The 115343-nt window shown below is 55.9% G+C and carries 64 protein-coding genes, 1 tRNA gene, 4 rRNA genes and 3 pseudogenes (2 of these 72 running past the window's edge); 47 read left to right on the top strand and 25 right to left on the bottom strand.

Annotated features, from left to right (window positions below):
* Positions 1–1335, top strand: partial view of a PFL family protein gene (locus BBKW_RS07855; RefSeq protein ID WP_033501632.1) — the 3' portion only. It extends 30 nt beyond the left edge of the window; only the last 1335 of its 1365 coding nucleotides appear in the window; the start codon falls outside the window, past its left edge; the stop codon is at positions 1333–1335.
* A gap of 412 nt (positions 1336–1747) precedes the next feature.
* Here BBKW_RS07855 and BBKW_RS07850 read toward each other — a convergent pair whose 3' ends face one another.
* Positions 1748–2413: a tRNA (cytidine(34)-2'-O)-methyltransferase gene (locus tag BBKW_RS07850; protein ID WP_003835400.1), complete on the bottom strand. Its 666-nt coding sequence runs from the start codon at positions 2411–2413 to the stop codon at positions 1748–1750.
* Between the two features lie 19 nt (positions 2414–2432).
* Between BBKW_RS07850 and BBKW_RS07845 the strand changes: the two genes are divergently transcribed.
* The 5 genes from BBKW_RS07845 to BBKW_RS07825 all read left to right on the top strand — a co-directional run bounded on the left by BBKW_RS07845 (position 2433) and on the right by BBKW_RS07825 (position 12681).
* Positions 2433–3377, top strand: a complete 945-nt coding sequence (locus tag BBKW_RS07845) for an HhH-GPD family protein (RefSeq protein WP_193564490.1) — start codon at positions 2433–2435, stop codon at positions 3375–3377.
* Between the two features lie 51 nt (positions 3378–3428).
* On the top strand, positions 3429–4073 hold the full coding sequence (locus BBKW_RS07840; protein WP_033501630.1) for a hypothetical protein: 645 nt from the start codon (positions 3429–3431) through the stop codon (positions 4071–4073).
* A 163-nt stretch (positions 4074–4236) separates the two neighbouring features.
* A complete protein-coding gene (gene rpoB, locus BBKW_RS07835) occupies positions 4237–7797 on the top strand; it encodes a DNA-directed RNA polymerase subunit beta (protein ID WP_033501673.1) in 3561 nt (1186 codons plus the stop codon).
* 91 nt (positions 7798–7888) lie between these two features.
* Entirely contained in the window at positions 7889–11902 is a 4014-nt protein-coding gene (locus BBKW_RS07830) for a DNA-directed RNA polymerase subunit beta' (RefSeq protein WP_033501629.1), read from the top strand.
* A 209-nt stretch (positions 11903–12111) separates the two neighbouring features.
* Entirely contained in the window at positions 12112–12681 is a 570-nt protein-coding gene (locus BBKW_RS07825) for an FHA domain-containing protein (RefSeq protein ID WP_033501628.1), read from the top strand.
* A 190-nt stretch (positions 12682–12871) separates the two neighbouring features.
* On the opposite strand, the gene BBKW_RS07820 is transcribed toward BBKW_RS07825, so the two are convergent.
* From BBKW_RS07820 to BBKW_RS07790, 7 genes are all read right to left on the bottom strand, one after another.
* Positions 12872–13480: a variant leucine-rich repeat-containing protein gene (locus tag BBKW_RS07820; RefSeq protein ID WP_033501627.1), complete on the bottom strand. Its 609-nt coding sequence runs from the start codon at positions 13478–13480 to the stop codon at positions 12872–12874.
* A gap of 102 nt (positions 13481–13582) precedes the next feature.
* A complete protein-coding gene (locus tag BBKW_RS07815) occupies positions 13583–13792 on the bottom strand; it encodes a hypothetical protein (protein ID WP_033501626.1) in 210 nt (69 codons plus the stop codon).
* On the bottom strand, positions 13755–16307 hold the full coding sequence (locus BBKW_RS07810; RefSeq protein WP_033501625.1) for a transglutaminase TgpA family protein: 2553 nt from the start codon (positions 16305–16307) through the stop codon (positions 13755–13757). Before BBKW_RS07810 ends, BBKW_RS07815 begins: the two co-directional genes overlap by 38 nt.
* Entirely contained in the window at positions 16304–17524 is a 1221-nt protein-coding gene (locus BBKW_RS07805; protein ID WP_033501624.1) for a DUF58 domain-containing protein, read from the bottom strand. The genes BBKW_RS07810 and BBKW_RS07805 overlap by 4 nt, the downstream gene beginning before the upstream one ends.
* Positions 17525–17614: 90 nt before the next feature.
* Positions 17615–18991, bottom strand: a complete 1377-nt coding sequence (locus BBKW_RS07800) for an AAA family ATPase (RefSeq protein WP_033501623.1) — start codon at positions 18989–18991, stop codon at positions 17615–17617.
* Between the two features lie 81 nt (positions 18992–19072).
* A complete protein-coding gene (locus tag BBKW_RS07795) occupies positions 19073–25102 on the bottom strand; it encodes an Ig-like domain-containing protein (RefSeq protein WP_033501622.1) in 6030 nt (2009 codons plus the stop codon).
* A gap of 107 nt (positions 25103–25209) precedes the next feature.
* Positions 25210–26637 carry a serine/threonine-protein kinase gene (locus BBKW_RS07790; protein WP_033501621.1) on the bottom strand — a complete coding sequence of 476 codons (1428 nt, stop codon included), beginning with the start codon at positions 26635–26637 and terminating at the stop codon, positions 25210–25212.
* A 238-nt stretch (positions 26638–26875) separates the two neighbouring features.
* On the opposite strand from BBKW_RS07790, the gene BBKW_RS07785 reads away from it, so the two are divergent.
* From BBKW_RS07785 to BBKW_RS07715, 15 genes and pseudogenes are all read left to right on the top strand, one after another.
* Entirely contained in the window at positions 26876–30940 is a 4065-nt protein-coding gene (locus BBKW_RS07785; protein ID WP_033501620.1) for a PD-(D/E)XK nuclease family protein, read from the top strand.
* Positions 30937–35133, top strand: coding sequence for an ATP-dependent DNA helicase (locus BBKW_RS07780; RefSeq protein WP_033501619.1), 4197 nt, complete (start codon positions 30937–30939; stop codon positions 35131–35133). The genes BBKW_RS07785 and BBKW_RS07780 overlap by 4 nt, the downstream gene beginning before the upstream one ends.
* Before the next feature lie 188 nt (positions 35134–35321).
* Positions 35322–36686, top strand: coding sequence for an MFS transporter (locus tag BBKW_RS07775; RefSeq protein WP_033501618.1), 1365 nt, complete (start codon positions 35322–35324; stop codon positions 36684–36686).
* Positions 36687–36849: 163 nt separating this feature from the next.
* The gene (gene dapB, locus BBKW_RS07770; protein WP_003835383.1) at positions 36850–37602 is read left to right on the top strand and encodes a 4-hydroxy-tetrahydrodipicolinate reductase; all 753 of its coding nucleotides are present in this window, start codon (positions 36850–36852) and stop codon (positions 37600–37602) included.
* Positions 37603–37820: 218 nt separating this feature from the next.
* Complete coding sequence (locus BBKW_RS07765) at positions 37821–40703, top strand: heavy metal translocating P-type ATPase (RefSeq protein WP_033501617.1); 2883 nt, start codon at positions 37821–37823, stop codon at positions 40701–40703.
* Between the two features lie 488 nt (positions 40704–41191).
* Positions 41192–42097 carry a 4-hydroxy-tetrahydrodipicolinate synthase gene (dapA, locus tag BBKW_RS07760; protein WP_033501672.1) on the top strand — a complete coding sequence of 302 codons (906 nt, stop codon included), beginning with the start codon at positions 41192–41194 and terminating at the stop codon, positions 42095–42097.
* A gap of 541 nt (positions 42098–42638) precedes the next feature.
* Positions 42639–44378 (top strand): annotated as a pseudogene (locus BBKW_RS07755) (ribonuclease J); the annotation flags it as partial.
* A gap of 122 nt (positions 44379–44500) precedes the next feature.
* The gene (gene pepN / locus BBKW_RS07750; RefSeq protein WP_033501615.1) at positions 44501–47110 is read left to right on the top strand and encodes an aminopeptidase N; all 2610 of its coding nucleotides are present in this window, start codon (positions 44501–44503) and stop codon (positions 47108–47110) included.
* Positions 47111–47535: 425 nt separating this feature from the next.
* Entirely contained in the window at positions 47536–48918 is a 1383-nt protein-coding gene (gene glmM / locus BBKW_RS07745) for a phosphoglucosamine mutase (protein ID WP_033501614.1), read from the top strand.
* Positions 48919–48981: 63 nt separating this feature from the next.
* Positions 48982–49638: a peptide deformylase gene (locus BBKW_RS07740; protein ID WP_003835375.1), complete on the top strand. Its 657-nt coding sequence runs from the start codon at positions 48982–48984 to the stop codon at positions 49636–49638.
* A gap of 576 nt (positions 49639–50214) precedes the next feature.
* The gene (locus BBKW_RS07735; RefSeq protein ID WP_048349536.1) at positions 50215–51777 is read left to right on the top strand and encodes a 3'-5' exonuclease family protein; all 1563 of its coding nucleotides are present in this window, start codon (positions 50215–50217) and stop codon (positions 51775–51777) included.
* 634 nt (positions 51778–52411) lie between these two features.
* Positions 52412–53938 (top strand): 16S ribosomal RNA (locus BBKW_RS07730).
* Positions 53939–54398: 460 nt separating this feature from the next.
* Positions 54399–57476: ribosomal RNA gene (locus BBKW_RS07725) — 23S ribosomal RNA — on the top strand.
* A gap of 214 nt (positions 57477–57690) precedes the next feature.
* Positions 57691–57808 (top strand): 5S ribosomal RNA (gene rrf / locus BBKW_RS07720).
* The 16S, 23S and 5S rRNA genes sit together here, the layout of an rRNA operon.
* A gap of 262 nt (positions 57809–58070) precedes the next feature.
* Positions 58071–61199, top strand: a complete 3129-nt coding sequence (locus BBKW_RS07715; RefSeq protein ID WP_033500403.1) for an alpha-mannosidase — start codon at positions 58071–58073, stop codon at positions 61197–61199.
* A 323-nt stretch (positions 61200–61522) separates the two neighbouring features.
* Here BBKW_RS07715 and BBKW_RS07710 read toward each other — a convergent pair whose 3' ends face one another.
* Positions 61523–62824 carry a DUF6880 family protein gene (locus BBKW_RS07710; RefSeq protein ID WP_033500404.1) on the bottom strand — a complete coding sequence of 434 codons (1302 nt, stop codon included), beginning with the start codon at positions 62822–62824 and terminating at the stop codon, positions 61523–61525.
* Positions 62825–63170: 346 nt separating this feature from the next.
* Between BBKW_RS07710 and BBKW_RS07705 the strand changes: the two genes are divergently transcribed.
* A complete protein-coding gene (locus BBKW_RS07705; RefSeq protein ID WP_033500405.1) occupies positions 63171–63620 on the top strand; it encodes a PH domain-containing protein in 450 nt (149 codons plus the stop codon).
* Positions 63621–63751: 131 nt separating this feature from the next.
* Here the strand turns inward: BBKW_RS07705 and BBKW_RS07700 are convergent, their stop codons facing one another.
* From BBKW_RS07700 to BBKW_RS07690, 4 genes are all read right to left on the bottom strand, one after another.
* A complete protein-coding gene (locus tag BBKW_RS07700; protein WP_033500406.1) occupies positions 63752–64174 on the bottom strand; it encodes a hypothetical protein in 423 nt (140 codons plus the stop codon).
* An 848-nt stretch (positions 64175–65022) separates the two neighbouring features.
* Positions 65023–65877: a 3'-5' exonuclease gene (locus tag BBKW_RS11150; protein WP_269446977.1), complete on the bottom strand. Its 855-nt coding sequence runs from the start codon at positions 65875–65877 to the stop codon at positions 65023–65025.
* Positions 65816–67084: a UvrD-helicase domain-containing protein gene (locus BBKW_RS11145; RefSeq protein WP_269446976.1), complete on the bottom strand. Its 1269-nt coding sequence runs from the start codon at positions 67082–67084 to the stop codon at positions 65816–65818. Before BBKW_RS11145 ends, BBKW_RS11150 begins: the two co-directional genes overlap by 62 nt.
* A 114-nt stretch (positions 67085–67198) precedes the next feature.
* On the bottom strand, positions 67199–68203 hold the full coding sequence (locus BBKW_RS07690) for a Gfo/Idh/MocA family protein (protein WP_048349535.1): 1005 nt from the start codon (positions 68201–68203) through the stop codon (positions 67199–67201).
* Between the two features lie 274 nt (positions 68204–68477).
* Here BBKW_RS07690 and BBKW_RS07685 point away from each other — a divergent pair, with 274 nt between their 5' ends.
* The 4 genes and pseudogenes from BBKW_RS07685 (at position 68478) to rrf (BBKW_RS07675) (ending at position 70758) form a co-directional block, all read left to right on the top strand.
* The gene (locus BBKW_RS07685) at positions 68478–68861 is read left to right on the top strand and encodes a very short patch repair endonuclease (protein WP_033500409.1); all 384 of its coding nucleotides are present in this window, start codon (positions 68478–68480) and stop codon (positions 68859–68861) included.
* Positions 68862–68992: 131 nt separating this feature from the next.
* A complete protein-coding gene (locus BBKW_RS07680) occupies positions 68993–70198 on the top strand; it encodes a pyridoxal phosphate-dependent aminotransferase (RefSeq protein ID WP_033500410.1) in 1206 nt (401 codons plus the stop codon).
* Between the two features lie 236 nt (positions 70199–70434).
* Positions 70435–70576 (top strand): annotated as a pseudogene (locus BBKW_RS11205) (Ppx/GppA family phosphatase); the annotation flags it as partial.
* A 65-nt stretch (positions 70577–70641) separates the two neighbouring features.
* Positions 70642–70758 (top strand): 5S ribosomal RNA (gene rrf / locus BBKW_RS07675).
* 97 nt (positions 70759–70855) lie between these two features.
* On the opposite strand, the gene BBKW_RS07670 is transcribed toward rrf (BBKW_RS07675), so the two are convergent.
* The 3 genes from BBKW_RS07670 to BBKW_RS10585 all read right to left on the bottom strand — a co-directional run bounded on the left by BBKW_RS07670 (position 70856) and on the right by BBKW_RS10585 (position 74032).
* Entirely contained in the window at positions 70856–73156 is a 2301-nt protein-coding gene (locus BBKW_RS07670) for a hypothetical protein (RefSeq protein ID WP_128832349.1), read from the bottom strand.
* Positions 73157–73224: 68 nt separating this feature from the next.
* Positions 73225–73899 carry an ABC transporter ATP-binding protein gene (locus BBKW_RS07665; RefSeq protein WP_033500412.1) on the bottom strand — a complete coding sequence of 225 codons (675 nt, stop codon included), beginning with the start codon at positions 73897–73899 and terminating at the stop codon, positions 73225–73227.
* Positions 73886–74032: a hypothetical protein gene (locus BBKW_RS10585; protein WP_154304115.1), complete on the bottom strand. Its 147-nt coding sequence runs from the start codon at positions 74030–74032 to the stop codon at positions 73886–73888. The genes BBKW_RS07665 and BBKW_RS10585 overlap by 14 nt, the downstream gene beginning before the upstream one ends.
* A 157-nt stretch (positions 74033–74189) precedes the next feature.
* Here BBKW_RS10585 and BBKW_RS07660 point away from each other — a divergent pair, with 157 nt between their 5' ends.
* On the top strand, positions 74190–75287 hold the full coding sequence (locus BBKW_RS07660) for an endonuclease/exonuclease/phosphatase family protein (RefSeq protein WP_033500413.1): 1098 nt from the start codon (positions 74190–74192) through the stop codon (positions 75285–75287).
* Between the two features lie 51 nt (positions 75288–75338).
* Here the strand turns inward: BBKW_RS07660 and BBKW_RS07655 are convergent.
* The 3 genes from BBKW_RS07655 to xseA all read right to left on the bottom strand — a co-directional run bounded on the left by BBKW_RS07655 (position 75339) and on the right by xseA (position 77131).
* Positions 75339–75411, bottom strand: a tRNA-Arg gene (locus BBKW_RS07655).
* A 152-nt stretch (positions 75412–75563) separates the two neighbouring features.
* On the bottom strand, positions 75564–75848 hold the full coding sequence (locus tag BBKW_RS07650; RefSeq protein ID WP_003834114.1) for an exodeoxyribonuclease VII small subunit: 285 nt from the start codon (positions 75846–75848) through the stop codon (positions 75564–75566).
* A gap of 2 nt (positions 75849–75850) precedes the next feature.
* A complete protein-coding gene (xseA, locus tag BBKW_RS07645; protein ID WP_033500414.1) occupies positions 75851–77131 on the bottom strand; it encodes an exodeoxyribonuclease VII large subunit in 1281 nt (426 codons plus the stop codon).
* Positions 77132–77455: 324 nt separating this feature from the next.
* Here xseA and nrdD point away from each other — a divergent pair, with 324 nt between their 5' ends.
* From nrdD to BBKW_RS07610, 6 genes and pseudogenes are all read left to right on the top strand, one after another.
* Positions 77456–79855, top strand: a complete 2400-nt coding sequence (nrdD, locus tag BBKW_RS07640; RefSeq protein ID WP_033500415.1) for an anaerobic ribonucleoside-triphosphate reductase — start codon at positions 77456–77458, stop codon at positions 79853–79855.
* Between the two features lie 134 nt (positions 79856–79989).
* A complete protein-coding gene (nrdG, locus tag BBKW_RS07635; protein ID WP_080788875.1) occupies positions 79990–80703 on the top strand; it encodes an anaerobic ribonucleoside-triphosphate reductase activating protein in 714 nt (237 codons plus the stop codon).
* Between the two features lie 247 nt (positions 80704–80950).
* Positions 80951–85709: pseudogene (locus BBKW_RS07625) on the top strand (acyl-CoA dehydratase activase-related protein).
* Positions 85710–85997: 288 nt separating this feature from the next.
* Positions 85998–87269, top strand: coding sequence for a glutamate-cysteine ligase family protein (locus tag BBKW_RS07620; protein ID WP_004220875.1), 1272 nt, complete (start codon positions 85998–86000; stop codon positions 87267–87269).
* A gap of 179 nt (positions 87270–87448) precedes the next feature.
* Complete coding sequence (locus tag BBKW_RS07615) at positions 87449–88078, top strand: TetR/AcrR family transcriptional regulator (protein WP_033500418.1); 630 nt, start codon at positions 87449–87451, stop codon at positions 88076–88078.
* A 595-nt stretch (positions 88079–88673) separates the two neighbouring features.
* Complete coding sequence (locus BBKW_RS07610) at positions 88674–90800, top strand: beta-galactosidase (protein ID WP_033500419.1); 2127 nt, start codon at positions 88674–88676, stop codon at positions 90798–90800.
* Positions 90801–90846: 46 nt separating this feature from the next.
* Here the strand turns inward: BBKW_RS07610 and BBKW_RS07605 are convergent, their stop codons facing one another.
* Complete coding sequence (locus BBKW_RS07605) at positions 90847–91473, bottom strand: TetR/AcrR family transcriptional regulator (RefSeq protein ID WP_033500420.1); 627 nt, start codon at positions 91471–91473, stop codon at positions 90847–90849.
* Between the two features lie 356 nt (positions 91474–91829).
* Here BBKW_RS07605 and BBKW_RS07600 point away from each other — a divergent pair, with 356 nt between their 5' ends.
* From BBKW_RS07600 to BBKW_RS07580, 5 genes are all read left to right on the top strand, one after another.
* The gene (locus BBKW_RS07600) at positions 91830–93155 is read left to right on the top strand and encodes an MFS transporter (RefSeq protein WP_033500421.1); all 1326 of its coding nucleotides are present in this window, start codon (positions 91830–91832) and stop codon (positions 93153–93155) included.
* Between the two features lie 365 nt (positions 93156–93520).
* A complete protein-coding gene (locus tag BBKW_RS07595; protein ID WP_033500422.1) occupies positions 93521–94864 on the top strand; it encodes a glycoside hydrolase family 30 protein in 1344 nt (447 codons plus the stop codon).
* A gap of 68 nt (positions 94865–94932) precedes the next feature.
* The gene (locus BBKW_RS11020) at positions 94933–95187 is read left to right on the top strand and encodes a beta-xylosidase family glycoside hydrolase (protein ID WP_033500423.1); all 255 of its coding nucleotides are present in this window, start codon (positions 94933–94935) and stop codon (positions 95185–95187) included.
* A gap of 222 nt (positions 95188–95409) precedes the next feature.
* On the top strand, positions 95410–96609 hold the full coding sequence (locus BBKW_RS07585) for a glycoside hydrolase family 5 protein (RefSeq protein WP_033500424.1): 1200 nt from the start codon (positions 95410–95412) through the stop codon (positions 96607–96609).
* A gap of 47 nt (positions 96610–96656) precedes the next feature.
* On the top strand, positions 96657–97292 hold the full coding sequence (locus BBKW_RS07580; protein WP_033500425.1) for a TetR/AcrR family transcriptional regulator: 636 nt from the start codon (positions 96657–96659) through the stop codon (positions 97290–97292).
* Positions 97293–97616: 324 nt separating this feature from the next.
* Here the strand turns inward: BBKW_RS07580 and BBKW_RS07575 are convergent, their stop codons facing one another.
* A complete protein-coding gene (locus BBKW_RS07575; protein WP_011743524.1) occupies positions 97617–98804 on the bottom strand; it encodes an ATP-grasp domain-containing protein in 1188 nt (395 codons plus the stop codon).
* A 39-nt stretch (positions 98805–98843) separates the two neighbouring features.
* Entirely contained in the window at positions 98844–100082 is a 1239-nt protein-coding gene (locus BBKW_RS07570; protein ID WP_033500426.1) for an MFS transporter, read from the bottom strand.
* 137 nt (positions 100083–100219) lie between these two features.
* Here BBKW_RS07570 and BBKW_RS07565 point away from each other — a divergent pair, with 137 nt between their 5' ends.
* From BBKW_RS07565 to BBKW_RS11140, 3 genes are all read left to right on the top strand, one after another.
* Positions 100220–100501: a hypothetical protein gene (locus BBKW_RS07565; RefSeq protein WP_048349534.1), complete on the top strand. Its 282-nt coding sequence runs from the start codon at positions 100220–100222 to the stop codon at positions 100499–100501.
* 174 nt (positions 100502–100675) lie between these two features.
* Entirely contained in the window at positions 100676–103018 is a 2343-nt protein-coding gene (locus tag BBKW_RS07560; RefSeq protein ID WP_128832348.1) for a glycoside hydrolase family 3 N-terminal domain-containing protein, read from the top strand.
* Positions 103019–103233: 215 nt separating this feature from the next.
* The gene (locus BBKW_RS11140) at positions 103234–103368 is read left to right on the top strand and encodes a hypothetical protein (protein WP_269446973.1); all 135 of its coding nucleotides are present in this window, start codon (positions 103234–103236) and stop codon (positions 103366–103368) included.
* Here the strand turns inward: BBKW_RS11140 and BBKW_RS07550 are convergent.
* Positions 103343–104545, bottom strand: a complete 1203-nt coding sequence (locus BBKW_RS07550; protein WP_033500429.1) for a glycerate kinase family protein — start codon at positions 104543–104545, stop codon at positions 103343–103345. The two genes, BBKW_RS11140 and BBKW_RS07550, sit on opposite strands and share 26 nt — an antisense overlap.
* Positions 104546–104886: 341 nt before the next feature.
* Positions 104887–105465, bottom strand: coding sequence for a TetR/AcrR family transcriptional regulator (locus tag BBKW_RS07545; protein ID WP_033500430.1), 579 nt, complete (start codon positions 105463–105465; stop codon positions 104887–104889).
* A 254-nt stretch (positions 105466–105719) separates the two neighbouring features.
* Here BBKW_RS07545 and BBKW_RS07540 point away from each other — a divergent pair, with 254 nt between their 5' ends.
* From BBKW_RS07540 to BBKW_RS07525, 4 genes are all read left to right on the top strand, one after another.
* Positions 105720–107966: an exo-alpha-(1->6)-L-arabinopyranosidase gene (locus BBKW_RS07540; protein WP_033500431.1), complete on the top strand. Its 2247-nt coding sequence runs from the start codon at positions 105720–105722 to the stop codon at positions 107964–107966.
* Between the two features lie 193 nt (positions 107967–108159).
* Positions 108160–108873, top strand: a complete 714-nt coding sequence (locus BBKW_RS07535) for a MarR family winged helix-turn-helix transcriptional regulator (protein WP_231858469.1) — start codon at positions 108160–108162, stop codon at positions 108871–108873.
* A 38-nt stretch (positions 108874–108911) separates the two neighbouring features.
* Positions 108912–110723: an ABC transporter ATP-binding protein gene (locus tag BBKW_RS07530; protein WP_033500432.1), complete on the top strand. Its 1812-nt coding sequence runs from the start codon at positions 108912–108914 to the stop codon at positions 110721–110723.
* 13 nt (positions 110724–110736) lie between these two features.
* The gene (locus tag BBKW_RS07525) at positions 110737–112785 is read left to right on the top strand and encodes an ABC transporter ATP-binding protein (RefSeq protein WP_048349533.1); all 2049 of its coding nucleotides are present in this window, start codon (positions 110737–110739) and stop codon (positions 112783–112785) included.
* 47 nt (positions 112786–112832) lie between these two features.
* On the opposite strand, the gene BBKW_RS07520 is transcribed toward BBKW_RS07525, so the two are convergent.
* Positions 112833–113039, bottom strand: coding sequence for a hypothetical protein (locus tag BBKW_RS07520; RefSeq protein ID WP_231858468.1), 207 nt, complete (start codon positions 113037–113039; stop codon positions 112833–112835).
* Positions 113040–113158: 119 nt separating this feature from the next.
* Between BBKW_RS07520 and BBKW_RS07515 the strand changes: the two genes are divergently transcribed.
* Both BBKW_RS07515 and ileS read left to right on the top strand, forming a co-directional pair.
* Complete coding sequence (locus tag BBKW_RS07515) at positions 113159–114169, top strand: LacI family DNA-binding transcriptional regulator (RefSeq protein WP_033500433.1); 1011 nt, start codon at positions 113159–113161, stop codon at positions 114167–114169.
* A 353-nt stretch (positions 114170–114522) separates the two neighbouring features.
* On the top strand, positions 114523–115343 hold the beginning of the coding sequence (gene ileS, locus BBKW_RS07510; protein WP_033500434.1) for a mupirocin-resistant isoleucine--tRNA ligase. 2491 nt of this gene lie beyond the right edge of the window; only the first 821 of its 3312 coding nucleotides appear in the window; the start codon lies at positions 114523–114525; the stop codon falls past the right edge of the window.

The following is a 115343-nucleotide window of genomic DNA, read 5'->3' as shown; positions in this document are numbered from 1 at the left end:
AACCAGATGATCGAGCAGGAGAAGCTCGACGTGCGCACTATTACCATGGGCATCAGCCTGCTGGACTGCGCGGCCGACAGCGTCGACGAGGTCTGTGAGAACATCTATAGCAAGATCACCACGTATGCCAAGGATCTCGTATCTACTGGCCAGGCCATCGAACGCGACTACGGCATTCCGATCGTCAACAAGCGCATCACCGTCACCCCGATTTCCCTGGTCGGCGCAAGCTCCTGCAAGAGCTCTGAGGACTTCGTGAAAATTGCGCATGCGCTTGACCGTGCGGCGAAGAAGGTCGGCGTCGACCTGATCGGCGGCTACTCCGCGCTCGTATCCAAGTCCATGACCCCTGCTGAAGAGCTGCTCATCCGCTCCCTGCCGAAGGCGCTGAGCGAAACCGACATTGTCTGCTCGTCTGTCAATGTGGGATCCACCAAAACCGGCATCGACATGAACTCCGTCGAGCTGCTCGGCCACATCATCAAAGACATCGCACACGCTACCGCAGATAACGATTCCTACGGATGTGTGAAATTCGTGGCATTCTGCAATGCCCCCGACGACAACCCGTTCATGGCAGGCGGCTTCCATGGCGTGACCGAAGGCGACGCGGTGATTAATGTCGGCGTTTCCGGACCGGGTGTGGTCTCCCGTGCATTGGACGAGGCCAAGGGCAAGGATTTCGAATTCCTGTGCGAAACCATCAAGCGCACCGCGTTTAAGATCACGCGCGTCGGCCAGCTGGTGGCACAGGAGGCATCCCGTCGTCTCGGCATTCCATTCGGTATCATCGACCTTTCCCTCGCGCCAACCCCGGCCGTAGGCGACTCCGTCGGCGAAGTGCTTGAGAAGATCGGCCTCGAACAGGTTGGCGCACCGGGCACCACCGCGGCGCTCGCTATGCTCAACGACCAGGTGAAGAAGGGCGGCATCATGGCGTCCTCCTACGTCGGCGGACTTTCCGGCGCGTTCATCCCTGTCTCCGAAGACAAGAACATGATCGACGCGGCAACCAATGGCTGCCTGAAGATCGAAAAGCTTGAGGCTATGACCTGCGTGTGCTCCGTCGGCCTCGACATGATTGCCATTCCGGGAGACACCACCGCAGCCACCATTTCCGGCATCATCGCCGACGAGGCCGCGATCGGCATGGTCAACCAGAAGACCACCGCCGTGCGCGTGATTCCGGTGGAAGGCAAAGGCGTAGGGGAGATGGCCAACTTCGGCGGACTGATGGGCTATGCGCCGATCATTCCGGTGAACCAGACCAGCTGCGAAGCTTTCGTGACCCGTGGCGGCCGCATTCCCGCCCCAATCCACAGCTTCAAAAACTAGCCCCTCCCTTCCCTCTTCCCAATGCATGCTTGTCGCGTGCGATTCATTCTTGCGATCTGTGCTTGCGTTGGATGCATAAGCTGCTGTAATAGGGAGGTCTCAGAAGAGCGGGATATTCTATTCGCGACACACTCAAGGCCGTTCGGCCAAGCTTACGGTCACGAACAGAATATCCCGCTCTTCTGCTCGTTTTCGTACATTTCGTTGTGTCTTGCATAAAAGAAAGGAAAACTTACTGAAGTTGAACTCAGCGTAGCGGGAGAGGCGGCGGGGTCTGTTTCAGACCGTAAAGACTTGGCCTGAGCGGCCTGGAGCGTGTCGGGAATAGACCCCGCCGCCTCTCCCGCGGAACTTGCTATACAAAAGCAAGTAAATTATTGAAAAACCTAGAAGTTGGCAGGCGGGGGAGGGATTACTGGCCGCCGGCGAAGCCTAGTTGACGCCAGGCTTCGTAGATGGCGATGGATGCGCAGTTGGTGAGGTTCAGGGAACGCAGGCTCGGGCGCATTGGCAATCGCACCTGTTCGGCCACGTGCGGACCGGCCATAATATCCATCGGATCGGGAATATTGCCCGGTTCCGGGCCGAATAGCAGAATGTCGGTCGGTTTGTATTCGATGTCGGTATACAGTTTGGTGGCGTGTGCAGTGAACGCGATGATGCGTGAATTCGGCATGGATTCCACTAGGTTTTCAAAATTCGGGTGTAATACCACGTGCGCCATATCGTGATAATCCAATCCGGCGCGGCGCAGCTTCGTATCGCGCAGATTGAATCCAAGCGGTTCCACCAAATGCAGGATCGTGCCGGTCACCGCGCACAGACGGATTGCCGAACCGGTGTTGCCTGGAATTCGGGGGGAGTAGTAGCACAGGTGGGGCGTGGAAGTTTCGGCTTTTGCCGCGTCTTCGGCCGACAGCATTGCGTCGATTACAGAAATCGGATTGCCGTGCGCGTCGGTCACGAGTTCGTCCGGACCGTAATTCGACTTGCGATAGCCGTATTCGAACATTTTCTCGACTTTGGCTTCCGCTGCATTTGCGCCTTGCGCGTCATTGGTATGCTCTTCGTTCGTCATGAATGCAAGAATAGGTATGATGAACGACACGAACGGGAATAATGCAGAAATCGAAAATGCCGAAGCTGTGGCGGTCGCGCTCGCCGAATGGTGGCATGCTTCGGCGCGTGACCTTCCGTGGCGATTCGGCCGTGCCACGCCATGGGGTGTGCTTGTTTCCGAGGTGATGAGCCAGCAGACGCAGATGAGCCGTGTGGTGCCGTATTGGAACGATTGGATGGAGCGTTGGCCTGATGCGGCTGCGCTTGCAGGTGCTGCGAAATCTGATGTGATCACTGCTTGGGGCAGGCTTGGGTACCCTCGGCGTGCGTTGCGATTGCAGGAATGCGCTCGTGTAGTCGCTTCCGACTATGGCAATGAGCTACCGCAAACATACGATGAGCTGTTGGCTCTGCCGGGTATCGGCGATTACACGGCCAGCGCGGTGATGAGTTTCGCATTCGGAGAGCGCATCGCGGTGGTAGATACGAATATTCGCAGGGTGCTTTCGAGGGTTTTTCTTGGTGTGGAGTCGCTTGGTGGTGCTGCGAGCCCTGCTGAGCGTGCGTTGGCGAAGCAAGTGTTGCCGCAGGATGGTGCGTCGAAATGCAGGCGGTTCGACCGTTCTTCGGTGGTGTGGAATCAGTCGGTTATGGAATTGGGTGCGATTGTGTGTACGGCGAAATCGCCGTTGTGTGAGGCGTGTCCGGTTTCTTCGCGGTGTGTGTTTTTGCGTGATGGACGCCCGGGATTGGGGGAACGTCGTACAAGGCCGCGCCAGCGTTTCCAAGGTACGGATCGTCAGGTGCGTGGGCTGGTGATGAATGCGTTGCGTAATCTGCCGGAAGGTGAGATTGCCGTCGACCGTAAGTCGCTTGAACGATTGTGGAATGATCATATCCAACTTGACCGTTGCATCGCGTCGTTGGATGAGGATGGTCTTATTGAGATTCTGCCGAATGCGGATGTGCGTCTTCCGGTATGAAAAGGCGGGTGCTGACGTTCTTTGGATGCGTGCACGCTAGACTGTGGAATCATGGCACAGAAGACGTCCTCGAAATCCGGCAAGAAACGTTCGAAAGAGCAGCAGGCGATATTTCGTCGTCGTCGCATTGTCGTCGGTATTGCGGTGGTGGTGCTGGTCTCTTTTCTGGTGTTTTGCCTGTATTCCCTGTCTAGGGGGATTGTCGCGGTGAATCGGGAGATTCATCATGCGGATGCGTATGCGATTTCCCGTAAGGAAGTGCCGTCCCCGACGAAGAAGAAGAAAAGCGGGGTGCCGGATTGCAATGCGACGAATGTTGCGCTTTCGTTGACTCCTGCGGCATCGAGTCTCGGCGTGGGCGGTTCGATGGATTTTACGACGGATATCAAATATGACGGTTCCAGCAAGGTAGGCTGTTTGGTTGATATATCTGCTTCCAACGTTGTGTTGACGATCAAATCGGGCGATGATGTGATTTGGAAGTCTAATGTGTGCCCTGTGGATGCGGATTATCGTCTGTTGGCGAAGGGCGACAAGGTCAAGCAGACGATCACTTGGCCGGGAACGCGTACCGGCAGTGAGTGTGTGGATGAATCCACCCTACCGAAGGTGGATCGGGGCGTGTATTCGGCGCAGCTTTCGATTGGGGGGCATCCCAAGGCCAAGTCCGATCCGGTCGGCATAACCGTCGAATAAAAATCTACAGGATATGTTATTCTTATGACTTTGCGTACATGCGTGTCATATAGCGGGCACGCTGACAAGGAAGAAGCGCCCGCGTACTAGGCATATGGTGGCCAATGGGAGCGCTTCCGGGGAAACATATCGAAACGATTTAGCGAGCGATAAGGAACGTCCATTGGCTGAGGCTACGACGAACACCACCACCATCATCGCACGCGCCGACCAGCACGATATTGATCTGCACAAGGCGTCGGACCGTGTGAACTTCGGCTCCATCCGCGAGCCCATTGATGTACCCTACCTGTTGGGTGTACAGACTGACAGCTTTGACTGGCTCATCGGCAACGAGCGCTGGCAGAAGCGTGTCGAGAAGGATTTGGAGAACGGCACCAACACCGTGTCCCACACCTCTGGTCTTGACGAGGTCTTCCAGGAGATCTCTCCGATCGAGAACTTCGCTCAGACCATGAGCCTGACCTTCTCCGATCCGTATTTCGAGGAACCGCGTCACACCGTGCAGGAGTGCAAGGAGAAGGATTACACCTACTCTGCTCCGCTGTACGTGAACGCTGAGTTCGAGAACGGCGACACCGGTGAAATCAAATCCCAGACCGTGTTCATGGGCGATTTCCCGCTGCAGACCCCGCACGGCACTTTCATCATCGGCGGTACCGAGCGAGTGATCGTGTCGCAGCTGGTGCGTTCTCCGGGCGTGTACTTCGACCGTAGCCAGGATCGTACTTCCGACAAGGAAGTTTTTGGCGCTAAGATTATTCCGAGCCGTGGCGCATGGCTCGAGTTTGAGATCGACAAGCGTGATGTGCTCGGCGTGCGCGTGGATCGTAAGCGCAAGCAGTCCGCCATCGTGTTCCTCATGGCCATCGGTATGACCAAAGATGAGATCGCCGACGCCTTCAAGGATTACCCGCTGGTCATGGACGCGCTCGCCAAGGAGACCGTGCAGACCCAGGACGAGGCTCTGACCGATCTGTACCGCAAGATCCGCCCGGCCGACACTCCGACGCCGGAAGCTGGCCGCAATCTGCTGGATTCCTTCTACTTCAACACCAAGCGTTACGATTTGGCCCGCGTCGGCCGTTACAAGATCAACCGCAAGCTCGGCTTGGAGAAGGATATCAACGATCGCAGTCTGTCTCGCGAAGACATCATCTCCACCATCAAGTATCTGGTCACGCTGCATGCCGGTGACACAAAGTTCCCGGGCAAGCGTGATGGCCAGGATGTGGATCTGCGCGTGGACGTCGACGATATCGACCACTTCGGCAACCGTCGTATCCGTCAGGTCGGTGAGCTGATCCAGAACCAGCTGCGCACTGGTCTGAGCCGTATGGAGCGCGTGGTCCGCGAGCGTATGACCACTCAGGATCCGGAGGCCATCACCCCGCAGTCCCTGATCAACATCCGCCCGGTGAACGCCACCATCAAGGAGTTCTTCGGAACCTCCCAGCTGTCGCAGTTCATGGACCAGAATAACCCGCTGGCAGGTGTGACCAACAAGCGTCGTCTGTCCGCTCTGGGCCCTGGCGGTCTGTCCCGTGACCGTGCATCCATGGAAGTGCGAGACGTGCACCCGTCCCACTTCGGCCGTATGTGCCCGATCGAGTCTCCTGAAGGCCCGAACATCGGTCTTATCGGCTCTCTGGCAACCTTCGGCCGCATCAACCCGTTTGGCTTCATCGAGACCCCGTACCGTAAGGTCGTCAACGGCCATGTGACCGACGAGGTCGAATACATGACCGCAGACCGCGATGCCGAACACGTCATCGCACAGGCCAACCAGGAGCTCGACGATAACGGCAACTTCGTCAAGAAGCAGGCTCTTGCCCGAGTCGGCGAGGAAGAAGCGGTCGATGTGCCGGTCAGCTCTGTTGACTACATGGACGTTTCCCCGCGCCAGATGGTTTCCGTCGGCGCATCCCTGATCCCGTTCCTGGAGCACGATGAGGGCCACCGAGCGCTGATGGGTACCAACATGCAGCGTCAGGCCGTGCCGCTGATCGAATCCGAGCGCCCGCTGGTGGGCACCGGTGCCGAATGGCGTGCAGCCGTTGATTCCGGCGATGTCATCCTGGCTGAGAAGCCGGGCGTGGTGACCTACGTTTCCGCCGACATTATCCGTGTGATGAACGACGATGGCACCACCAGCTCCTACAAGCTGGCCAAGTTCCGCCGTTCCAACCAGACCACCTGCTACAACCAGGTGCCGCTGATCCGCGACGGCGAACGTGTGGAAGCCGGTACCGTGCTGGCCGACGGCCCGGCAACCCAGAAGGGTGAAATGGCTTTGGGCAAGAACCTGCTCATCGCCTTCATGCCGTGGAACGGCTACAACTACGAGGATGCTGTGATCATCTCCCAGCGTCTCGTGCAGGACGACACCCTAAGCTCCATTCACATCGAGGAATATGAGATCGACGCCCGCGAAACCAAGCTGGGTGCCGAGGAGATCACCCGTGATCTGCCGAACGTCGGCGAAGACGCGGTGGCCAACCTCGACGAGCGTGGCATTATCCGTATCGGCGCCGAAGTCGAAGCCGGCGACATTCTGGTGGGTAAGGTCACCCCGAAGGGCGAAACCGAGCTGACTCCGGAAGAGCGCCTGCTGCGCGCCATCTTCGGTGAGAAGAGCCGCGAAGTGCGTGACACCTCGCTGCGTGTGCCTCACGGCGAGACCGGTACGGTGATTGATGTCAAGGAGATCACCCGCGAAGACGCCGAAGAAGACGGCGACGAGCTGCCGAACGGCGTGAACCAGATGATTCGCGTCTACATTGCGCAGCATCGTAAGATCACCCAGGGCGACAAGCTCTCCGGCCGACATGGCAACAAGGGTGTTATCTCCCGCATTCTGCCGGAAGAAGATATGCCATTCCTCGCGGATGGTACTCCGGTCGACATCATGCTGAACCCGCTGGGTGTGCCTTCTCGAATGAACCTCGGCCAGGTGCTGGAACTGCATTTGGGCTGGATTGCGCATGCCGGCTGGGACATCTCCCTCGACCCGGATATCGAAGCCGCTTGGAAGAAGAACGTTCCGCAGGGCGCCGAAAAGGGCGAGCCAGGCACTCCGGTGGCAACCCCGGTGTTCGACGGCGTTCGTCCGGAAACCATCAAGGGCCTGCTTTCCTGCACCTTGCCGGATCGCGACGGCAACAAGCTGGTCGGAGACGACGGCAAGGCCGTGCTGTTCGACGGTCGTACCGGTGAACCGTACCCGAAGCCGATCTCCGTTGGCTACATGTACATGCTGAAGCTGCACCATCTGGTCGACGACAAGATCCACGCACGTTCCACTGGTCCGTACTCTATGATCACCCAGCAGCCGTTGGGTGGCAAGGCCCAGTTCGGTGGCCAGCGCTTCGGCGAGATGGAAGTGTGGGCCCTCGAGGCCTACGGTGCCGCCTACACGCTGCACGAGATGATGACCACCAAGTCCGATGACGTCGACGGCCGCGTGCGCGTCTACGGCGCCATTGTGAAGGGCGACAACCTGCCTCCGGCAGGCATTCCGGAATCCTTCAAGGTGCTGCTCAAGGAAATGCAGTCCCTGTCCCTGAACGTCGAAGTGCTCAACGCGGAAGGCGTGGCCATCGACATGAAGGACGAGGACGACGATCCGTCTGCTTCCTCCGACGATCTTGGTTTCAACATCGGCGCGCGTCCCGACGCGGTCGCCAAGGCTGACCAGGTTGTGGAAGAACCTGAATTCCAGTGATCCCATGGCTGGCCGCGTCGTATGAAAACGTGGCGCGACCAGCCTGACGAAACGTGATTAAGCATTAAGAATCGATAGACAGGACAATAGAGTGCTGGACGTCAACGCATTTGACAAACTGAGGATTGGCCTGGCCACCGCCGATGACATCCGTAATTGGAGCCACGGCGAGGTCAAGAAGCCTGAAACCATTAACTACCGTACCCTGAAGCCGGAGAAAGACGGTCTGTTCGGCGAACAGATCTTCGGACCTACCCGTGACTGGGAGTGCGCCTGCGGCAAGTACAAGCGCGTACGCTTCAAGGGCATCGTCTGCGAACGCTGTGGTGTGGAAGTTACCAAGAGCCGTGTGCGCCGTGAGCGCATGGGCCATATCGAGCTTGCCGCTCCGGTGACCCACATCTGGTTCTTCAAGGGTGTTCCGTCCCGTTTGGGCTACCTGCTGGACATCGCTCCGAAGGATCTGGAAAAGGTCATCTACTTTGCCGCCTACATGGTCACCAGCGTCGATGAGGAACAGCGTCACGAGGATCTTCCGGGTCTGCAGGATGAGTTCGACAACGACATCGCCAACTTGGAGAAGCGTCGTAACGCGGAAATCGAAGAGCGTGCTAAAAAGGTCGAATCCGATCTGGCCGAACTTGAGGCCGAAGGTGAAGCCAGGGGTTCCGCACGCGCCAAGCTGCGCAATAGTGCCGAGCGTGAAATGGCCGCGATCCGCGTCCGTTTCGACGAGCAGATTCAGCGTCTGAGCGTCGTGTTCGACCGCTTCAAGAACCTGAAGCCGGGCGACATGGAAGGCGACGTTGACCTGTGGCGCGAAATGGAAGACCGCTACGGCGACTACTTCGAAGGCTGCATGGGCGCCGAAGCCATCAAGAAGCGCTTGCAGGACTTCGATCTTGAGGCCGCTTCCAAGCAGCTGCGTGAGGAAATCGACACCGGCACCGGCCAGCGCAAGGCCCGCGCCCTGAAGCGTCTGAAGGTCGTCAACGCCTTCCTGACCACTGGCAACAAGCCGGAAGCCATGGTGCTCGACGTGATCCCGGTCATTCCGCCGGATCTGCGCCCGATGGTGCAGCTCGACGGTGGTCGTTTCGCCACCTCCGATCTCAACGACCTCTACCGTCGTGTGATCAACCGTAACAATCGTCTGAAGCGACTGATCGAGCTCGGCGCTCCTGAAATCATGCTCAACAACGAAAAGCGCATGCTTCAGGAAGCCGTCGACTCCCTGTTCGACAACGGTCGTCGTGGCCGTCCGGTCACTGGCGCTTCGAACCGCCCGCTGAAGTCCTTGAGCGACATGCTCAAGGGCAAGCAGGGTCGTTTCCGCCAGAACCTGCTTGGTAAGCGTGTTGACTACTCCGGCCGTTCCGTGATCGTGGTCGGTCCGTCCCTGCGCATGCACCAGTGCGGTCTGCCGAAGCCGATGGCCCTCGAACTGTTCAAGCCGTTCGTCATCAAGCGTCTTGTGGATCTCAACTACGCGCAGAACATGAAGAGCGCCAAGCGTCTTGTGGACCGTGGCGATTCCGAAGTGTGGGGCGTGCTCGAAGAGGTCATCGCCGAGCATCCGGTGCTTCTGAACCGTGCACCTACGCTGCACCGTCTGGGCATTCAGGCATTCGAGCCGATCCTGGTGGAAGGCAAGGCCATCCACCTGCCGCCGCTTGCCTGCGCCGCATTCAACGCCGACTTCGATGGCGACCAGATGGCAGTCCACCTGCCGCTGTCCGCCGAAGCCCAGGCCGAGGCTCGCTCCCTGATGATGGCTTCCGACAACATTCTGAAGCCGGCAGACGGTCACACCGTGACCATGCCGAGCCAGGACATGATCCTCGGTCTGTACTACCTGACCACCGTCATCGACGGTGCCAAGGGCCAGGGCCGTGTGTTCTCCTCGCTTGAAGAGGCCGAAATGGCGCTCGACAAGCACGAGATCGACATGCAGGCCAAGGTGCTTATCCGCCTTCCGGAAGACTTCGTGCTTCCGAAGGGTTGGGAACCGCGCGAAATCGAAGTCGTCGATCCAGAGCCGGGTAGCCCGGCGGTGGTGAAGGAAGAGCGCTTCCACGATGGTTCCGTGCTTTTCGCAACCTCCTACGGTCGCATCCTGTTCAACAGCACGCTGCCGGTCGACTACCCGTTCGTGAACGATCAGGCTCCGAAGAAGCGTCTGAGCAAGATCGTCGACGACATCGCAACCCGTTACTCCACCGCACAGGTGGCTGCAACGCTGGACGCTCTGAAGGATATGGGCTTCACCCGCGCACCGTGGTCCGGTGTGTCCTTCGCGTTCTCCGACGTTATCCAGCCGTCCGAGCGCGACGAGTTCATCGAGAAGTACGAAGCCGAAGCTGAAAAGGTCAACGAGAACTACGAAATCGGTATGCTCACCGAAGAGGAGCGCCGCCAGGAACTCATCGACCTGTGGACCAAGTGCACCAGCGAGGTTTCCGAGGCTGTCGAGGAACACTTCGACTCCAAGAACAACCTGGCTATCATCGTGCAGTCCGGTGCACGAGGAAATATGATGCAGATCAACCAGATCGCAGGCATGCGAGGCCTCGTGGCCAACCCGAAGGGCGAGATCATTCCTCGACCGGTGAAGTCCAACTACCGTGACGGCCTGTCCGTGCTGGAATACTTCATCTCCCAGCACGGCGCGCGTAAGGGTCTGGCCGATACCGCACTGCGTACTGCAGAGTCTGGCTACCTGACCCGTCGTCTGGTGGACGTCTCCCAGGACGTGATCGTGCGCGAAGAGGATTGCGGCACCAAGCGCGGCTTGACGATGAAGGTCGGCGAGCGTGACGCTGAGGGCAACCTGCATCTTGTCAAGGCTGCCGACGGTGGTCCGTACTCCCGTCTGCTCGCAGCTGACGTGATCGATCCGGCCGACGGCGAAACCGTGCTGTACAAGGCTGGCGACGCACTGTCCATGGACGTACTCAACGATCTCGTCGCCCACGATGTGGAAGAAGTCAAGGCCCGTTCCGTGCTCACCTGCGATTCCAAGCGCGGTGTGTGCGCCAAGTGCTATGGCTGGTCTCTGGCCACCAACAAGCTGGTGGACGTCGGCGAGGCCGTTGGCATCGTGGCGGCACAGTCCATCGGCGAGCCTGGTACCCAGCTGACGCTGCGTTCCTTCCACTCCGGCGGCGTCGCTTCCGCATCCGATATCACCCAGGGTCTCCCTCGTGTTACCGAGCTTTTCGAAGCTCGTACCCCGAAGGGCGAGGCTCCGATCGCGGAATTCGCAGGCGTGGTCAAGGTGGAAGACACCGAGCGCGGCCGTCAGGTCATGCTGAAGCCGGACGACGAATCCGTCGAGCCGATCGTCTACCCGGTGACCCGTCGCGCTCCGATGCTGGTCAAGGACGGCGAGCATGTCGAAGCTGGCACCCAGCTGATCGAAGGCTCCGTCGATCCTAAGAAGATCCTGCGCATCCTCGGACCGCGTGCTGCTCAGGTGAACATTGTTGAGGAAGTGCACACTGTGTACCGCTCCCAGGGTGTGGATATTCACGACAAGCACATCGAGGTCATCGTGCACCAGATGCTGCGTCGTATCACCGTGATCGACTCCGGCGACACCGACCTGCTTCCGGGTGAACTGGTGGATCAGGCCCGCTTCAAGGCTTCCAACATGAAGGCCGTGAAGGAAGGCGGCAAGCCAGCCGCCGGCCGTCCGGAGCTGATGGGCATCACCAAGGCTTCGCTGGCAACCGATTCCTGGCTGTCCGCAGCTTCCTTCCAGGAGACCACCCGCGTGCTTACCGAAGCCGCCCTGAGCCAGAAGGTCGACGACCTGAAGGGTCTTAAGGAGAACGTCATCATCGGTAAGCTCATTCCGGCCGGCACCGGTCTTGCCCGTTACCGTAACGCCGTGGTCGAGCCCGACAAGGCCATTCGCGACACCATCTACCCGAACTTCGGTTTGGGCGGCGACGAGTCCGATGCTGCCTTCGGTGACGCGGATCTGTCCGAAGTCGACTTCTCCAACATTGATTTCGGCGATCTGAAGCTAGGCGACGACTTCAATCCGGATGACTTCTTGGACGACAATGGCGGCCAGATGGATTTGGGCGACACCCTGTGATCCGAAAGGCGATGATGGAACGACGTAACGTCTGAAATCATTCGATAAACATAAAAATGGGGATTGGCTTCAAACAGCTGATCCCCATTTTTAATACGGAAAAACACGATTGTTGCGATCATTATGCCAACAGTCGGCATATTACGAAACTGCCTGTATTGCAGAGCGAATTTAATGACGCAAATCAAACGTCAAATTACAATGAGGGTATGAGCTTTCTTCCATATCCGCCGCCGCCTGAACCAGGCTGGTACGACGATGACGCCACCGTAATGCCTTCCTTCGCCGATTCTGCAATGCCGGGAACGGTGCAATCTCAGCCGATGGAGCAGGTTTCCATGTTGCTGGAACCAATCAATGACGAGTCGGTCAACGACGAACCGGCCAATGATGATGAGATCGATTGGGATGGCACGGTGCTGTCTTCGGCCTTCACCATGAAGCAGCCGAAGCTGGAATACACGCTTTACAATGAGCAGACCGGTCAGGAAGTGATTATCGACATGGGCGTGCTGCTGGGACGCAAGTCGTCCGTTGAAGTGCCGGAAGGTGCTAAATCCGTGAAATTGGAGGATCCGACGCGCACGATTTCACGTAATCATGCGGCGATCAGCTTCGATCAGGATGGCACGTTGTGGATTGAGGATTACGGATCGCTTAATGGCACGTACATTATTCAAGGCAATGAGGAGACCAAGGTCGAGCACAAGCCGATAAAGTTTGAGGCACCTTGCACGATTCGTATCGGAGATCAGTTCTTTACGCTCGAACAGCGCTGATTGAGATGTTGTGTTGCGTATCGCCAAGTATGCCGTCAAACCGCAAGGTTTGGGAATGATTGAAATGACGGTGCGACAATGAACGATGTCGAGAGTCGAAGAGAGCTGTACGCGTGAGGATGCGCGTACACCCCTCTTCTACTATTGCGATTCGCTGCCTACCGACTGGCGCTTGCTGACTGGCTATTTGCTACTTGCGCAGGCGGATGGCCGCGTTGACGGCGGAATCATTGAGACTGGCAAGCCAGTCAAGCAGATCCGGGTAGATATTCGGATTGCGTGCGAGGAAGGGGTGCAGCTCCGGAGCCTCGCTCGCGATCTGGGCCATCAGCATCTTGTCTTGCGTGGTCATGGCCAATTCCGCTGGATTAGTGTACGGGTCGGCATATTCCGTTGAAACGTCGTTCGCCATATTCGATGCCGACGCTTCCAAGGACGATTCAGGCTGGTATTGGTCGGTTGCCGGCGGCTGGTATTGCATCTGATACTGCGCTTCCGACGCTTGCTGCGACTGCTGACACTGCGCTTGCGTTTGGAATTGCTGTGCCTGTTCCGGAGCGGTTTCGGTATTCCTCTGCATAACGCCTTCTTGTGGAACCGGCCACCCCATTGCGACCAGCTGCTGGCGTGCGCGCTCATCGCCGAATTGGGCGACCCAACGTTTCAGACCCGGATACGCACGCGGATTGGCAACCACATTCGCGCCGAATTCCGGATTTTCGTAAGCGATTTTCGCTAGAAACACGGGATCTGCGTTCGGATCCTGCACGGCTGCAGCCGCGGTATCGAAATCGACCATCATGATCTCCTTATCTCGTGTTCTGTAAATATTGTATTGAATGCGCTGATAACAGAGTGGTCAATCTGATGATCGACGATTGCCATTGCGGGAACATGCGCGTTATTGAACGGTTCGCAACGTTTGCAATGTGCCTTCCTGCAAATCGCCGATATCCTCGTGATCTCCGATTTTGCTGACGTTCCAATCGATGTCAATCGTAGTGTTTGTTGCTGTATCGGCTGCGTTATTCGCTGAATCGTCGCGCAGGTCAAGCGCGATCGCCGTGACATTGTCATTGCCGCCGGCATCGAGCGTGGACTGCACCAGCATTTCCGCGGCGACTTGCGGATTGTCGTACGCTGCCGCCGTGTTTGCCTCGAAAATGAAAAACGTCGGCAAGTGAGAGTTTGGCGCTCCATCTGCGTAATGTCGGCAATGACTTGAGTATGTACTTGCGTTCCTGCGCAATATCGTGCCAATACTGCTGCACATGCTCCTCGTTGAGGATATTACCGGAGAAGGCCGCGTAATCGGCTTGTGCGCCCAAGGCAAGCAACGTTTCACTGGAAATATCCATCTGGCTTGCGATGGAGACCGCCTGTTCGCTGCGCGTGCCTTGAATGTCAAGTCCGCTTTGCCGAGCGAGCGCCGCCACGGATTGCCATCCTGCCGCCACTCGCTGTTGTGCGCTGCCGTGTTTTCTTGACCGTGCCAGTGCGATCGCTTTGATGGCGAGCAGGAGGCCGCATACGATGAGCAGCGTCCACAGGGGGCTTCCGTAGATGGCTACTTTTCTTGCGATTCTGCCGAAATGCTGCCAGAAGAGGTTGATTGACGTTTCATCAGCCATGCTTCCGCCGATTGAGGACTTGCCTTTGGCTTGGGCGTCGTCGCGTAGCGGGTCGGTGAGAGGTACTGGGGGTTGACGCACCAGGGTTTGCGGGTTCGGTGGGGTGAGGTTCTGGTTTTCATCGGGGACTTTGGTTTCCTTCGGCGTCGGGTAGAACGCCACCCAGCCGTAGCCGTCCAGTTTGATTTCCACCCATGCGGTCACGTCGTTGCCGGTGAATTCGATGACGGTGTTTTTCCCTTGTTTTTCGGTGCGGTTTTCGCTGATTTCGCCTTCATCGTCTTTTGGTAGGAATCCAAGCACCACTCGGCTTGGAAGTCCCAGGCTGCGTGCCATGAGTGCCATTGCGGAGGCGTATTGTTCGCTGTCTCCGACCACGGCCGTTCCGGCGAGCAGCTGGTCGATACGGTAGTTGCCGTGGCCGGCGGTAGACGGGTAATCGCCGCTCAAGCCGTGCGAGAACCAGCCTGATTCCTTGAGTTTTTCGGCGATGGCCTGGGCTGCTTCGCCGCCTTTGGATTGGCCGCCGGCTATGGCTGTGGCGAGTTTGTCCACACAGTCGGGCACGTCTTCGGCTTTAGGCTGGCTGATGGAGGCTGCGTTGGCTTTGGCGATTTGCTTGTCGGTGGGAACTGCTGGCATGATGCCGGTTTCCGTGTAGGTGAGGCCTTCGGAGGTGCGTGAGGGGTAGATGGCCGACATGGTGTCGCTGTTGTAATAGAACGAGTCGACGTTTTCACTGTTGTCGAAGGTCACGCTGGATGCGGCTCCGGCAATGGGTAGCCAGTAGTCGCTCAGGCCTTTGTTCACGGTGAACGTTGCGGTGAATTTCTTGCCTTCAGCGTTGTTGGTGATGGAGGTGCCGACGCGATGGTAATTGGAGGAGTCCGACGACATGGTGGAATCGGACAGGTTCCATACGTTGCCGTCGAAACGGTCCATGACCGCTAGTCGCACGCTCGAACCTGCGGGCAGGTTTTCGACGGTGAGAAGCACGTCGTCCTTGCTGTTTTTGATGTACGAACGCATGCCGCTCAACGGGCTTGTGTAATCGTACGGGCTGAGCGGCGGATCGTAATGGTCGCGCAGAATGGTGCGGTTCTGACCGACGGCAAGGCATCCTCCAATCGCCAATGCGATGCAAACAACCACGATTGTCACGGAACTGATCCAACGTCCCAATTCCAGTAATTTCCAACGTGCGCTGATCCAAATCACGAGCACAAGCGCCATCGCAGTGCCGACGAATATGCGGTAATAGCCGGAAGATGAGCCGAGCAATGCACAGATCGCAAGATTGGCGATGACGGGAATGATGGCGATCATGGTGAATCGGCCATCTTCCGTCACTGCGAAAATGCCGGTGAGCAGCGCGGACCACAGGCAGATGGTCCATACGGCAAGCAGGCAGCCGTCCGCGGTACCGGTTGGAGGCTCGACCGACAGAATGAATTTGAAGGAGCCAAGCATCTGCACCCAACCTTGCGTAAGCGTGCGCAGGGTTGGAATGAAGTGTGCGATGGTGGTGTCGTTGAGGAACAGAACCGGGCCGACAACCAGTTGGGCGACGGCCATGAACAGCATTTGCCACCAGAGGCGGAGCGTGGGAACCGTGCCTGCGAGCGCCACGAGGGATCCGATGATGGTGGCTGGAATGGCGGCGAGGGTCCAGGATGCGACTGATCCGTAGACGTCGATGAGGTTGCTGGCTGCGGCGAGGGTGAGTAGGGCTGCTACGAGAAGGCTTGCGTATTGTGAGGTGCGTGGTCGGCATAGGTAGGGGAGGGCTTGCGATTTGCTGTCTCGTGACATCCAGATGATGGAGTGTGTGGAGTCGGCCCATGAGCCTGTTCCGGTGCCTGTTTCCGTGAAGGTGCCCGTGAAGGTGCCGGTGGATGATCCGGTGAAGGTGTTGCCGAATCCGGTGGTGTGTCCAGTGCCGGTCTCGTCGGTATTGGCGTTGGCGTTTTGTTTGCTGAATTCTGTGGTGTTCATGCCAGTACCCCCATGATTATTGGGAGGTCGTCTAGGTTTCCTACGGTCGCCAGGGTGAAGTCGGAGTATCGTTTGATGGCGCGTGGTTGCCCGATGGTGGTTTGCAGTACCACGCAGGTTGCGGATCGGGGGAGTGCGAGCGCCATGTGTTTGATCTCGTCGATGCTTTTGAGTCTGCCGACGGTGATGTAGTAGAACGATGAGTCGGGGGTGTGGGTGAGGGTGGTTTGCGCGAGGTTCGGATCGTCGTTGATGTCGGGGGTGATGGCGCTGCAGCCGTCGAGGAATTCCGTGGAGTTGCGTGGCATGGCGTGTTCGTTTCCTGCATGTGCGGTTACCGGGCGGTTTTGGAGCAGGCATTGCACTCCGATGGATGCGTGGACGGATACCGCCAGTTCGAATTCGTCGGAGCTGAGGTAGTCGTCTGGGCTCACGCTGATGGTCAATGAGGTGTCGGTGCGTCGGGTCGCTTCGTATTGGCGAATCATCAGCGTTCCTGTTTTTGCGGAGCTGAGCCAGTGCACGTTGCGCACGTCGTCGCCCGGCTCGTATTCGCGCAGTCCGTAGAAGTCGAGGTCGTCGTCGACGATTTCGCCGCTGGGCTGACCTTCGAGGTCTCGCGGAATTCCGGCGTTGAGTGTGTTCAGCATGACGGTTTGCGGGTGGATGAACACGTTGATTTGGTCGACGAGTTTCTTTTCGTGCCGTACAAGTCCGAATGGATCGCCTTTGCGTATGGAAAGCGGTCCGATCGGCAGCACCGCGCGGGAGACGGCGGTGAATTCCACTGTTGTTTGGCGTGATTGGCCGGCGGCGAGCATGGGGATGGAGAATCGTTCGTGGTTGTCGCCGATAGGCAGGTCGCCTCGTGCGGATGTGGTTGGCGTACGTCCCGGATTGTCGATGCGCATGCCGACTTTCACGGTGTCTGACACGGTGACTCGTCTGCTGGACACGTCTATGGTGGCGGTGAACGACGTGTTGCCGAGTGACAGCAAGATGGCGGCGACCATCATGCAGACGAATACGATCGCCATGGCCAACAGTTCATGCCATCCGAGAATCGTGAACGCTATGAGTGAGGCGATGGCGAGTCCGGTCACGGTCCATCCGAGCGGTGACACATATGAGGTGACCAGTCGTTTGATGCGATGCTTGATGCGTCGCAGGGATCGTTGCATGGTTCTCCTGCGTTGCATGGTTTTGGATTGTCGCATACTTGACCTTTCGGGTGTTTACGAACGTTTCGTGCGATTGCGTGCTTCTGTCTTGCTGCGCGTGCAGTGCAGCTGCGTTGGGTATGCGCTTCAGACGGTGACGCCTACGGTCGGTGCGGGTACATTTTCGAGGATCTGTTCGATCATCAGTTCGGGGGTGGATCCGGCGAACGTGGCCTCCGCGGTGAGCGTGATGCGGTGCGCGAGCACAGCGACAGCCAGCTGCTTCACATCGTCAGGCACCACATATCCGCGATTGTTGGACGCCGCCCACACGCGGGCGCATCGGGTCAGCGCGAGTGCACCGCGCATGGACGATCCGACCTGGATGCGTTCGTTGTGGCGCGTCGCTTCCACCAAGCGCACGATGTATTCGAGGATCGCGTCGTCAAGATGCACGGTTTCGCTGATGGCACGCATGCGCAGCACGTCGTTGCCGGTGAGCACCGCATGTACGGTGGATGCACGGTCGGTGACGTTGACCTGTTTGAGAATGCTCACGCTCACGTCGTGGCTCGGATAGCCGATGGTTGTTTTGATGAGGAAACGATCCATCTGCGCTTCCGGCAGTTTGTAGGTGCCGAGCTGTTCTATGGGGTTCTGGGTGGCGATGACCATGAAAGGCTGCGGTACCGCGTGGGTTTCGCCGTCGACGGTGACTTTCTGTTCTTCCATGACTTCGAGCAGTGCGGACTGTGTTTTCGGCGAGGCTCGGTTGATTTCGTCGGCAAGCACGACGGAAGCGAAAATCGGGCCTTCGCGGTATTCGAATTCGCTGTTCTTCTGGTCGTAGTAGGTTACGCCGACCACGTCGGAAGGCAGCAGATCCGGAGTGAACTGGATGCGCTTGAACGACATGTCGATGGAGTTGGCGAGGCCTCGGGCCAGCTGTGTCTTGCCTGTTCCGGGGTTGTCTTCAAGCAGAATGTGGCCGCCAACGATCATGGCGGTGGCACATTGGCGGATCGGTTGCTCCTTGCCGACCACAACCTGGGAGACGCTGTCGACCAATTTGGTGAACTGGTTGTGGAATTCGGTGATGTCGGCGTGTGGGACGGACATCATGGACGAGGTTGCGGCTGGCTGCGCGGGCTTGGCTTGCGATGCCGCTGCCGGAATTGGCTGCGATTGCGGCAACGGTTGTTGCAATCGCACAGGCTGTGCCGGTTGCGCCTTCAAGGGTTGCGTTGTTGGAAGCGTAGGCATTGCAGGCCTGTAGGGCATTGCATTGTATGCGCTGAGCATGGTGCCTTCATCGTCGGCATCGAACGTGTTGGTGGCGTAGTGGTTCTCATTATGTGTGCTGAGTACCGTGCCTTCATCGTCGCCGCTTTGCTCCTGCGGATGCGTTGGCAGGCTTGGAGCTTGGAATGCAGGGCGTGCCTGCGGATTGCCGGGCTGTTGCGGCTTGTTCATATGGTGCCTGATGGAACCCAGCTGGGTGGCGTCGTCGTTTTCGTTGCTCATGGGTGCTCCTTGTTTGCTTCTGTTGGTCGTATTGATGATTGGCTGTCGATATTGGATTGTTCGTCGAGATTGCCGTACCGGCTAGCGATTGGCGTAATAGGCCAAGCCTCTCACCCACGGCTTGCTTTTTCCATCAATGGTGGAAAGAGCTACGGATGAAGCCGTAGGGGTGCCACTTTGCTTTGATTCCGACTGGTCCGGATTGGGGTCAGTCTCAGGATCGGTGGTCGGCTCGCTATAGCGGTCGGAGTCTTTGATCGTTGATCCGTCTGCCTCGTTGTTGAGTGCCGGGTCTGGACCGGTGACTTTGAACTTCCATGTGTAGTCGACCCCAGTTGGCAGCTTTTCGGCGTTCAACTGACTGGTACCTTGGGTCCAAGGGATTTCGTATGTTTTGCCACCTCCGGTGAATACGAAGGAGTAGCTGCCAATTTGATTCCACGTTTTCACCGATCCGCCGGCGACCTTGATGAGATTCGTGGCATTGGCATCCCAGGCAAGGGTCGGCATGGTGGTGATTTCCGCCTTGGTTTTGTTGCCGACGGTATTGCTGTTGGCAGTTTCAGGGGTGCTGATATGTGACGTATCAATGAAGTATTGTTGGACATTTACCGTATCGCAGGTGCTCCAATTACCGGAAAGCGGCCACTCTGCTCTGTTCTCGTGAACATCATCATTGTAATAATCCTTGGCCTTTACAACAAAGCCCGTGACGCGTCCTTTTTTGGACCAGGACGCCACACATATATTGTTGTTGAGTTCCAGCTTCACATTGGTGGGGGGATCGACTGCCGTGAAGGGCGAAACGGACGTTTCGCTGCTCAATGAGCCACTGCGTTCCGTGACCACGGTAATCGTCGGCTTAATCTCTTTGTAATACCACTCGTTCTTGATGTCGAATTCGACGGAATAGTCCGTGGCATTGGCCTCCACGGATTTGTCTTCGTTCCTGATACTTACCGTAATCGACTGGTATTTCGAGTTGCGGGCGTCATTGATTCGCCCGCTCACCACAATCTTGTCGCTATTCTGCACTGCTGAGATGGTCGGTCTGTCGGGCGTGCCCCAAGGCGAAACGGCATTGGATGCGACGGAGGGCTGACTCCAGTTCATCTTGTTATGCGCCTTGACCGTGGCTGTATAGGATGCGCCATTGGTAATCGCATTGTCGTTGAATTTGAACGTGAAGCTTGTACCTTCAACCTTTTGCGTCGGATTCGTTATATTGGACCCATTTAATGTCACCTCATAGCCGTCGACGGCGGAGAAATTGCCTTCCGGAGCCTTCCATGTGACAACAACGGTGTTCTTTCCGGCTTCGGCCTTCACGTCGGTCGGCGCGTCCGGAAGCTTGTCAGGCGTGCCCTCCACGCCGTTCGACTCCTTCGACCAGCCGACCTCATTCTTGGCTTGCACCTTGAACGAGTACGTCTTGCCGTTCTTCAAACCGATAATCTGGCAGGAGGTCACGGAACCGCACGATTTCTCGCCGGAACCGTTGCCGCTCCACGTCACCTTGTATTCGCTGATTGGGCTGCCGTTCGAAGAGCCGGCCGTCCAACTCAGATTTACCGCGCCATCCTGCGGGTCTCCCGCGATGGGGGAGAGCAGAGGCGCATCCGGCTTGTCCATTAACGAAACGCTGATGGTGCCTGTCACCTCACGTTCCTTCGTATTGGTGGCATCACGCACGTTGATGATCACCTTGTTGGTGCTCGCGCCGATGTCGGAAGCTGCGCTGATCGACACCACACCGTTGGCCGGACAGTCCACGGTCAGCTTCGACGCGCCATCGGACGTGCATCCGATCACGGTCAACGTGGAATCGGGGAACGGATTGTACGCGTCGGCAAGCAGGTTCACTTCCTCGCTGCTTCCCGCCTTGACTTTCATGGCTTTCGCGTTGATGCGCGCCAAAGGCCTGTTGGATGCCGTCACACGAACTGTGACGCCTGCGCTCACCGTGCCCTTCGAATATTGGATCGAAATGGGCACGCTCACCGTAGTTCCCGGCGACGTGGTCTTGTCGGCGGACACGGTCAGTTTGCCGTTCGAACTCACCTTGGCGCTCACCTGGTCGGAATCAGCGCCACCCGAATACGTGTACCGCTTTTCATCGTCGTACAGGTCGGACGCCGAATGGGTCAATGCGGTCAGATCAATGGTGGTGGCGCTTTCGCCGGCGACCACGTCGATGGTGGACGAAGAGAATGTCGGCGCGGGCACGTCGCGCCCGATTACGGTGATCGGCAACGTCAGCACCGCCGAATTGATGATTTTCACCTTGTCGTTCTTGTCGCGCTTGCCATCCACCGCGGTGAAGGTAATGGACGCGGGGCCGGAGTAATCCTTCGGCGCGGTGAACTTCAACATCTGGTCGTTCACATACAGGTCGCCGTCCGCAGCCTTCGTGGCGCTCACCGAATCAGCGCCATCCACATACGCGGTCTTGCCTGCGCCCACACGCACGTAATCGGCGATATTGATGGTGATCGTCTCGCGTGCGTTCGCCTTCAAAGCCGGCGCTTTCGGTCGAAGGATCGGCGGAAACACGCCGTATGCGGGCACTTGGATGAACGCCGTGGATGTGATGTCATACGTCGTGTTGGTCACGGTGTATGGCACGGCTCGCGCCTCGTCCGTCAATTCCACGGTAATGGTCGTGGACTTGTCTCCGCCCCTGACATGCGCATGGTCGGTGGCCGAATCATCAACGGCCACGTGCAGTTCGTCGGCGCTGCCGGAAGGGTTCGCGATCCATTGCGAAACGTCCACGTCGACCGATTTCTTGTCGATCGTCGCCGAAGAAGGCACACGATAGTCGTATGCGGTCGGCGGTTCGATGGTGGCGTTGCCATCGACGTTCACCGTCAATGTTGCGGTGTCAGACAATCCGGCTTTGTCTTTGACCGTATACGCCACGTAATAGGTACCCGCCTGCTGCGGTGTGGTGAAGGCGAGCGCATTATCCACTACGGTCACATTGCTGATGTCTTGCGATTCGACGTCTTCGCTGACGGTCAGGTCGGTGCTGTCTCCGGAAATGTCGTTTTGCGCCACGGGTACGGTTGCCGCGGTGCTGGGACGCAATGTGATTTCGTCGTCGCGCGCGTACACGCCCGAGTCGGTGCCGGATTTGAACACGCCCACGCGGATCTGCGCTTGGGATCGTTGGCCGGTCCAGTCTTCGACGGCGTATGAGAAGGTGTCGGTTCCTGTGGAGTCGGCATATGCCTCGTATACCAGGTAGGTGGCTCCGACTTCGCTGATGCGTCCGAGCGTCGGAGCCTTGTTGCCGAGACCGAGCAGCTGCACGTCGTCACCATCGGCGTCGATGCCGGTCAAGGTGATCGGGATTTGGACTTTCTGCCCTGCAGCAACCTGTGCCTCAACGTCGGATGGTGTTGGCGCCGCCTTGTTTTCGGCGTCTTTTTGATGCACGTTGATGGTGATTGTGGCGGATGCCGCGTTGCCGAGATTGTCTTTGACCGTGTACGTTACGGGGAAGGATCCGGTTTGGTCGGATGCTTGGTATCGTACGGTGTTGCCTGATACGAATACGAGTCCTTTGAACGTGTTCTTGTCGTATTGCAGGTCGTTTTGCAGACTTACCGTGGTGCCGTCGGCGTAGGTAACGTGGTCGAGCACGTTGATGGAAACAATGCCGTCGGTGCGTACCTGCGTGGTGATGTTGTCGGCTTTCGGCACGGAGTTGGAGGTGGTCAATGCCGGCGGCTGCAGTACGATCACGCCGGTCGACGTGCCTGCCGCGTTGGCTACGCCGTATTTGATTTGCACGGGTTCGGTCGGTATCTGCCGTGCGGTGATGTAGACGCGTTTGTTGCTTACGACGCCGGCTTTGATGCCGTTTGCCGCGTCGGTGGTCACGTTGGTCACGGACAATACGCCGCCCATCGGGTCGACGTCGTTGGCCAGGGGCTCCACGATCGCGGTGTTGTCGGCGCCGAGCAGCGCCACGTCGTTGGCGGCGATGGGCTTGGCGGAGTCTCCGGCCACGGCCTGCACTTCGATGCGGGCCAGGCCTGTCGCGGGAATGGATCCTTGCGTGATGGTGTAGGGCACATAATAGGTACCGGGGTTGGATGCGCTGAAGGTGAACGACATGTCGGCGGCGTTCATGGTGGTGGAAGCGCCGGATGGGGTTTCCACGGCGGTCAGCTGCGCGGGCTCGGCCGAGGTACCGTGCACGTATTGTTTGAGCGAAACGGTGGTGCGCGTGTCTGGCGTGATCTGCTTGACTACCGGATCGATTACCGCGGCCAACGTGTTGGCCGGTTTCACTGAGAAATACACCATGCCGGTGCCGGTCTGCTGGCCGTCGGAAACGGTTACTTCGATGCCGGCGCGTCCGGAAGACATGGATCCCGCGTTGAATACGAGCTGCCCATCGGCTCGCGTGGAGACGGTCACCTGGTCGGTGTTCTGCGGGGTTGCGGATACGAGCGTGAGCGGATCGCCGTCGGGGTCGGAGAAGCTGCCCAATGCGTTAGTGGTGTAGGTGGCTCCTTGCTCCACGTCGATTTCCGGTGGCGTATCGGTTTGCTGGGGCGCGTTGTCGTCGCCTCCGACCAAGGTGAGGTTCACTTTGGCGTTGGATGTCTGCCCGCGCCCGTCGGAAATCTCATAGCTGAACGATGCCGATCCTTCGGCTGCCGCGGATGCGTCGAGCTGCAGATATCGTCCGTCGTATACGGGCGAGACGCTGATGTTGGCCCCGTCCGGGGCACTTACCAAGGTGATGCGCAGCACGGAACAGTCGGTCTGCTCGTCGTTGCGAAGCACGTCGAGGATCTGCTGCGATCCTGTTCTCGCGCCGAACGAATCGTCTTCCGCTTTGATCTGCCCGGATTGCGACGAGCAGGTTTTGCTGAAATTATGCTGGTTGTTGGCACTGTCGTTGTTCTGTTCCTGTTGCTTCGACTGTTTGGTTTCCACCTTATTCCATTGGATTTTGATGACTTTGGTGGATTCCTGCGGATTCCAGACGTTGCCGTTGACCACGTCATTGAGTATGACCAGACGATGGTTGGTGCGAAATATCAGTTCCGAAGTGGCGTTGATGTTGGTCAGGGTGTCGAATGCCATGTCCGAACCGTCGGCGGAGCATACTTTGGCGTAATTGTTGGCTTTCTGCGCCCACGCGGCGAATACGCATCCGCCTGTGGATACCGGCTGGGCGGGCTCGCCTTTGCCGGGATTTGGTGTTTCAGAGGTTTTCTTGGTGCTGAGGTTCACCGTTGCGAGCCCGCGTGGTGTCGCCACGGCCACCCATCCGTTTTGTTTGCCGTCCGTGGAAGGGGCCTGCAAGGTCATGCTGCCCTGCAGATTGATGGCTGCGCTTCCCTGCGGCCAATACACGGTGCCTTTCGCCGCCACGACCGGGGTTTCGCCGATGACGGTGAACGATTCGGCATGCGGCGCGCCTTCTATCGTGCCGGCTTGCTCGCACGCGCCTTGCGACTTGTCGATGCTCATCACCGCGCCATCGGAAGCACGATATCCGTACACGGTTCCGTTATGCGTCACCGTGATTCTTCCACCGGATCCCAGTTTCATTTTCGGCTTGTCGGTGGTTGGATTGACGGATTGCACATCGGAAGCGGATCCCACCCACACATTGCCGGTTTTGACGTTGATGAACGCTGCGGTATCGCCTCCGACAATGGTTTCGATATCCGTTTTGATGGCGGTGTTGCCGGTTTCGCTGATTGTGGAAGCTGCGATGTTGCTGGCTTTCGTACCTTCGGAAATCACGGTGCTGCCATTATGTTGGGCCACGTCGAAACGGGAGGCTGCGGACGAGACTCCAGCGTCCACATCCTTGTTTTTCGCATTGAATCGTGCGGCCTTGCGGTCCTTCAGCGAAGTGATCCACACGGTGCCGTCGTCAAGTTGTACATGCTGTTGTGTCACCGAACTGACGATGAACGCGCCTGCGATGATGCCCAGCAGCAGAAACAGCATGACGATCGGCGTGATCCACCGTCTGCTTCTCGACGGCAACAGCAGTTTGCGCATCATCGGTCCGAAGCGCAATTGTCGTTCGTGCGATTGTGCCGACTGATTGGCTGCGTTCTTGCGTTTGCCCATTTTTTCGGTTCTTCCTTGAGCGTTTCGATGGTCGTTGTGTTCGTTCCGGACATCGCCTGCGATTGAATAATGCCATTGGCCAACCCTGTTATGAAGTGCTGTGATGCTTATGGTTTGGCTGCGCACGCGATCGCAGGATTCTGTGACATCTGACGGTCGGCTCGGATGAGGCTCACCTGAATGCAGGTCTGCGAGCCGTCGGCGGGTTCGATGCTGATATGCGTGTCGGTGGTGGTGGTTCCCTGGGTATTCGGATTAACACCAGCATTGCCGACCATCGACCATGCGTATGAATCCCCGTTCTGCGGGTCGGGATTCGCCCAAGTGAACTGCACACTGCCGCCATCGGCGGAATATGACCCGGTCAGATTCTCGACACTGGGCACACTGCCGGTGGTGATGGCCGAATCAGGCGAATCGTTCTCCGGATCATACGTTTCCGGATTCTTGATTTGCACGCTGCTGTTGTCTGAGACGGAATCCATATTCGGCATGATCACATACGCGAACGCCAGCTCGACGGCTGCAATCGCGGCGACCACCGAAACAACGATCGTAAGAGGCTTGGCCCAAATGCTGCGCTGCTTTGGGGCAGTTGGCGAAACCTGAATGTTCGCCTGCGACTGTGCATACAGGTTCTGTGGGAACGGCGGTTCCCCCTCAACCGTGGTCGGCGTGGCATGTCCATACAATTCCTGCTGCACACGCTGCATGTCGCGCGCGAAATCATATGCGGAATAATATCGGTCCTCCGGCGTTTCATTCAACGCCTTGCGCAGGATCCGCTCCACTTGTGGAGGAACATCCGGACTGTTGAGCTTGGGTGGCGGATTGGTGAGAATGATGTTCCTCAGTAGAGTGCCGCGTTCTTTGCCTCGGGTTGCGCCAAGAGCTTCGGAATAGCCGTATTCGTACGGCGACTGGCCCGTCAGCATGGCAAACAGCGTCGCCCCCAGAGAATAAATGTCGGAGGATTCGTTGCCTCCGCCGTTCTTCGCAAGCACTTCCGGCGGAGCCCACGCGATGGTGTAGCCGATTCCGGGGCGTCCGTAAATCGTTCTCGCGATGCCGAAATCGGAAAGCATGGGCATGCCGTGCGTGTTGATGAGAATATTGCTGGGCTTGATGTCGCGGTGGATGATGCCTTCGCGATGCGCAGTGGAAAGGGCGCTTGCTAGATTGATGCCGACGGTGAGCATCTGGTCTGCGTTGAGACGGTTGGATTCCAGGAAGGTCTTGTAATTGCCTCCCGGAGCGTATTCGAACACGGTGTAGCCGTTGCCTGTGGCGGTGACGCCGCTTTCGTACACCGAAAGAATGTAAGGGTGTGATGAGATTTTGCCCATGAAGTTCGCTTCGGAACGGAATCTTGCCGCCGCGCGCGGGTCGAGCATTTCCTTGCTGACTTTGATGGCCACCTGACGGCTGGGGGAAAGCTGCTGATACAAGTACACGTTCGCTTCGGAACCGGACCCCAACTTCTGGGCGAATGTGTACCCAGGGATTTGAGGGGGAATGCTATCCATGGCTTCCATATGTTCTCTTTCCTCGTAATGCGTATGCTTTTCACTGCCTTCTCTGAAGGCCATGCTATCCGAAGACCAACCCGGAAACCTACCAGTAAGGAGTCGAATGTCTGCATACGAAGACGGGCATTCGAGGCTGTTCCCATGCCTCCTGCCGCTTTCGCGGCCACCGAGCCTTCCAGCATGAGTTTCCTCCATTGCCGGATTTGTCAGGTAAGGGAGGATGAGACTAGTAGTGTTGGGAGGCATGATGGATTTGGAAGATCTTGCTCACGTCACGTTGGTTGCGGGAGCGCCGCGCAGCGGAAAAACCGAGTTTGCGTTGGACATGCTGATCGCCGCGATGAAGCGGTATGGTGATGCGAATGCCGTGATGACGGTGTCCGGCAGACAGATCGCCGACATGTTGGGCGATCGCGCGATCCGTGAATTGTCGGCGGTTTCGCAGGCTCGACCGGTCACCACATTGTCGGCCGTCGCATTCCGCCTGCTGACGGCCGCAAGATCCGCACAGGGCAAACCGTTGCCGAAACTGTTGAACGGCGCCGAACAGGATGTAATCATCCGCAAGGTGCTTACATCGCATGTGGAACATAGGCAGCATGGCGACGAGTGCGCCACCTGCGATCTGCTGCGCGTCTATTTCGCTGTTTCCGAATGGTCCGGACTGGTGGCCGACGATTCTACCGACGCATTCGCCAACCAATTGCGAGACATGCTTGCGCGCATGAACGAGATCGGTGCGAAACCGGAGCTTGAAAACATGCTCATCGCCCGCGCGGCCAGCAGGAATGGCGAGCTTGACGCGCGTCGCGAACGCCTGCGCACCCAATGGCGTCTCGCCTTCGCGCTGCGTGAGGAATACAATGCGGCGATTCGTGCAGCCTATTCCGGCGAATACCGTCTTGATGCGTCGCAACTGATGATCGACGCCACCGAGGCCGTGTCTGACATATGGGATGCCGATATTCCAAACATGCTGATCGTCGACGATTTCCAGGATGCGACATTGGCTGGCTTCGCCCTGCTTGAGGCCTTGCATAATCGCGGGACGCGCCTGCTGTTGGTGGGCAATCCCGACGAAGCAGTGCAGACGTTCCGCGGATCGTATCCGGAATATCTGTTCAACGAGGCGCAGTCGCGCATGGGAGCGCGATTGGAACGCATCGAAAACCTGTATGCCGCATGCGAAAATGATGGCGCGCAAACCATTCGAAACGCGTCGAACAGACAAAGCGTGCATGACGACTATCGCACTCTTGTCGCGACTCGCGTAAGCCTGTCGATCGCAAGCACGGAACCGACTGACGTGCCCCTGCCGGAGCGACCAGGCAAAATGCGGAACATACCGGGGGCGATGCCTATCGAAGCATTGCCGTCCGGCAATACGGATGCTTGCGTCACGCCTGCCGACGGCAGTGTGGAAACGGCCCTGTACCGTTCCTCGTCCGAAGAGCTCGATGACGTGGTGTGGAAGATCAAAACCGAGCATTTGCAACGTTCCCGCGAATGGAACGACATGGCTGTGATCACGCATGACAATGCCACCGTACGCGCGTTCGGCGAACGGCTGCGTGCCGACGGCGTTCCCGTGCGCTATTCGAGCGTGACACGCCCGTTGAAGGACGAACCGTTCGTGCAAGGCCTGTTCGCGCTGATTGAATTGGCGGAATTGAAAAGGTGGACAATCGCGGCTTCGGGCATGGACCCGCAGGCGGCCGGATCCTATATTCGTTCACGTGTGGCGTCGATCATGGCATCCCCGCTGATTACGGTCGGCGGCGACAGGCAGCATGAAGGGCGCCCGGCCCGTCTCGCGTCCGTGGAATCCGCGATGCATGCGTTGGCTTCGCTCGCTGAGATTGTGGGCGATGATGAGATTCGCGCGCAGGATTCTGCGAACATGGCGAAGACGGACGTCGAACAGCAGTCGTCGCTGCTGCGTTTGATGGCGGATTGGCATGAATACATGGCGAAATGCCATGCGATTTCCGACGAAGGTCAACATGATGGTGGGCATGATGGAGACCAGAATGATCCCGTGTTCGATATGGACGCTCTATACGTGCTTCTTTTGGAAGGAAACACCGATCGTGTGATCGACACGATCGCCTCCGTGACGGGCTCGGATCCACAGGTCAAGGCTTTCGCATCATTGTGGAAAGTGCTTGACAAAACGTGCGAGGCGGAACACAAGCTGGTTTTGCGTGAACCGCAATACGTGTTGGATTGCGCATGGCGTGCCTGCGGAAAGGCGGAAATCTGGCAGCGCGTAGCCTTGGAGCATTCGGCGGCCGGCCGTGCCGCGAACGACCGACTTGATGCGGCGATGCGCTTGTTCAACTACGCTTCCGGCGGCGAATCAAGCGGCGAGTTCGCCGCACGCACCATTGAAGCGTTCATGGAACAGGTGCGCTCGCTGACTATCGAGGCGGATTCGTTGGCTCACACCGCGCCCATCGACCAGGCAGTGACGCTGACCACGCCTGCAGGCGCGGCGGGAAGGCATTGGAACCTGGTGTTTCTGCCGTCCTTGCAGCAAGGGCAATGGCCGAATCTTACGCCACGCAACACATTGTTCGGCGGCGAGGAACTCGCCGATGTGATGTTGCATGGCGAACTGTCCGATACCGTCACCACTTCGGCGGGCAAGCGGGATGCGCAATTGGCTGCCGTGCTCGCATCCGAGCAGAAAAGCTTCCTGGTGGCGTTGACCCGTGCCGATGAGTGCGCGGTGATGAGCGCCGTGCTGAACGACGACCACGTGCCATCTGATTTTCTGTACGGATATGTGCCGGAATGGTTTGACCGCGATAGAGACGCTGATATGGAACGGCGCGAATATGCGGCGATCGGCAGTCAGGGCGATTATGCGGGACTTGAATCCGATCCCCGTGGTTTGATCGCGGCCGCGCGAAGCGTGCTTGCGATGGAACCGCCGGACAGCCCGAAGGCCCGTGACGCCGCTGAAACATTGGCATTGCTGGCCTCCCGAGGCATGAGGGCGGCTGATCCCGATTGTTGGCCGTTCGTGGAGGAGCCTGTTTCGCTCGCTGAACGGGAAACGATTCAAGATGGCAGGACACGGCAATCCGACGTGGTGACCCTGTCTCCGTCCGCGGTGGACAATCTGTGGGCGTGCCCGGTGTGCTGGATGCTTGAAAACCGTTTCTCCGGCCCGCGCATGGGCAGCGTAGCCACGAATTTCGGCTCGCTGATCCACACGGTGGCGCAGAAGGCCACCGAAGCCGGACTGGACATGCCGGAACAGCACACCGCCATCAGCGATATGGACAACATCGACGCGATCACCGAGCAAATGTATGCCGAATATGAGCGTCTACGCGGCGATCTGAACGGCATCACCGATCCCGCGCAACGATATCAGGCATTGAAAAAAGATGAACAGGCGAAGGATGCGTTGCGTAACATCGCCACGTATTTCGTTCAATCGAATCATGGTGATTATCCAATTAAAAACAATGATGCGTTCAGCGTTGGAAAACTTACGAAAGCCGAACCTGAACTGAAATTCACCGCAAAATTCAATTTCGACGATATTCTCGCCGCTTACAATGCGATGGACGGCATTCATGCGATTTCACGAAACGAATTGATCGCCATTATGGGAACGTTGGTCGGAGGATGGCCTCAAACAGGCATGAGCGAACATCTCACCGTGCGCTTGACCGGCAGAATCGACCGTGTGGAACGTCGTGATATGGCGGACGGCACGCAGCAAGTGCGTCTGATCGACTACAAAACCGGTGCAAGTCCGAACGGCGAAGGCCTGTTCAATGATCTGCAGCTCGTCTGCTACCAGCTGGGACTCGTGTTCCCCGAAGGAAGCGGTCTGCATGGGGCACAGGCGGTGGCTGCTGCGCCGAACATCACGCAAAGTGCGCTGTTCCACGTAACGAAGCATGCATTCCCGGCACCATATGGCAACACCGCCGCCGAATCGCATATGCAGCAGGCGTTGTTCGCGAGCGGAAGCCTAAATACGGGCGCATTCGTGCCGCGCTACTACGTCAAAAAACTTGACAAGGATTTCCAAGACGGACTCGACGAGATGCTTCCACCGATGGAAGTGAGCGACGAGCATTGGAATGAATTCGTCGGCTTGCGAGACACCATGGCGGTATGGTCTCTCACCATGATCGCCAGGGTCTTCTACGCGGCCGCAGCCAGCAGGGCAAACGAAATCACGGCAAGGCCAACATCGGAACATATGAAATATTGCAGGAACACTGCGGTCTGCCCGGCCTGCGCGGGCGAACAGAACACCGTATTCGAAAGGAGAACGGCATGAGCGGAACCATGAAATTCACCGACAGTCCGGAGCAGGCCGCCGTTATCCAAGCGCCCTCCTATGAGGATGTGGTGGTGGTCGCCGGTGCCGGATCGGGCAAAACCTACACAATGACCAGGCGAATCATCACACTGATCGAACAAGGAGTGAGCCCCGAAAAAATCCTCGGACTGACTTTCACGCGCAAAGCGGCTTCGGAACTGCTGTCGCGCGTGTCAGCGGCCGTGAGCCGTAACCAGCGTGAACGTGGGCTGAAATCGGCGAATATGACGTTCCTCAAACCGGAAGTCTCCACGTACGACGCTTTCTTCCAATCCATTGTGCGTCAATACGGACTGCTTGTCGGCTTCGACCAAAACACGCAGCCATTGAGCGAAGCCGGTGCCATGCAGCTCATCCACACCGTGCTCGACAAGCATATGGGCGATCTCATGTCATTCGACGGCGATCTGAAATCGTTCAACGCTATAGCGGGCAACGTATTCGCCCTGTCCAACGCCATTTCCGGAGCTATGATCGGCAGTGGCTGCACCAGCTTCGACGAGGCGGTGCAACGTGTGCGCGACTGGGATGAAGCGTTCATCAGACAGGTTGATAAGGCGCTTGACGGCGAAACCGTGCCAACTGAGCAGCCGAAATCCCCAAAACCGCCGAAACGGCTGAAAAAGGATTCCGACGCGGATTACGAAAAGAAACTGGAGAAATACCGCGAACTCGGGCACAGCATGTGCGTATACAACAGTACGCAACTCGCATCCGTCGCCAAGCAGCGCAACTTGCTGCTCGACCTCGTGCTTGATTATCATGTCGAAAAACGCGCCTGCAATATGGCGGAATTCAGCGATTTCACCATCGCGGCATTCCAACTGGTCTCCCGATTCCCGTCCATCGGCGCAACGTACCGCAAACGTTACTCGCATGTGCTTCTCGACGAATACCAAGACACCTCCACCACGCAGGCCGCACTGCTAAGCGCGCTGTTCCACGCTGACAATACGCATCGCAGCGCGGTCAACGCGGTCGGCGATCCCTTCCAATCGATCTACGCATGGCGAGGCGCAAGCCCGGGCGCATTCCGCATGCTGCAACACGATTTCGGCATGGACGCCACCAGCAAACCGTTCGCATTGACGGTGACGCGGCGCAATTCGCGCATGGTGCTCGAAGCGGCGAACAATCTCACCAAACCGTTGCGACTGCCAGCCAGACGCCTCAGCAGCTCGCTGATGCGCGAAGTCGACGTGCCTGCACTCTCCAACATCGAAGAAGCCCCCGAAGGCACGATTGGCGTGCTCGGATTCGCCACATTCGGCCAGGAAGTCGACGCGGTCGTGCGCTTCGCCAAACATGCGATCGCCCTGCATACGCCCTCTGCGCGTGACCTCGACCATGGCGCGAAAGACAATCGCCCGCATGTGGCGGTGCTGTTCCGATCCAAAGGAACCATGTCGAAATACGCGGAAGCGCTCGAGCAGGTCGGACTGACCACGCTGGTCGTGGGGCAGGCGGCCCTGCTGGAACGTCCGGAAGTGCAGGACGTGTTCGCCCTGCTGCACGTGGTCAGCGATCATACCGACAGTGCGGCGCTTATGCGACTGCTGGCGACGCCACGATTCGCCGTTGAAGCCGACGATCTGCAGGCGCTCGCGGACACGGCGGAGAGGGTGAATACGGTGTACCGGTATCGTGCGCTCGTATCGGCGGGAATTGTTCCGGCGCAGACCGCAAAAGCTGGGAATTCCGGTAATTCTATACATTCCGGTGATTCCAGGAAAACCAGTAATTCCGAAAATAGCGAAACGATTTCCGATTCTGGTCTGTCGAATGCTGAAATCCGATCCATTGTGCGCGAATATCGCGACCAAGTGCCGAATGCTGTTTTTCTGGTGGATCTCATGCTACGAGACGATCTTGAACAACTCATAGATGGCAGGCTGAGCCGCAGGGGAGTGCAGGCGGTGCTTCGTGCCGCGGATACACTCCGCCAAGTGCAGCGCGTGCTCGGCCACCCGCTGCCGGAAGTGGTTCGCGAAGCCATTACGGCGTTGAATCTTGACATCGACATGCTGCTGGCTCGGCATATGCGTGCCGATCATGCCGAGGCCACGCTTGACGCCTCCCACGTGGCGCTCGCCAAGTCGCCGATCGACGCTGTGATGAAACTCGTCGACACGTACATACAGGAGATCGCATCACAAGGCGTGCCGAGCCTGCGCGCGTTCATCTCATGGGTGGATTCGCTGCGCGACGCTTCCGAAGAGAACGCGGTGGCCCCCGATGTGCCCGTCGACGTGGTGTTGATGACCGTGCACCAGTCGAAGGGGCTTGAATGGGATGCCGTGGCCGTGGTCGGCATGACCGATGGCGGATTTCCCAGTAACAAGGGCGACAATCTGAGCGTGGTCGTTGACGAAACGCATCTCAATGGTTTCCAGGATGGCGTATGGACGCCTCCCGAATACCGTGAAAACGCCAAAACGTGGCTGACGAATCCCGCCGCGGTGCCTGTTCCTGTGCGCGTGGATGCGGATATTCTGCCGCGATTCCCCCATGACGCGCTCGTCGGCTGGAATCCATTGGAGGCCTTGGAAGCGTTGGAAGATGCGGAAATCATCGACGATGAAGTGTTCGGCACCCTGCGCACCATGAATGTTGATGACATGGAAGGCGTCGATCCGGATGGACTGTATTTGACGCAGAGCGAGGAATATGGCCGCCGCTTGCATGCCGACGAGCGTCGTCTCGCATACGTGGCGTTGACCCGCGCCCGCCATGAGGCGCTGCTCACCTATAGCGAAACGAATGTGGAAAGCCGTGATCCGCGTGCCGTGGGTGAGCGTAAACAAGTGGCCAAACCGTCGAATTTCTGGCAGGAAGTGTATGACTCCATGCTCAATATCGTTTCCAGAGCAGATGAACCGAGCAATCTGGGCGATATCGTGGAAGTTGAGGATGGTGCGGATGCCGTTTTTTCTGGAGATGGTATTTCCGGGAATAATGCTTCCGAAAATGGCATTTCCAGCTTGCATTCGATTGGCGCGCCATTGCCAAGCGGATATTTCGTGGGCGAGCATGCCTGCGATTTCGAGGATGCGGTGGTCGGTGACGCCTGGAACGCACCGCTTGAGTCTCTGGAAGGCGAGCGATTCCTGCCATGGCCGTGCGATTTGACTGAAGAGACTTGCGAAATGTTGCGTTCGTCCGCCGATCAGGTGCGTGATGCGATGGTCGCCGGCGCTGCGGACCTGGATACCGGCGTGGGTGCGGATGCTGTTGCTGATGACGTTGCGCTCGGTTCGGCCGGTTCACTGCTGCATTGCGCGCAGCTGTTGGTCGATGATGGCAATCTCATGCCCGACATGTTGGCTGACGCATCGCAGGATGCGTTCGACCGGTCGGTGCGTGCGCAAGGCGAGAAGATTCTTGCGTCCGGCCGTCAGAACGTCACCTCCCTGCAGGCGCGCGCGGGCATGATGAACGATCGTGGCGCCCGCGCCTACTGGCGTGGGCTCGTGCGTCCGATTCCAAATGTCGCGTCGCCAGCCGCGCAGTTGGGCACGCAGTTCCATGCGTGGGCGGAACGGTTCATTATGGCCGACGTGGATATTGCTTGCATCGTCGGTGGTGCTGAAGGCGACGGAAATACGCGCGTAGCTGAATCGAGATCGTCGATGCTTGCCGAAATTGAACGCAACAATGGGATGCAATCTCAAGAAAATAATGCGGTGGTCGAAAATGCAGCGGAAAATGCGATGGAAAACAATGCATTGTTCGATTGGCAGCAGCGTCTTGCCACGTCGGCATGGGCGCAACGTAAGCCCGCGTGGGCGGAACGGCAGATCGTCGTCAATGTGCCGCAATTGGGCACCATCGTCAACGGCAAGCTTGACGCGGTGTTCTTCGGAGGTCTCAACGAAAAGGACCAATCGAAACAATATACGATAGTTGATTGGAAAACTGGAAAAAAACCTAGGAAAAAAGAAGAAATACAAGAAAAATTAGTACAGTTGGATATGTATCGGCTGTTGCTGTCGGCAATGGAAGGCGTACCGCTTGATGCTATCGACGCCTGCCTCTACTATCTGAGTGAGCCCGTTGAGGGCAATCGGCAGCTGAACGCCGCCGACAAAACAGAAGAAGAGATCCTTGCCGAGTTGAGCTACGGAATTCCGAAACAATCCGACAACGACTAGTGCTGGTGCGCCAAGGACGCGTGTATGCATCCTGCTTGTTCTTGATCATCGTTGAAAAGCGGCGCTTTCCAGCCTGCTCGTAGGGTAACGCACTGCGGGCAGCGTTGTGGAGGAGCGCCGCTACCCTCGTGCAGCATGTGTGGGCGGGCACACGTGCCGGACGCAACGAAAGTTAAGGAGCGATAATCATGGCTGCCACCAGCGCAACCGAAACCCCGAAGTCACCATATTCCGTATTGTTCTCCATTTCGGGAACCAAAGCGTTCTGCGCTTCCGGAGCTTTGGCGCGACTGCCGATGTCGATGATGGGCCTCGGCATTATTCTCGCACTCAACCACCTGTACGACAATTGGACGATCGCAGGCGTGATGAGCGCCGCGTATGTGCTCGCCACCGCAGGGGTCACGCCACTGTACGCTCGACTGTTCGACCGATTCGGCCAGCGTAAGGTCGGGTCGATGGTGCTTGTCGTGCAAATCATCACCATGCTTGGTTTCGCATTCGCCGCACTGGTGCGCGTGCCGATTCCATTGCTGTTCATGCTGGCCGTGGTGATGGGTCTTACGCAATTCTCGTTCGGCGCGCTCGTGCGTACCCGCTGGGCGTACGTACTCGACCGCACCGGCAACGGCGAACTATTGAACACCGCATACGCCATGGAATCCGCCATTGACGAAATCGTATTCATTTTCGGACCGATTCTCGCAGCGTTCCTTGCAGCTTCTGTGCACCCTGTTTCGCAGTTGTTCGTGCCAACGATTGCCTGCGCCCTTGGCGGTACCATTTTCTTCACATTGAAAGACACGCAGCCGCCGGTCGTGCATGAAGTCAAGGTCGTTTCGGCCTCTTTAGACGATGCTGATGTGCGATTGACTATCGATGGCGATGCCAGCAATACCGGTGATTCAGGTTCCGCACTGCGCAACAGGCTGACCATTGCGCAATTGAAGACGAGTGGTAATCGCAAGAAACGCAGCATTTTCACTTATGCTGGCGTGATTCCGTTGCTGCTGGTTTTCATCATATTCAACATGAGTTTCACCGCATTCGACACGTCCATGACAGCCGTCATGAAATCGTTGCATCTTGATTCCGTGCTCGGCGTGCAGCTGGCGATGCTAGCGGTCGGTTCGTGTATGGGCGCACTGGTTTTCGGAACGCTTGAGCTCAAAGGATCCCGTTGGCGTTACATGATCATGTTCCTTGCGGCGATCACAGCCGGCTTCTTTGTAATTCACCTGTGCCAAGGCAATCTGATCGTAATAGGCATTATGGAAATTCTCACCGGTCTGGCTGTTTCGCCGGTGTTCGCATCGGGCAACCTCGTGATGAAAGAAACCGTTCCTGAAGAGTCGTTGACCGAAGGCCTTTCCTGGGTAAGCACTGCGGGAACTGTCGGCGCATCATTCGGTTCGATGATCACCGGTATCATACTGGATCACGCCACACCCGACGTGAGCCTTATGCTGCCGTGGATTTTCGTGCTCGCCTCGATCCCGTTCGCCCTGCTCGGCTGGGTGATCACGCGTCGAAATGTTTTACAGCATTCATAGATGATCTGTGATTCATAGATACTATGTGGATTAAGCATTCCAGAAATTGCCCGAAAATGATCGTGAGGATTATGTTCGGGCAATTGTATTCTATTGTTGGATTCGTTGGAATCGTAGAAAGCTGTTGCAGATAGATGCAGCCAGAACGCTTGAAGGAGTTGCAATGATCAAGGTTTCTGTAGTTGGCGCCAAAGGGCGCATGGGTTCCCACGTGGTCGACGCTGTGAACAACGCGGACGACACCGAACTGGCGCTCGCGCTTGACGCTGGCGACGACTTGAGCCAAATTACCCCCGAAAATACTGACGTGGTGGTGGAGTTCACCGTGCCGAGCGTGTCTCTTGACAATGTGCGCGCACTCGTGGCGCAAGGTGTTGACGTGGTGGTGGGCACCACCGGTTGGACCGAAGAGAAGCTCGATCAGGTGCGTGCCGCGCTCGCTGCCGCGCCTCGCGAAGGCCAGAGCGTGTTCATAGCGCCGAATTTCGCCATTTCCGCCGTGCTTGCCGACTATTTCGCCAAGGTTGCGGCTCCGTACTTCGAATCCGCCGAAGTGATCGAACTGCACCACCCGAACAAGGTGGATGCTCCGTCCGGCACCGCATTCCATACCGCGCAGGGTATTGCCGCAGCTCGTAAGGCAGCGGGTCTTGGCCCTGTTCCGGATGCCACCGAAACCGATGGCGGTTCCCGTGGCCAGGTGGTTGACGGCATTCATGTGCACGCCGTGCGTCTGCGTGGCCTCAATGCCCATGAGGAAGCCCTGTTCGGTAACGACGGCGAGCAGCTGACCATTCGCGCCGACAGCTTCGACCGCATCTCCTTCATGCCGGGCGTGCTGCTGGCCGTTCGCAAGGTCTCCACTGGTGCATACCCGGGTGTGACCGTCGGCCTCGACAACTTCCTCGACCTGTAAATCCTTACGGTTGAACGGTAAATGGTCCCCAAACCGCTGATGTTGGCTTATTCCAGGTATCGGCGATTTGGGGATTATTTGTATCGTCTTATACCTACGCAATACAATCTGTGCCTACGTAATAAAGCTGTGCGCTGACTTTTGGCAATTAGCTCAAGTGCTGTTATACAGTGTGACTGTCCGAATCGAAACGAATGCAGTATGGAAACCGGTGAAACATGCAGGCTCTGATTGCCATCATCGTCGCATTGGCTGTGACGGTAGCCGTTTTGTGGTTCTTTTTCGCGCCGCGCAAAGCGTTCCGCGCCCGTGTCGACAACGGCGTGCAAGAGGCGGTCGTCGAAGTCAAAGGTGGGTACAGTCCGGCAGTCATCGAAGCCGAGGCTGGTTTGCCTTTGCGGTTGATCTTCGATCGAAAAGAAGACGGCGAATGCTCGTCGCACGTAGTGTTCTCCGATTTCGGCGTCGATCTTGCATTACCTCCTTTCCGTACAACGACGTTGACGATTCATCCTGATAGGCCGGGGGAGTACGGTTTTGCATGCGGTATGAACATGCTGCATGGCACGTTGCGTGTGTTGCCGGGAAAGCATCATGATGTAATGCAAGACGAGCATTCAGCGTCGGAAGAAAATCCGAATAATGCAGAATCTCATGTTCCTGTGCAATCGCAGCGAACTGCTGTTGATGAAACATCGCATGAATCCGTTGATACTTCTTCTGATTTTTCTTCTGTTTATGCTGATTCTTCAGATGATTCTTCCGCATCTCGTGAAATGCGAGCATTGGTTACGCGGCTTATTGTGTCTGCCATCGTTACGATTCCGGTATTCGCTTCTACGATGTTGATGCTGTATCCGATGCCGAATTGGGTGCAGTTCATACTGATGCTGCCGGTGATGTGCTATGCTGCATTGCCGATTTTTCGTAGCGGTTTCGCTGCGATCATTCACCGCTCTCCGGAAATGAACGCATTGGTCAGTTTGGGTACGGTATTTGCGTTTGCCTACTCGTGTGTGGTCACGTTTGTGCCTCAGATTCTGCCTGAGAATGCTCGAGAACCGTATTTTGAAGCGGTTGGTGTGGTCATCACGCTGATGCTGGTCGGGCAATTGCTTGAAGCGCGCGCTCGCGTCGGTACGGGAGAAGCCATGCGTGCATTGGCGAAACTGCAGCCGAAAACCGCTCGCGTGGTGCGTAATGAAATCGAAAAGGAAATTCCGGTCGATCAGGTGTTGGTCGGAGATATTATTGCGATTCGTCCGGGCGAACAACTTCCCGTTGACGGCACGGTTATTTCCGGTTCATCGTCTATCGACGAATCCATGATCACCGGCGAATCCATGCCGGTGCTGAAGCAGGCTGGCGGCAATGTGACCGGTGCCACGATCAACGGTACCGGATCGTTACGGTATCGTGCCACAAAAGTCGGCAAAGACACGGTGCTCGCGCAGATCATTGGATTGGTGCAATCCGCGCAAAGTTCCAAAGCTCCGGTACAGCGCATGGCGGATAAGATTTCCGGTATTTTCGTACCGATTGTGGTGCTGATCGCCGTGTGGTCGTGCGCATTGTGGTTTGCGTTCGGGCCGGAACCGCGCGTGATGCATGCGCTGGTGGCGGCGGTTTCAGTGCTTCTGATTGCATGCCCGTGCGCATTGGGTCTTGCCACACCGCTTTCCGTAACGGTTTCGACCGGTCGCGCCGCGCAAATGGGTGTGCTGATTCGTTCCGCCGAAGCATTGGAGACGTGCGGCAAAATCAATGCTGTCGTGCTTGACAAAACAGGTACGATCACTGCTGGTAAACCGTCGTTGACCGACGTGCTTCCGTTTGGAAAATGGCGTGAAATACCAGATGATTTGCTGGTGATCACAGCCAGTGCCGAACGGGATTCCGAACATCCTCTTGCCTCCGCGATTGTTGCCGGAGCGCAAGAAAAGCATCTTACGTTAGGCGAGGCAACGCAATTCCGTGCGATTTCCGGGCAGGGAGTCACTGCGCACGTCGCGTCACATAGTGTCGCTGTTGGCAATACCGATCTGATCGACGATCTTGACGTGGCCATGCCGAGCGTCGGCAACGAGGATCTCGATGACATCATCGAGACTATGGAACGGCTGTCGGCGGAAGGGAAAACGCCGATGCTTGCAGCGGTCGACGGCGAGCTTGCGGGAATCGTGGCCGTTGCCGACACGGTAAAACCCGATTCACAACAGGCCATCGCAGCTTTGAAATCGCATGGCGTCAACGTGGTGATGCTCACCGGAGACAACGAGACAACGGCACATGCCGTGGCAAATCAAGTTGGCGTCAGCAACGTGATCGCTGGAGTGCGACCGGAAAACAAGGCGGACGAAATCGCAAAACTGCAGGCGCAAGGCTATACGGTGGCCATGGTGGGCGACGGTATCAACGATGCTCCTGCACTTGCCCGTGCGAATGTGGGATTCGCCATTGGAACGGGCACGGATGTGGCGATCCAGTCCGCGGATGTGACATTGATGAATGGCTCTCTGATGGGTTTGGTGCATGCGCTTGATCTGACCCATGCCACCATGCGCAATATCGCGCAGAATCTTGGATTCGCTCTTGGCTACAACAGCATCGGCATTTCCATTGCGGCGGGCGTGCTCTACCCGTTCACCGGCATGATGCTCAATCCGATGATCGCGGGCGCCGCCATGGCGTTCTCGTCGCTGTGCGTGGTGACGAATGCGAGCCGACTGCGCCTGTTCGATCCAGACAAGGCGGTGCGTGCCGCAAACAGGACGTATCAGGTTCGCCAGCCGAACCCGAACGATAATAATCACAACAACCATAGTCAGAAAGGATTCATCATGGGACTGTTCAGCGATCACAAGGCCAAGAAGGAAGGTATGCACGAGGGTATGGAAGGCATGGGCGGCTCGCACTCCTGCTGCGGCGGCCATACCGCCGGCGCCGACCAGAGCGCGCCCGCCAAGGATCCGGTCTGTGGCATGAGCGTCGATCCGGCCACCGCTGCAGCCACCCGCGAGTACAACGGCACCACCTACTACTTCTGCAACCCGGGCTGCGCCGCCAAGTTCGAGCAGAACCCCACCCAATACCTTGCCTGAGTTTGTTCCGGTGAGCGCACTGTTTCCCTCTTGGTGACCGTACTGTTTTGGAGTATCGTGCGGTCAGGAAATCAAAATCGTGCGATATTCCGAAATCGTGCGGTTACCGGATCAAAATCGTGAAGTCATTTGGCTTGAATCCACCTGAGTATGCGGCTAAGCGTACCGATTCTTCCACTTGCTGGGGGATTTTGGACTGTGGGAGGCTTGACAGCGGGAGGATTGTCCCATTAACTGGAGGTTTTGGGTCTCTGGGAGGCTGGTTGCCGGGAGAATTGTTCCAGCGGGTGGAGGTTTTGGGAATGTGAGGGGTTGTTTAGCGTACCGTTTGTTCCATTGACTGGAGGTTTCGGGACTCTGGGAGGCTCGGCAGCGGGAGGATTGTTCCAGCGGGTGGGGGATTTTGGTCTCTGGGAGGCAGTTCATATTGCGATATGGTCACGAACTCGGGCGCTTCGGCGTCCGTGGCGGGAAGTACCGTTGGCACTATGACTGACGGTACTATGCATCTTCTTGACCCCGCTCCATTCGGACGTATTCTTCCGGCCATGGTCACCCCTATGAAGGCTGACGGAGCTGTCGATTTCGAAGCCGCGCAAAAGCTGGCGAAGCAGCTTGTTGCCGACGGTGCGGATGGCTTGGTGGTCAATGGCACCACTGGCGAGTCTCCCACCACCCACATGGAGGAGAAGGTCGAGCTGGTACAAGCGGTCAAGGAGGTCGTGGACGTGCCGGTCATCTCCGGTGCGGGTTCCAATGATACCGCCCACACCGTGCGCATGGTGGAGCAGACTCAGGAGGCGGGCGCCGATGCGGTGCTTGTGGTCGCTCCGTACTATTCGCGCCCGTCGCAGGAAGGCGTGTTCCGTCACTACAAGGCGGTCAATGATTCCGCCGACAAGCCGATTATCGTTTACGATGTGCCTGGCCGTACCGGTTTGCACATTCAGTTGGAAACCTACCGTCGTTTGGCTGAACTTGATCATGTCAAGGCGGTCAAGGACGCTACCGGAGATATCGCGGGTGCCGTGCGTAAGCGTATGGAAACCGGTTTAACTTGGTATTCGGGCGATGACGGTCTGTTCCTGCCGTTCCTTTCGGTTGGCGCGGTCGGCATTATTTCCGTGATCGCGCATGCCGCATCCGGTCCGATGCGTGATTTGGCTGCTGCGTTCGATCGCGGCGACATTCATGAGGCGCAGCGCATTGCCGTGCAGCTTGCCCCGCTGGTCGAAGCGATGAATGGCAACGGTTTCCAAGCTGTTATGGCGAAGGCGTCGCTGAAGGTGCGTGGCGTTCTCGATTCCACTACGATGCGTTTGCCGAACGTCGGTCCGGGCGAAGCTGAGATTAAGCGCGCGGAGGATGGCATGCGTGCTTCCGGCTTGCTGTGATTGCGATGATTGCCGTACCTGCAGCAGCGATGTTTACGGCACTGACTTGCAATGGCTATTACGGCAAGCATTGCGACTACCGGTTTGCCGTAATACGTTTGCCGTAATGCGGCAAACCTACTGAATTCCTCGTTTCCGCACAGGCGGAGACAATTAGTAATAGAAATCCAACTAGGAAATGGCTATAGAAGAAACCAAAACAGTAACTACGCACAAGCGCGGCAGCAAAGCTGCCAAGCGCACTGAGAACACCCAGACCGCGGATGTGAAATCCGCGAAGTCTGTAAGCTCCGAGCAAGCCAACAAGGCTGAAACGACTTCCAAGAAGGCGAAGTCTTCTGGCCGTAGTGGTGGCCGTGGCACTCGCGCGGGCGATGCGTCCGGTTCCACCCGTGGCGGTTCCCGTGGCAATGGCAGCGGCTCCTCCAAGGGCACGAAGAACGTCAAGAATGCAAAAGGTGCCAAGCCTTCTAGGAACTCCAAGAGTGCTAATGCGGCAAGCTCTTCTGCCGGCAACCGTCGTAATTCCCGTCTTGCTCCGCAGACCACCGCACCGCAGCAGGATGACGTGTTGATCGCTCCGCCGAAGTACCGCAAGGGTTCCATGCGCATCGTGCCTCTTGGCGGTCTTGGTGAGATCGGCCGCAACATGAACGTGGTCGAATACAACGGCCATCTGCTGCTCATCGACTGCGGTGTGCTTTTCCCTGAAGAGGAGCAGCCGGGCGTTGATTTGATCCTGCCTGACTTCCATTACATCAAGGATCGTCTCGACAAGGTCGAGGCTCTGGTGCTCACCCACGGCCACGAGGATCATATCGGTGGCGTGCCGTATCTGCTGAAGCTTCGCCCTGATATTCCGCTGATCGGTTCCAAGCTCACGTTGGCTTTCGTCGAAGCCAAGTGCAAGGAGCATCGCATCAATCCGCGACTGGTTGAGGTCAAGGGACGCGACAAGCTGAAGGTCGGTCCGTTCAATCTTGAGTTTGTGAACGTCACGCATTCCATTCCGGACGCTCTGGCTGTGTTCGTGCAGACTCCGGCCGGAAGCCTCATCGATACCGGCGATATTAAGCTCGATCAGCTGCCGCTCGACCATCGCATCACCGATTTGGTGGAGTTCGGCAAGCTTGGTGAAAAGGGCGTGGATCTGCTGATGATGGATTCCACCAACGCTGAGGTTCCAGGCTTCGTCAAACCGGAAACCACCATTGGTCCAGCGCTTGATCAGGCATTCGCCCAGGCTACGCGCAAGATCATCGTGGCCAGCTTCTCCAGCCATGTGCACCGCGTGCAGCAGGTTGTTGACGCCGCTCACAAGTATGGCCGCAAGGTGGTGTTCGTGGGCCGTTCCATGGTTCGCAACATGTCCATTGCTGCGGATTTGGGCTACTTGAGGCTTCCTGAAGACACGGTCATCGACCTGAAGAAGGCTCATGACGTGCAAGACGACAAGCTCGTCTACATGTGCACTGGTTCCCAGGGCGAACCGATGGCCGCGCTTGGCCGCATCGCCGACGGCAACCATCGCGACATCACCATCAACGAATTCGACACGGTCATTCTTGCGAGCTCCCTGATTCCAGGCAACGAGCATGGCGTGTACAAGATCATCAACAAGCTGGTGCAGCTTGGCGCCCGCGTGGTCAATCGAGACAATGCCGCCGTGCATGTGTCCGGCCACTGCAATGAGGGCGAACTGCTGTACATGTACAACATTGTCAAGCCGAAGTGCGCCATGCCGATTCATGGTGAGAACCGCCATTTGGTGGCGAACGGCATGATTGCGGTTAAGACGGGTGTCGATCCGCAGAATGTGGTGCTCGCTGAAGATGGTGATGTGGTCGATTTGTACCACGGCCAGGCTGCCGTTGTCGGTTCCGTTCCATGCGGTTACGTGTACGTTGACGGCGATTCCGTTGGCGAACTTACCGAGGAAGAACTTGAGAAGCGTCGTATTCTCGGTACGGAAGGTTTCGTGTCGAGCTTCGTCGTTGTCGATACGGAAACCGCTGACGTTGTCGCAGGTCCGAAGATCTATCTCAACGCGGTTGCCGAAGACGAAAGCGAATTCGACAAGGTTCGTCATCAGATCGTCGAGCAATTGCAGGATGCGATGATGACTGGCACGCACGATACGTACAAGCTTCAGCAGATCATGCGTCGTACGTTGGGTAGCTGGGTCGCACGTCAGCTGCATCGCAAGCCGATGATCGTTCCGGTCGTTGCCGATATCGCACAGGATGTTGACGAAGCGATGGGATTGAACGCAGCGCAATGATGAATCGACAGATAGTCAATAATTGTTGATTACATAATCAAAAGAAGAACGGCGTAACCGGCACAATCGGTTGCGCCGTCTCCTATTCCACAAATAGGAATTTCCCAATAAAAAGGAGTGACATGCCAGGAGCAAATCTCACCCGAATCGAAGCGGAAGAACGTAAAAGCGTTATCGCAGCACCGGTTCATTACACGGTCAAACTTGACCTGACCCGTGGAGCCAAAAATTTCGGTTCTGAAACCACCATCACGTTCGACGCTAAGCCGGGGGCTACCAGCTTCCTCGACCTGATCGCCACCGAAGTGAGCGAAATCGTGCTCAACGGCGCAACTCTCGATCCGGCCGAAGCGTTCGCCGACAGCCGTATCGAACTGAAGAACCTCGAAGCGCACAACGAAGTGACCGTCAAGGCGCTGTGCCAGTATTCCAACACCGGTGAAGGCTTGCACCGCAGCGTCGACCCGTCCGACGGCAACATCTACCTGTACTCCCAGTTCGAAGTGCCGGATACCCGTCGCGTGTACGCCGTGTTCGACCAGCCTGACATCAAGGCCGTGTTCGACTTCTCCGTGCTTGCGGCCAAGTCATGGATCGTCACCTCCAACATGCCTGCCGCATCCGTGACCGACAACGAAACCGTTACCGAAGAAGGCACGCTCGGTACGCACGAAGCCGAAACCACCAAACTGTGGGTGTTCGAATCCACGCCGACCATGAGCTCCTATCTCACCGCCATCTGCGCAGGCCCATACGCCGAATGGCATACCGAATACGCCAACGAAGACGGCCGCACCGTGCCGATGGCCATGTACTGCCGTCAGGCGCTCGCCGAAGCGTTCGCCAAGGATGTCGACTACCTGTTCGACATCACCAAGAAGGGTTTTGCCTTCTATGCGAAGACTTGGGGCGTGCCGTATCCGTACGCCAAGTACGACCAGATTTACGTGCCGGAATACAATGCCGGCGCTATGGAGAACATTGGCATGGTCACTATCCGCGACCAGTACGTGTTCGAATCGAAGGTCACCGACGCGTATGCCGAGCGCCGCGTCGTCACCGTGCTGCACGAGCTTGCACACATGTGGTTCGGCGATTACGTGACCATGAAGTGGTGGAACGACCTGTGGCTTAACGAGTCTTTCGCTGAGTTCACATCCACCCTTGCCACTGCCGAAGCCACGGAATGGAAGGACGCTTGGGCCACGTTCAGCTCCGGCGAGAAGAGCTGGGCACTGCGCCAGGATCAGCTGAGCACCACCCACCCGATCGTCGCGCCGATCAACGATCTGAACGACACGTATGTCAATTTCGACGGCATCACCTATGCCAAGGGTGCTTCCGTGCTGAAGCAGCTCGTGTTCTATGTGGGTCGTGAGAAGTTCTTCAAGGGCATCAACAACTATTTGGACAAGCATGCGTACTCCAACGCTACGCTCGCCGATCTGCTGGCTGAACTCGAGTTGACGTCCGGTCGCGATCTCAAGGCGTGGAGCGCCCAGTGGCTTGAACAGTCCGGCATCAACACCATCGCTACCGAAGTTGAGGAAAACGAGGATGGTACGATTCGGCAGCTTGCGTTGCGCCAGTCCGCTTCGGCTGAACATCCGGTGCTGCGTGCACATCGTCTGGCTGTCGGCTTCTACAATGAGGATCCGGAGACCGGCAAGATCGTGCGTACCGACCAGTTCGAACTTGATGTTGACGGCGAACTGACGATTGTCGAAGCGGCTGCCGGCAAGGCACGTCCGGCTCTGATTTTGGTGAATGACGACGATTTGACATACACGAAGCTGCGCTTCGATGAGAAGAGCCTCAAGTTCGCTGCGGAGAACCTGTATCGTTTCGACGATGCGCTGGCTCGTTCCGTGATTTGGCTTGCATTCTGGGATATGACTCGTGACGGCGAATTGCCGGCAAAGCAGTTCATCGAAACCTCTTTGGCTGCGCTCGCTACGGAACATGAGTCCACCACGTTCCGTTACGCTTTGGCGCAGGTCAGCACCACCGCATGGCATTACACCGCTCCGGCCGACCGTGCCGAAGTGGTGGAGCATGTGGCTGCCGAACTGTTCAAGCTGGCTCAGGCTGCCGAAGCCGGTTCCGACGAGCAGTTCCAGCTGATCACCGCTTACTTGGGTTATGGTGAGCCGGGCGATGCTGCGTTCGAAGCGAATGCGAAGGGTTTGCTCGATGGTTCCGTGAAGCTTGACGGCTTGGAGATTGACAATAATTTCCGTTGGACCATCATCAACGCGTTGAGCACGATCAACGCCATTGGCCAGAGCGACATCGACGCGGAACTTGCCAAGCGCGAAACCACTGAGAACCGTGAGTTCGCATTGGGTGCACGTGCGGTCGCAGGCATTGCGGAAGCCAAGGAATGGGCTTGGAACGAGGCTTTGCACAACGACGAGCTGACCAACATGCAGTTGGAATCCGTGGCCCGCGGCTTCGCATCCACTCCACGTGCCGACTTGGCTGAACCGTATGCGGCCAAGTATTTCGAGGTTGCTGACTGGATTTGGAAGAACAAGACCTTCCACATGGCTGAGGCTCTGCTGGAAGGCCTGTACCCGAGCTATGCCGATCCGGCCACGCTGGTGGATCTCGGTGATGCTTGGCTGGCTTCGCATGCGGACGCCGACAACGCGTTGCAGCGCATTGTGCGCGGCAATGTTGAATCGTCGCATCGCACGCTCAAGGTGCGCGATTTCAACGCGTCCCTCTGATGCCGTTCCTGACACCACTGCAGTAGTTGTTTTTGGTAGCTACTTTTGGTAACTGCATCTGATATCACTCTGTGATATTGCATCACAAGCCCGGACCGACGGCGTGACTTATCTCGCTGCCAGTCCGGGCTTGTTTGCTTCCAGACAAGCCATCCCAAACAAAAGCCAGTCCCATAACGGTTATGGACAGTGGATCTTTTGGGCCCATAATGGCCCAGTCGGTCGGAATCGGAGGATGGGAGTGAGATTGCAAGAAACTTGAGATTGCGGAAATCTCACGACATTGCATACTGCGGTTTGCCTGACATCACATACTGCGGTTTGCAGGTATCGCAACATGCTGTCGACTATTTCGTTGAATGGTGAACCCGTTGAGTACGATGGTGCACGGCAATATAACTTGAGATAGCGAGGACTTGAGACTCATGCCACGTATGTTCGGAACAGACGGTGTTCGAGGATTGGCGAATAGGGCTTTGACCGCACAGCTTGCGTTGGATTTGGGCGATGCTGCGGTGCGCGTGCTTGGCGATGACGGAGACAAAAGCGAATTCGACGGTCGTCGCCGTGCACTGGTCGGCCGCGATACTCGCGTTTCCGGCGATTTTCTTGCAGCGGCACTGTCCGCAGGCATGTCCGCAGGCGGATTTGACGTGATCGACGCGGGCATTATTCCAACTCCGGGTGTTGCATACCTGACTTCCGTGCTGAACGTGGAAATGGGTGCCGTGATTTCCGCATCCCATAATCCCATGCCCGACAACGGCATCAAATTCTTCGCACGTGGCGGTTTCAAACTGCCTGATACCAAAGAAGACGAAATCGAAAGCGTGCTCGGCCAGGATTGGGAACGCCCGACCGGTGCCGGCGTGGGCCGCATCAGCCACGACACGGCAACCGCAACCAACCTGTATATCGACCATCTGGTGTCCACCATCGCTCCCATCGGACCCGACAAGTCCCAGCCGACACCGCTGAAAGGATTGAAAGTCGTGGCCGACTGCGCCAACGGCGCCACCTCCGTGGTCGCGCCGGAAGCGTTGCGCCGCGCCGGAGCAGACGTGATCGTAATCAACGCTTCGCCAGATGGCTACAACATCAACAAGAACGCCGGATCCACACACCCCGAACAGCTGCAGGCCATGGTCAAGGCTTCCGGCGCCGATCTGGGTGTGGCCTTCGACGGTGACGCCGACCGTTGCCTCGCCGTGGACGAAGACGGCACCATGGTCAACGGCGATCAAATCATGGGCATTCTCGCACGCGCCAAGAAGAACGCGGGCAAGCTCAACCATGACACCCTCGTGGTAACTGTGATGAGCAACCTCGGCCTGAAACTCGCCCTGCGTTCCATGGGCATCAAAACCGTGCAAACCGGCGTGGGCGACCGTTACGTGCTTGAGGAAATGCTGCGCGGCGACTATTCGCTCGGCGGCGAACAGTCCGGACACGTGATCAACCGCGAATTCGCCACCACCGGCGACGGCACCCTCACCGCATTGACCCTATGCAACGAAGTGGTCAACTCCGGCAAAAGCCTCAAAGAACTCGCATCCGACTTCCCGCAACTGCCGCAAACCCTCATCAACGTGCCGAACGTCGACAAGCTCGCGGCCAAAACCAATGCCAAAGTGCAGGCGGCCGTCGAACACGAAGAGAAAATGCTCGGCGACACCGGCCGTGTGCTATTGCGCCCATCCGGCACCGAACCGCTTGTACGCGTCATGGCCGAAGCGGAAACCCAACAGCAGGCCGACGAGGTCTGCGACCGTCTCGCCAAAGTCGTAGCCGAAGAACTTGCCCTGTAACCAAACTGCCGATACACATCATTCGGCAATCCAAAATCCCGAACCAATACGCGAAGGAAACCCATGTTTGGACGCAACTCGAAAGTCAACCTCGAACTCAACCGCGAGGTTGAAAAACTCATCAAAACCGGCGGCAAGGAACAACTGCTCCCCATCGTGCAGGCAGGCGAACCGGTACTACGTCAGCAGACCGCAGCCTACGAAGGCCAGCTGAGCCGCAAAACGCTCGACAAACTCATCGAGACCATGCGCGTCACCATGATCGAAGCGCCGGGCGTAGGCCTTGCCGCAACCCAGATCGGTCTTGGACTGGCCCTCGCCGTGGTGGAAGACCATGTGCGTGACGACGATGACGATGATCCGCGTGAAGCGGCTGAATTCCCGTTCCATGTCATCATCAACCCCAGCTATGAGCCGATCGGCACCGAAACCCGAAGCTTTTACGAAGGCTGCCTGAGTTTCGACGGCTATCAGGCGGTACGCAAACGCTGGCTCGACATTACAGCCCGCTGGCAAGATGAAGACGGCAAACAGCACGAGGAGCATCTGCACGGCTGGCCGGCCCGCATCTTCCAGCACGAAACCGACCATTTAAGCGGTGAACTGTATATCGACAAGGCGGAAATCCGCAGCCTCGCCACCAACGAGAATCTTGAGGATTTCTGGTGCGACGATCCGGTTCCTAACGAAGCCGCAGCTGAACTCGGATTCGAGCTGTAAACCAGGGGGGGGGGGTACGTGCCGCTGTAAGCGCATAATGTGCGGCAAAGGCGTTGCGGAATCCAATCAACACGGAATCCGGTTGTTACGAATCCGATCGTTGCGGAAATCCGTGAATATCCAGCAGGGGGAGAGGCCTACGAGCCTCTCCCTTTTTTGTCATACCATCATTCTTTCGTCATGCCATCGTTCGTATATCCCGTGCGATGCGCGCACGCATCGCATTCCCCACGGCACACGCACGTATGTAAGTAACCATGTTTGCATTTCGCAAGATTATTTTTCGCAGCGTTATATCGCGTGATATTTTCAGCACCATCTGCGTCATCATCATGGCGAAACGATTTCGTACGTGACGTCGTACTACGTGCGCAACGCGCATGGACACAGTCAAGCATGGTATTTTTTGTGAACATAATCGTTTTTCGCAACATTAATTTCTTTCCTGTATTGAATCTAGCGGAATAAACGAATTTAAGATACGCTTTCGAATCTTGAAAAAAGGAGATTGCGCCATCCGAGAAGCAGTATGTTTTTCATGGGCGTCGACGTGTACTGCGCCCCCTCTCGGCTACCATGCAAAGTATGAACGAAGCAAAGACGGGCCGTTCCTGGCTTACTGAAGCCAAGCAAGACATCAACCAATGGTCGGCATCGATGCCAAAAAACGCCGACAACCAGCTTATCGACTGGCAGTGGGTCGCATCCCTCGACTTGGAACACGGCATTGGAGCCGCGCAAAGCCAAAGCATTGACCTGATTGCCGTATTGAACGCCGCCGATACCGCGCTTTTGCCGACTCCGGAGACAACGGATTCCATACAGGATTCGGTATTATCCGCCCAGCAGCTGCATAATCTGCTGAAAAAGGATCTGGCGGTACGCGACCGTCTCGAATCCATCATCGCGCAATGTAACACCGCTTTCATGACGGATTTCGACCGTTTGATCGCTTCTTACCGTTTGCCTCGTGCACTCGCATATGCGAACCGTCGGTTGTGCGACGAAATCGCCATGTTGCGTCGAATTGGCGTTGCGATGGGCTTGTGGACTATTACCGAAGAACGCCGGGAACGGGTGACGGTTCCCGTGCTGCAGCCTGTTGCCGGAACGGACAACCGTGTGAACCTCGACAATATTCAGGATCGCACCGCACAGATCGTCAATGGCCGTGCCGAACGTCGTGCCGCAGAACGTGAACAGAAGCGTGCCAGCGATTACGCCATGTCGCGCGCGAACTTGAGCGGGGTGACGAGTCCAGGAGGTTCGCGCGTGTTCGATTATGGGGCCCTTGACTCTACTGGCAAGGGTTCAGGCGCTTCTTTTGGCTCTTTTGGAAGTTCCGCTGACTCGGCGGAGGACGCGCAGTCTCGACGTTTGGCGGATTACAAAAAGTCGGATTGGCGTGACGCCTACCTCCCTGGACGTGACCTCGACACGGTGATGGGCATTGATATTGAAACCACAGGTACGGATCCGGCTCGCGTGTACATCATCGACGCCGGGTTTGAATTCATGAATATGATCTCGCCACGTCCGGCCGGCGAGCCCTCGGGCTACTGCTACGAACAGGGCTATTACGAGGCTGGCGACGCGTACGGCCAGGCGCGTCTTTCCTTCGGAGTTCCTGCGCAGAACGCACTGCTCGGCAATCCTCTGATTCTCGACCTTACCGGTATTGATGTGCGCGATCGTGCCGGCATGGACTTTCGTTTGTTTGACGAATGGCCCGAAGCACAGGTCGGATTGCTGCAACGGCTTGAACAGCAGCCGTACGTTGCACACAACGCCCGGTTTGAGCACAGCTTTTTCATGTTGAATGTTGCCGGATATGCGGAAAGCTATCGTGCTGGCAATATTACGATCATCGACACGTTGCCGATGAGCCGTCGTTGGGATGAGGGGTCGATTCCCGATGATGAGCATCCGTATGGCAATAACACGTTGGATGCGTATGCCAAACGTCAGGGTGCGTTGGACGCTTCCCAAAGCGAACGGCATCTTGGCTTGGAAGATACGCATATCATGCTGGTCGCCATGAAGCATCATCTTGGTGTGCTGCATGCCGAGGGTCGCGGGCCTTGGAGCGCAGCCGGAAGACCAGGCAATGGCGGTAAACGGTGCGGCAAGCGTTGGTAGGCGGAGTGTCTCGCAAATGTGAGGCAAGACGCAATCTGGATGGCATAACGCAAGCTGGATGGGCGAATTGACGCTGCTGAATGTGTGCCAAGCGTAATCGTGTTGTTTTCCCGCTGGATGTTTTGACTGCTGGTCGTCTTGTATTTGTTCTTTAGCCGTGCGCATTTACTCACTGCGGTTGCGACACGCCTGGGTGTTGGTTTGCGGTGGGTTTTTCCGATGGTCTTGTGCCGTGCGGTGGCGTTCGCCGCCCGTTTTCCCGTGTTTTCGACACGCCGGTGGATGCGTTGTTTTCCAATGGTTCGCGGGGTGTCCGTGAGGGTTCGGGTTGCGTGGATCGGCGGGTTCGTGTAAGTTTACTTCTCGCTGCTCGGCACGGCGGCCTCGCTTCTGGAGATTGGGGCGGCTTGCTGGTGCGGTGGTGGTTTGAGAACTCAAGAGCGTATTTGTACTACTTCTTTATAGTCAATGATTGCCAGTCCGTCTTACGGCCCGCGCGTGTTGTTCGCGTGTGGGTGCCGGGAGGCCGGTCAAACGGGACGGGGTTTTTGCGGACAGTCCGTTTTCCTTATAAACGGATGTCGATTTTCTTGTTTTTGAGAGTCACATGTTGGTTCTCTTCATGAAAGGTTTTTTTGTGGAGGGTTCGATTCTGGCTCAGGATGAACGCTGGCGGCGTGCTTAACACATGCAAGTCGAACGGGATCCCAGGAGCTTGCTCCTGGGTGAGAGTGGCGAACGGGTGAGTAATGCGTGACCGACCTGCCCCATGCACCGGAATAGCTCCTGGAAACGGGTGGTAATGCCGGATGCTCCATCACACTGCATGGTGTGTTGGGAAAGCCTTTGCGGCATGGGATGGGGTCGCGTCCTATCAGCTTGATGGCGGGGTAACGGCCCACCATGGCTTCGACGGGTAGCCGGCCTGAGAGGGCGACCGGCCACATTGGGACTGAGATACGGCCCAGACTCCTACGGGAGGCAGCAGTGGGGAATATTGCACAATGGGCGCAAGCCTGATGCAGCGACGCCGCGTGCGGGATGACGGCCTTCGGGTTGTAAACCGCTTTTGATCGGGAGCAAGCCTTCGGGTGAGTGTACCTTTCGAATAAGCACCGGCTAACTACGTGCCAGCAGCCGCGGTAATACGTAGGGTGCAAGCGTTATCCGGAATTATTGGGCGTAAAGGGCTCGTAGGCGGTTCGTCGCGTCCGGTGTGAAAGTCCATCGCTTAACGGTGGATCTGCGCCGGGTACGGGCGGGCTGGAGTGCGGTAGGGGAGACTGGAATTCCCGGTGTAACGGTGGAATGTGTAGATATCGGGAAGAACACCAATGGCGAAGGCAGGTCTCTGGGCCGTTACTGACGCTGAGGAGCGAAAGCGTGGGGAGCGAACAGGATTAGATACCCTGGTAGTCCACGCCGTAAACGGTGGATGCTGGATGTGGGGCCCGTTCCACGGGTTCCGTGTCGGAGCTAACGCGTTAAGCATCCCGCCTGGGGAGTACGGCCGCAAGGCTAAAACTCAAAGAAATTGACGGGGGCCCGCACAAGCGGCGGAGCATGCGGATTAATTCGATGCAACGCGAAGAACCTTACCTGGGCTTGACATGTTCCCGACCGTTCCAGAGATGGGGCTTCCCTTCGGGGCGGGTTCACAGGTGGTGCATGGTCGTCGTCAGCTCGTGTCGTGAGATGTTGGGTTAAGTCCCGCAACGAGCGCAACCCTCGCCCTGTGTTGCCAGCACGTCATGGTGGGAACTCACGGGGGACCGCCGGGGTCAACTCGGAGGAAGGTGGGGATGACGTCAGATCATCATGCCCCTTACGTCCAGGGCTTCACGCATGCTACAATGGCCGGTACAACGGGATGCGACACGGCGACGTGGAGCGGATCCCTGAAAACCGGTCTCAGTTCGGATTGGAGTCTGCAACCCGACTCCATGAAGGCGGAGTCGCTAGTAATCGCGGATCAGCAACGCCGCGGTGAATGCGTTCCCGGGCCTTGTACACACCGCCCGTCAAGTCATGAAAGTGGGTAGCACCCGAAGCCGGTGGCCTAACCCTTCGTGGGATGGAGCCGTCTAAGGTGAGACTCGTGATTGGGACTAAGTCGTAACAAGGTAGCCGTACCGGAAGGTGCGGCTGGATCACCTCCTTTCTACGGAGTTTTTTTTCAGGACGCCGGCTTGGCGTCCGTCGTGCGGCCCATGCGTCGGGAACGGTTCCCGGTTTCGCGTGGGCGTGCTGGTGTGGAAGAGATCGTTGGCTTCGCGGGTTCCTTTTGTGGGTCCGGGGAGTGGTGCGGATATGCTTTTGGGTTCCCGGACCGCCACCCGCGACTTGGTCGCGCGCGGTTTTCCGGGTGTCCCCTTGGGGCGGTCGGCCGGCCGGTGTGCCGTGTCCGGATCGTTTCTTGGGTGCGTGGTGGTTTGAGAACTGGATAGTGGACGCGAGCAATGCGATGGCATGTTTCTTGCCGTCGTTTGCTTTATCGCGATTTCGCCAGGCTCTTCTTTTTGGAGTCTGGTTTCGAGATCGATCGTTTTGTGATCATTGTTTACAGTGTGATGATCTGTCGTCTGGCGTGGAGAAGCTTATCATCAGGTTTTTTCGGGGCGTGTGCCGCCCTGAAGGGCGTATGGTGGATGCCTTGGCAGACAGTACCGATGAAGGACGTTTGAGGATGCGATAAGCCTCGGGGAGCCTCCAACATGGCTTCGATCCGAGGATTTCCGAATGGGGCAACCCGCCGGCCGTCATGGGCCGGCACGGAACCGTGTTGTTCCGGGGGTACGCAGGGAAGTGAAACATCTCAGTACCTGCAGGAAGGGATACTCCGTGAGTAGTGGCGAGCGAAAGCGGATCAGACCAAACCATGGGCGCGTGATACCCGTCGGGGGTTGCGTTCGTGGTGTTGTGGGAGCGTGTGTCCCGGTTCCGACGGACCGGGCGGGAGTCATAAAACGGCTTGCCAGGGGAACAGGCTTGAAGGCCTGGCCGCAGAGGGTGCCAGCCCCGTACCTGGAAGCTTGCCGTCTTCCGATCATGCGTCCCAAGTAGCGCGGGCCTCGTGGAATCCCGTGTGAATCGGCCCCGACCGTGGGGTAAGTCTAAGCATACCTGTCTGACCGATAGCGTACCAGTACCGTGAGGGAAAGGTGAAAAGCACCCCGGGAGGGGAGTGAAAGAGTTCCTGAAACCGTGCGCCTACAATCCGTCGGAGCCTCCTTGTGGGGTGACGGCGTGCCTATCGAAAAATGAGTCTGCGAGTCAGTGGTGCGTGGCGAGGCTAACCCGTCGTGGGGGAGCCGTAGCGAAGGCGAGTCTCAAAAGGCGTTTTGAGTCGCGTGCCCTGGACCCGAAGCGGGATGATCTAGCCCTGGGCAGGTTGAAGCGCGGGTAAGACCGCGTGGAGGACCGAACCCACCTGGGTTGAAAACCGGGGGGATGACTTGGGGCTAGGGGTGAAAGGCCAATCAAATTCCGTGATAGCTGGTTCTCTCCGAAATGCATTTAGGTGCAGCGTCGGTTGATTGCATCGCGGGGGTAGAGCTACTGGATGCTTGCGGGCCCGTGTGGGGTACCAATAGCAGCCAAACTCCGAATACCGTGGATGTGTATTCCGGCAGTGAGTCGGCGGGGGATAAGCTCCGTCGTCGAGAGGGAGACAGCCCAGATCGTCGTCTAAGGTCCCGAAGCGTGTGCTAAGTGGGAAAGGATGTGGAGTCGCATAGACAGCCAGGAGGTTGGCTCAGAAGCAGCCATCCTTGAAAGAGTGCGTAACAGCTCACTGGTCTAGTGGTTCCGCGCCGACAATGTAGCGGGGCTCAAGCACACCACCGAAGACGCGGCAACGGCCTTTGTGGCTGTTGGGTAGGAGAGCGTCCCCCGAGGGGCGAAGCGGCGGCGCAAGCCGGCCGTGGACTTCGGGGGAGTGAGAATGCAGACATGAGTAGCGAGAGACGGGTGAGGATCCCGTCCGCTGGATGACCAAGGGTTCCGGGGCCACGTTCGTCGTCCCCGGGTGAGTCGGGTCCTAAGGCGAGGCCGACAGGCGTAGTCGAATGGATGAACGGGTGGATATTCCCGTACCGGCAGCGAACCGCAAGAGCCGAACGGATGAGTACTAACCTCCGGTCGCGTGGCGTCGTTCCCTTCGGGGTTCGGGGCGCGCGGTCGTTGGGAATGTAGTCCTGGTAGGTTAGCGCACAGGGGTGACACGGAATGGGAGCCGGCCGCGGAGGTGGTTTTCCGTGGTCAAGCACGCAGCCCGTCCCATAGGCAAATCCGTGGGACATGTAGGGTGAGGTGCGATGATGGGCGCCTTTTTGGCGCGATATCCGGTGGTCCAGGCCGTCGAGAAAAGCCTCGGCGCGAGGGGCGTTGCCGCCCGTACCCCAAACCGACACTGGTGGTCAGGTAGAGAATACCAAGGCGATCGAGCGAATCCTGGTCAAGGAACTCGGCAAATCACTCCCGTGCCTTCGGTATAAGGGAGACCCCTGATGGTGATGGAACTCGCTTCCGGAGCTTTCGGGGGTGGCACAGACCAGGGGGTAGCGACTGTTTACCAAAAACACAGGTGCATGCGAAGGCGCAAGCCGCTGTATATGCACTGACGCCTGCCCGGTGCCGGAAGGTTAAGAGGATCCGTCAGCCCTCGGGCGAAGCGGTGAATTCAAGCCCCGGTAAACGGCGGTGGTAACTATAACCATCCTAAGGTAGCGAAATTCCTTGTCGGGTAAGTTCCGACCTGCACGAATGGCGTAACGACTTCCCCACTGTCTCGACCAGGAGCTCGGCGAAATTGCAGTACGAGTAAAGATGCTCGTTAAGCGCAGAAGGACGAAAAGACCCCGGGACCTTTACTATACCTTGGTATTGGCGTTAGGCGCGGATTGTGTAGCATAGGCGGGAGGCTTCGAAGCGGTGGCGCCAGCCATCGTGGAGCCGCAAGGTGAAATACCGCTCTGTTCTCGTTTGACGTCTCACCTCGAACAGTGATCCTGTTCAGGGACAGTGCCTGGCGGGTAGTTTAACTGGGGCGGTTGCCTCCCAAAGAGTAACGGAGGCGCTCAAAGGTCCGCTCAGCCCGGTTGGCAATCGGGTTTCGAGTGTAATCGCACAAGCGGGCTTGACTGCGAGGACGACGGTCCGGGCAGGGACGAAAGTCGGAGATAGTGATCCGGTGCCGGCGCACGGGCGCGGCATCGCTCAACGGATAAAAGGTACCCCGGGGATAACAGGCTGATCATTCCCAAGAGTCCATATCGACGGGATGGTTTGGCACCTCGATGTCGGCTCGTCGCATCCTGGGGCTGGAGCAGGTCCCAAGGGTTCGGCTGTTCGCCGATTAAAGCGGCACGCGAGCTGGGTTCAGAACGTCGTGAGACAGTTTGGTCTCTATCCTCTGCGCTCGTTGGAATCCTGAGGAGGCCTGCCCATAGTACGAGAGGACCTGGGTGGACGGACCTCTGGTATGCCGGTTGTCGCGCCAGCGGCATGGCCGGTTGGCTACGTTCGGGAGGGATAACCGCTGAAAGCATCTAAGCGGGAAGCCTGCTCCAAGATTAGGATTCCTTGACGCTCCTCGGAGCGTCCGAAGCCCGCATGTTGAACACGTGTTCGATAGGCCGGGGGTGGAAGTCCCGCGAGGGATGGAGCCGACCGGTACTAACGGGCGAACGCGGCACACTTTCCGATCCATGTCTGGTGGGTTGGGTCTCGTCCTGTGGTGGTTCTTCTCGTTGGATGGCGGGGAATGCTGTTTCCTGTGGTCACAATGACGATGATCGGTAAGGCGTTTGATTTGCTTCGCGTCCGTTGTCCGGTTCCCGGACCGCCACGATCGGAATCGTGGTCGGTTCCGTTTGCCGGCCGATCCGTGTGGTCGGCCGTTCAGAGTGGTTTTGCGGTGGTCATGGCCCAGGTGAGACGCCCGGTCCCTTTCCGAACCCGGAAGCTAAGGCCTGGCTGCGGCGATGGTACTGCACTCGAGAGGGTGTGGGAGAGTAGCGCGCCGCCGCATTCAACTTGAGGGGGTTCCCGTCGAGCTTCGGCTCCGGAACCCCTTTTTTTTTGTTTTCTTCCGGTGTCCGTTTCCCGCAGCGTGCGGGAGGCTTTTCCTGTTCCCGGTCGGCTCAGTCTGTTTTGGGCTTCCAAAGGGAATTTTTGTTATTCCACAAAGACTTCTGGTGAACAGATATTTTTTTGGAACGTGCTTTTGACACGGTATATGATACGGTTTGCTGAATACGGTTTGTGGAACGGAATCGGTAAGGATGGTAACGATGTTCCTGAACATCGATCAGCAGCTTGCACGATGTGAACGAGTTATTCGGCAACGCGTCCGCCCACATATTCATCGCACCATAGAGCCTCTCTCCATTGAAGCCTTTGACATTCCCGGAGAGCCTATGCCTGCGACAGAGTTTTTCGTACATGAATCCAAAGGCGATGTGCCATTCCGACCGTTCGCTGTAGGTTCCGTATGGGGAACCACTTGGGGTACCACTTGGTTTCGGCTGAGAGGAAAACTGCCAATGGGATATCCGAAAAGCAAGCCCTTGGAACTGTCTATTGATTTAGGTTGGCTTGATCATTCGGTAGGTGGACATGTTGAAGGCATGGTCTATCGGTCGGATGGCACGGTTCTCAAAGCATTGCATCCACGCAATCGCTGGGTGCCGTTCATTGATGCTGATGGAACGTGTCATATGGCAATCGGGAACGATGGCATGTTCACCGTGTATGTTGAAGCGGCCTGCAATCCGCTGATACTCGGTATCACCACTTTCGATGAAACCGGGCTGGGGGATCATGCCACTGGAAAACCTGAGATGCAATATGTATTCCGAGCCGCTGAACTAACCGAATACGATGAACGCTTCGAAGAATACCACTTGGATTTAGATGCTATCCAAGGATTGATGAAAACTTTGCCGGATAAGGAATCCACACGCTATTACCAGCTAGCCAAGGCTTTGCAACGTTCTTTGAATATCTTTGATGAACAGCATTCGGATACCGTTGTCGAAGCACGTGAAGCGTTGTCTGAAGTGCTGTCTAAGCCGGCTAACGCTTCCGCTTTGCATGTCAGTGCGGTCGGACATGCTCATATCGATTCCGCATGGTTGTGGCCGGTGCGTGAGACCCGCCGCAAAGTGGCACGCACCGTATCGAATGTGCTCGCATTGATGGATAAGTATCCTGATTTCACATACGCGATGAGTTCGGCGCAACAGTACGCCTGGCTTGAACAGGACCATCCGGACCTATTCGTCCGCATGCTGCAACGTATTAAACAGGGACGGTTCATTCCCGTGGGCGGCATGTGGGTTGAGTCTGATGGCAATCTCCCAGCCGGAGAATCATTGATTCGCCAGATTGCCTATGGCAAACGGTATTTCCGTGAACATCTGGGAGCTGAACCACATGGCATCTGGTTGCCAGATAGTTTCGGTTATACGGGTGCATGGCCTCAGATCGCGCGAAGGGCCGGATATGACTGGTTTCTTACGCAGAAAATTTCATGGAACGATACCACTGAGTTTCCACACCACTCCTTCCAATGGGAGGGCATCGACGGTACGCGTATCCTTACGCATTTTCCGCCTTCTGATACTTATTCGGCTTGTGTAACTGCGGAAGAACTTATGTATACGGAACACAATTTCCGTGATAAGGATCTTTCCGATTGCGCCCTTATGTTGTTCGGTTATGGTGATGGCGGCGGCGGTCCCACGCGTGAGATGCTGGGCCGTCTGAAACGCTTTCATGATCTTGAGGGTTTACCTAAAGTCGAAACCAGTGGGCCTGACGAACTTTTCGATATGATACGCAAGCAGATTGTAGACGAGGCAGGTGAAGAAAGTCCAATATGGCATGGTGAGCTTTATCTGGAGCTGCATCGAGGTACGCTTACCTCCCAGCAAGAGATGAAGCGCGGATGTCGTAACGAGGAAACGTGGCTACGGGCGGTGGAGTATTTGTGCGCCGCCGCGGCCATTGCCGACTCATCCTACACGTATCCAACCGACGAACTTGACGATATTTGGAAAACGCTGCTGCTCAACCAGTTCCATGACATCCTTCCCGGCTCCGCAATCGCATGGGTGCATCGTGAAGCCCGTGCGGATTATGCGCGTGATATCAAACGACTTGAAATGATTGCTGATTCGGCATGTGCGGTACTGCGTTGCGCCAGACCGGACGCTCCTGTGCTGGAACGTGCGCGAATCGCAGAATATCGGGTCGATGGCAACGCATGGAGGGCGGTTCCCGCCGAACCTGTGGCTGGTACGCAAGTTTCGTTGACCCATACCGCTACAGGAGGTGTCATCCTGTCCAATGGTCTTGTCGAGACCGTCATCGAGCCTGACGGCACCGTTTCATCTTTGAAGGATGTTCAGGCTGGCCGTGAGCTCGTCCCCGATGGCATGAGGCTTGGCTCTTACGAATTGCTGAAAGACGAGCCGTCCGTTTGGGATGCTTGGGAGATTGAGCGTGATGCGTTTCTTCGTTATGAAATCTTGGCGAGTGGCTGCATCATTTCCGCGGAAACAGGGGATGACGAGGCCTATGTGGTTGTGCGCACCAAATTTGGTCAGAGCCGTATCGACACTACGATAACGTTGCGTAGTGAAGCCAAACAGCTTGATTTTGCCGCTCACGTCGACTGGCATGAGCGGGAGCGTTTCCTCAAAGTCGGTTTTCCGTTGTCTGTTGTTGCGTCCATCGCGCAGTACGATTGCCAATATGGTCTGATTGAGCGGCCGATACATCGCAACACTCCTTCTGACGAAGCGAAATACGAAAGCTGCACGCGTCGTTTTGTACGTTTCAACGAGCCGGGTTATTCCGTAGCGATTGCCAACGGTTCCATATATGGTTCCGATGTGACGTCCATCGCCACGAATGGATCTACCGGTCGTGTGAACGGTACGATGTTCCGACTGTCGTTACTATCCTCACCGGCGTTTCCGGATCCAAAAGAGGATATCGGACCGCATGATTTTCAATGGTCCGTCATACTCGACGCGAGTCTGGCCCGTACCCTTCACGCAGCAGCGGAGCTTAATGCGCCGATAATTGGCAATGTTCCTGTATTCGATCCTTTAGTATCTTTGGAAACCGTGTCTGGCATGCCAATCATCGATTGGGTGAAATTGGCTGATGATGGTTCGGGAGATCTTGTAATACGACTGTATGAGGCCGCGGGAGGCCATGCCGAAGCCATGCTGCATCTGACGGAAGCGATTGGTGGTGGCCTGATAAGAGAAACCGATGTTATGGAAGGCGACGGATTGCCCGAGGATTTGCCGATTTGTCTCGAATCCCGCGAACCGATGCTTGCCCAAGGCGCCCATATTCATCTCGCCCCGTTCCAGTTGGCCACGCTGCGTATCTCGCACTACTGACTCCGATATGAAATACGCAGCATGGAGGCAATATTGGAGACAATATGAAAAAGCAGGTGTGCGATTGTGCCCGGTCGCCGTGGAGTACAATCGCACACTTGTTGATGCGATACGTTTTTGCCTACAGTGTGAGTGAGGAATGGAGCGCGGCACGTTTGGAATGCGCTCAGCGCATCATCCGAACGGGGATTGCATCCGTTGACCGTTGTCCAGCCGGAATACAACATGATGAACCGGCATATCGGCTGAACGTAGGATGCGTATGGCTGAGGGCTGAGGTGAGTTTCTTTGCCTTATCTCTCAGCCTTGTTGGCTCTTAGCTCTTAGTCTTGCCATGCCTGAAGTTTCAGATGATTGAGTGCGGTGTTGGGGTCATATGTGTCATCTAAACGTTCCTGATACATCGCAATCAATTCGTCGCGACGTCCTAGTGCTTCCAAAGCGGCCTCTCGAATCGTCTCCCACTCGTAGGGAACCACTTCTTCGGGGAACATCATCGTGACCTGATTAGGTTTGTCTCGCAATACCAGATCGACAAAATTGAGTAGATCCTGCCACCGTTCCGAAGCGATCAATCGCGCCGCATATGCATCGGCGAGCGGTTCGGAAGTATGATTGTCACGTAGGAAACGATCAGCCTCATCAATGTCACCGCTAATCCGCAGCAAGTCATGCCGCAAAAACTGTACGGCATGATCGAATTGATTCTGCGCGGCCTGCGCAATCTCCTTTTCCGAAAGCAAAGCAGGATCAAGCATCGCGAGATTATTCAAATCTTCTGCGGATAAGGAATCATCGTCTTCAAACAAACTCAAATCGGTTTTCGCTTGCGCAACAGGCTGCGAATCAGTTTGTATGTCGCGGCTGTTGGAATCATCTGCCGAGTTTGACAACATCGAAGCAGACGAGGCGAAATCACTCATCGTGGCAATGCCCTTATTCAACGCATCGTAAGCGAACATGCGAGTATCATCCCACTGTGCGAACGACAATCCGCAGGAAAGCAGTTCCACCATCTGCATGGCGTTGAGTCGAAAATCCTCATTGCAAGCCACCTGTGTGATGATATTCAGCGCCTGCTCGCCGGTCATGGGGTCCGCATTGCATGCCACCGCATCCATGTATACGCGCACGGTCTGAATCAGATCCTTCAGATAGTCGAAACCCTCGTTGTCGCGGTCGGCTACATTGCCGACGAACCGTGCGGTCATTTCCACGGCCTTGGCGAGGTTGCCGACCGCATCAAGCCAACGTGTGCTGGCCACTGCATTGCCGACCACCGCGTCCACACCGGACAATGCCTGCGAATCCAGTGAAAACGTCGGCATGTCGATGCGTGGGATTTCCACGCCAGTGTCAGTGCGTTCCGCGGTAGGCACCATGGATGCGAGAGCGTCGAAATACCATTGCATAGGCATATTGATGACCGTGTCCGCGTCGGAAAGATTGGCGACCGGCACATCGTTACGTTGGTCGGAGCCTTCTCGACTGGCTTCGCGTATCATGTGGTTCCACAGGAAGGTCGGTCCGTCGAATTCGTTGGAACTGAGCCATCCGTTGTTGACGTAATCGGTGAGATCGTCGGCATCCTGCCTGCGATTGAAGCTGCCCTGTCCAGAATCCATTGCATGCCTTTCCATTGCGCATCTAGGTGAGGCGGTGTTGCTGGTTGAATATGTCTTATCGGTTCGCTACTGACGCCCAAGCCTATAGCATGATATGGCGCTTGTGTCGAAAGTTCCAGTTTCGATGCATGAAACATTCTGTGAAACACTTCTGCGCTTATTATGAGCTCTTGGTCGTGATTGCGATTCGTGCCGTTGCCGCTGTCTCCGTGATTCGAGATAAGTTGGGTGTCCTGGCCGGTAGAATTGCGATTGTTGTTGCATACGTCACGTAGTCGCGGCGTATTCCGTGGACTTAGGCGGTCCATAAAGGCCCGTTATGGTCAGGTAAGAAAGAGAATTACCTATGAAGGTTGCAAGTGGCAATGTCCTGTGGCGGCAGCGTAAGCGTAATTGGTGCCGTACGCCATTCACATTCACCGTATACACGCTTACCGATCGGGAATTGAGCGTCAAAACCGGTATCTTGAATGAGAGATTCAACCTGATCAAGCTGTTTCGTATCGTTGACATCAGTGTGGAGCGTACGTTCCTGCAGCGTATCTTCGGTATGAGCACGCTTGTGCTGGATACGCGTGACCAGTCGTCTGGCAACGGCGTGGTGGCACTGAAGAACGTGGTTAACGGTTTCGAGGTGCGTCAGGTGCTGCAGGAGGCTGTGGATGCGTCCCGGAAGGAGAATGGCATGTCCGCTCGTGAGTTCCTCGGAGGACCGGGTGGACGGGAATTTGGTCCTGGTTCAGATGGTCTGGATGTCGACGGTCTTGATGCGGGTGCCTATGCAGGCGGTCAGTAAGCTGTAGCGGCGCGAAATGAGTCGATGAAGGTGGTTTGCGCATATGTTCGATATATGTGCAAACCACCTTGTCGTTTGGGTTGTCTGTTTCGGAATGGTTTTGTGCGCGAGAACTATTCGGGCGATCCCGATCAGTACTTGTTGGCGCCGGAGCCGATGAAGTTCACTTGGAAGCCACGGTGGTAGTGCAGGAACATATCCGCGCCGTAGCGATCGACCGGACGATGCGTGAATAGCATGCGGATGGCGAAGGCGGTCTGCACGTCTTCGGGCAGATTCATGAATTCCTTATGCGCGTCCCAATAGGGATTCATGGTGATGGCCGCGTCCGGTACGTAGGCGTAGCCGTAGCCGTCCTCGTTCACGTAGCCCATGAACGGCAGATCCCAGGCGTTATGCTCGGTAAGCGCTTGTTTGAAGTCTTCGACTTTGGCGAGTGCCTCGTCGCTGATGCCGAGGCTCTTGGCGACTTTATTGGCTGCGGTGGTCTTCGCCTCGGCGTCTTGGCTGAACATGTTGAGATCTACGGTGATGATGGGTTTCTTATCGGCCATGGCTTTGTCCTTTTACCTTGTATCTGTGAACATGAGTAATGTTTGTTTTTGTGTTCTCTTTAGATGAAAAGCGAACATGTGTAGTGGATAGTTTTTCTGTCCATGAATAACGATATCACGATTGATGGGCGTTGAAATCGCTGAAAATAAGCTATATCTGTGGTTGTGTGCGCTAATTCGTTGCAATGTAGGCGATCTGCCATGGGGTAAAAGAAATGGAAAAATATAACATTGAGCGTGTTCTTTTTATTTTGGAAATTCGTGTTGCTCTAGTGTTCATATGAACATGTGTAGTTGATTATGGTCTGTGTGAATGCGTCTGATTTTGATAAGTCGCGTTTTTGCCGCGTGACAGACTCTTCTCACGCGATCGTGCGAACGACAGATAATATGAAACCGGAAAGCAGCGCATCGATGAGTGGGGAATCGTAGTGTCCGTCCATGGTGTTCGTTGATGCTATTTTCTGGCGAGATTCATTGTGGAAAGCAATCGCACTGTTTCCCGGTCGGCGAGCGCCCAATCCAAAGAGGATATTTCGGAAGGGACCAGCCAACGCATCTCGTGATGCTCGGTCAGGTGGGGAGTGCCGTTCAGTAAATGGCAGATGAATGATGTCAACACAACGGTGCCGATGATGCGAGGATCGCTGGCGGGGCTGGTCAACTACTGTCATGGCTTTCTCCTGATTGGTGAATCAGATCCAGGATACAACGCGTCTCAAGGAAGAGGGGTGCGAAACTAGGACAAAAACGACAGGGGGTATCGGGTTGGCGAAAACGACCACATGGCCATAAAACATGGCGTATTTCGAAAGAGGGGCATGATTTCGCTGGAATTGTCGTCACTCCTACTTGCACTGCTGCGTGAACCGGCAATTTGGAAAACCGGTGCAACCGTAGAACTTGCGCGACGGGTCGGAGCCGGCATGCCGCAATCGCAAGGCTTCGCCGCAATTCGGGCATTGCGGAGGAAGCTTGACTCCTCGGAAAATGTTCGGACAGATCTTGCTATGCAGTTCATACATGAATCGCGACGGGCGGGTCTGATCCACGATGAAGAACAGTTTCTTCTTGCATCGGGTCATCGCCACGTAGAACAGTCGACGTTCCTCCGCATGCGGCATCCGTTCCACTTCCGGCAGCAGCAGACCGAGCAGCGGCTCTTCGGGAATCGTACTTGGGAAGCCTTTCAAACCGCCGGAACAGCACAGCAGAAAAACGAAGTCGCGTTGTAGACCCTTGGATTTATGCGCGGTCATGAACTCGATATCCATCTTTGGCTTCTCAAGGAACACAATGCCACCAGTGTGCTCGTCAATCTGGAACAATCCGTCGCGATCGTTGCGTGACAGCAGATTCAGATCGCTTTTGTAACGTCCCAGCATAAGTACTGACGCGGTTTTCGGCAGCTTGCGTAACTGCTCGATGATCGCGTCGAAGCGCTCCTCCTGCGTGGCGCCGCCAAGCGCCTTCAACGAATAATCCTTCTTATCGGATGGATTGTGCAAATGCTTGACATACAGGCTTTTGTCCTGCATGACGAACGCGCCGCTCGCGTCGATGAGACTCTGTCGGAATCGTCGCGTGGTGGTGATCTGGAACATGCGCGTTGGGCCCCAAGTGTGCCAAATTTCGGCGAAATCAAGGATGAGATGAATGTCGCTGCCGGCGAAACGGTAGATTGACTGCCAGTCGTCGCCCACGCAGAACAGCGTGAAATCGCTCTGCTCGCCGCAATGCGCGGATCAGTTCGTAGCGCGGTCGCGACATGTCCTGGTATTCGTCGATGAGCACGTACTTGTATGGATGACGGTAGGCGCCGCGCTGTATGCAGCGGATGGCGTCGGTGATCATGCCAGGAAAATCAATGCCATGCGTCGTGCGGAAATTGCTGATGTACGCGTTGTAGAGGGGCTCGATGAGTTGCAACATCTCGCGATTGCGGCCGACGTTTTTGCCGCCGCTGCGTTCGTTGAGCTCGCGCATACCGTCGATACCGATGCTGTTCTGACGCATATGCTGGATGATGGTCTGCGCGTTTTCGATGAGATTCTGCTTGTACTGGTTGAAGCCGTAATCATCCGTCGGCAGCTGGAAATCCTCGCTTTTCGCGGCTTTGCCGTATTTGCCGAGCAGTTCCTTCGACATGAGTTTGAATGCCAGCAGACGGTAGCCGATGTTTTTCGAAAGCAGTTGCTCGAATGTGTTGCGGACCACCGTGTTCGACGTGTGCCCGTCGATGATGGGACGGTTGGCGATGGTGGCCGCGCGGCAGATTTCCAAGCCGAGACTGTGGAACGTGCATGCGCGGATCGTTTTGCCGGTGCTTGCCATGATACGTTGCGACATGTCGCCCGCGGACGCCTTGGTGAACGACAGTACGAGAATTTCTTCAGGGGCGGCGCGCTTCGTGGCGAGCAACCATGCGATATAGCCGACGATAGTAGTGGTTTTGCCGGTTCCCGCACCTGCAAGCACCAGCGTATTGTGACCAGCTCCGGCGATGGCACTGATCTGCTCGTCGCTTAAATCATGCTTTTCGATTTTACCGATGATATTCCGCGTCCGCTCAATCTGATCGGCGGGAAGCAACGGTTGCGGCATAAGCTTCTGCGCCGGTTGTGAATTGGCATGAGATTGCGCTCGCGAACGATTCGTTGTGACGGAAGTATTGCGAGCTGTGGTTTGTGTTTGCGCGCGGTATGACGATCGCGCCAATTGTGATGATTGGGATGGCTGCGTAGGCTGTTGCGCTTGACGTGATTGTGCGGTGGACTTGCGTTGCGTCGTCTGCTGTTGCGTGGGCTTGGGAACGTTTTGCTGAGCGGTCCTGAGGACGGGCTGAGTCGCCGGTTTGGAGACAGACGGTTCTCCACCAAGTGCGTTCATGAACTTGCTCAGCAATCCCATAATGCTCCTCCTCAACCAGTGCAAGGAGAAATTATATGTGCTGCCGATGAATGTTCCAGCGTCGGCTGTTTGAGCGGAATCGCAATTCACCGACGCTGAAACTAATATTGGAGCTCAACGTTCGAAGGGGTAGGTGAGGTTCCAGTCGCGGCGCAGCGAATCCATGAGTTCCATAATGCGCAGGGTGTCGGCGTGGGGCATTTCCTCGCATTCGGTGCGACCGTCGATTACGGCCTGTGCGGCGGCCGCCACCTCGTACTCATAGCCGGTGAGCTGCGCGGGAACATCGTAATGTGCAACAATCGTATGATTGCCGTCATACACGTCAATCGCCTCAACATTATTAATGTTCTGGCACACCATATAACCATCGGTTCCCCACACGGATCCCATGCGGTCGCTATGGCATAGAATCGAACTTTGCGCGGTCGCCATTACACCGTTCTCGTAATAGAACGTCATGGAATTATGCGCATCCACACCGGTTTTGTACGCTCGCATCGACGATTCAATGCGAGCGATCGGCGCATTATGCATGATCATGTCGATGAAATTGATTGGATATACGCCAACATCCAACAATGCGCCACCGGCAAGCGCGGGATCAGTGATTCGCGCCTTCGCTGTGGTGGGATAACACAGGTTCGCATCGATCGCCTGTATTTCGCCAATCGCACCGGAGGCGAGAATCTCATCGATAATGGCGCGAGATGGCATGTATCGCGTCCAAATCGCTTCCGCGCACAGCATGCCGGTTTCTTTTGCAACGGCTAACATCTCACGGGTCTGTGCCGCATTCGCGCCGAACGCTTTCTCCACCAGCACACCCTTGCCGGCTTTCATGCACAATATCACCTGTTCCGCATGCAGATTGTGCGGCGTGGCGATGTACACCAAGTCCACGTTCGGATCGGTCACAAGTTCCTCATATGAACCGTATGAAACCGGAAAGCCGTATTTCGTGGCGAAATCAGCCGCACGTCCCGCATCTCGTGCGGCGACAGCATACGGTTCAACCAAATCCGCATAACGGCTGTCCGCGGCCATTTTCACCAACGTGTCAGCCATATGTTGTGCGATCCGGCCTGCGCCGAGAATCGCGACACGAATACGAGCCATATCAAACCCCATCTTTCGTAAACTGTCTGAATAGTGTTATTCATTTATATTGCTGCGTTGCAAGTTCCAGCGTACGCCATGCGTGATCGCAACGCGCGTTGATCCGTATCCCACTTGCATCGCATTTGTCCGGATGTTTTTCCGATTTGCCGTATTTTGCCAGATCTTGCCATAATGGTGTGCTGTGGCAGCGCAGGAACACGTTAAGAAGACCGGAAAACCTCGGAAATCCGCACAAATAGAGAAATATGAGCGTGGCACGAGAAGCTACATCATGTCGCATATCCGAGGCAAAGACACATCCATCGAAATGATGGTACGCAGTTTTCTTTTTTCGAAAGGCCTACGATTCCGCAAAAACGACAAGCGGTATCTAGGGCATCCCGATGTGGTGTTGCCGAAATACCGCACGATGGTGTTCATCAACGGATGTTTCTGGCATATGCATGAAAACTGCCCGAAAGCCACACGTGTACCGAAATCGAATGTGGAATTCTGGAGTGCGAAACTGCTGCGCAACCATGAACGAGATGTCAGACAGCATGCCGAACTTGAAGCGATGGGCTGGAAAGTGATTGTGGTGTGGGAATGTGAGCTCGCCAAAAAAGTGCGTGAGGAACGGTTGGAGAGACTGTACTGCGAAATCGTCGGAGTGTGACTCTTACCGCTGGCGCATGATGCTTGTGATCCCAGCTTTACGTGACATGTGATTTTCTGTTTTCGAAACGAGGCGTAATGGCAGTGAGACGGTGTTCGTGATTTGTCGCGTCTGAAGAATACAAACGAACTATGGGAAATGCTGAGAACAGCGCGCTGCCGCAGATGTCGCACCGCGCCCAGATTGCTAATCCGTTCCGTGCCATGGTGTTTGGTGCGATGGCCGACGAGATGATCGCTGCAGGCACCGATGTGGTCAAGTTGAGCTTGGGGGAGCCGGATTTCGGTGCTCCACCCGCAGTGCGTGATGCAATGCGCGAACAGTATGATGGCCGTCCATTGCCATATACCGCTGCAATGGGCTTGCCGGAATTACGTCAGGCGATTTCCGATTTCTACAAGGAACGTCACCATGTGGACGTCGATCCGAAACGTATTGCAATCACGGCCGGAGGTTCCACGGCACTGCTGCTTGCCGCCGCATTGACGGTGAACGAGGGTGACGAGGTGCTGATCGCCGACCCGTCGTATCCGTGCAATCGCGAACTGGTCCGCGCGTTCGGCGGCAAAGTCGTGGACGTGCCGACGAACGCAGCCACCCGATTCCATCTCACGCCGGAACTGTGCCGCGAATACTGGTCGGATCGCACCAAAGCGGTGATGATCACCTCGCCGTCGAACCCGACCGGTACCACCATCGCCTTCGACACCCTGAAATCCGTGTGCGACCTGGCGAAAGAACGCGGCGCATGGCGCATCGTCGACGAAACTTACCTTGACCTGGCCGACCGCGAACCGGACGGTTCTGACGTGAAATCCGTGCTCGCCTGCGATCCGGACGCCATCGTCTGCTCCAGCTTCTCCAAGTTCTTCGGCATGACCGGCTGGCGCCTCGGTTGGATGGTCGTGCCTGAATACGCGCTCGAAGCCATGGATGACCTCGCCACCAACTTCTTCCTGTGCGCGCATACGCCCACCCAGCATGCGGCGCTCGCGTGCTTCGCTTCGGAAACGTTGGCCGTGTGCGAGGAACGCCGTCAGGAACTACTGGAACGCCGCCGCATCGTGGTAGACGGTCTGGCTGAAATTGGACTGCCGTTGGAAGTTGAACCGAACGGTGCGTTCTACGCGTACTTCAACATTTCCAGCACTGGCTTGGATGCGTGGACGTTCTGTGAGCGTGCGCTGAAGGAAGCGCATATCGCGCTGACTCCGGGCCGTGATTTCGGTGAGGCGACCGCTGACACGCATGTGCGACTGTCGTATGCGGCCTCGCGCGAGGCGTTGCGTGAGGGTTTGAAGCGGCTTGGCGATTTTGTTAGCAAGCTTCGTGGCTGATTCCTGCATGGCTTGTTGAGACTGTTGTTTTTGCGGTGAAGACGGTTCCGTGCGATGGAAACATCGTGTGGAACCGTTTTTTGTATATGTTTTTTCTGTTTATTGCAATCGTTGTTTCCGCCCTATAAGAGGGGTAAGCACCCTTTTCTTCCTGACTTGAGATAAGAAAAATACAAAGGTTGTCAATGGTATGTCGCGCAACATGTTAAACACTTCAGTAACTATGCTGTCGGATCATGGTCGGTCTGCATTCGCATGCCATGCGACTCGGCGTGCTTGATATTGGTTCGAATAACTGTACACATGCTCATCGTCGGCGTGGCTCCTGGAGCTCGTTCTGAACCTGAGGTAAGCGCCAAAAGCATGGTGCGGCTGATGTGGCCAAATGTGTTGCGACACGCCGTGATTTGGTGATTGAGGCATGTGCGCGTATTATTTCATCTTGCGGTGATCAGAGCCTAGGTGAGACGCCCGGTTCCATTCCGAACCCGGAAGCTAAGGCCTAGCACGGCGATGGTACTGCACTCGAGAGGGTGTGGGAGAGTAGCACGTCGCCGCACTTAAACTTTTTTGAATCCCGAGTCGAGCGCCGCTCCTCGGGATTTTTCATTATTCGATTCGTGCAAGTCCAATTATGCGCGAAGGTGAATCCGGCGATCACTGATTGCGGCGCTCAGTCAGCGAAAACCACCAACAGAACAATGCCGTTTCAACAAAAATGACGGGTAACGGTATGAGCCACCACCAGCCTGTGGTGCCGAATTCGTTCGCGGGCGCAATAATCCAAGGATGCGAGCCCAGCCACCCCAAGAATACGGCTATGGTTGATCCCAACGACATGGTTATTCCTAAGGGTCTGAACAAACGCATGAGCTGGAATCGTGATGCACCGAATTCTTGAAGCGTCCAGCGTAACGCTGACTGCGATTGACGGGTTGATATAGCCAATGCGGCGAATGTCAGGCCGCTGATAATCGTAGCCAAAGCCGGCATGGCAATGGCGCGTGCCATGTAGGAGCGGTAAGAGGTGGTGTCGTGTTCGGTAATGAATGCATACCCGCAACGGTTAATGATGTCAGATCGAATCGAATCGCGAACGCCGGAAGCGATTGACGGGAAATCAGTAATAACGAGAGTATGCCGGTTGCTCGGTGCAAGGCCAAGCGTCTTTGCCTGCGGTGAGTCGATTCCAAGAACCACGCCGGGCATGGTGTAATCATTGAGCAGCGAATCGGTGCCCTCGGTGGGAACTTGTGCTGCCTGAGTTATTTTTTGGGTTGCGGGATCAATGAGAATGATACCAGCGTTACCGCCTTCGGCAATATGAACGTCGTTGGTTTTACCGGCTAAAGATGAGTTGCTATCAACAAGCATGACAGTGGTTTCATTATCGGAATCTGAGTAGCAATCCGCATCGTCGGAACCATGTTGAATGACGCAATCGTAAGCATGGGAAGTCGCGGCGCGGACCAGATGCCGGGATTCATCCGGTGCCGTGAGTACGACGGCTTTATCTAGAGTCTTGGGATATTTGCCGGCAAGATAGTTCAAGTCATCCTGAGTCAAATAATCGGCGATGAACAGCCCATTATCCGAATTGCCTGTCGCTATCATCATTTGCCCGCTGAATAATGAGCTGACTCCCAAGAGCAGGAGCGCCAATGCACATATTGGGGCAGACAAACTTCGTGTACGTTCTACCGCACTGCATTGTGCTGGCGTGCGGAAAAGCCAAGGTAGTGAAAGGAGCAGAGGTCCCAGAGCACAAGCCCCCATGACCGATCCCACTGATCCGCCAAACGGCCATGCGGCTGCATGATAACGTTCTATCGCCACACAAGAAAGCAGCAGAACGGCCGAGGAAGGAATGATGTACCATAATGCGTTTCTGGTTGTGATGTCATGCTTAAAGGACATGCGGAAGAACAAAACCAACCATGTCAAGCATAGCGAGCACAGCAAAATCGCTGCGACAAAAAAGATGGACAGCAGGGAAGTTGCTGATGGTTGCCATTCCCAATATTGGGCGAATATGTTGCCTATGGTCCTGTAACTAAGACCGAATACCGCATATCCGGCTGCGATGCCGATTGCGGCTCCGGGTATTATGCAAATAAGCAATCCTCGAAACACTGTCCATCTGCTGGTGGTGAGGGGGAATCCGCAAGCTACCAGAGCTTCTACCACAGCATCTCCGGAACACTGACCTGCTCGGAAGAATGCTGTCATTACTGCGATATGTACGCACAGCAAGCAAAGGAACAGAACTATTCCGTACCATTGGCATCCTGGCAGATCGCGAGTACGAACTGTTTCTTCGGCATTTCGTATTGTCGATTTGATGTATCCGATATTGACATTGTTGGTTGCGCTCTCTTTTGCGACTTCTCCCTGATTTACAGTAGCGTCATCGTCGGTGAGCCACATTTGTATGTTTTGGAGATTGTCTTTGGAAGACACTGCTGTTGCGTACACGGTGTTGGTGTTCGCAGCATCGACGGTGATGCCAATGAGCTTATAGTCGCCTGATAATGCGGAATCGTCACATTGCACGGTGACTATATCTCCCAGCTGGGCGTCAATTTGTTCAGCTGCGGCCCGAGACAGGGAGATTTCGCTTTTTTGCGACGGCTGATGCCCTTCGATGAGCGTGCCATATCGTGAGGGGCCTGTTAGGAAAGTTATGTCTGCGATGGTGTTTCGTGAAGAGCCGCTGGCGGAGGTGAGGCCTACTGATCCTTGTGTGGATTTGACGCCGATGGCCTTACCGTTTTGGACTTGTTGCCTGAGTTCTTCGGCTACATCGTTGCTGCCTCCTGAAATTTGGTACGTGTACCCTCCGGATTGACCTGCTGCGCCTTCTTTGGTGGCCTGTACGTATAGATTCAAGCTGTTCAAGGCCGCCACGGGTAGCATCGCCGACAATAATGCCACCACAAAGAGTGAGATGGTGAGCATCGGATGGAATCTCAAATATCCAGAGGTAACGTGCCTCGTGATTCCAGTGCTGTGGTAAGGCATGCCATTCATTGCTCCACCAACTTGTGGTCCTGAATGCGCACAATGCGGTCACTGTGCTGCGCGACCGTAGCGTCATGCGTTGCGATTATGACAATGGATCGCTCTTTGTGGGCAATATCTGAAAGCAATGTTGCAATTGCCTGCGTATTTTCCTCATCAAGCGCGCCGGTGGGTTCATCCGCGAGAATCACACGTGGTTTCATGGCGATCGCGCGTGCGATGGCCACACGTTGCTGCTCTCCTCCTGACAATTGACCAGCCAAATGGTTTGCATAGCCTGCTAAATGCACTTCTTCAAGCAAGTTATCGATTGTGTTGTTTTCAGCGTGGGAAGTTTCCTTAATCTTGGTTTGTCCGAGGTTCTTATGCGCCGCTTCAAACGCTAACATGATGTTTTCTCGCACGTCAAGATATGGAATGAGCCTGTAATCCTGAAATATGCGCATGCATAAAGATCCGAGAAGATTTTTTCGATCAATGGAATTGACATTTGCGCCATCAATGGTGACGGAGCCAGTGTCTGGTTGTAAAGAACCGTCCATCAAACGCAGCAAAGTGGTCTTTCCTGAGCCGGAAGGTCCCATTATTGCCGTTGTCGAACCTTCTTTGAATAATACACTCGCATTGTCTAAAATCAGACGTTTCCCATACGAAAACCCCACGTGGTCAAGTTCCAGCATTAAATCCCCTTTCTAATGCATCCCTGTAATTGCCATCATATGTTAGATTGAGTTTTGAAGGATTATTTAGATGCTTGGCATGTGTTGAGGGGTATTCTTGCTGTACGGCAATGGTGATGATGCCGATGAACATGTGCTGATAGGTTGGCAATGCCGTCGGATTTGGAGATGCTGTTACGAGAGAGCGCTCATGGGCACGGTGCTACCAAAAACGCATTATCATCGATGGCGTTCGTCCATGGGCTTGGCCTTGACGACTGTTTGAATGCAATGCCCATATTGGAGGAAGTATGGCACGGTCGGGTGCGCCAGCGAAACCGCGTATAGCGCAGGCGAAGGCTGTTAAGCCTATTCGCACGTTGAAGAAAGCTAAGTCGCATCGCGTGCGTAATGTCATATGCGGTTTTCTGGCTGGTATTCTGTCGATCGCGGCTTTGCTGGGTACGGTTTCGCACATACTGCCTGCTGAGATTCAAGCGTGGCCGTATGTTCCCATTATCGTTTCGTTGGTGCCTTGGTTTGCGATTCTTGCAGTAATCGCGTTGGTTTGCGGTATTGTCTCGAAACGAGCAATGTCGGTATTGCTTGCGATTGCAGCGATCGCTTTGCAAGTATGGTGGCAGTATCCGTTTTTCTACAATGAGACGAAGCTTCCGCGTGCTGCGATCTCGGCGGTTTCGGGAGCGTCCGCCAATACGCAGGATGATTACGCCCGTTTGATGACGTGCAATGTGTTTAAGGGTCGTGCCGACGCGCAGGAAATCGTTGATGTGGTGCGTAGCGAGCGCGTGGAAGTGTTGGCATTGCAAGAAACGACCGATGCTTTCGTGGACGAGTTGAACAAGGCTGGTATTGGCGATTTGCTGCCGTATGCGCAGGTGGCAAGTTCAGACGGCGTGTATGGCAATGGTTTGTGGTCGGCAAGTCCGCTTGTCGCCCCGGCTGATGATGATGTTGATTCGAGCGCGTCATTCATGCCAGGGGCCACGGTTTCGTTTAATGATGGTCAGACGCAGATTCGTTTCGTTTCGGTGCATACCACATCTCCGACCGATGGGTATTGGCAGCAGTGGAAGCGTTCGTTGGATGAGCTTGGACGGCTTCGATACGATACGTCTCGCAGGTACGTGTTCATGGGTGATTTCAATGCGACCGACGATCATACGCCGTTCCGCAATTTCTTGGGAGCGCGGTTTACGGATGCGGCCAAGCAGGCGGCTGGGGGATTGGTGTTCACGTGGCCTGCGAATATCGATTATGTGCCAACATTCGCGGGCATTGACCATATCGTATTGGATTCCGGCATGTTGGCCGGTCGGGTCAAATCGTTGAAAATCGATGGAAGTGATCACAAGGCGTTGCTGGCAACCGTGCAATTCGACGTGTGAGAAGAGTGTTGGCACAACTACGTATCGGCTGCGTATCCGCATAAAATAAAGTGCCCCAGATAGGAATCGAACCTACGACACCTTCTTTAGGAGAGAAGTGCTCTATCCACTGAGCTACTGAGGCAACGAATCATCATTCTACACACCATCCGGACGAGTGTGGTATCGAAATGAAGAAATCCGGAATTTCGGTATGACTGTACGCCACATAACGCCTCGTAAAAACGTGTGGCGCACAGTCATGAAAATGCTATATTGACGGTATTTTTGGGATGCTCAGGCCAGATTGTCTTGCGTTCCAGCGGTATTGGCCGCAGTGGCCTGTTCCGCCTGGGCTGCGTCAAGTTTGGCGCGCACTTCACCGAGCAGGCTTTGGGCGCGCTTGGCGAGGGCTTCGCCAAGCTCCCACTGACGCATGGATTGGTCAAGGTTAAGTCCGCCGGCTTCAAGTGCCTGCACGGCCTGAATGAGCTGATCTCGAGCCTCTTCATAAGGCATTTGTGCGATGGCTTCGCGTTCCTTGTCGGTCAGGCTGGATGCGGGGGTGGTTTCGTTGGTCATTGCTACTCCTTCGTTACGGTGGTGACTTCGGACACGATCACGCCGTGCTTCAATGTCATGGTGAGCTGGTCGCCGGTGTTCACGACGTTCGCATCGTCGATTACATGACCGTCCGCTCCCTGCACCACGGCATAGCCTCGGTTGAGGGTGGATTGCGGGCTGAGCGCAGTCAGTGAGGCGTGCGCTTTTTCGATGGTGAGACTTGCATCGTCAAGAATACGTGTCAGGCCGATTCTCATGCGGGTTCTTGCGTCGTCGATGAGACGTTGATGCGGTTCCAGCATGGTGAGCGGCTGCGTGAGGCTTGGACGGTTCGCATAGCCTTCGATCAGTCTTGTTTCATTGTTGACGGTGGCGTCGATGCGCATGCGCATGCGTTCGATGTTCACATTGATGAGTTGCATCTGCTCACGAACGTCTGGCACGACTTTCTTTGCCGCATCCGTTGGCGTGGATGCACGCAAATCGGCGACCAAATCAAGCAATGTCCAATCATCTTCATGACCGATCGCGGAAATCAGAGGCGTATGAGCGGCTGCCGCGGCACGTACCACACCTTCGTCGGAAAATCCGATCAGATCTTCGAAAGCGCCGCCGCCACGGGCTACGATGATTACATCGACGTCGGGATCGGCATCCATCTGCGCGATCGCCTTGATCACATCGGAAGGGCACTGCTCGCCTTGCACATGCACGTGCGTTACTTTGAAGTCAACGACAGGCCAACGCAATCTCACATTGGTGATGACGTCGCCTTCGGCACGGGCCTGCGGGGCGCAAATCAGACCGATGCAATGCGGAAACTCTGGTAGTGGCTGCTTGCGGTCGGCGTCGAACAGTCCTTCGCCTTTAAGCTTCTTGCGTAATTCGTCGATCATGGCTTTCAGGCTGCCGCCCGCGCCTGCGGCGATGATGGCGTCACCGCGTAAAGACAGGGAGGTGCGTTTCATCCACAGATTCGGTTTGCCATGGATGATGACACGATCGCCCTGCACGAAAGGAGTGGCTGCTGCGGCGAACTGTCCGAAACCGTTGACCTCCAACGCAATGTCCTGATAATCATCGCGCAACGTGATGTAGGCACTGCCTTGGCGTCTGGTGTTGATCTGCGTGATCTGCCCGGCCACCCAAACCGATGGCCACCGTTCAACGGCCATATGGAATTTCTCGCTGAGCAGACTTACCGGCCAGGGGTTGTCAGCGGTGGTTTCGCCGGCCAGTCGCGGCAGCGGTTTGCTGTTCGATTGCGCTGCCGGGGGTGTGTAATCCTGGTTCCAAGTCATGGTTCAAGATTCCATCATCTTGCGGACAAATGAAACACATGTTCGAATCGTGTGAGGGTACCCCGCCTTGTATAGTCCCTCTTCGGTGCCTGCGTCAAATCGACACTCGGGCGACACTCCGTGGCAAAATCGTTACCTTTGTCACACAGGTTAAGGAATGGCGGAATCAAGCCAAAAATGGAATATATAGTCTTACCGTCGGCGTGCCGCTACTACATTTAGTGATGGCTATGGCGTAGAGTCTATGGACGTAGAAAACATATGACATGCGAAACAAAGCATGAAAACCTGGTCGGATGGGGTCCGACCCGGAAAGGATGATGAATGGAAACGCAGGCTCTGAATGCCGTCTCCGCAACCGTTAAAACGGGAACCGGTAAGGTGCTCGTCGAGAAGCGCGACGGTCGTGTGGTCGACTTCGATCCGATCAACATCATCAGCGCGGTGAAGTCAGCCTTCGCTGACCTTGATAAGAAGATTGGGCCGCAGGAGGAACAGCTGATCCGTGACATCGCCAATCAGGTCGAAGCCGAAATCAAGGATCGTTACAACGGTCCCGCCAAGATCGAAGACATCCAGAATCTCGTTGAACACGGCCTGATCGAAGATCACCTGTATGATGTGGCGCGCACGTACACCAACTACCGTCTGAACAAAGACATCGAACGTGCCAAGGCCACCGACATCAACGAAGCCGTCAAGCGTCTGGTGAACCGTGACGAGGCTCTGGTGCGCGAGAACGCCAACAAGGATTCCAACGTCTACTCCACCCAGCGCGATCTGCTGGCGGGCGCGGTGTCCAAGGCGTCCGCCTTCTCCATGCTGCCGGATGCGGTCTCCAACGCCCATATGAAGGGTGACATCCACTTCCATGACGCCGATTACTCGCCGTTCACCGCACAATCCAACTGCTCTCTGCCGAACTATTGGGATATGCTCGCCAACGGCTTCACCCTCGGCAACGCGCCGATGGGATCGCCGAACAGCATTTCCATCGCCGCCACGCAGATCACCCAGATCATGAAGGACGTGGCTTCCAGCCAATACGGCGGCCAGACCGCCAACCGTGCCGACGAGCACTTCGTCGAATACGCGCGCAAGGATTACGACAAGTTCCTTGAGCAGGCCCATGAGATCATGCCTGACGACTTGCCGATCGAAATCGCCGAACGTCAGGTGCGCTTGGCCAAGGATGTCGAACCGAAGCGTCTGCATTTCGAAAAGGACCGTCCGGCCCTGCCGATGGACGAGCCGTTCAACAAGGATGCCAGCCGTTTGCAGCAGCTGCGTGAGGTGTGGGCGAAAATCCAGACCCGCAAGGCCATCTACGACGCCATGCAGACCATGGAATACCAGATCAACTCCAATCGTGTGTCGAACGGCCAGACCCCGTTCGTGACCGTTGGCTTCGGTTTGGGTACCGACTGGTTCGCCCGCGAGATTCAGCGTGCCATCTTCCTGAACCGTATCCGCGGCCTTGGTTCCGAACACCACACCGCCATTTTCCCGAAGCTCGTGTTCACCATCAAGCATGGTGTGAACGCCGATCCGGGTGATCCGAACTACGATCTGAAGCAGCTCGCCCTTGAATGCGCCACCAAGCGCATGTATCCGGACGTGATCTTCTACGAGAACATCGTGAAGATCACCGGCTCTTTCAAAGCCCCGATGGGCTGCCGTTCCTTCTTGCAGGGTTGGATTGATCCGGCGACCGGCAAGGATGTGGAAGACGGACGCATGAACCTTGGCGTCGTTACCGTGAACGTTCCGCGTATCGCACTGGAATCCCACGGCGACAAGGATCGCTTCTGGAAGATCTTCGACGAGCGTATGGCCGTGGCTCATCAGGCATTGCAATTCCGTATCATGCGTTGCAAGCAGGCCGCGCCGGTCAATGCGCCGACCCTGTTCCGTTTCGGAGCCTTCGGTCGTCTCGGCGCCAACGACAGCGTCGACCAGCTGTTCCGCAACGAACGTGCCACCGTTTCCCTGGGCTACATTGGCCTGTATGAGGCGACCAGCGTGTTCTACGGCAAGAACTGGATGCGCGACCACGGCTGGGATCCGCAAGGCAAGGAATTTGCACTGTCCATCGTCAAGCGCATGAACGAGCTGTGCAAGGAATGGAGCGATGCGGAAGGCTACCACTATTCCGTGTACTCCACGCCGGCCGAATCCCTTACCGATCGCTTCAACCGTATGGATCGCGAGAAGTTCGGCGACGTGGAAGGCGTGACCGACCACGACTTCTACACTAACTCCTTCCACTACCCGGTCTGGCTGCAGCCAACCCCAATGGAAAAGCTCAACTACGAGAAGGACTTCCCGTACTACGCATCCGGCGGCTTCATCAACTACTGCGAGTTCCCGTGCCTGCAGTCCAATCCCAAGGCACTCGAAGCGGTGTGGGATTACGCCTACAACATCGGCATCGGCTACCTGGGCACGAACACGCCGATCGACCGCTGCTACGATTGCGGATTCCAAGGCGACTTCGAGCCCACTGAGGAAGGCTTCAAGTGCCCGGAGTGCGGCAACTCCGATCCGGACCACTGCAACGTGACCAAGCGCACCTGCGGCTACTTGGGCAACCCGGTGCAGCGCCCGATGGTGCACGGACGTCACGAGGAGATCGCGCACCGCGTCAAGCATATGAGCGGCGAAACCGGTCATGTCACCTTGAGCGACGGTTCCGAACGTGAATGGTTCGAGGAAGCCAAGTAAGGGCCGCATTGGCAGCAAACATAAACGAAATATGAAAGAGGGTGGATTTCCACCCTCTTTCATTCTGTGACAATCATGAGGCAAGCAGCAATCGCAAAAACGCGACTCAACGGCAAAACGTGAAGGGACAACGTATGATCAGCAGCGCGAATCCAGCAATTCAACGTCGTGACTTTGCGGCGGACGAAACCAATCGCGGGCCTTTCATCCCCACAACTCGTTCCAACAATCCCAAAGCAGGGCAATGGACCAATCGCATGAGCCGCAATATGATCGCCGACTACAAACGGTTCCTCATGACCGACGGAGAAGGCATCCGATGCTCGCTGTACGTGTCCGGCTGCCCGTTCCATTGCGAGGAATGCTACAACACATCAATCTGGGATTTCCAAGCTGGACACGAATACAACGACAAGCTCGAAGCGCAAATCATGGATGACTTAAGCCAATCGTATGTGCAAGGCATCACCTTCCTCGGAGGCGAACCATTGCTCAACACGGGCGTGCTGTTGCCTCTCGCGCGAAAAATCCGCGAACGGTTCGGTAATACCAAAGATATTTGGTGCTGGACCGGCTACACGTGGGAAGAACTCATGCGCGAAGGCGAAAGCCCCGACAAGCGCGAACTGCTCGAACTGATCGACATTCTAGTGGACGGTCGTTATATCAAAGAATTACATGATTCCCTGCTGCAATTCCGCGGAAGCAGCAACCAACGCATCATCGACGTGCCGAAATCACTGGAAAACGGGCGAGTGGTGATTTGGCCGAAATTACATGATCAAACACGATTCATTCCCGAAATATATGGCAAAGACCGCTCTGCAGGGGAAGGCGGCGCATCCTGATATGGAAATGTTTGGCTGGGTTTGCGATTTCGACATTCATCGAGTGTCCGGATGCATAATTAGGCAAATTGACTGGATTGGTTGTCTAGTTTATGCACTGTTTCGTCCCTTTTATGCTGATTGCGAGCATTCGCGAAGCGCTTAGGCGTGGGCACAGACTACGATTACATGATTGGATAACCGGGGTAGGGGCTTCCATGCCTGCCATGGAATGCAGCCCGGCGGATAGAACGATAGAGGTTGATACATGGTTGAAGCAGCAGAAGCCGGGACCGAAACGCACGGTACAAAGCCGTTGCGTGTAGGTCTTGATATCGGTTCCACTACTGTGAAGGCGGTGGTGCTCGATCAGTCCGACGCGCTCGCGGACGCGCTGTTCTCCGATTATCGGCGTCACCACGCGAATGTGCGCGCCACCGTGGCCGGACTACTGGCCGACATCCACAAAGAATTGGAAAAGCTTGGCCGAGGCGATGAGCCGATTCGTCTGGCCATTACCGGTTCAGGCGGTCTTGCTCTTGCAGACAGCCTCGACGTGCCCTTCGTTCAGGAGGTCATCGCCGAAACCGAAGCCATTGACAAGGAATATCCGCAGGCTGACGTGATCATCGAGCTTGGTGGTGAAGACGCAAAAATCACCTATCTCAAGCCGACTCCGGAACAGCGCATGAACGGTTCCTGCGCAGGCGGTACCGGCGCATTCATCGACCAGATGGCAACACTGCTCGACACCGACGCCGCTGGCCTGAACGAAATGGCCGCGCAATACGAAACCTTGTATCCGATCGCATCACGTTGCGGCGTGTTCGCCAAAACCGATTTGCAGCCGCTTATCAACGATGGCGCGGCCAAACCGGATCTGGCCGCATCGATCTTCACCGCAGTGGCCACTCAAACCATTGCAGGCCTTGCCTCCGGACGCCCGATTCACGGAACCGTGATCTTCCTGGGGGGTCCGTTGTTCTTCATGTCCGAGTTGCGAGCCGCGTTCAAGCGGGCGCTCGACGGCAAAGTGGACGAATTCATTGTTCCGACCGATGCTCACCTGTATGTGGCATACGGTGCCGCATTGCAGGCTGATCAGGATGGTGACGACCTTGACTAAGCATTACGAAGCACGAACCTGCGCCGACCTGCTGGCGCGACTGGACGAACTGGAAAACCTGCCGTCCAACACTCCGACCATGCCTCCGCTGTTCGCTACCGAAGCGGATCACACCGCATTCAACGAACGACACCATCGCGAGCATATCCATCAAGGCACGCTCGAAGGAGCCCAAGGACCGCACTTCCTGGGCATCGACGCCGGTTCCACCACCATCAAAGCGACATTGGTGAACGATGATCGAGAAATTGTATGGTCCTCTTATGCGACCAACGAAGGCAGTCCGTTGACGGCAGCCGTGCAGATCGTTAAAAAAATCCAAGCCGAACTACCCGAAGGCGCATGGATCGCACGATCCTGTGCGACCGGCTACGGCGAAGGCCTCATCACCACCGGCCTGCACCTTGACGAAGGTGTAGTGGAAACCATGGCTCACTATCGCGGTGCCGAAATGGTAAGCCCGGGAGTCACCGCCGTCATCGATATCGGCGGCCAAGACATGAAATATCTCGCCATCAACGATGGTGTGATCGACTCCATCGCAGTGAACGAAGCATGCTCGTCCGGCTGCGGATCGTTCCTACAAACGTTCGCCATTTCCATGGGCCTGACCATTCAGGAATTCACCCAAGCGGCGCTTAACTCCACCCATCCGGTTGATTTGGGATCCCGGTGCACCGTGTTCATGAACTCGTCCGTGAAGCAGGCGCAAAAGGAAGGCGCGTCCATCGAAGATATCGCCGCAGGCCTGTGCTATTCCGTGGTGCGCAATGCCCTCTACAAGGTGATCAAACTGCGTGATTCCGGCGAACTTGGTGACACCGTGGTAGTGCAGGGCGGCACGTTCCTCAACGACGCTGTACTCCGTGCATTCGAACTGCTCACGGAACGTGAAGTGACCCGACCGAACATCGCAGGACTCATGGGCGCATATGGTGCCGCACTGACCGCACGCATGCACTATGCCGACGAAGCGGAAGACGAAGACGTCGATACCACCGATACCAAAGAAGCGGTGATTGCAGACGTACGTCATACCGCATCGAACATTTTGAGCGGCGAAGAACTCGACAACCTATCGATGACCTCCGAACGAGACGTGTGCAAGCTGTGTCAAAACCACTGCAAGCTCACCATCACCACCTTCCAAGACGGATCCCGTTACGTGACCGGCAACCGCTGCGAACGAGGCGGAGACGCGAAAAAGAAGCGTTCCGATCGACCGAACCTCTACGATTACAAGTACAAGCGTTGCTTCGCCTACCGCAGACTCACCGACAAGAAAGCAACCCGCGGTGAAATCGGCATTCCGCGCGTACTCAACATGTACGAGAACTATCCGTTCTGGTTCACACTGCTCACCTCGCTCGGCTTCAAAGTGATGATTTCCGGACGAAGCTCGCACGAACTGTTCGAAACTGGCATCGAATCAATCGCATCCGAAAACATTTGCTATCCGGCCAAACTTGTGCACGGACACATCAAATGGTTGCTGAACAAGGGTGTGAAAAACATCTTCTACCCGTGCGTCAGCTACGAAGAGAACTTGGTACCCAACACCGACAACCACTACAATTGCCCGGTGGTAGCCAACTATCCTGTGGTCATCGGCGCGAACATGCCTGAACTGCGCGAAGAAGGCATCCGCTACATGCGCCCATACTTCAACATGGCCAACCATGAACTTATGGTCGACCGCATCGTCGAAGAATTCGCCTGGGCCAACGTGACCCGTGAAGAAGCCGAAATTGCAGTCAAAGCGGCATATGCCGAAAACGAAGTCTTCAAACACGACGTGCGAATGGAAGGCCTCAAGGCACTCGCCTACATGAAGGAACACGACTGCCGAGGCATCGTGCTCGCAGGCCGCCCATACCATATCGACCCGGAAGTCAACCATGGCATTCCGGAAACCATATGCTCGCTCGGTATGGTGGTATTGTCCGAAGATTCGATCTGCGAACTGCAGCCGGGTGAGAAGCTCAACCCGAGCGAATTCCTCACAGCCGATGAAGACGATCCACGTAAGAAGAACGCAAACGGCTTCCGCCATGTGGAAGACCGCAAGGTCACCAAAATGCCATTGCGCGTCACCAATCAGTGGGCCTACCATTCCCGTCTGTACGCGGCGGCCAATTTCGTCGCTTCGTACCCCGGCCTCGAACTCGTGCAGCTCAACTCCTTCGGCTGCGGTCTTGACGCCATCACCACCGATCAGGTGTCGGAGATCCTGGCGGACAAGGCCGATGTGTACACCATGCTGAAAATCGACGAAGTCTCCAACCTGGGCGCGGCGAAAATCCGCCTTCGTTCACTCAAGGCAGCCGTCGAAGAGCGTGAACGCAACAAACAGCGTGAAATCGGCACAGCCATGCCCGACAAGCGAGACAGCGTGTCCAACAAGCAAGGCGAATTCCGCAAAACTGGAGCCGAAGCGCCGACTCCGGGCCGTCAAGTCATGCTTGACACCGTGATGAAAGCCAATCCGAAACTCACCGAAGCCGTTAAAGCCGCATCCAAGCGTGCCGCGGAAAACGGCGTCGGCGAAGCGAAGAAGTCTGCACACAATTCCGCCACCATGTCGAAATACGCCAACCGCGTGCCATTCGGCAAAGACATGAAGGACTACACCATCGTGGCTCCGCAGATGAGCCCGATTCACTTCTCCCTAGTGGAATCCGTGATCCGCTCCGGCGGCTACAAGTTCGACATTCTCGAACACGCCAGCCGCGAAAACGTGGAAACCGGCCTCAAATACGTCAACAACGACGCCTGCTACCCGGCCATCATGGTTATCGGCCAGCTCGTGGACGCGATTCTGGACGGCAAATACGATCCGGAGCACACCGCGCTCGCCATCACGCAGACCGGCGGCATGTGCCGAGCCACAAACTATTTCGGTCTGATTCGCAAGGCGCTGATTGATGCTGGTTATCCGCAAATTCCAGTGATCGCCATTTCCACGCAAGGCATTGAAGACAATCCGGGCTTCAAAGCGACGCCGGCATTGCTTCATCGCGTCATCAAGGCGCTCATCATCGGCGACCTGCTGATGAAATGCCTGTACCGCGTGCGCCCGTACGAGGTGACGCCGGGCAGCGCGAATCAGCTGTATAAGACATGGAACACCATCGTGCGTGAAACGCTCGAGAACCACGGTCGCTCGAAGACGGCACGTAAGTTCATCGGCAAGGGGTACCTGCCATATTCGACGCTCGTCAAAGAAATCGTCAAATCGTTCGACGCACTGCCGTTGAAGGACGAACCGCGCAAGGTGCGCGTCGGCGTGGTGGGTGAGATTCTCGTTAAGTACCAGCCGGACGCCAACAACCATGTGGTCGACGTGATCGAATCGCAGAATTGCGAGGCTGTGGTGCCGGGCATCATGGAATTCATGACCACCCGCCCGTACATTTCCGACTGGAACGAGCATTACCTCGGCATGGGCGGCAACAAGCTTGGCTACGCGCTGATGCGCAAGGCGCTTGACTTGTACAACGCTCCTGTACGCAAGGCGATCGATTCGGCACACGGCAAGTTCTCCCAGGACCTGCCGATGCCGGAACTCGTGAAGAAGGCCGACGAGGTCACTTCCGTGGGCGTGCAGGCTGGTGAAGGCTGGCTGCTAACTGCGGAAATCCTTGAGCTCATCGAATCCGGCTGCCCGAACGTGATTTGTGCGCAGCCGTTCGCCTGCCTGCCGAACCACGTGACCGGCCGAGGTATGTTCGGCAAGATTCGCCGCCTGCATCCGGAAGCCAACATCGTGTCTATCGACTACGATCCGGGCGCATCCGAAGCGAACCAGCTCAACCGCATCAAACTGATGATCGCAGCCGCCAAGAAGGCCCACAAGGCCGCGCAACAGAGTGAGACGGCGCAAAGCGAAAAAGTTGCCTGATCATAGGCGGATAAATCAATAAGCACTGACTGGAATTGGCCAAAATACCGACGCTGACGACATCTTCAGCGTCGGTATTTTTATTCGATTTATACAAACAATTCTTCAAATAACGGTAATTGCTTCTGACCTTACTAATATCTGTTAATTATTATTGGTCGGCTTTGCAGAGCATGTCTGTTTTAACCGAAAATGTGTATTCGGTTCGATATACGCAAGAGTTGGCTATCAGTTTTTCGTATAGCGATCGCGCCGTGCTCATCAATGAGTTTCGATAGGATTGCCAACATGACAACGCCACGAATTTCTTATGCGCACCTGCTTACCGAGCCGAATCCGAAGCATGTGGAAAGTCTGGTCAAATTCTTCGAATCAGGCTGCCAAGAGCGCGGAACCGGTGGTTTCGGTGTGGAAATCGAGCATCTGCCGGTGCATAACAGCGATGATACCGCCGTGAACTATTACGAGGAGAACGGCATCGAGGCGTTGCTGAACCGCATTCGCCCGTATTACGACGAAAGCAAGGAATACTGGGAGAATGGCAGGCTTGTTGGTCTTGGTCGCGAAGGTATTTCCGTGTCGCTTGAGCCGGGCGGTCAGCTGGAATGCTCGCTGGGCATTCTGCACAAGCCGGAAGATCTGTGCACGATTTACGGTGCGTTCCGCCGCGAAGTCGATCCCGTGCTTGACGATCTCGGCTTCCGCTTGGTTAATTACGGGTATCAGCCGAAGTCCGGCTATGCCGACATTCCCGTCAATCCGAAGGACCGTTACAAGGCGATGACCGCGTATTTGGGGCGCGTCGGCCAGTTCGGTCCGTGCATGATGCGTTGCTCCGCTTCGACGCAGGTCAGCATCGACTATGTTTCCGAACAGGACGCGATTTCCAAACTGCGTTTGGGTACGGTGGTTGGCCCGATTCTCGCATGGTTCTTCCGTAACACCCCGTATTTCGAGGGACAGGAGAATCCGTATCCGCTGCTGCGCCAACGCATGTGGGATTATTTGGATTTGCAGCGCACGAACGTTATTCCGGGATTGTTTGATCCTCGCTTCGGTTGGGAAGATTATGCGGTCGACGTGTTGAGCACGCCGATGATGTTCGCTGATCTGACGCACACTCCGGAAGCGTTGGAAACTCCTGGAACTGATTTGCATCATCCTGCATTCTATGAGAATGCGAACGACGTGTATCCTGATCGAGAACTCAACGCATACGAAATCAATCATGTGATTTCCACGCATTTCAACGATGTCCGTCTGAAGAACTTCATTGAATTCCGTCACTGGGATTCGCTGCCGGTAGCGCGTGCGGAACGACTGACGGAAATCATCGGATCGCTGTTCTATGATCCGACGAACCGTGAGCGTCTCGAATCGTATTTCGATGGCATCCGCGAGGAGGATGTGTTCGAGGCGAAGGCGAACCTGCAGGCGCGCGGCCATCAGGCAGCTCCGTACGGCAATTCGCTGGAATTCTGGCAGGAGTTCCTCGGGCTCGAGGGTGTCCTCGCCGACGAACCGGGTGATCCGAAACACCCTGACGTGTTCCAGAAGTAAAACTGCTTTTCGAATATTTTGGTTGGTCGAGGCTGACTGAATGTGATCTCGAAGTGGTTTTGAATGTAATTTCGAGCTGGTCTATTGAAGATCGGCTCGTCTTTGTGTGGCGAGTGGAAATGCAACGGTCCGATACGATTTTGCCTGTCTAATGAACGGTAGATAGTACACTGTTCCTTATGGGTAATGAGGGGAAGAAACGTGTTCGTAAATCACCTGAGGAACGTAAGAAGGAAATCATCACTGCGGCGAGCCGTCTTATCGGGGAAAAGGGATATTACGGAACGTCATTGAAAGACATTGCTGATGCGATCGGCATGAGCCAGCCTGGACTGCTGCATTACATCGGCAATAAGGAACGGTTGTTGTCGCTACTAGTCACCGACAATTATGATCAGGAAGGCACTCCGGCTGATTTTGCAAAATCCGGATTGCCGGGCAGCGATCCGGAAGGCATGCTGTTCCCTGCATACCTGCGTTTTTTGGTACGTTACAATGAGAGTCGACGTAGCTTGCTGCAGCTATACATGGTGCTGGAAACCGAGTCTTTCAGCGAGGGCCATCCGTTGCACGACTATTTCGAGAATCGTCCGAAATACGTGTGGGAACACTATTCCCAGTACACATGGAAATTGCCGCCTGAAATCGGTGGTTGGGAGAATATGCGTGCGATTGTGCGTCAAAGCTTGGAAGCGATGGACGGCATTCAACTGCGTTGGACGCGTAAGCCGCCCATCGATTTCTACGATGAATGGCTCGCCTTCGAAAAGATGATCTTCCCCTCACCTGTCTGGGACAGCTACCGCTAAGCCATGTGCAACTCTCTTGCGGGCTGTGTTTCTATAGCCCTTCGCGTCCCAATTCTTCCACTCGCTGGAAGAATCAGGACGCTAAGGGGTCTGTGAGCGGGGTGATTCTTCCAGTGACTGGAGGGATTTGTCTGCTGAAACGCTGTTGATTGTCCTGTTTCCTCCAGTGACTGGATGTTTTGGGTCGCTGGGGAGGCTTTGGGAGAGAGGATTCCTCCAGTGACTGGAGGGATCGGGACGTTTAGGAGGCGTGTTCGCGGGAAAATTGCTCCAGCGGCTGGAGGAATTTGCCCGCTGGGATAGCGTTTTGTATGGATTGCGGTGATTGATTGGTTTTTTATTACGATTAGTTGAGCTTTAGAACATGGGAAAATGTTATATCTAATGGTTGTTAGGTAAGACACGCCTGAAATTTTGCGTTTCTTGACAACTGAATCGAGAAGATTTAGATTTCTTATATCTAATGGCTGTTAGATACGGATGTTCTAAGGATGTATCCCGGAGATATCGCAGGCAATATAGAACAGCTTTAGATGCAGAAACAGCAGAAATAAGTAGTAACCAGTAACAAGTCAATGAAGACGATGGGAGATCCATGGGTCGTTACGAGGCAGATCACATTCTTTTCGGTGCCGCATATTACGACGAATACCTCATGATGAAAGGCATCGACCGTGTCGATGAAGACATGAGGATGATGAAGGAGTCGGGACTGAACGTTATCCGTATTGCCGAATCCACATGGAGTACCTGCGAACCGCAGCCGGGTGCGTTCGACTTCACCTATGTGGATCGTGCTCTCGACGCGGCACAGCGTGTCGGTATCGACGTCATCGTCGGCACTCCAACCTACGCGGTGCCGAGCTGGCTCGTCAAGATCGATCCGAGCGTGCTCGCGGTCACCCCGAACGGCGAAGGCAAGTACGGCGCCCGCCAGATCATGGACATCGTCAACGCTACCTACCGTTTCTACGGTGAGCGCGTGATCCGCAAGCTGATCTCCCACGTTGCCGACCATCCGGCGGTGATCGGCTACCAGGTCGATAATGAAACCAAGTACTACGATTCCGTGTCCAACGACATGCAGCGTCTGTTCGTCAAGTATCTGCGCGAGAAGTTCCACGGCGATCTGAACGAGCTCAACCACCACTTCGGCCTCGACTACTGGTCCAACCGCATCGACTCCTGGGAGGACTTCCCGGACGTGACCGCCACCATCAACGAGTCCCTGGGCGGCGAATTCGACAAGTTCCGCCGTGATCAGGTGCGCGCCTTCCTGCAGTGGCAGGCCGACATCGTGCGCGAATACGCGCATGACGACCAGTTCATCACCCACAACTTCGATTTCGAATGGCGCGGATACTCCTACGGCGTGCAGCCGGCCGTCGACCACTTCAAGGCCGCGACCGCAGTGGACATCACCGGCGTGGACATCTACCACCCGACCGAAGACGACCTGACCGGCAAGGAGATCGCCTTCGGCGGCGACATGACCCGCTCCACCAAGAACGGCCAGAACTACCTGGTGCTCGAAACCGAGGCCCAAGGCCAGCACGGCTGGGTGCCATTCCCCGGCCAGCTGCGCCTGCAGGCCTACTCCCACCTCGCTTCCGGCGCCGACATGGTGGAATACTGGCACTGGCACTCCATCCATAATTCCTTTGAAACATATTGGAAGGGCCTGCTGAGCCACGACCTCGAACCGAACCCCACGTACCGCGAAGCCGGCGTATTCGGTCGCGAGATCGCCAAACCGGAAGTGGGGGAGCGGCTCGTCCACCTGAAGAAGCACAACAAAGTAGCCATCATGGTCAGCAACGAATCGCTGACCGCGCTCGACTGGTTCCTCATCGAAGCCGGCTTCCCATTCGGCGGCACCCTCAAATACAACGACGTGGTGCGCAATGTCTACGACGCGCTGTTCGAGCTCAACGTGGAATGCGATTTCATCCCCTCCGACGCTCCCGCCGAGCGTTTGGCCTCATACGAGATGATTGTGACCCCGGCGCTGTACTGTGCTCCGCAGGAAACGACCGATCGCCTGCGTGAATTCGTCTCCAACGGCGGACACCTCGTCTCCACCATGCGCTCCTTCGTGACCGACGACGAGGTGACCGTATGGCACGACCGCGCGCCGCACAATCTCACCGACGTGTTCGGCATGACGTACAACCAGTTCACCCGCCCAAGCGGCCACGTTTCCGTGGAATTCGCAGGTGCGCTCGCCGAAACCGCGTCCACTGATGCTCAGTCGCTGATCGAACTGTTGAACGCCGACGCCGATACTGAGGTGCTCGCATCCTATAGACACTACGCTTGGAAGGATTACGCCGCAGTCACCCGTCACGCATTCGGCAAGGGCGATGCCGAGTGGGTCGCCACACTGCTTGACGCCGATTCCATTCGTGCGGTTATGCGAGAGGCCGTGGAGCATGCCGGCGTCGAGGGCGCTGGAACCGCGCTCGCGGGACAGGTCGCGGTTCGCCAGGGTGTGAATGCCCGCGGCGAGAACGTGACGTATCTGCTCAACTATTCCGCCGACGAAGTTACTGTTGCAAGCCCGATTGAGGGTGAAGTAGTGGTCGCTCCGGTCGTCATCGCCACCGACGGCAGTGTTGATGAGGTTGCAAATGCTGAAGTCGTACTGAAGGAAGGTGCAGCCGTCAAGCAGGGTGATCTGTTGACGATCGGCCGCTGGAATGTTGCGGTGATCGCCGGCTGAAATCTGCGATAAGAGAACTCGAGAAGAGAACTCGAGAAGAGAACGTTTAGGGAATGAGAAGACCGATCAGGGCCTTCCATTCTCCAACGAAATCGATATCGTGAGATCCGTTGAGCCACCGCAATTGCAAGCCTTCCATGGCGGATAGCACTTGCAGTGCGGTGCGTTCCGGATTGGCAACGCCATCTCGTTTGGCTGCGAACGTGTATTCCTTCAGCAGATTGATTTCGCGCTGTTCGAAATACTCGTGCACCGGATGGTCTTTGCTTAGGGCCTCGCTTTCGAGCAGGGTGTAGAGGCGAACCATTTCGGGTCGGCCTGCGTTGGTTTCCACGGTTCCCGTGGAGATGGCCTTGAGTCCGAGATCGCAATGGTATGCGATGCCGTCCTGCAAGACTTCACCGGTCACGCCTTCGACGCCAAGATGCTCTGCAATGGCGATTTGGTTAGTGCGATCGGCGTATTTGAGTGTCGCTTCAAGGAGTTGTTCTTTGGATTTGAAGTAGTAAAGGAGGCCTGCTTCGGTGATGTTCTGAGCTTGTGCCACGTCGCGAATGGTAAATCCCCAGAATCCGAATTGTGAGATGAAAGAGACCGTGGTTTCGAGAATCGCTTCCTTGCGGTCTTCTGCGCTCATTCGTTTCTTGGTTTTGCTTTCGGTACGACGACGCATGCGTTCTCCTTTCTTGTGCTTATTAAGTTACAAGAGGGGGGAGAGGAAGTGTGTTGGAAACGTTGGGACACGCCGGAAAATGACAGATACAAGAGATTGTAATATGCTTTAACTAAACAGTTACTAAGTAATAAAAACTAAAGTTGCTGTATGGGACGAATCGTTGTGGATTGCTATTTGAAAAGCGCTGCCGTCGGAAAAATTCGCGTCTGACTTGCGTTCTTCCGAAAGGGCATCTATGATGAAAACCGGCTAGTTACCAAATGGTAGTTAGCTGGCTGGGCAGAGAAGCCCTATCGGAAAACAGGAATATTACAGAAAACACTACTGAAACATGAATCGAAGGAGAGGGTTTCATGAGTGAAGCAATCGCAAGCAAAGAGGAGCGTTTGGTGCGTTATAACGCCAACATCGCCGCTGCAGACAAGGATCCGCAGCTGTCTCCTGAAACCGGCAAGCCACTGAGTAGGGTCAACACCATCCGTTTCGGCGCAGGCTTCCTGCTGTTCGGCGTGTTGTGGATGTCGGGTCTCGGCATCGTCTCCGCCGTGCTTCTGCCGATGCACTACAAGACCATCGAAGGCGCCGATCCGGATGCTCTCGTTGGCATCGTCAATGCGTTCACCGCGGTGGCATCCCTGGTTGCCAACCTGATGTTCGGCAACTTCTCCGATCGTTCCCGCTCCAGGTTCGGTCGTCGTACTCCGTGGATCGTTTTCGGTGCGGTGCTTGGTGGCGTCACCCTGTTCCTGACCGGCACCACACACAACGCGGTGCTGCTCACCATCTTCTACTGCGCCTGCATGTTCGGCCTCAACTGCATGATCGCCCCGCTGGTCGCCGTGCTGTCTGACCGTGTGCCATCCGGCATTCGTGGCACCATGTCCGCCTTCTATGGTGCAGGCTCCACCATCGGTGCTCCGATCGGTACCATGATCGGCGCATTCTTCATCGAAAACTTGACTGCCGGCTTCGCTGTCGCAGGCGTGCTCATGTTCCTCGGCGGCATCGTCGCCGTGATCATCCTGCCGAAGGAACAGTCCGCTGACTTCCTGCCGAAGGAAGAGGGCTCCTTCAAGGATGTCCTCGTATCCTTCCGTCCGCCGAAGTTCGCTGGCGCCCACGACTTCTACAAGGCTTTCGCCGGCCGTTTCTGCATGATCATGAGCTACCAGATGATCAACGTCTATCAGCTCTACATCATCCAGAACTACATTGGTCAGTCCGTCAAGGAATCCGCTGTCACCGTGTCTGTCGTTTCCATGATCATGATGGTCATGTCTCTGGTCGGCTCCTTCATCTCCGGCCCGGTTTCCGATCTCATCGGCCGTCGTAAGGTTCCGGTTGTCGTGGCTTCCGTGCTCTTCGCTATCGGTATCGCCATGCCGTGGCTGATCCCGTCCACCCTGGGCATGTACCTGTTCGCTGGCATCGCTGGCCTCGGCTACGCTGTCTACTCCGCGGTCGATCAGGCTCTGCTCGTTGATGTGCTGCCGAACAAGGAAGAGGCTGGCAAGGATCTGGGCATTCTGAACATGGGCACCACCCTTGGTCAGATGTGCGGCCCGGTCATCATGTCCACCATCGTGGTGTCCCTCGGCTACAACTTCGCCTTCCCGACCGCCATCGCCTTGGCCATCATCGGCTGCTTCTTCATCATGGCCATCAAGAAGGTCAAGTAACCCCACCCCCCTCCCTTCAATTTCGAGAGGGGAGAGGGGGAGAGGGAATAGGAAGTTTTTCCAAAACTGAACAACAATGCAAAACTAAATAACAGTGCAAACGTAACGTCATAGCGTTACGAGCAGGATGCCGCGATAATCTGTTTAAGACCGTAAAGACTTGGCTAGAGCGGCCTGGAGCGTGTCGCGAATAGATTATCGTGGCATCCTGCGGTTTTTGCACTTACTGAAATGAAATTGCGTTGCCGATAATTCAATCTCAAAAACTAAATATCGATAACTAAATCCCAATAATCAGATAAAAACAACTCAAAAAACGAATAAATATAAATCCAAAGAATCAACGACAATACTAAGGACTTTCCATGACTACTTGGATCGCGACAACGCAAGACAACAAGCTTGCCGACAAATCATCCGAAATTGAATCCACGCATGCCACTTCCGCTTCCGATCTGCAGCTTGATGGCAATGAATATCAGGCATTGCGTGGCTTCGGCGGCTGCTTCAACGAGCTTGGCTGGCTTCCTCTGCAGACGGTTACTGAAGAGGAACGTGACCAGATCATCAAGGAACTGTTCAGCCCGGATGAGATGAACTTCACCTTCAATCGTGCGCCGGTCGGTGCCAATGATTTCGCCGATCATTGGTATAGCTATAACGAGACCGACGGCGATTATGAGATGGAGCATTTCTCCGTCGAGCATGATGAGCAGACCCTGATCCCATACATCCACCGCGCGCAGGAATGGCAGCCGAACATGCAACTGTTCTCCAGCCCGTGGAGCCCGCCGACATGGATGAAGCGTCCGAAGGCTTATAACTATGGTCGTTTGGTGCAGACTCCTGAGAATCTTAAGGCATATGCGAAGTATTTCGTCAAGTACATTCAAGCTTATGCCGAGCATGGCATTACCGTGAATCAGCTGCATGTGCAGAATGAGGTGTTTGCCGATCAGAAGTTCCCGAGTGCATTGTGGGATGCCGAAGCGCTCAAGGTGTTCATCCGCGATTATCTTGGACCTGCTTTTGACGAAGCTGGTCTTGACACCGATATTTGGCTGGGTACGCTGAATGGTCCGGAAGATATGGCGTGGACCGGCGGCTACGGCATGAAGCTGAATAATTACAACCGTTTTGTCGACAATATTCTGTTCGACGATGGCGCTCGCAAGTACATCAGGGGCATCGCTTACCAGTGGGCCGGCCAGAACTGTATTGCGCGTACGCATGAATCCTGGCCTGAAATCGAGCTGATTCAGTCTGAATCCGAATGCGGTATGGGTGATAATACGTGGGAATATGCGGAGTATATTTTCCACTTGATCAACCATTATTTGCGTAATGGCGCGACTGCTTACACTTATTGGAATATGATTCTTGACGATCAGGATTCTACGTGGGGGTGGTGGCAGAATTCACTGTTCACCATTACTGCGGATACGCATGAGGTTCGCCGTAATCCGGAATATTATGTGATGCGTCATTTCTCGCATTTCGTCAAGCCGGGTGCGCATGTGCTTGGCACTACGGGTCATTTCAATTCGATGGCTATTGCGTTCCGTAATCCGGATGGCACCATTGTGGTGGTGGCCCAGAACGCTCTCGAAGAGGAGCGTCCGTTTGAATTTGCCGATCCTTGCAATGCCGATCGCGGTATCAAGGTGACGCTTGCTCCGCGTTCGTTCAACACGTTTGTGCTGGACTGACGGGAGCTGCCTGGCTGATGCGAATGTGTGCGTAACGCGTCGGCTTGGTTGTGGCAACGGTTTGTTGAATGCCGGATGGCGGGTTTCCTTTCTCTTCCTGCCATCTTCGCAAGCCGGTGTTGTGTTGCGGGGCGTTTGCCTATGGTGATCGGTTACCGGTCGCCGCAGGCAAACGCCTTTTTGCTTTTGCGGTGTCTTTGCTTGCTGGCGAATTCACTGGCACGATGGTTGGTATTGTCGTTACCGACGCTTCGCTGCACGAGAAGACTGCCGACTTCGACTTCTTCGACTACGAGGCGGATGAGACGAAGCCCGTCGACTGATCCCGCCCGGCCGGCCACCACGATCATTCAACGACCCTGATCCGGCCGTGATCCGATTCCGAGCGGCCGCGTGGCCGCTCGCGGGGCACATACAATGGACCAAGGAACGTTGCGAATGACGCGCGGTTCCTTGGCCCATTGGGCCGAATGGGTTTTGCCATGGGTTGTGATGGGCGGAAGCGAAAAGTCGGGCAACCCCCGAACGTAAGGGCGGTGAGACGCATGGTGCTAGGCATCGACGAGCGAATCGACGGCGTGAACCTCGGCAACTGGCTGGTGCTGGAGAAATGGATGGATCCGAAACCGTTCACCCGCAGCGCCGAAGACGATGAAATCTGGATGCACCGCACGCACGTATCCCTCTGGTCCGAACGGAATCTAGCCGAGGAACTGCGCCGGCACCGCGAAACCTACGTCACCCTGGAGGATTTCCGTATTATCGTCGGTCACGGAATCAACCTCGTACGCATTCCCATACCGTATTTCATCTTCGGCGACTGGCCCGGGCATCCGGGCTGCATTACGTACCTCGACCGCGCGTTCCGTTGGGCGCGGGAGACGGGATTGAAGATTATGATTGACCTGCATACCGTTCCCGAATCGCAGAACGGTTTCGACAACGGCGGTCTGACGGGTGTGTGCAAATGGGCACAGAATACGGACTTGGTGGAGTACACGCTGAACGTGCTGGAGCGATTGGCTCGCCGATACCGCGACGAACCGGCCCTGCACAGCATCGAAGTACTCAACGAACCAGTGAGCTGGTCAGTGTTCCATAGCACGTCGAACACGGCGAAAGACTCTCAGGAGGCTTCCGGTAGCGCGTATGTCTCACTGCGGTTTCTGAAGCGCTTCTACCGCGACGCTTACGCCCGGTTGCGCGCCGTGCTACGTCCGGAAACCGTGATCGTATTCCATGACGGTTTCCGACTACTCCGCTGGGGCGGTTGGTTTCGTCGTGCTGGCATGTGCAACGTCATGCTCGACACCCATCAGTATCTCATAGCGATGGAGGATCAGCTGTTTTCGGGACCGGCACGCCGGCTGTACCTGCGATCGCGGCGACTGCCATGGCTGTACCGGATGCTGGTGGGCGCGAGTAGCATCGCCATCCGTTCGGCGGCCCGTCGTATTCCCGTGCTGGTGGGCGAGTGGTGCGTGGAGAATCGGTGGGCCCTACACAGCCAAAACCGATCGGCTGCATACCGCCAAGTGTCACGATTGCAACGCGCGGCATGGGACGTGTCGGCGGGGCAGATCTATTGGAGCTACCAGCTTGCGCGCTCCGCGAAACCGGGTAGTGGCGAAGGGAAACCGCCGCGGGATCCTCGCAACGGCGGCAATCTTGAGGCGTGGGATCTGACTCGCGTATGGCGTCATGGATGGATTCGGGCGGATACCTCTCACGATGACGTGCCATAGGCAGTCAATCAACGGCAATCGACGCAAGGTGCATTAGACTCGGAATCATGGCAGAGGAAGAGACTTCGAAACGTATCCGAAAATCACCGCAGGAGCGGCGTGAGGAAGTGCTGGATGCTGCGGTTCAGCTGATCAGTGAGCGTGGGTTCAATGGCATTTCTATCCAGGACGTGGCCGACAGGGTCGGCATCTCCAAACAAGGCGTGTTGCGATACGTCGACAACAAAGACAAAATGCTGGCGCTGGTATATGACGAATATTACGGGCAGACCGGCACGCCGGAGGACTTCTTCTCTTCGGGCATGCCGGGCAGCGACCCGTCTGCGCCGCATTTTCCCGCGTATCTGCGCTACCTGGTGAAACACAACTCGCGCCGCCGCATGATGGTGCAGCTGTTCACCGTGCTGGCGGCGGAATCCCTGAACCCGGATCACCCATTGCATGACGAATTCATGGGACGCATGGAGGACATCTGGGAACACTACTCGAAATACCCGTGGGTGGTTCCGCCGCAATTGGGCGCATGGGCCGGCAGCATGCGGCCAGTGGTGCGCAAAGCCATGGAAATCATGGATGGCATTCAGCTGTGGTGGCTGCGCGAACCGGAAGTGGACTTGTGTGAGGAATGGTCCGAAATGGAGAATCTGCTGTTTCCCGCGCCCCTCTGGGATGCATGCCGCTGATTTTATGTGTGTTCCGCATACGTTCGGGGGTGACCTGACGGCCACCCTCATTTTGCTTATCTTCTATTGTGGTAGTGCCTGAAAAGTTTGCTGAAAGAGACATGCTGGTTTCTTGAGATGTCGACCATTTTGATGCAGTCAGACTACCTGCTGCGCTTCCCGTATAGACGCCAATGCTGGCTCCCAACATCCCTAGCGATACTAGTATCATTATTTTACGGAAGAGTCTAGATTCAGTAGAATTACCAATTCTACATAATAATTCGTCATATATAGAACCTGCTGCAGAATTAGTTACAATTGTCCCTCTGTAAAAAGTTAATTTTACTCATTATATTGACTATTTATAAGATAATTAGAACGTTGAATAATCTCAGATTCATTCTTGCCGGAAATAAGAAATTTCCTGTCAGAATCAACAGAGTTATGAGCGATACCTTTTTTCTTGCCCACAGATTCCAAAACCGCCCAATCCGGGATTTCTTTTTCCTTTGGCCAGTTCAATCCAGCGGTTTCCAGCAGTATGCCATACTGAGATGATCGCGTAATATTCGCATCCGCATCGACAAGACCAAGTTCCAATAGGAAGTTGGCCTTGCTTTGGTCTATGCCATAGGCGGCTGCCAGCTCCTGCTTGATGAGACCGCCTCCTCTGCGTGCCGCCATTTCCCCGAATACGAAATCACCGGTTTCATTCTTATAGAATTCGATATGCATCACATTCGGAATCGTCTGATCGTTGAAAGATGCAATTAATTGCTTTGTCAGTCGGAGCAGCTCGGAATAGTCGGCACCGTTCTCATCCAACATCACGGAACCGGTGTTTTGTTTCTCGAAATCCAGTGGCGGGACAAGATACCGTGATGGTGAGATCAGAATCGAACCGGAATTGATATAGACTACATCCACATGGTAGACGGAACCGGAACAATATTCCTCTAAGTAATACTGGTTTGAATGCACGTTTCGTATGAATTCCGGCTTGGTAGCTAAAGCGGGCAGGTCATCTTTCGAATGCAATATCGTAATGCCTGCAGACCCTGCGCCCCATCGAGGTTTGAGAACAACCGTCTCCCAACGATCGAACGCCGAAATAATATCTCCAAAGCCTTGGCAGGTGGTATAGGGAATAATCTTTAATCCGGCATCAAGGGCCGATTGTTTCATCGTGACTTTATCTCGACAGCTTAACGCCAGTTCATGCTGTAAACCGGGAATTCCAAATAAACTTCTCGCCTCTGCAACCCTCAGTACGTCTTCCTCTGAGCTGGAAACTATCCTATCTGGTTTAAATTTCCTGACAATATCAAAGAATTTTGCGGTAGCGCTATCAGAGGAATAATCGGAAACCTCGATTTCCTTGATGACGGAGCTCGGCCAACTATGGTGTGCGGCTCGATCGTTCGAGGTGAAGACCATAACTTCTAAACAATCGAAACGTTCTTGGATTTCCTCAATCCATTTAGGATAATTTGAGAAAGATTTGGGCTGTTGCAGCAATAATACTTTCATGTCATTCCCCTTCCGGTGTACTCACCAAGACTTTTTCTTTCAATGACGAATGATTCTTTGTCCACGTTTTCTAATTTGATTAGTGACGACTGCAGGCATTATTCCCACTAACGCCAGTGCACACCAATACCAAGCCGTCAATCCTGCAGGACGTAGTGCCGGAACGATCCAACCGCCAAGGAATGAGCCTGCCGATTCACCAATGGCTGCAATTATCAGCCGATAGTTCAGAATGTCCACCAAAGGCTTATCTGGCTGTGCCTCTACCAGAGCAATATTGATTAATGGCGCATAGATGCATTCTGCAATGGAGAACACAACCAAGGAAATGATGCATATCCACCAGTACGACGAGACTCCGCAGGCGAATAGTGCGAAGGAAATTCCATAAATCCCCAGGCTTTTGACTATGAATGAGGTGGCATTATGTTCTTTGGTCATATTGCGCGAGATGATCTTACTTACCGGCATTTGCAGTGCTATGACCGATATGGCATCAATGGAATAGAACAATCCTCTTATGACTGGACTATCGGATAACGAGTGGAATTCCAATGCCATTCCGGCAAAAAGCTGACCATTCATGATACTGCCCACGAACACCGCCAGGATGGCAAGAACCGTACCGGGACTTTTCAGCGAGTCTGTAATGGTCTTCACGATGGAGGAAGTGTTTTCCTCGCCGCTTTTCTCATTGCGTATGAAGACATGATGAGTCAGCGCTATTGGAGCTAGTAAAGCAGAAAAAGCATAGAGTCCGACGATGATTGCAATAAAGAGCGTTTGTCCGAAAGCCTTATATATGTAATTCGAACCCAGAGGTCCAATCGCGGATCCAAGATTGGCTGCCATGGTCACTAAAGCAAACAAAGAAGCCTGAATTTTTTTATCCTTTACTGTAGCGATGATATGCCCTCGTAGGGCAAAATTAACCAATGAAAGACCGAGTCCCAGCAAAGCCAAATCCGCAAAAAGGAAGCCGATAAAACCACCCATTGCCGGTTGTAGCAGCAAAAGTGAAAAAACCATGAATCCGAAACCGGTCTCGGTGAGGGATACCGTTGAGAAACGCTCAATCAGGCTACCTATAAAAACAGTACTGCCTCTAGAAAAAAGAGATAAAATTCCGAGCGCCAGCCCAACATATAGCGATGACGCCGCAGAAACTTGGCCGGTGAGAATAACCGAAAGAAGGGAGAAGAGACCGCTGTACGCAGCAGTATTCAAAAAGTAATTCACTGATATGGAGTCTCTTTTAATATCGTTCGGCTTCTCCATTTGAATGGACCTTCTTTTATGCTTTACAAATAATGTCTCCCCATGCTAGTTGTCATAGGGGAATTGTTCATTGCTGCGTCCACATATAGTGACGCTTGGTTTTGGCGTACTTGGGGGTGTCTGTTTCAAGGTTTACCGTGCTTTCTGCGGAATCGTTGAATCCTGAACATCCGTTGCATGATGAATTCACGGCTCGTATGGACGATATTTGGGAGAACTATTCGCAATATCCTTGGCTGGTTCCTCCGCAATTGGGTTCATGGAAGTCGAGTATGCGACCGGTGGTGCGTAAGGCCATGGAAATCATGGATGGTGTGCAATTATGGTGGTTGCGCGAGCCTGAAGTTGATTTATGCAAAGAGTGGGCTCAGATGGAAAACATGCTGTTTCCATCTCCGTTGTGGGATGCATATCGTTGATTTTGAATACTTGTTGAGATTGGCATTGCATGCGCGTGCGAAAAGGTGAGGGTCTGATGGTCTCTCGCCTTTTGCGTTGACGGGGTTATGTCGAGTTGCGGATGTGTATATGATATACTAAACTACCAATTGGTAATTAAAGGAAGTCGCTTCAATGAAGAAAGTGAGCAATCCATGGCCGAAACCACTGAAAATACGGTAAATCTGCCCTATAAAAATCCGGAACTTCCCACTGAGGAACGCATCGACGATCTGCTTGGTCGCATGACCCTTGAGGAAAAAGTCGGACAGATGATGCAGCTTGACGCGCGAAGCGGCGATTTGGACGATCTGATCGTCAACAAGCACGTTGGTTCCATTCTGCACACCTCGCCGTCCGATCTGCCGAAAGCCGTGGAAACGGTGAACGCCAAAACCCGTCTCGGCATTCCGCTGGTGATCGGCGACGACTGCATTCACGGCTATTCCTTCTGGCCGGGAGCCACCATTTTCCCGGAACAGCTAGGCATGGCAACCACATGGGATTCCGAAAAGGTACAGGCCGCAGGCCGTGCCACCGCCGAGGAAGTGTCAACCACCGGCGTGCATTGGACGTTCTCCCCGGTGCTGTGCATCGCGCGAGACACCCGTTGGGGCCGCGTGGACGAAACCTTTGGCGAAGATCCGTACCTGATTGGCGAAATGGCATCGTCCATTGTCAAGGGCTATCAAGGTGGAGCCAAGGCGGGCGAGCCGCTCGCCAAAGATGCGATCCTCGCATGCGCCAAGCATTTCGCAGGCTATTCCGAAACACAGGGAGGGCGTGACGCTTCCGAAGCCGACCTGAGCCACCGCAAGCTGGAATCTTGGTTCCTGCCGCCATTCGAACGCGTAGCCAAGGAAGGCTGTGGCACCTTCATGCTCGGCTACGAATCCATCGAAGGCGTGCCGGTCACCTTCAACAAGTGGCTGCTTTCCGACAAACTGCGTGGCGCTTGGAACTATCAGGGCACGCTCATCACCGACTGGGACAACGTCGGCCGTTCCGTGTGGGAGCAGAAGGTCAAGCCTGACTATGTGCAGGCTGCTGCCGATGCGGTCAAGTCCGGCAACGACTTGGTGATGACCACGCCAAAGTTCTACGAGGGTGCGATCGAAGCCGTGAAGACCGGTCTGCTTGACGAATCGTTGATCGATGCCGCCGTGGCTCGTATTCTCGCACTGAAGTTCCGTCTTGGACTGTTCGAAGATCCACGCTTGCCCGACCAGAAGCGTATTGATGCAGTGATCGGTTCCGAAGAGCATCAGCAGCTCAACCTTGAAGTGGCTCGCGAAGCCGTGGCATTGCTGAAGAACGACGGTTCACTGCCGTTCAACGTGGCCGGTGCGAAGCGTATCGCGGTCGTTGGTCCGCTCGCCGATGACGCCCAGACCCAGCTGGGCGACTGGGCGGGCAGCTCCGGTCAGATCAACTGGATGCCTGACGGCCACCCGCGCGAGATGATCACCACCGTGCTTGATGGCTTCAAGCAGCTCTCTCCGGAAGGCTGCGAGGTCGTGTACTCCCGCGGTGCCAATATCGTGGATTTGGTGCCTGATCCGGAAGGCGAGTTCTACCCGGATGGCCAGCCTCGCCCGAAGATCGGCGTTTCCGCCAAGCTCGACCGCGCACTGCTCGATGAAGCCGTGGAAAACGCTCGCCAAAGCGACCTGATCGTGGCTGTGGTGGGTGATGTGATTCAAGCCATTGGTGAAGGCTGCTCCACCGCTACGCTTGAACTGCTCGGCGGCCAGAATGCACTGATCGACGCGCTGTCGAACGTGGCTCGCGAAACCGGCAAGCCGTTCGTGGTGGTGCTCGTCAGCTCCAAGCCGCAGGTACTGCCGGCATCCGTGATCGGTACCAACGGTGTGATTGTTGACGAAACACCGGCCGAAGGCACTTCGGCTCTGCTGTGGGCTCCAAGCCCGGGCATGAAGGGCGGCCAGGCCATCGCCGAAATCATCCTCGGCGAAACCGAGCCGAGCGGACGCCTGCCGATCACCTTCCCACGTCATGCAGGCCAGCTGCCGGTCTATTACAACCAGATTCGCGGACAGCACGGCAACCGTTACGCCGACCTTACGCAGAATCCGGCATTCGCATTCGGCGAGGGTCTGAGCTACACCACGTTCGAATACGGAGATCCGACCATCACCAACGTTCCGGAATCCGGCATATTCACCGAAACCGACACCGTGCATGCCGAAATCACCCTCACCAATACGGGCGATCGCAAGGGCATGGAAGTAGTGCAGCTCTACATCGGCGACATCGTGACTTCCTACAGCTGGACTGATCGTGAACTCAAGGCATTCCAGCGTGTGAAACTCGAACCAGGCGAAAGCAAGATTGTTGCCTTCGACATTCCGGTTTCCGATTGCACCATCGTCGATTCTGAAGCCAACCGAATCGTCGAACCGGGCGAGTTCGAAGTGCTTATCGGCCATTCCAGCCGTCGCGAACACTTGAAGCGTACCACCTTCACCGTCGCGTAAGAGCGAAACGAAATAAGCCGTGTCGCAGAGCCCAATAATCGACACGCTAATCTGATGTGAGCCGACTACGAAATGCCGATCGTGGGCGGCTCACATGAATGGGTCATCGCCGTGGCATACGCACTGTTTATGGACGCTTCCGGATTCATGTTGGTGCCTGATCAGACGCATACGTTGAACTAGCTGCCATCGTCAATGAAGCCGACTGTTCCGCGGTGATGAACGCCATACAGCAGCTTGCCGGCGCGATTGTGCTTGCCACTGGCGGTTATACGGCTTTGTTCCCGATCGCTGTGGTTGCGGTGCTACTGGGCACGGTGTTCATCATGCTGATTCGCAAGGTGCAGTAGCTGCAGTTACTGCAGTAGCCGAAGCAACGCGCAGTGTGCCGGCGATTGCGGCACACGTAATCTCGACATTGCGTTCCGTGTTGGCGATCAGCGTCGCAAGATCCGCCGGCCAGGGCGCAATGCCGAACGTTGCGACGATGCCGGTCTCGTTCAACGCTTCGATGGTGTGTGGATCGCGGGTTACCGTTCCGCCAATGGCAATAGTTGGTTTTCCTTGCGATTGCGCCAGTTTCGCAATGCCACTCGGCACTTTGCCGTACGGTGTCTGACTGTCGATGGAACCTTCGCCGGTGATGATGACGTCGGCCCATGCGCATGCTTCTCGACCATGCGCAAGATCGAGCACAAGTTCGATTCCCGGCCGCACTGTTGTATTGAACAGGCCGAGCATCCCGCCGCCGGTACCGCCCGCGGCGCCTGTACCGGGAATGCGCTCAATATCGCGGCCATTGTATTGCATGATCGCGTGTGCGAGATTCGCAAGCCCTTGATCGAGGCGTTCGACCTGTGTTGTGGTCGCGCCTTTCTGCGGGGCGAATACATGGGCGGCGCCTTCGGAGCCAGTCAACGGATTGGTGACATCGCAGGCAAGAATAATTGGAATGTTCTTCACGGAATCGGGGACTTCCGAATCGTCAATCTTCGCCAAATCAGCGAGAACGCCGCCGCCAAGCGGAATAGCGTGGTCTGTCGAATCGAGAAAACGAAACCCAAGCGCGCGTGCCAATCCGGTACCGCCATCCGTGGTGGCGCTACCGCCCAATCCAAGCACGATGCGATCCGCGCCGGCATCAATCGCCGCACTAATCAGCAAGCCAGTGCCGAATGTGGAAGCGGTCAGCGCATTGCGGTCGGCGGGGGAGACCCGCTCAAGTCCGCTTGCTGAAGCCAATTCGACCACGGCGGTACGGAGAGTACAAGAAGCGTGGTTATTGCCAAGAAAGCCATATTGTGCGGTAATCGGGCGGCCGATCGCATCAACCGTCTCGACATCGCGTAATGTGCCACCGGTGGCGTGAACCAACGCTTGCGTCAATCCCTCTCCGCCGTCGGAAAGCGGTAAAAGCCGGCATTCTGCCTGCGGGTTACCATACATAACGCCGCGAGCCATCGCCTGCGCGATTGCTTCAGCCGAAGCGGCCTCTTTGAACGAGTCCGGTGCCAGCAAGATCCGCATACATGCCTCCTTTACGTCTTCCCAAGTTTAGGCTACAACAGCTGCCTCCAGACGTGACCATTTCTTCCAGTGGCTGGAGGTTTTGGGACGCTGGTGAGGTTCTAAGCGGGGTGTTTCTTCCAGTGAATGGAAGAAACTGGTCAGTTAGGGTGGGTTTTGGAGTCTGGATTCTTCCAGTCACTGGAGGTTTTGGGATGCTGATGACGTTCTTGGCGGGGTGATTGTTCCAGTGACTGGAGGTTTTTGCCTGTTGGAAGGGCTTCTGGCGGGATGATTTCTCCAGTGGCTGGAGGAATCTGGACTTGTATGAGTGGACAAGTATTTGTTTCAGGATAGGGGGGTCAGCGGTAGCCCTCCCACATGGGCAGGGGGAACAGGGCATCTTCGCATTCCGCCCACATGGAGTTCAGATCCTGGCCGGGCGTGCGCAGCCAACGCAGCTGCACGCCGTCCATCATAGCGAATCCCGCATTAAGCAGTCGACGCGTATCGACACCTTCGGGCACTTGCCAACGGATGTTGAGTGCCGTATCGGCATTATGCAGCTCGCGTTTGGCGAAATACTCGTGTGCGGGGTGGTTCGGGTCGATCGCTTCGGCGCTCAACGTGGAAAACATGTGCACCTGAATCGGTCTGCGTGCGTTCACCGCCACGATTCTGCGCCACATGTCGGCGATCAACGGGCGTGGCTCACGTACTATGTCGGTAAGAATGTCTTCCGTTTCGGAATCGTAGACTTCGTCCAGCGCGGCTGTGAGCAGTCCTTCCTTACTGCCGACATAATGCAGCACGCCAGCCTTGGTGAGTCCTACGCGATCGGCGATTTTCTGCAGGGAAGTGCCGTAATAGCCGAGCGTTCCAAACAGTTCGACGGCCGCATTGAGAATCTCCGCTCTTCGGTCGACTTCTTCGTTGGCCATGATGATTCCCTTTCTTGCCTTTCATTGATGTCGATTCATGTGCGCTGCAATGCTTATGAATCGCCATTTCTCTCAGGTTGTAAATACTGCAGTTACTTTACGGTCGGTTAACTGATTTTTCAAAGATGATTGGTGTGTTGCGATGTTGTTTTTGATAAAGTACTTACCGACCGGTTAGTAAAGATTTCGGGGTTGAGATTCCACAAGCCGGTTAACCGATACGAACTCAAGAGAACGATGCGAAAGAGGAACGCATGAGCGAAAAAACCTATCCTTCCGTCAATGACCTGACGCTTGAGGAGAAGGCATCCCTGACTTCCGGCGGCGACGCTTGGCATCTGCAGGGAGTTGAAGCCAAGGGCATTCCCGGCTATATGATTACCGACGGTCCCCACGGCCTGCGCAAGTCCAACTCGGCTACCACCGGCGAAGTCGATCTGAACGACTCCGTGCCCGCCACCTGCTTCCCTCCTGCTGCGGGCCTGTCCAGCTCGTGGAATCCGGAGCTCATTCACAAGGTCGGCGAAGCCATGGCCGAAGAATGCATTCAGGAGAAGGTTGCCGTAATCCTCGGTCCCGGCGTGAACATCAAGCGCAACCCGCTTGGCGGCCGCTGCTTCGAATACTGGTCCGAAGACCCGTATCTGGCGGGCCATGAGGCCATTGGCATCGTCGCAGGCGTGCAGTCTAAGGGCGTGGGCACTTCGCTCAAACATTTCGCCGCCAACAACCAGGAGACCGACCGTCTGCGCGTCAGCGCCAACATCTCCCAGCGTGCGCTGCGCGAAATCTACTTCCCGGCATTCGAACACATCGTCAAGGAAGCCCAGCCGTGGACCATCATGTGCGCATACAACTGCATCAACGGCGTGCATGCCGCCCAGGATCGCTGGCTGCTCACCGACGTGCTGCGCGACGAATGGGGCTTCCAAGGTATCGTTATGAGCGACTGGGGCGCCGACCACGACCGCGTGGCCTCCCTCAATGCGGGCCTCAACCTCGAAATGCCGCCAAGCTACACCGACGACCAGATCGTCTACGCCGCACGCGACGGCCGCATCCAGCCGGCATGGCTTGACCGTATGGCGCAAGGCATGATCGACTTGGTCAACAAGACCCGCGCAGCCATGAGCGTCGAAAACTATCGTTTCGACATCGAAGCCCACGATGAGGTCGCACATCAGGCCGCCGTCGAATCCATGGTGCTCCTCAAGAACGATGATGCCATTCTGCCAGTCGCTGGCGATGCCAAGGTCACCGTCATCGGCGAATTCGCACGCACCCCGCGCTACCAGGGCGGCGGCTCCTCGCACATCACCCCAACCAAGATGACCAGCTTCCTTGACGCCCTCGCCGAACGCGGCGTGGATGCCAAGTTCGCCCCAGGATTCACCCTCGACCTCGAACCGGCCGATCCAACACTCGAAACCGAAGCCGTCGAAGCTGCCAAGGGCGCCGACGTGGTGCTCATGTTCCTAGGGCTCCCTGAAGCGGCCGAATCCGAAGGCTTCGACCGTGAGACCCTCGACATGCCGGCCAAGCAGATCGCACTGCTCGAAGCTGTCGCAGCCGAAAACAAGAACGTTGTGGTCGTACTCTCCAACGGCTCCGTCGTCACCGTGGCACCATGGGCCAAGAACGCCAAGGGCATCCTCGAATCCTGGCTGCTCGGACAGTCCGGCGGTCCGGCGCTCGCCGACGTGCTGTTCGGCAAGGTGAGCCCGTCCGGCAAGCTTGCGCAGACCATTCCCTTCGACATCAACGACGATCCGAGCACCATCAACTGGCCGGGTGAAGAGGGGCATGTCGATTATGGCGAAGGCGTGTTTGTGGGCTACCGCTATTACGACACCTACAACAAGGCCGTCGACTACCCGTTCGGCTTCGGCTTGAGCTACGCCACGTTCGAAGTGAGCGACGTGAAGGCCGTCAAGACCGGTGCCTGCACCGCAACCGTCAGCGCAGTGGTCAAGAACACCTCGAACGTTGACGCCGCCGAAACCGTGCAGGTGTACGTGGCTCCTGGCAAGGCTGACGTGGCCCGCCCGAAGCACGAGCTCAAAGGCTTCAAGAAGGTGTTCCTCAAAGCCGGCGAATCCGCCGAAGTCTCCTTCGATCTTGACGATCGCGCCTTCGCCTACTGGTCTGAGAAGTTCAACGACTGGCACGTGGAGAGCGGCGAATACGCCATCGAAGTCGGCACGTCCAGCCGTGACATCGCCGGTTCCGCGGTAGTGGAGCTCGATGGCGACGGCAAGACCCAGCCGCTCACCGAGTGGTCCAACTTCATGGAATGGCGTAAGGATCCGCTCGGCTCCCAGGTGCTCGAGAAGCTGCGTGCCGAAGGTGAAGCCGGCCGCATGCCGATCGTGCCCGACAATGACATGACCCGTCTGTTCCTCGATTCCATGCCAATCAACAGCATGTCGGTGCTGATGGGTGCCGATGGCAAGCAGGTCTTCGAATACATGCTTGCCGAATATGCTGAACTCACCAAGTAGTTTCGCGGGATTCAAGGCTTAAGCCGGGGAATCTGGTCCGTTGCTCTGAACCGGTGTGGACCTGATTTCCCGGCCTTTGCATTGTTGGAAGGTTGCTCTGGGGTTGTTGCTTTATGACGATTTTCAGGGCAAGCGGATACGTGCGACACGCCGATTGTTGCATGTGCAACAGTTGCATATACAACGGTTTACTATGTACGCTGTGACAGAAGTGACGAACGAACAATACAAGGAACCGAATGGCTCGCGACTCTTCGAAGTCTGGGAAAGCGGCTTGGCAAAGCCCCCCAGCGTGGCCATTCGCTCGCTGCACAACGTGGTCAACCGGTATCTGCGCGTCACCCGCCCTGAAGCGGCGGAAGACATCAGTAACGGCAACGTTGACGTCATCGTGTATCTCGCACGGCATGACAACGAGGAAATCTTTCCTCAAGACATCGAGCAACGCTTCGGCGTGACCCGATCCACATCATGCCGGGTGCTGGGGCTGATGGAGCAGAAGGGCCTGATCGCGCGCGAACCGGTGAAACGCGACGCACGACTGAAAAAAATCGTGTTGACGGACAAATCAAGGCATATCGCCGAAGTCTTGCGCGACAATGCGAAAAACATGGAACGAATCCTGCTGGAAGGCCTTGAAGACGATCAGATCCGCCAATTCATGCACGTGCTCGACATCATGCAGACGAATCTGGTGAAAACAGGTTTGATCGGAGACGAAAGTCGATATCCAAGTTTGGAAATACAGGAACAGGACGCAAGCAAATCGCAAGTTCCGCAAGAATCGCAGGTTCCGCAAAAAACATGCGATGACTATGCCTCGAATAATCGCGATGCTCGTGATGAGTACGTCTCGCACGTACTGCGGATATCGCAGGAAATGGCGATTGCGCGCAATCGCAAGTAACACACGTCATAGGTAAAAATAAAAGGAAAGGACAAGTAGTGACAACGGCAAACGCGACGGCGTCCGCAGCGCCGAAACCAAAGCAGCACGTCATTCGCACACTGGGCAAATCCCTGCGCGAATACAAAAAAGCCAGTCTGCTTTCCCCGGCATTCGTAGCCGTGGAAAGCGTGCTGGAAATCCTTATTCCGACTGTCATGGCATCGCTGATTGATGAGGGCATCAGCGGTGGCAGCATGCCGGCGATTTTGAAATTCGGCTTGATTCTGCTGATTTGCTCGGTAGTTTCGCTGACATCCGGCTTTTTGGCTGGAAAGTTCTCGGCTATCGCAGGTGCCGGATTCGCGAAGAATCTGCGTCACGATCAGTTTGAGAAGGTGCAAGGCTACAGCTTCACCAATATCGACCGTTTCTCCACCGGTTCGATCATCACACGACTGACCACTGATGTGACCAACCTGCAGAACGCGTATTCGATGATCATCCGCATGGGTGTGCGTGCTCCGATCATGGTGATTGTGGCGTGGATCTTCTCCTTCCGCATCAGCCCATCCATCTCTTTGGGGTTCCTCGCCTGCATTCCAGTGCTCGCCATCGGCTTGTGTGGCCTGGTGGTGCTGGTGCACCCGGTGTTCGAACGCGTGTTCCACACGTACGACAAGCTCAACAACGTGGTCGACGAGAACCTGCAAGGCATCCGCGTGGTCAAGTCTTACAATCGCGAAAGCCACGAAACCGAAAAGTTCAACCGTATTTCCGAGCGTATCTTCAAGGACTTCACCAAGGCCGAACGCATTATGAGCTTCAACAATCCGCTTATGATGCTGTGCGTGTACGTGTCCATGCTGCTCATCGCGTGGATGGGCGCCCGGCAGATCGTGGCGTCCGGCAACAATGCGGCCCTAGGCCTCACCACCGGCGATCTGACCGCACTGGTCACCTACGCCATGCAGATCCTTATGGCCATGATGATGCTGTCGATGATTTTCGTGATGTGCATTATTTCGCAGGCTTCCGCCGAACGTATCTGCCAGGTGCTGAACGAGGAAAGCACGGTTACGAATCCGGCTAATCCCGTCAAGGAAGTGAAGAATGGCGAGATCGATTTCGACCATGTCACCTTCCGTTATTCCACCACTTCTGAAAAGCCGGTGCTTGACGATATTGATTTGAAGATTCGTTCCGGCATGACCATCGGCATCGTCGGCGGCACCGGTTCCGCAAAGTCCAGTCTGGTGCAGCTTGTGCCACGTTTGTATGACGTGACCGAAGGTTCGCTGAAGGTCGGCGGCGTGGATGTGCGTGATTACGATTTGGAAGTATTGCGTGATCAGGTTGCCATGGTGTTGCAAAAGAACGTGCTCTTCTCCGGAACCATTGCCGAAAACCTGCGTTGGGGCAATCCAAACGCCACTGATGAAGAGATTTGCCACGCGTGCCAGCTTGCGCAGGCTGACGGCTTCATTCAGGAATTCCCCGACAAGTACGATACGTACATCGAACAGGGCGGTACCAACGTTTCCGGCGGCCAGCGCCAGCGTCTGTGCATTGCGCGTGCGTTGCTGAAAAAGCCGAAAATCCTGATCCTCGACGATTCCACATCCGCGGTCGACACCAAAACCGATCAGCTGATTCGTACCGCATTCCATCATGAGATTCCCGACACCACGAAGATCATCATTGCCCAGCGTGTGGCCTCTGTGCAGGAATCCGACATGATTCTTGTCATGGACCACGGCCGCATCATGGCAGCCGGCACGCATGAACAACTGCTCGAAAACTGCGACGAATACCGTTCCATCTACGAATCGCAAACCAAGAATCAGGCTCAACCTGAGGAACTGCAGTGAAAGGAGGCAACAGATGACTGAACAAACTTCCGCATTGAAATCCAAGGAAAACAACAACGTGGCCAGCAAACAGCCAAAGCCACCAATGCAGAAAGCCGCACCGGGCACCACCAAGCGTATTTTCGGCTACATCTTCCAATACAAATGGCGTGTGGCGCTCGTAGTAATGTGCATTCTCGTCGGAGCCGCAGCACAGGCCGGATCGTCACTGTTCCTACAGTCGCTGATCGACACCTACATTCTGCCCATGGTTGGTACCACCAACCCTGACTGGATGCCGTTGCTGCGTGCGCTGACACTTATGGCATGCCTGTATGCGGCCGGCATTTTCTGCAGCTGGCTATGGCAGTGGATTATCGTTGCCGTGGAACAAGGCACCTTGAAGAAGATCCGCGACGACATGTTCGCTCACCAGCAGACCCTGCCGATCCGTTACTTCGACACCAACGAACACGGTGACATCATGAGCCGCTACACCAACGACACCGACACATTGCGCCAGGCCATCAGCCAATCGTTCCCGCAAATGTTCTCGTCCGCGGTGTCCGCGCTTGCGGCGCTCGTGTCGATGCTGTGGCTGTCAGTGCCCGTCACCATTTTTGTGCTCGCATTCACCGTGATCCTGTTCGTGGTGGTGCGCAAGGTCGTTTCCCGTTCCGGACGTTACTTCGTCAAGCAGCAGATCGCCATCGGCGATGTGAACGCATTCGTAGAAGAAGCGGTCAACGGCCAGAAGGTTATCAAGGTCTTCAACCATGAGGACGCCACTCAAACCACCTTCGACAAGAAGAACGAAGAACTCTTCGAAGCTTCCGCCGAAGCGAACACGTGGGGCAACGTGACCATGCCAATCGTAGGCAACATGGGCTACCTGCTCTACATTCTGCTCGCCATCTTCGGCGGAGCCGCAGCGATTAGCGGACTTGGCAACTTCGGCCTGTCCGGAGTTGGTCCGCTCACCTTAGGTACGCTGATTTCGCTATTGACGCTGTCCCGCTCCTTCGTCAACCCGCTCGGCCAGGTCTCCATGCAGTTCAACATGGTGATGATGGCGCTCGCCGGCGCATCCCGCATCTTCGCGCTCATGGACGAAGGGCCGGAGGACGACGGCGGTTCCGTGACCTTGGTGAACGTGGAACTCGGTGAAGACGGCCGTACCATGACCGAAGTCGACCATGAAACCGGTCACTGGGCGTGGAAGCGCGAGGAGGGCGACGATGGCACCCGTTCGCTCAAGGCCGCGCAGTCCTTGAGCCCGCGTGCTGCAGAAGTAGCGATGAAGGCCCGTAAAACCGCTATCACTTCGCCGGATGGACGCCTCACCCTGCTGCAGGGCGATGTGCGCTTCACCGACGTGACCTTCGGCTACAACCCCAACAAGCCGGTGCTGAATGACATCACTTGGTTCGCCAAGCCCGGGCAGAAGATCGCATTGGTCGGTGCCACGGGTGCCGGTAAGACCACGGTGACCAACCTGATCAACCGTTTCTATGACATTCAAGACGGCATGATTCTGTACGACGGCATTTCCGTCAAAGGCATCCGCAAGCCGGATCTGCGTCGTTCGCTGGGTGTGGTGCTGCAGGACGTGAACCTGTTCACAGGCACGGTGATGGACAACATCCGTTATGGTCGACTCGACGCCACCGACGAGGAATGCATTGCCGCTGCGAAGCTTACGAACGCCGACGGCTTCATCCGCATGCTGCCAAACGGCTATCAGACCGTGCTCGAAGGTGATGGTTCCGGTCTGTCTCAGGGCCAGCGGCAGCTGATCTCCATCGCTCGTGCAGCCGTGGCCGATCCGCCGGCCATGATCCTCGACGAGGCCACTTCGTCCATCGACACCCGTACCGAGGAAGTGGTGCAGGCCGGTATGGATAACCTCATGAAGGGTCGTACCGTGTTCGTGATCGCACACCGCCTGTCCACCGTGCGCAATTCCGACGTGATCATGGTGCTCGACCATGGCCGCATCATCGAACGCGGCTCGCATGACGAGCTCATCGCACAGAAGGGCGAGTACTACCAGCTCTACACAGGTGCCGTAGAACTCGAATAATCGAATAGTCTCCTGAATTGGAGCGATGCGAGCACACGCTAGCTACACTAGCCGCGCTTCGAGCCCTGTCGGCTGATACCGCCCTTATGGCCGGTGGCCTTGAACGGCATGGATCCTCTGGAAAATCCCTTGCTTTGAAATTGCGATTTTGAAGCAAGGGATTTCTTATTGCCTTTGGCATGCATGGTATTCGGCTGCGGCCAGCCTGCCTTCTGTGAAGGATGTTCCGTCATACGTTCATGAGACTGCTGCACGAACAACGATTATAATTGGCTTGCGTAATCGTTGCGCGAATCTTGCTTGGTTTGTCGTTATGTCAATAATAGGTTATCCTTTCATGAGGTAAACGATTTACTAAATTGGAGAGCGAGACATGGCGACGATTAAAGAAATTGCGCAGCGTACCGGGTTTTCTCAAGCTACGGTGTCTCGACTTCTGAATGGGGATCCCACCCTTTCCGTGCGTGAGGAGACGCGTCGTAAGATCATTCAGGCAAGCGAAGATCTCGGCTACAGCATGCAGACCAAACGCATCGTCGTTCCTCACGAGGTCGCATTGCTTGATAATGAGAAGTCTGACGAAGCGTTGCGTGACTCCTATTACACCGATTTGTGTTCAGCGCTCGAACGCAATGCGGAGCAACAACGTATGGAAATGACGGTGTTCCACGACCTTGATGACATGATTGCGTGCAGTTCCAAGTTCGACGGCTTCATGGCGATCGGCGCTGACCGAATTAGTGAAAAGGACTTGGAGCGGTTGCATGAAGCCATGCCATATGGCGTGTTCATTGATGTGAATCCGGCGCCGAATCTGTTTGATTCCGTGCAACCTGATTTGCAACAGACCATACATGATGCGGTTGCGGCGTGTGCGGCCAAGGGCATGAAGCGTGTCGGGTTTATTGGCGGCAAGGGCTGCCTGATGAACTTCTATGAGGTCGATGAGGAGAACCGAGCTACGTATTTCCGCCGTGAAACGAGACGTTTCGGCATTCAGTCCGACGGGCTCGTGTATTCCGACGGACTGTTCACGGTGAGTAACGGACGCGCTTTGGGGGAGCGGTTCGTGCACGACCATAATGGTGTGCTGCCGGATGCCGTGATTGTCGCCGCCGATGTGATTGCGGTGGGCGTGCTGCAGGCGTTCAATGCGGTCGGCGTGCTGGTGCCGCGCGACATCAGCGTGATTAGCATCAACAATCAGACGATTTCGCAGTTGACCTCACCGCCGTTGAGTACCTTCTCCATCGATCAGAACGAGCTTGCGCGTGTGGCGACCTTGGCATTGGGCGACGCCATTTCCGGCAAGCGCACGATTCGCCAGCATGCGTATCTGTCGACGTCATTGGTGGCGCGCGACAGTTTCGTTCCGGCGAAATAGTGATGCTTAAAACGTTACTCGTCTAGTGATTCTTTTTACTTTTATATTCTTGTGAATCCTACTTAAGAATCGTCCATAATCATGAAAAAACAAGCGAAATAGTTCGCGCCGCATGCTATAGTGACAACCGAAATGCGAGCGATGATCCGTTATCAGCGGGGAGCTTCCGGAAGAACGGCCGTGTCAGCGGCTTATTAGACCCGGCGGGAAGGCCCGAACAGCCGAATATACGAGCGGTCGTGCGCGTAACAAAAGCATGGCAAACGAGGTGGTACCGCGGTGGCGGCGTCCAGCAGGCGCTATAGTCATCGTCCTCGTAGGAAACAAATAGTAAGAACCTACGAGGAGATACGGTGAGCGAAAATAACGTGTATCCGAAGGCAGCTGCGGGTGAGCAGAGCGCCAATGTAGCGCCGAACCCCAGTTTCCCGAAGCTGGAAGAATCCGTCCTTGATTATTGGGAGAAGGACGACACTTTCCAGAAGTCCATTGAACGCCGTCCTTCAGGCGATCACAGCCAGAACGAATTCGTGTTCTTCGACGGCCCTCCGTTCGCTAACGGTCTGCCGCATTACGGCCACCTGCTGACCGGTTACGCCAAGGATGTGATTCCGCGTTACCAGACCATGAAGGGCCACAAGGTCAATCGTGTGTTCGGTTGGGATACGCACGGTCTGCCGGCTGAGCTTGAAGCCCAGAAGGAACTGGGCATCGATTCGGTCGATCAGGTTAAGGAAATGGGCATCGACAAGTTCAACGATGCCTGCCGTGCCTCCGTGCTCAAGTACACCAACGAGTGGAAGGACTACGTGCACCGTCAGGCACGTTGGGTCGATTTCGAGCATGGCTACAAGACGCTGAACATCCCATACATGGAATCCGTGATGTGGGCGTTCAAGCAGCTGTACGACAAGGGCCTCGCATATCAGGGCTACCGCGTGCTGCCGTACTGCCCGAAGGATCAGACGCCGCTTTCCGCGCATGAGCTGCGCATGGATGCCGACGTGTATCAGGATCGTCAAGACACCACCGTGTCCGTGGCTGTGAAGCTGCGCGATGAGGAAGACGCCTACGCGGTGTTCTGGACCACTACGCCGTGGACCGTTCCCACCAACTTCGCCATTGTGGTCGGCGCAGACATCGACTATGTGGAAGTGCGTCCGACTGAAGGCAA

It is taken from the genome of Bifidobacterium catenulatum subsp. kashiwanohense JCM 15439 = DSM 21854 (genome assembly GCF_001042615.1).
Taxonomy (GTDB): domain Bacteria; phylum Actinomycetota; class Actinomycetes; order Actinomycetales; family Bifidobacteriaceae; genus Bifidobacterium; species Bifidobacterium catenulatum.
Note: the sequence above shows the minus strand (reverse complement) of the source record. Positions and strands in the feature narration are given on the sequence as shown.

Excerpts from the sequence above, each read along its gene's own strand:
- BBKW_RS07620 (WP_004220875.1), top strand. The coding sequence starts at position 85,998 with ATGACAACGCCACGAATTTCTTATGCGCACCTGCTTACCGAGCCGAAT.
- BBKW_RS07735 (WP_048349536.1), top strand. The coding sequence starts at position 50,215 with ATGCAAAGTATGAACGAAGCAAAGACGGGCCGTTCCTGGCTTACTGAA.
- BBKW_RS07850 (WP_003835400.1), bottom strand. The coding sequence starts at position 2,413 with ATGACGAACGAAGAGCATACCAATGACGCGCAAGGCGCAAATGCAGCG.
- BBKW_RS11020 (WP_033500423.1), top strand. The coding sequence starts at position 94,933 with ATGCCGGATGGCGGGTTTCCTTTCTCTTCCTGCCATCTTCGCAAGCCG.
- BBKW_RS07660 (WP_033500413.1), top strand. The coding sequence starts at position 74,190 with ATGGCACGGTCGGGTGCGCCAGCGAAACCGCGTATAGCGCAGGCGAAG.
- BBKW_RS07665 (WP_033500412.1), bottom strand. The coding sequence starts at position 73,899 with ATGCTGGAACTTGACCACGTGGGGTTTTCGTATGGGAAACGTCTGATT.
- BBKW_RS07525 (WP_048349533.1), top strand. The coding sequence starts at position 110,737 with ATGACTGAACAAACTTCCGCATTGAAATCCAAGGAAAACAACAACGTG.
- BBKW_RS07540 (WP_033500431.1), top strand. The coding sequence starts at position 105,720 with ATGAGCGAAAAAACCTATCCTTCCGTCAATGACCTGACGCTTGAGGAG.
- BBKW_RS07800 (WP_033501623.1), bottom strand. The coding sequence starts at position 18,991 with ATGAGCAACGAAAACGACGACGCCACCCAGCTGGGTTCCATCAGGCAC.
- BBKW_RS07615 (WP_033500418.1), top strand. The coding sequence starts at position 87,449 with ATGGGTAATGAGGGGAAGAAACGTGTTCGTAAATCACCTGAGGAACGT.
- xseA (WP_033500414.1), bottom strand. The coding sequence starts at position 77,131 with ATGACTTGGAACCAGGATTACACACCCCCGGCAGCGCAATCGAACAGC.
- BBKW_RS07585 (WP_033500424.1), top strand. The coding sequence starts at position 95,410 with ATGGTGCTAGGCATCGACGAGCGAATCGACGGCGTGAACCTCGGCAAC.
- glmM (WP_033501614.1), top strand. The coding sequence starts at position 47,536 with ATGCCACGTATGTTCGGAACAGACGGTGTTCGAGGATTGGCGAATAGG.
- pepN (WP_033501615.1), top strand. The coding sequence starts at position 44,501 with ATGCCAGGAGCAAATCTCACCCGAATCGAAGCGGAAGAACGTAAAAGC.
- BBKW_RS07580 (WP_033500425.1), top strand. The coding sequence starts at position 96,657 with ATGGCAGAGGAAGAGACTTCGAAACGTATCCGAAAATCACCGCAGGAG.
- BBKW_RS07650 (WP_003834114.1), bottom strand. The coding sequence starts at position 75,848 with ATGACCAACGAAACCACCCCCGCATCCAGCCTGACCGACAAGGAACGC.
- dapB (WP_003835383.1), top strand. The coding sequence starts at position 36,850 with ATGATCAAGGTTTCTGTAGTTGGCGCCAAAGGGCGCATGGGTTCCCAC.
- BBKW_RS07825 (WP_033501628.1), top strand. The coding sequence starts at position 12,112 with ATGAGCTTTCTTCCATATCCGCCGCCGCCTGAACCAGGCTGGTACGAC.
- BBKW_RS07795 (WP_033501622.1), bottom strand. The coding sequence starts at position 25,102 with ATGGGCAAACGCAAGAACGCAGCCAATCAGTCGGCACAATCGCACGAA.
- BBKW_RS07545 (WP_033500430.1), bottom strand. The coding sequence starts at position 105,465 with ATGGCCAACGAAGAAGTCGACCGAAGAGCGGAGATTCTCAATGCGGCC.
- BBKW_RS07575 (WP_011743524.1), bottom strand. The coding sequence starts at position 98,804 with ATGAAAGTATTATTGCTGCAACAGCCCAAATCTTTCTCAAATTATCCT.
- BBKW_RS07605 (WP_033500420.1), bottom strand. The coding sequence starts at position 91,473 with ATGCGTCGTCGTACCGAAAGCAAAACCAAGAAACGAATGAGCGCAGAA.
- BBKW_RS07815 (WP_033501626.1), bottom strand. The coding sequence starts at position 13,792 with ATGCTGGTGCAGTCCACGCTCGATGCCGGCGGCAATGACAATGTCACG.
- BBKW_RS07570 (WP_033500426.1), bottom strand. The coding sequence starts at position 100,082 with ATGGAGAAGCCGAACGATATTAAAAGAGACTCCATATCAGTGAATTAC.
- BBKW_RS07670 (WP_128832349.1), bottom strand. The coding sequence starts at position 73,156 with ATGCTCACCATCTCACTCTTTGTGGTGGCATTATTGTCGGCGATGCTA.
- BBKW_RS07705 (WP_033500405.1), top strand. The coding sequence starts at position 63,171 with ATGAAGGTTGCAAGTGGCAATGTCCTGTGGCGGCAGCGTAAGCGTAAT.
- BBKW_RS07790 (WP_033501621.1), bottom strand. The coding sequence starts at position 26,637 with ATGGAAGCCATGGATAGCATTCCCCCTCAAATCCCTGGGTACACATTC.
- BBKW_RS07810 (WP_033501625.1), bottom strand. The coding sequence starts at position 16,307 with ATGAACACCACAGAATTCAGCAAACAAAACGCCAACGCCAATACCGAC.
- BBKW_RS07775 (WP_033501618.1), top strand. The coding sequence starts at position 35,322 with ATGGCTGCCACCAGCGCAACCGAAACCCCGAAGTCACCATATTCCGTA.
- BBKW_RS07700 (WP_033500406.1), bottom strand. The coding sequence starts at position 64,174 with ATGGCCGATAAGAAACCCATCATCACCGTAGATCTCAACATGTTCAGC.
- BBKW_RS07550 (WP_033500429.1), bottom strand. The coding sequence starts at position 104,545 with ATGCGGATCTTGCTGGCACCGGACTCGTTCAAAGAGGCCGCTTCGGCT.
- dapA (WP_033501672.1), top strand. The coding sequence starts at position 41,192 with ATGACTGACGGTACTATGCATCTTCTTGACCCCGCTCCATTCGGACGT.
- BBKW_RS07785 (WP_033501620.1), top strand. The coding sequence starts at position 26,876 with ATGATGGATTTGGAAGATCTTGCTCACGTCACGTTGGTTGCGGGAGCG.
- BBKW_RS07765 (WP_033501617.1), top strand. The coding sequence starts at position 37,821 with ATGCAGGCTCTGATTGCCATCATCGTCGCATTGGCTGTGACGGTAGCC.
- BBKW_RS07515 (WP_033500433.1), top strand. The coding sequence starts at position 113,159 with ATGGCGACGATTAAAGAAATTGCGCAGCGTACCGGGTTTTCTCAAGCT.
- BBKW_RS07710 (WP_033500404.1), bottom strand. The coding sequence starts at position 62,824 with ATGGATTCTGGACAGGGCAGCTTCAATCGCAGGCAGGATGCCGACGAT.
- BBKW_RS07690 (WP_048349535.1), bottom strand. The coding sequence starts at position 68,203 with ATGGCTCGTATTCGTGTCGCGATTCTCGGCGCAGGCCGGATCGCACAA.
- BBKW_RS07610 (WP_033500419.1), top strand. The coding sequence starts at position 88,674 with ATGGGTCGTTACGAGGCAGATCACATTCTTTTCGGTGCCGCATATTAC.
- BBKW_RS07780 (WP_033501619.1), top strand. The coding sequence starts at position 30,937 with ATGAGCGGAACCATGAAATTCACCGACAGTCCGGAGCAGGCCGCCGTT.
- BBKW_RS07715 (WP_033500403.1), top strand. The coding sequence starts at position 58,071 with ATGTTCCTGAACATCGATCAGCAGCTTGCACGATGTGAACGAGTTATT.
- BBKW_RS07595 (WP_033500422.1), top strand. The coding sequence starts at position 93,521 with ATGACTACTTGGATCGCGACAACGCAAGACAACAAGCTTGCCGACAAA.
- nrdG (WP_080788875.1), top strand. The coding sequence starts at position 79,990 with ATGATCAGCAGCGCGAATCCAGCAATTCAACGTCGTGACTTTGCGGCG.
- BBKW_RS07740 (WP_003835375.1), top strand. The coding sequence starts at position 48,982 with ATGTTTGGACGCAACTCGAAAGTCAACCTCGAACTCAACCGCGAGGTT.
- BBKW_RS07805 (WP_033501624.1), bottom strand. The coding sequence starts at position 17,524 with ATGCGACAATCCAAAACCATGCAACGCAGGAGAACCATGCAACGATCC.
- BBKW_RS10585 (WP_154304115.1), bottom strand. The coding sequence starts at position 74,032 with ATGTTCATCGGCATCATCACCATTGCCGTACAGCAAGAATACCCCTCA.
- BBKW_RS11145 (WP_269446976.1), bottom strand. The coding sequence starts at position 67,084 with ATGGGATTGCTGAGCAAGTTCATGAACGCACTTGGTGGAGAACCGTCT.
- BBKW_RS07820 (WP_033501627.1), bottom strand. The coding sequence starts at position 13,480 with ATGGTCGATTTCGATACCGCGGCTGCAGCCGTGCAGGATCCGAACGCA.
- BBKW_RS07560 (WP_128832348.1), top strand. The coding sequence starts at position 100,676 with ATGGCCGAAACCACTGAAAATACGGTAAATCTGCCCTATAAAAATCCG.
- BBKW_RS07535 (WP_231858469.1), top strand. The coding sequence starts at position 108,160 with ATGTACGCTGTGACAGAAGTGACGAACGAACAATACAAGGAACCGAAT.
- BBKW_RS07845 (WP_193564490.1), top strand. The coding sequence starts at position 2,433 with ATGAACGACACGAACGGGAATAATGCAGAAATCGAAAATGCCGAAGCT.
- BBKW_RS07600 (WP_033500421.1), top strand. The coding sequence starts at position 91,830 with ATGAGTGAAGCAATCGCAAGCAAAGAGGAGCGTTTGGTGCGTTATAAC.
- BBKW_RS07685 (WP_033500409.1), top strand. The coding sequence starts at position 68,478 with ATGTCGCATATCCGAGGCAAAGACACATCCATCGAAATGATGGTACGC.
- nrdD (WP_033500415.1), top strand. The coding sequence starts at position 77,456 with ATGGAAACGCAGGCTCTGAATGCCGTCTCCGCAACCGTTAAAACGGGA.
- BBKW_RS07680 (WP_033500410.1), top strand. The coding sequence starts at position 68,993 with ATGGGAAATGCTGAGAACAGCGCGCTGCCGCAGATGTCGCACCGCGCC.
- BBKW_RS07840 (WP_033501630.1), top strand. The coding sequence starts at position 3,429 with ATGGCACAGAAGACGTCCTCGAAATCCGGCAAGAAACGTTCGAAAGAG.